Source organism: Frigoribacterium sp. CFBP 13712 (assembly GCF_014842255.1).
In the GTDB taxonomy this organism is placed as follows: Bacteria; Actinomycetota; Actinomycetes; order Actinomycetales; family Microbacteriaceae; genus Frigoribacterium.
Genome location: NZ_JACYVH010000002.1, coordinates 1 through 111,641 on the forward strand (window position 1 = coordinate 1; position 111,641 = coordinate 111,641).

Sequence of the window (111,641 nt, forward strand, 5' to 3'; positions counted from 1 at the left end):
ATGATCAGGTCCTTTTCTGTGATTCCCGGTGGGGATGAAAAGGATTCGCCACCCTCCCCCGAAAGGATTGGAACCCATCTGCTTCGTTACCTTTCCGTGATGAAGGGAGGCCCGAGCGGGATGATCGCGGGCGCGGCCCCCGGCCGTCCGACACGATGCTGGCCGGGCGTTGACGTTCTCCTGACGGGCTGCTGACGCGTGTCTCGCGAGGCTGATCCCACAGCAGATCACCGGCCGGACCCCCGGCCCTCACGCGAAGGAATCCGCACATGACCCGCCGTAGCCGCTTCACCGTCCCCGTCGTCGCCCTCTCCGCCGTGGCCCTGCTCGGCATCACGGGCTGCACGGCCGCGACGGCCGACGCCGCCTCGGACGCCGCCTCCGACGTCCCCTCGCCGGCCGCCGCCCCGAGCGACGCCGAGGTGCAGGCCCTGTTCGACGACTGGAACGCCTCGCTCGCCACGGGCGACCCCGAGCAGGTCGCCGAGCACTACGCCGACGACGCGGTCCTGCTGCCGACCGTCTCGCCCGGCATCCACGACACCGAGGAGGAGCGGCTCGAGTACTTCGAGGGCTTCCTGCTCAACGAGCCGTCGGGTGAGATCACCGAGGGCGTCGTCCGCGACCTGGGCGACGGGTACGTCTCGCACTCCGGTCTCTACACGTTCACGATGGGGGCGACCGGCGACGTCGTGCCCGCGCGGTTCACGTTCGTGTACGCCGAGACCGACGGCGAGTGGAAGATCGTCGAGCACCACTCCTCGAAGGAGCCGGTGAAGCAGTAGGCGATCGTGTCGACCCTCGGCGCACCTCCGGCGTCCGTTCGTTTCCTGTCCAGCCACGACTGAGACGATCCGGTGTGCACGTTCTCCTCGTCGAAGACGATCCCGCGATCGCCGGGTCCCTGCGCGAGGGTCTCGCGCGCTACGGCTACGAGGTCGACTGGGTGACGACCGGGCGGGAGGCGCTGGCCGCCGACGCTCCCGGCGTGGTCCTCCTCGACCTCGGTCTGCCCGACATGGACGGCCTCGACGTGTGCCGCCGTCTGCGCGCCCGGTCGAACGTGCCGATCATCGTCGTCACCGCCCGCGGCGACGAGGTCGACACGGTCGCGGGGCTCGAGGTCGGGGCCGACGACTACGTCGCGAAGCCGTTCGGGGTCCGCGAGATCGTCGCGCGGATCCGCGCCGTGACCCGCCGGCACGCGACCGACGCGACGGGCGAGGGAACGGAGCCCGCGCCTCCTCCCGTCCGGCTCGGCACGGTCACGATCGACGTCGCGGCCCGCCGCGTGACCCAGGGCGACGCCGAGATCGCACTCGCCCCGAAGGAGTTCGATCTGCTCGTCGCCCTGGCCCGCCGGGTCGGATCGGTCGTCACCCGGGAGGCGCTGATCGACGAGGTCTGGGACACCCACTGGTTCGGGTCCACCCGCACGCTCGACGTCCACGTCTCGGCGCTGCGGCAGAAGCTCGGCGCGGCGGTCGCGATCACGACCGTGCGCGGGGTGGGGTTCCGGGTGGAGCACGCCGATGCGTCGTAGGCTCATCGCCTCGTACCTGGTGATCGTCGGCCTCGCGCTCGTCACGTTCACGGTGCCGGTCGGCATCCAGCTGAACGACCTGCTGCGCGACGGTCAGCGCGAGGTGGCCCTGAGGGAGGCGCGCACGATCGCGGTCCTCCTCTCGACGGCGACGGAGGCGGACGACGCGACGGCCCGCGGTGCCCGACTCGCACTGGTCCGGCTGCGCGAGGAGGTCGAGGATCAGACCGACGGCCGCGTCGAGCTGATCGGCGTCGACCGGCGACCGGCCCTCGGTCGCGAGGTCGCGGGGGCCGACGACGGTGACTTCGACGCGGCCCTGTCGGGGGAGGAGAGCGTGCGTTCGCTCGACGACTCCGTGCTGGGCGAGCGCGGTCTGCAGGTGACCGTCCCCGCGGTGACCGACGACGGCCGGGTGGACGGCGCCGTGCGGGTGACCGTGCCGTCCGCGCCCGTCGACGCGCAGGTGCAGGGCGTGTGGCTCTTCCGACTCGGGGCCGGTGTGATCGTGCTCGTCCTGTCGGTGATCGCGAGCGCCGTCGTCGCGACGTCGCTGCTGCGGCCGCTCAGGCTGCTCGACGCCATGGCCGATAGCATCTCGCGCGGCGACGTGAGCGCCCGGGTGGATCTCGACGAGATGAGCACCTCCGAGGTGCGGCGTCTGGCGGGCACGTTGAACGACGGCACGCGGCGCATCGAGGTGCTGCTCACCGCGCAGCGCGCCTTCACCGCCGACGCGTCGCATCAGCTGCGGACGCCGCTCACCGCTCTGCGCCTGGGTCTCGAGAACCTCCACGACCGTCTCGACGACCCGGGCGACAAGGCGGCCGTCGATCGCGCCCTCAGCGAGTCGGGTCGTCTCAGCCGCCTCGTCTCCGACCTGCTCGAGCTGGCGCGGAGTCAGGCGTCGACGGCCACGCCGGTGCGGGTCGACATCCGCGGCGTCCTCGACGAGCGGGCGGACATCTGGTCGTCGGCGGCGGAGGACGTCGGGGTGGCGATCGTCATCGATCTGCCGGGCGGCGAGTTGCCGGTGCTCGCGACCCCGGGTCATCTCGAGCAGGCGCTCGACAACCTGATCGACAACGCGGTGCGGGCGAGTCCGGCGGGTGCGACGGTGACGCTCCGGGCGGCGCCGACGTCGGACGGGGTCGTCGTCGAGGTGAGCGACCAGGGCGGCGGCATGACGGCGGACGACCGCGCCCGGGCCTTCGACCGCTTCTGGAGCACGGCACCCGGCGGCTCGGGTCTCGGGCTCGCGATCGCCCGCGAGCTGGTCGAGCACGACGGCGGGTCGATCAGCCTGGCCGACGCGCGGGGCGGCGGGCTCACGGCCGCGCTCCTCCTCAGGGGCGGCGGGGTGGACCTGCAGGAGGCGCACCAGAGTCCGACCGGGCGCCCGCCGCTCCGGCCCCGCGCGCGGTGAGCGGGTTGAGCCACGCACGAGTCGCGTCGGCCACGCCAGCTCGCATGGGGGTGGTCGTGGCGGGCTTCGGGGAATCGCGGCGAGTATCCATGCGTCTGCTCCAATGCGGGCACTGTGCTGCCTCAGAACGATTAGGGCAGTTTCGGCTTTGCCTAGCGCGGCATGCGACCCGGAGCTGTTCCGATAGGCGATTAGCGATTGGCGCATGAAACAGGTTTGATTAGTAGGAGTTGGGAACGTGGCCGTGCGTACTACTCCTGAGTCGAGAACTTTAGACTCTCACCGGGTTGATTCGCCCACGTGATGTGCAATGGCTCTTACCCCAAAATCAATATTCTTTAGGTGCGTTAGCGGGTTAGAGGAGCTGCCCTCATTGTGTTTTCCGGTCCAGGCCTGAGGGGTAATCTTCGGCCAGAAGGTGAAGTCATAACGGTGCTTCGTGACATATTCGCGAGATCCTGGCTGACCATCCACGTCACGACTGTAGGTAGCTTGCAGTTCGCCGGTAACTGGTGCGCCCATTGCACCTGGCTTGTCGCTTCGTTCTGCTCGGCTTTCGGGTAGGTGCCAGAAAAGGCGCAACTTCGCGCCGGGTGCGAGTTCGAATGGTGTGCTGAAGAAATCGCGGAGGCCTGGACCAACATGTGTGTCGTCATCCGAAAGACCGAACCCATCGCCGAGGAGCTCGAAGCGAACGTTGGTGGCAGCAGTTGCGCCCGTATTCGTAACTATCAGGTCAAGAGCGCCTTGACGCGCAATGCTCGGAACAATGTTCATGGTGACGTAGGGGCGTGTTCGGTCTTCGCTGTCTTGGGCCGCTTGAACTGAGGCATCTCTGAGTTGTATGGCAGTGAGTCGCACCTGTCGGTAGGTCAGGGAGATCGCGACGATGGCCACAATGACCGCAGCCGCCGTAGCGATGGCTCCGATCCACGTTGGAAGTAGTGCTGGGTCAGGTGCGGCAGAGGAGGCAAGGATCATTGGACTCATAGGCCGGAATTTAGCGCATACCGCCGACGTCTCTCGCCGTGAGTCGGAGGCGACTTCGGAGCACCGCCTCGGCAAGAAATGGACATGGGCAATCGCACCTGATGTCTGCGCACTCTGGCCATCGCAGTAGGGGATGCCCTAGTGGGGAGACTCGTAGATGATCGAATCTGGTCCGTCGGAGGTTTTCTTCATAGGAAGCCGGGCACGCTGTACCGGCACAGGGTGCCGAAATCATGCCTGCCCCAGAACGTGTCCTAGCCGCATTTCGACCGGGCCTGTCAAATTTGCGAGTAGGTAACGCGCTCGGATCGCATGAAAAAATTTTGGGACTCGTGACGTACCCAGCCGAGCCGGTCCCAAAAGCCCCGCGAGTGTTCGTCATCGTTCAGAGCCGTCAGTCGTGGTGCTGGATACTTCGACCGGATCAGCCGGAGCGCTTCGCGGCCAAGTCCTCGACCGCGCTCATGCACCGCGACTTCGAACGCAAGGATGTCGAGTTGTCCGTCGGGCATCTCGCCCAGAAGAGGATTAGATCGTGGGCCTGGGAAGAGAGAAAACTTACACCGAGCAACTTCGTCACCAGCTCGCTGGATGGAGACCCAATGATCCACCTCGCTGATGAAGAGTTCGCGTCCCCACCACGGCTTCACAAAATGGTCGGATGGTTCGAACGTGTAAAAGTACGTCCGTTTCTTTCGGGGAAAAACTTCGATGAGCAACAATTTGGAGGCGTCCATGCGTAGACGGTAGCCGGTAATGAGGGGGGGCGCCTACATAGTCTGAGCTGCCCACTCGCTTCAGGATCGCGCGTTTTGGCCAGGAGAGCGATCCAGCCCATGAGTACGCCGCAGCCCTGCGTTTGCTCCTGTAATCCTGCAGTCGTTATCGGCAGTGTTTTTTGCAGCCCGAGTTTGCCCGCATTGGCAGATTTACGGTGCCAGAGCGGCGATTCGCCGACCATGTACTCGGCCATGACGAGAATGATCTTCCTTACGATTCGGGAAGGCTACGACCAGGCCATCGCTGCGCAGTTCCAGACGGGAGTCTGCAGCGGGCGAGCGCAGAGCCTCGAGGCTGCTGAGGAAGTCGCCCCGTGGGGCGCCCCATGGGGGATCGGCCAGCGGTCGGCGCCCATGATCCTGTCGGACGCCGAACGCGGTTTCGAGTGTCTCGGTGCGAACTTGCGCGATATGGTCCAGGCATGATGAGTCGTCTCGTCCTGACTCCCCGCCTGGTTCTAGGTGCAGGCTTGGCCGCAGTGATCGTGGGCGTCGTTGTCTTCGTCATTGCGGCGGCGAAATTCGTTTCCTTCAGCGGGTTCGCTTACGAACCCGTGTCGGATGCGACAGTCAGCTTTCGAGGCAGTGCACGTCTTTTCGACCGTGAGCCTCGGAGGCGCTGTCGTCTTCGTCGTTGGTCTGCTTGTCCTGGCGGGGTGGCTCGGCTACTGGCAGGGTGTGCGCCGCATGCCCTAACGAGGCTTCCCAATCGAGAATCGGTCGGCAGGCAGAATCGAATCAGTCACGAACGATGACGAGCAGGACACCACTGCCGAAGGCCAGGGCGCCCACGATGAGGCCGGCTGTCGCCGGATAGTCGTAGTGGTGATTCGTCTGCGCAGCCACGTCGTCGCCGTCTACGTCATAAGTGCAGTCGACGCCCAGCGGTAAGAGTGAAACTTCCCCTACGGCACGAGTTGCCTCGTAATAAGGGCCTCCCTCGTCGGGGTAGGGCCCACGCAAGCATTGGATTGTGAGTGGGTCCCGCCCGTCAAACGTGAGCCCGAGCGCGATGGAGACGAATCCCACTGGTATTGAGACGAGCAAGAGGGCTGCGCCGAACAGTCGTCTCGCACGTGGCCGCATCCGCACACGATACGGGTCGCCATTCGGTATAGCCGTCGAGCGCGATGCCCGGTAACCGATCCTTGAGCAAACCTGTCAGATCTGTTCCAGGGCAGCGACGACCTCTGTTGCCTCTACGCTTGAGGAGTGCGTGGAGAACAGGAGACCGTGCTCGCCGAACGGGTCGACGCACCCTGGCTGACACCGGGTGGGCGCGCGCAGGTCGTGCTCGGCGGACGACCGCGAGTCCCTATGTGCCTGGTGCGTCTCCTGCTGCGACAGAACGACCGAGTCTTTTGTATCCCGCGCGATGATTCCGGCAAGCTCGACCTGCCCACTCGTCCCGTCGCCCTCGGTGACCTGGACGGTACCGGGACCGTGACTGACCTGGCCATTCAGGTTACGGGTCGCGAACATGACGCTCGCTTCCTCGGAGCGGTCCGACAAGTCGTGGGTGCTGCGGATGCTGACTACCCGTGGCCACAGCCAACTGCTTATTTCGGGGTATGGGCTGTGGAAGCAGAACCGCGCATCCCGGGCAGCTGGCTCAGACTCGAAGATCCGGAGAGTCCGCTCCCGGCCCGGCACTGGTTCCCGCTCTTGCAAGGGGACGGATTGGAGTCCCAATAGGGGATCCTTCATCGAGATCGGTTCCGGACTGGTCTATCGAGACGTGCCGAGCCGAGTGGCCGCGGGGACAGGTTCACGCGCGCCGTCGATCGGTGACCGATCGTCTGTAGAGACGAACCCGGAGGCCTCGTTGTCATTGGTTGTTGCCATACTGAGTGAAAACGTGAGGGGTGCTAGTGATTTCAGAGGCAACGCTGCAGGGGTGGACAGGACCCTCAAGTACGACCGAGAAAGAGAAACAGGATCGCACCGAGCGAATGATTCGCGCCGCAGTTGACGAACATGAAGCCTTTTCCAACATGGCGTTCGATATCTACGCAAAGGGTTCGTACGCCAACGACACGAATGTTCGCAGTGATAGCGACGTCGACATAGTTGTCGAATGCCAGGAGTGCATCTATTGGCAGGAGCATGACCCAGCTGCCGGAGGGCATCCGCCAAGTGGATCGTACGACGGGGATTGGACACCTCAGAAGCTTCGGTTTGAAGTAGGGCAGGCGCTTCGCGCGAAATTTGGTGCATCCGCTGTCACTGAGGGGAAAGCGGCGTGGACAGTTGGTACGAGTACAGCGCGAGTGGATGCCGACGTTGTGCCGTGTTTTACGTATCAGTACTACTTCGAAGACGGGACTTACCGCGAGGGGACAAAATTGTTCACTACCGCGGGAAAGCAAATCGAGAATTTTCCAAAACTGCAGCTCATGCACGGGCGAGCTAAAAACGCACGCACAAACCACTTTTATAAGAAGTCTGTTCGGATACTAAAACGGTTAGAAAACAAAATGGCTGCGGAGGGCGTCTGTGACAATGTCCCCTCGTATCTTTTAGAATGTCTTGTCTATAATGTTCCTAACGGAGTTTTCGCAAGGAGTTCGTGGCGGGGGGTCATGCAGGGAGTCTTGGCACACGCATACAATTACCTGATCGAGCCCGAGCCGACTGTCCAGAATGATCGTTTTGTTGAACCTAATGAGGCAAAATACTTATTCGACATCAGTCAGAAATGGACGCGGGGCAGCGTGCTAAAATTTGTCGGCGAAGCATGGGACTACATGGATTTCGATGCCTAATCCGCTCGCCATTAGAATAGTTGCGATTGTCGTTTCGCTAGTATTTACTATTGCGTCCTGGATAAGTACGGGAAATCCAGAAGCTACTTTTCTACGCTTTTTCTCGCTAGCAGTTTTTGTAGCAACCCTGGCCTTCACGGTCTGGGAAAAATGGGCTTGGAAAACACGCCCTGCACAACTCATCGCGACCGTTCCTACGAACGTCAATGGAACATGGCGATGCATCCTCACGTCCTCATGGGTTGACCCGGTGACGGGTCAAGGAATCGAACCCAAGAAGGTCTACTTAGTTGTTCGTCAAAGCTTCTCAAGTGCCACGATCACTCTTATTTCAGATGAATCGCGGTCGCGCTCTTCGCTGGCTCGCTCCGTGCGCGAGGACGATTCATGGGTTCTTCACTACATCTACACCAACGACCCAGGCTTCTCAGTCCGCGATCGCAGTCCAATTCACCACGGGTCGGGCGTTGTTCAAGTCATAGGCCGTCCGAGCTTTCGGCTCATTGGGCATTACTGGACCGACAGAAAAACTCGCGGTGACTTGGTCTCGGATGATTACTCCAGGCGGCACGCGGAAGACTACGCGTCTGCTGCTGGCCTGTTCAAGCGCGACTGTGCGGGCGGCGTTTAAGTGAATCGACCATACCTGGTCGGCTGGCGTGAGAGCCATTAAGCCATTAAGCCATTATGCCATTAAGTCATTAGCTCACTAAGTCATCAAGCCAAAAAGTCAAAATGAATGTCTTGTCTGTTAGAGGAGTCGCACGGGCCGTCCGCAGAGGCGTCGCCTTAGTTCGCTGAGTCTCGGTGGGGAAGTCGAACACCGCGCTACAAATTTTCGTTGTCATCAGGAGCCCTAGACGAGTCCCTAACTCTCATTGTGGTCTTAGCAGACGACTCCATATCGAGGAGATCAGCATGATCCGCGTCTCTGGCGTCTATCTCTGCCATGCGCTCGTCGAAATCTGCAGTGTCTCGTGCGTCTCTCGCGTCGCCATCACGTGTCACCACGCTGAGCGGTCCCTGCATGCCCTCACTCCACTTGGACACGGTTCGTTGTATCTCGCGGAGGGCCTTGGCGGCATCGTGAACCGACCGAACCTCAACCCAGCGGCGAGTCTTATAGATCGCCCAGTCAAGAACAATGGGCGTTGACAGTCCAGTGCTCGACCCGTCGGCACGTCTGACGCCCTCGTAGGTCACCACACCTTCGTGCCTATCTGCAAGGCCGGTCTCTCTGCGCGCCAGGCCGTTGTCCCACAAAGTTCGCCACTCTTGGCCAGGAGCCAACACAGGGATGACCAGGGGCACAGCCACGTCTTCCTCCTGGTCCTGCCCGCCACCCCGTGTTCGTCTGGGCCAAGGACTGAGATCGATGTGGATGTTTGTTGCGGCCGTCTGTCCGAAGTTCTTGATAACGAGGTCAATAAGAACCTGCGCCGCTGCGCTGGGCTCCGTGTACATGACGACATACGGCTGTGATCTAGCGACTTCGAGATCAGAAGTCTGCTTGCGGGCGGTCTTAGCCTCTCCGACTTGCTGGCGCGCGAAGAGCAGGGCTACAACAGCAGCGACGAACGTCAGAGCAGTCGCCGTCGCACCTATCCAGTCCGTCAACGACGGATTGCTGTCGATAGCCGCTAGCAACTCGCGGAACATGAAATGAATCTCGAAGCCTGTCATACGTAGAGCTTGCTGGAATCAAATCGGCTGCGTCAATGTACCGGCCCATCTCAGGACAAGGCCTTCGAGGAAAGGTTGCGACCCGCTGCGGGGTCCAAAAGAGTCGTAGCGCTCTCAAATGGAAGCAGCTTCGCGGCCCTGCGTGGCCCTGGCGGGCCGTTGTTTTGCCGTGATGCCTTCGGCAGCTAGGTCGCTGCGCTCCCTCGTAGCAACCTCTGGGCTCTGTTCAAGTGGCTACGCCACCGGTTGGGACTGCTGTCCATTGAGTTGACTCGTCTTGCTTGGGTTTTTCAAGCCGCGTGAGCGGCTTGCGGTTGCGTTCGGTCCTCCCGCCGCCCGGGTCGACGTCCCTCACAGCGACATCGAGATCGACGAGCTGTTCAGCGGATACCTGCGGGCGTACGAGTCGGCTTGGCGGGCATTTCCCGATGCGCTGCCGCTCCTTCGGAGCCTTTGCGCGTCCGGTCACCGCATCGGATTGCTGACGAACGGGACGGAGGTTCAGCAGATGGCGAAGCTCCGGCGGACGGGTCTATTCGACGCCTTCGACGTCGTCTGCACGTCGGAGCGCAGCGGCTTCGCGAAGCCCGAGGCGAGGGCCTTCGCGGTTTTCACCTCTGAACTGGGGGTCGAGCCGGCGGCGTGCCTCTTCGTCGGCGACGACCCGATGAAGGACGCCGACGGGGCGAGGGCAGCGGGGATGTAGACGCTTCTGATCGACGACCACCGGCGCCGCGGGCTCCTGATCGGTGAGCTCGTCGCGTCCTCGATCGCAGCATCCGAGGGGGCCCGATAGGGAATGCACTGCGGACGCGAAGCATCGGACAGAGCTGTACGGCTCTCGAACACGCCGGGTACCGTGTGGTCCTGACCGTCGAGAGGAAACCGCATGTCTTCGTCGCGTCCGTCCCGCAGGAGCCGGCTCACGGTCCTGTCTCTCCGAGCTGCAGCGGCCGTCGGCACGGTCGTCGATGTCGTGCTGAACCTCTGGGGGCCCGGGCGGGTGCACGGTAGTGCCACCCCGCCGCGGCGGGGGTCACGATGAACGGCCGCGATCCCGTGGGCCTCACGTTCCGGATAGCATCCGCGGCTGCCGTGGCGGCCGTCGTGGCGGGGCTCTTGGCCGCGTGCACTACGAGCGACATCGACGCAGGGGCGAGCTCCTCGCCGACGAGCACTGCTTCTGCTTCTGTGTCTGCAGGCGGTTCCGAGGTTCCCGCGGACGCGTCGGAAGAGGATCTGGGCGAGCTGCCTCGCGAAGACATCTCCGACTGGGCGGCCAACGCGCTCCCGGCACCCGGTGCAGCAGAGCGGCTGGTGAATCAGAGCGGCTGGCTCAGCGACGGCACCTCGTCTCAGCTGACCGTGTCCGCACCCGAGGAGCCCGCTGGGCGATACGCGGTCGATGTGGCGTGCCTGGGCAGCGGGACGATCACGGTCCGCCTCCAGGAACCCGAGGACCCCGCGGCTCCCGGCTCCCCGGATGCGACATGCACGGACGAGACGATCAGCTTCGAATACGACAGCAGCCCGGACGCACCGCGTGTCAGTCTCGGCCTCTCCGGTGCCCCGACCGTCTACTCCCGTCGAGGACTGACCGGGCCCGCGCCTCCTCGGCCACGAGACCCGTATCGCACCGGGTCGCCGCTGACGCCGATCTAGTCGCGGAGAGGCGATCCCACGACGGTGAAGCGGTGACCCCCGAAGGTGCCGTCGAGCAGGGGACGGGCTCTGGCGATGGCGTCCTGCACCTGGGAGAGGGCGAGGGAGGCCCGGTGCGCCTCCGCCGAGTCCCAGAGCTCGACGAGTTCGTCGCGCTTCCCGGGTGCGGCCCCGAGAGTGCCCACGTTCACGAAGGTCATGTCTCGACGCTATCGAAACTCAGCCGGCGGCGATCTCGCGGAGCGTCGCCAGGTGGGCCGCCCACGCCGTGCGGCCCTCGGCCGTGAGCTTGAGCGAGGTCCGGGGTCTCTTGCCGACGAACCCCTTCTTGACGTGCACGAATCCGGCCGCCTCGAGCACGAGTAGAAGGCGGGGACGGGGTCTAACGGAGCCGAGGAGGCCACCCGAAGGACCGCTCCGGACGATCGTCGGCCGGGCCGTCTGCGAGAGTGCTGGCATGCTCTCTCCTCAGTCGCTGTCCGAAGGTGACCGTCGTCTCGTCGCAGCATGGGCTGCTGACTGCGCTGAGAGGGTCTTGCCTCTCTTCGAGGCCGAGGCTCCGAATGACGACCGACCACGGGACGGGATCGCTCGAGCGCGTGCGTTCTCGCGAGGTGAACTGGATGCAGCGCGAGAGATACGGCGCCGCTTCGTCGCGGGGCGGGCCGCGCAGTCAGCCAGGTCGCCGGCGGGGAAGGCCGCTGCGTGGTCCGCGGGGCAGGCAGCTGGCGTAGCGCACATGGGCGCTCACGCTCTCGGCGCAGCCGCCTATGCGGCGAAAGCGGCCGAGCTGGCATCGCCGAGCGGAGGTGAGACCGAGGTCCAGTGGCAAGTGCAGCACATGAGCCGCTCGGTCCGGACCGCACTCCGCACCCTGCCGCTTCTCGGGGAGGACTCGTCCGGCCCTCTCGGTCCGGGGCTCCTGGCTTCCGGTGTGCTCGGAGAGACGATCCACGCTCTGCAGCGCACCCTCACAGACATCGAGCAGAACTGAGCTACCCCTGTAGTCCTCGTGGGCACGTACCGAAGGGGATCGTGCACCGAGCCGTCCCCGCTGTCGCCAGCTGGCTCTTAGTCTCGAGGCATGAGCTCGTTCACCTGGCCGGGGTCGGCCCAGCAGGAGACCGCTCCGGTGGCCGTGATCCTTCCCGGCACGGGGTACACCGCTAAAGCGCCGTTGCTCTACTGGTCTGCTGTCCTGCTCTGTGAACAGGGGTGGCGTGTTCGGGCGGTCGAATGGGACGTGAATCCACAGGCGGCGGACGAATCACAGGCTGACGTCGAGCGTGAGTTGCAGCAGGCCGGCGATGCAGCGGGTGGCCGTGTCGATCTCGTCGTCGCCAAGTCGTTCGGCACCCTCGGCCTGCCGTGGGCAGTGGCACACGCTGTTCCGGGCGTGTGGCTCACGCCGGTCCTGACCGAGGCGGTGATCTTCGACGCGTTGGTTCGGGCATCGGCGGCCCATCTCGCCGTCGGAGGCAGTCGGGATCCACTGTGGTCACCTGCGATGCGCCTCAAGACAGATGCAGTCGTCCAGACGATGGAGGGTGCCGATCACAGCTTGCTCCTCGCCGACGACTGGCACGGCTCCCTGGATCTGCACAAGCAGCTCTACGAGGTCATCGCGGAGCATGCGAAGCGCGTCCGCTAGAGGATCGACGTCTCCTGCGCCCAGTCGCCCGATGGCCGAATCGTGCATCGGGCGTGCCACGAGGGCACGGTTGGCGCTGAGCCCTCGGCCCCTACCTCTGGACGGCGCGAACGGTCTCTCGGACGGCGTCCTCGACGAGGGCTTGGCGCGCGTCCGCGTCGTCGTGTTCCGACTCGTGCACGAAGGCCACGGAACCGCGCCGAGCTCCGACGTAGTCCACGATCCCGTGCTCGATCTGCGTGCGGAGCGCCTGCTCGTAGCCGTGCCGCTCGTACGTGCCGGCGGCGTCGCCCGCGACGGCGACGAGGTGGACGGTGAGCCTGCCGAGATTGCGCCGTGTGCCGCTCTCGTCGATGCTGAAGGCCCAACCGTTGATGAACACGCGATCGATCCAGCCCTTCAACAGCGCCGGCATCGACCACCAGTAGACGGGGAACACCAGGACGAGGTGGTCGGCGGCATCGAGTCGAAGCTGCTCGCGGACGACGTCGGCGGGGGTCCCCCCGTCGCCGCGGTAGCAGGCCCGATCGGCGAGACCGAAGCGTGGGTCGAAGCCCTCAGCGGCGAGGTCGGCGACTGCGCCCTCGCCGGGTTGCAGTGCCTCGAGGATCTGCCGGGCGATGCCGGCGGTGAGGGAGGTCTGATCGGGGTGCGCGGTGACGATGAGGGTGTTCACGCACCCCAGTCAAGCGGACGCGGCTGGTCGCCCCGCCGCTCTGTCAGGGCAGCAGCAGCGACTCCAGTTCCCTTCGGTCGCCTCGGAAGGCGTTCATGTCGATGAACTGCTCATCACCGTCGTATCCGTCGAGTCGCTCGCGCGCGGACCACTGCCAGAAGGTCCAGTCGCGGTCGTCGGAGAGATGCGGCGAGGTGGCGACGGAGCGGAACCAGATGGGGTTGTCGGGGTAGCTCCCGGCGAGGTACCGCTCGTACCAGTCGCGGGTGGCGTACAGCACGGCCGGTCGGCCGTAGTGCCGTTCGATGGCGAGCAGGAGCGGGTCGAGCACCTCCCGGACCGCGTCTGCCGGGGGAGGGGCGTCGCAGTACTCCGCGTAGCACTCGACGTCGACCACGACGGGAAGGTCGCCCCCGTTCCGGGAGACGGTGGCGATGACGTTGGCTGCTTGATCGGTTCCCGGGCTGTCGACGCTGAGGAAGTGGTAGGCGCCGACGAGCAGGTCGGTGTCGTGTGCATCGGCCCAGTTGTCGTCGAATCGGGGGTCCTGGTAGCTCGAGCCCTCCGTGGCTTTGATCCACGCGAAGTCGATGTCCTCCTCCGCCAGGACATCCCAGTCGATCGTGCCCTGGTAGGCGGACACATCGACGCCCTGCACCGGGTACCGGAGGGCCGCCGTGCGGGTGGGCCAGAGCGTTCCCGTGACAAGGAGCGCGGAGACGACGAGCATGACGAGGGCGACCCCGGCGGCCGCGAGCAGGACGTGGCGCCGCCGACGCGGTCGAGGAAACGCGCGTGCTCTGGGTACCATCCAGGTCCTCCAATGCGGAGCCTCATTCGTTGTCGGATGCGACCTGCAGGTCATGCCACCCAGGAACCACGATGGTCTCATGACCTATCTGCACGGGACCGACGTCGCTGCTGAGCTTCGTGAGGTTCGGGATCATTGGACGCCGCGGGTCGTCGGGCAGGTGAACGACCAGTACGTGAAGGTCGCCAAGCTGCTCGGTGAGCTGGTCTGGCACGCCCACGATGCCGAGGACGAGATGTTCCTCGTCGTCTCGGGCCGCCTCCGGATCCAACTGCCTGACGACGAGGAGGTCGTACTCGGCCCGGGGCAGTTCCACGTCGTCCCGCGAGGGGTGCAGCACAACCCGATCGCGGACGAAGAGGTCGAGATCGTCCTGATCGAGACGGTCACGACGGCCCACACCGGCGACGTCGTCGTCGAGGGCACGGTTCCGGTCGAGAGGCAGATCGGCGACTTCCGCTGACCTCTGAGGCAGTGTGAACGGTGTGTCCGGTGGACGATCACGCAAAGGGCGGGCGTGAGTGGTGGGATCCGGGTGCGACGATGTGCGGGTGACTGATGCCATGGAACCCGCGCTCGTCCCGGAGCTGCTCGTCACCGATCTTGATCGAAGCATCGCCTTCTGGTGCGACCTCTGCGGTTTCACCATCAGCTATGCGCGACCGGACGAGCTGTTCGCGTACATCGTCCTCGGCTCGGCGCACATCATGCTCGAGCAGATCGGAGTCGGCAGGAACTGGGTCACGGGCCCTCTGCAGCGCCCCTTGGGTCGCGGAGCGAACTTCCAGGTCACGGTTCTCGACAGTGGCGCCTTGGCCACCAGGCTCCACGACGCCGGTGTCGAGCTCTTCATGCAGCTGGAGACGAAGTGGTACCGCGTCGGGGAGGAGGAGGCCGGCGTGCAGCAGTTCCTGGTCCAGGATCCAGACGGCTACCTGATCAGGTTCCAGTCTTCGGCGGGGCGTCGACGGGTCGCCCGGTAGACGATCGATCACCGGGAGGGTGCGACGACGGTGTGTCCGACTCGGCTGGTCCCTGGTGGCAGTCCGCCGGCCCTCATCTAGGAGGCGAAGAGGCGGAGCGCGTCGTCGCTGAGGGGGCGGTCGGCGAAGAGGAGCCGTACCGCATCCGGGTCGGGGTTCCCCTCGTCCGGGCCGCGCCACACGAGCTCGAGGCCCGCCCGCTGGGCCGCACGACGCGATCCCTCGTTGTGCTCGAGGAGGGACGCGACCAGCGGCAGGTCGCGCCCCGTCGCGGACACCGCCTGTCGAGCCGCTGCGACGATCTCCTGCGCGTAGCCCCGGCCCCACGCCGATGGAGCCAGCCGGTAGTAGATGTTCCAGGCGAGGCCCCCGCGGAGGCTGGGGCCGCCCATGCCGACCAGCGCGCCCGTCGCCGTGTCCCGCGCGACCCATACATCGACGCCGTTGACCTCCCATCCAGCCAGGTACCGATCGACCAGTTCGCGTGTCTGGGACGGCTCGGTGTGGCGTGCGGACGGGAGGTGCCTCCAGACCTCCGGGTCGGCGTGCAGGGCGTGGAGTTCCGGCAGATCTCGATCGGTCGGGCGGGAGAGCGTCAGACGCTCGGTCAGCGTCGCCTGGATCGGGTGGGTCATGTCCACCATTCTCCCGTGCGTCGTCGATCAGGAGTCAGTCGCCGCAGATCCGACGATCATCGAGGTCTGGCCGAAATGCGAGACGGGCGCACGCCAGGGTCGACAGCGCAAAGTGCATGCGTTGTAATAGATCTCGGTAAGCGCGCTGGTTACGCGCCAGGAATGGCCCGATTTCGGGATCGGCCATCCGCCCTCGACCGGCTACCGCGGCGATTCTGATCCTCGTCGCGTCGGCCGTCTGTCGATGTCGAGGGCGGGGCCGGCTTCGCGCACCCCTGCGTGGCGGCCCCGCCTGAAAGCACAGAGACCCTGATCTCCGTACCTTCGCACCACGACCGTGGCCGGGGGCTGGTGGTTCCATGGAACGATGGCACCCGACTCAGACTCCGACGGCCGGACCGTGAGCTTCTCCATCGGACCGGAGGAGATCGTGATCCGACACAAGTACGAAGTCGTGAGCATCGTCAACGACATCATGGTCGCGGCCTGGTTCGTGGTGGGCAGCATCCTCTTCTTCTCCGAGTCCACCACCATCACGGGTACGTGGCTTTTTCTGCTCGGCAGCATCCAGCTGATGATCCGACCCCTCATCAGACTCGCTCGTCGCATCCATCTGCAGCGTTCCGGCAGCGGCGCACCCGGAGACAGCGGACAGGATTTCTGACCTGCGACGGTCTGACGCATCCGACGGCCTGGCGCCTCCGACGGTTCCACTCTGGACTCGAGGCCAGGTGCGCCCGGTGCCGTCCGGAGTGGTCGGCGCCGACGTCAGCCGATGACCGGGCGGTCTCTACGGTGGTTGCATGCGTTCTCTCACCAAGCTCGACGAGTGGTCTGCGGCAGACGTCCTCCAGGTGTTCGCTCTGGCGGATGCGTACAGCGAGGGCCGTGGGCCGGTCAAGGAGGGGGCGGCGGTCATGTTCTTTCCGCCGAGCAGTCTGCGGACGAGAGCCACGTTCGAGCGCGGGGCGTCGCTGATGGGGCTCCAGCCGATCGTTCTCCCCGACACCACGCTCGACAAGCCGGAGTCTCTGGCCGATGTCGCCCGGTATCTGGACGCCTGGGTCGACATCACCGTGGCTCGGCACCCCGACCTCTCCGTCATCGAGGGCCTGGCGGTGGCTCACGCGCTGCCCGTCGTGAACGCGATGACCGACGTCAACCACCCATGCGAGGTGCTCTCCGACCTGTACTCCCTGCGCCGCAGGGGCGACATCTCAGAGCTCCGCTTCCTCTTCGTCGGCGCCGACGGCAACATCGCCAGGGCATGGCAGGAGGCCGCGAGGGTGCTGCAGTTGGATCTCATCCAGTGCTGCCCGGCTGAGCTCGCGACCCCGGGCGCTCTCTGGACGGATGACCTGGAAGCGGCCATCAGATCAGCGGACGTCGTCCTCACCGACGGTCCCGGGTCTCACGCCGAGCTCCTCGAGTCCTATCGGGTCACTGGGGCCCTTCTCGACCTCGCGCCGGCAGGGGTCCGCTTCGCTCCGTGCCCGCCGTTCGTACGCGGCCGGGAGGTGAGCGCCGACGCCGTGTCGCACGCGGCCTTCGTCGGTCACGCGTTCAAGGCGCCGCTCCTCCCTGTGCAGCAGGCGGTCATGGCATTCTGCCTCGACCTCGGATGACGACGCCCGCCGGGCCCGGGACTGAGTCGCGCGCGGAGCGCATCGGCGGTCGATCGTCCGCCCGGTTCCCGACGGACAGGGCTGTACGGTGCTCGGTCGCACCGGGTACCGTGTGGCGCTCACCGTCGAGAGGAACCGCATGTCCGCATCGCGTCCGTCCCGCAGGAGCCGGCTCACCGTCCTGTCTCTCCGAGCGGCAGCGGCTGCCGTGACGGCCGTCGCGGCGGGGCTCACGACCGCGTGCACGACGAGCGACGACGACAGAGGGGCGAGCTCCCCGCCGACGAGCTCCGCATCTGCTTCTGCGTCTGCAGGCGGTTCCGAGGCTGACGCAGACGGGGCGGAAGAGGATCTGGACGAGTTGCCGCTACCTCGTGAAGACATCTCCGACTGGGCGGCCGGCGCACTCCCCGCGCCCGGTGCAGCAGAGCGGTTGGTGAATCAGAGCGGCTGGCTCAGCGACGGCACCTCGTCTCAGCTGACCGTGTCCGCACCCGAGGAGCCCGCTGGTCGATACGCGGTCGATGTGGCGTGCCTGGGTAGCGGGACGATCACGGTCCGCCTGCAGGAACCCGAGGACCCCGCGGCTCCCGGCTCCCCGGATGCGACATGCTCGGACGAGACGATCAGCTTCGAATACGACAGCACCCCGGATGCACCGCGTGTCAGTCTCGGCCTCTCCGGTGACCCGACCGTCTACGCCGTGGCCATCGCTCCCGTCGAGGGGTGACCGCTGCTGCACGGACACCGATCCGCCACGGAATCAGTCCGAGTCAGAACTGACGTGCGGCGACGTCCGGCCGCGTCGACGCGGCCAGCAGCTCACGGAGGCGGTCCGCGGTGACGGGGGCCCCGGGATCGGACAGATAGTCCGCAATGAACCCGTCGAGGTCGGCGGCGTAGATGGGCGTGTACGCCCCCGACTCGGGCTCTGCTCGCCACGATTCGGCCAGCGTCCCCCCGTCGACCGGCTCGAAGCCCAGGTCGTCGACGATCGCCGAGACCCGCTTCTTGGCATGATCCTCGTCGCCGTAGACCGCGAGGGCGGTGCGGGGAGTGGAGCGGGCCAGGGCGGGGATGTGGTGGAACAGGATGTTGTTGAAGGCCTTGGTCACGACGGCCCCGGGCAGCAGCTCGCGCTCCAACTCGGCGGTGTTGACCTCGAGCGAATCGAGGCGCGCGATCCGGCCGTCCCGGTGCGGGTAGTAGTTGCCCGTCGAGAGGACGGTCCTGCCGGAGAACGCCTCGCCAGGGAGCACCTCATACGCGCCGAGTGGCACGGCCAGGACCGGCACCTCGCCGAACTCGATGGCTTCGCGGCTGTCGCCGGCCTGCGCCTGGGTACCTAGTTCGTCGATCAGGCCACGCAGCGACTCCGGGCCTCGTGAGTTCGCGATCAGCACCTCGTAGCCGGCGGCGACGGCCAACCGGGCGATGCCGCTTCCGATGGCTCCGCTGCCGATGATTCCGATGCGCTTCATGTCTATCTCCTTCGTGTCGTGGTCGGTGCTGATGATGGGCAGGCGAACGTGCTGTCAGTCGCGGGGTCGCGCGGGCCGAGGAGGTTCCGGTGCCGCCCATCCCGTCCGTGTCAGAGCGGAGAGCGCCGCAGCCGAGGCATGGTCGGCGAGAGCGGCACCCTGCACCCAGCTCGTCGCCAGTGCGGCGAGGAACAGGTCACGTGGGCGGATGTCGCTGCGCGCCAGACCATCTCGTTGGGCCGCCTCGAGGAACTCCGCCGTGGTCGTCACGAACCCCTCGCAGGTCGTGGCGAGGGGTGATGCACTCGTCGTGGTCGCCTCCCGCAGAGGTTCAGGGAGGCCCTCGAACGCCCCAGCCCACATGACGACGGCTTCGAGCCAGCCGTCGAGCGCCTCGGCGGTGCTGACGGACTCTGATCGCAGGCGCTCGCGTCGAGCTATCAGCTCGTCGTCGCGGCCGGCCAGCAAAGCGGCCAGCAGTGCCTCGCGAGTCGGGAAATGACGGTAGAGCGTGCCCGCGCCGACACCTGCCTGCTTCGCGATCGCGTCCAGTGAGCCGCCGACTCCGTGCTCGGCGAAGTGCCTCTCGGCCGTCCCCAGGATGAGATCCCGGTTGCGTCGTGCATCAGCTCTGGGCTCGCGGGCCCTCGTGCTCACGTCACCGACCATGGAGATCCTCTGCTCTGACCGGAGACCTTCTCCGCATACATAAGGAGACTATCTCCGTTTGCTGAGGATGCACAAGATCGACTCCGAAGAGTGCCGCCGGTGCATGATCGGAAGGGGTCGTCTCCGGCCGACAGGTAGGTGATCGTCGACCGACGCCTCAGGCTGTCAGGTGCTGCGTGATGCTGCCCTGCCCGTCGACGAGGGCGACGTCGGCGAGAGCGCCGTTGACCAGCGGCATCTGCGGGGGCTGATGGCCGGTGTCGAAATCGAGGATGACGGGGATGTCGACGTCTCCCAGAGCTCGTCGCACGGCATCTTCCTGAGTCAGTTCCGAGCTGTCCGGGCCGTTCGTGCGCCCGATCAAGACGCCCTCGGCGGCGTCGAACCATCCGGCCAGCCGAAGGGATCGGAGCATGCGCAGTACGGCGACCGAGTCGGAGCCCGCGGCCTCCAGGTAGACGAGGGTTCCTTCTGGGGCGTGTTCGAGGGCGAAACGGGGCACGTCTCCGTAGGGTGTACCCGCCAGGAGCGACACGGTCTCGAGGCATCCGCCGATGAGTCGCCCGCTCATGCTGACGTCATCCTCACCGTCGAGCGTGCGCCATCTGGTCGGGGTCTCGTACGCGCGGTCTCGATCGAGGGGCTCTTCGCTCCAGGCGGCCCAGGGGCGTGAGCGGCGACGCGGTGCGCTGCGTTGCTCGAACGAGCTCCCGGCCGGCATGCTCGCGACGTCCGTCCAGCGGTGGAATTCCGTCGGCAACTCCCATGGCTCGTCCATGAGGTTCGCACCGTGCATCGTCGCCAGCCCGGTGAGGGTGGTCAACGGCAGGAGCAGGGTGGAGATGTCCGACCAGCCGACGAACCAGGTCCGGGTCGACGCGAGGGCCGCCCAGTCGATGCCGTCGAGCAGCTCGACGGCCAGTTCACCTCCCCAGGGAGGCAGCACCGTGTCGCCGGAGCGGAAAGAGTCGTGGAGATCCACGATGCGATCGCCAGCGGATGCGGGAACGAGTCCGCCGATGGTGGCGTGATCCCGGACGTGCACATCGAGACCGCGGTCGGTCAGCGAGGCCACCGCTGCACGGAGACGCTCGTGGAGTTCGTCGGGGACCCCCATCGAAGGAGCGGGCACTTCGATGCGTCCTCCCGCCCGGAGCGGCGTGGGGTACGTGATGCCGGCCATCCGTCGACGCTAGCAAGGCGAAGAACGGATTCGGCGTCACGGCAGGTTCCGGAGCGAGCTCACGATGGCGCGGGCTCTCTAGAGTCGGCAGCCGGCGCCCGCGCCCGCGCCCCGCCCGACGGCCGAGCGGGGAGCGTACGCCGATCTAGTCGCTGAGGGGCGATCCCACGACGGTGAAGCGGTGACCGCCGAAGGTGCCGTCGAGCAGGGGGCGGGCTCTGGCGATCGCGTCCTGCACCTGGGGGAGGGCGAGGGAGGCGCGGTGCGCCTCCGCCGAGTCCCAGAGCTCGACGACGAAGACGGTGTCGGGCTGATCGTCGTCCACCCCGACCTCGTAGGCCCGGCATCCGGCGCCCGTGAGGCTCTCGTTGTGCTCGGTGAGGAGGGCGACGAGTTCATCGCGCTTTCCGGGTGCGGCCCCGAGGGTGCCCACGTTCACGAAGGTCATGTCGCGAGGCTACCGCGGGCTCAGCCGGCGGCGATCTCGCGCAGCGTCGCCAGGTGGGCCGCCCACGCCGTGCGGCCCTCGGCCGTGAGCTTGAGGGAGGTCCGTGGTCGCTTGCCGACGAACCCCTTCTTGACCTGCACGTAGCCGGCCGCCTCGAGCACGCTGACCTGCTTGCTGAGCGTCGAGTCGCTGACCTGCACGGCATCGCGGAGGTCGGCGAAGTCGAGCTGGTCCGCTGCCGCGAGGGCCGCTGTCATCGAGAAGCGCACGGGCTGGTGCAGGGTGTCCGACAGCCGGAGGCGCGGGTGCTGCTCGCTCATCGCCGAGCCGCCTTCGCCTCGTACGTCGCCGCACCCACGGAGAGTGCGAGCAGCGCGAGGGCGAGCAGGCTCGAGGCCAGCAGCGCCTCGCCCTGGGAGGTCGAGACGACGAGCATCGCGACGAGGTAGACCGCGAAGATGACGCCCATGTAGAGGCCCCATCGTCGCCCGAACCCGTTCTTGTGCGAGCGGAGGAACGCGAGCTGGAACGCGATGATCACCGCGATCCAGACGACGAGAGCGAGCATCGCGATCAGGTAGTTCGTGCCGGAGGTGAGACCCATGGCGAGGGTGCCGAGCGACAGGGTCGACCCGAGGGCCAGCAGCACGGCGACAGCGGGCCAGCTGGCGGTCGAGGTCGCCTGACGGCCGGTCGCATCGGCGTCGGCGAGGAGGCGGCGGGCCTCGTCGGGTGTGGGGAGGGATGTGCTGTTCGTCATGGTGCTGATCCTCTCTGGGTGGGTGTTCGTGTTCTCATCATAGAAAGTACTTTCCAACGTTGCAAGTACTTTCTTACGAGACCGCGACGCTGTCCGGCCGTGTGGTCTCCGTGAGGAACACCTGTTTTCGCGTGAGGAACCCGTAAGGGCCGTCCGAGACGGCCGCATCCCGGTGTCTACTGACTCGCTGTGCCCACGACGGGCACCGGGTCCTGGTGGCCCGTCGATCCTTCTCTTGGAGTCGTAGTGCTCGACATCGTGTACGTGCTCGCCGTCATCGCTGTGTTCGCAGTGGTGTCCCTCGTGGCGAAGGGGGTCGAGAAGCTGTGATCGTCTTCAGCATCGGTGCGGCCGTACTGGCCGTCGCCGCGCTCGCCTACCTCGTGTACGCGCTCGTGAAGCCCGAGCGGTTCTGATGGACACCCTCTTCGGCATCCTCCAGATCCTGACCGTCGTCGTCGTCCTGGTCGTCGTGTACCGCCCCCTCGGCGACTACATGGCCCGCCTCTTCACCACCGCGAAGGACTCTCGCGTCGAACGCGGCTTCTACCGCCTGATCGGCGTCGACTCCGCCTCCGAGCAGACGTGGCCCGCCTACCTGCGCGGTGTCCTCGCCTTCTCGCTGGTCGGCGTGCTCTTCGTCTACGCGATCCAGCGCCTCCAGGCGTTCCTGCCGTACTCGCTCGGCTTCCCCGCCGTGCCCGAGGGGCTGTCCTTCAACACCGCCGCCTCCTTCGTCACGAACACCAACTGGCAGTCGTACTCGCCCGACACGACCCTCGGGTACGCGGTCCAGCTCGGCGGTCTCGCCGTCCAGAACTTCGTCTCGGCGGCCGTCGGCATCGTGGTCGCCGTGGCCGTCATCCGCGGGCTCGCCCGCGCGAAGAGCGGCACGCTCGGCAACTTCTGGGTCGACCTGACCCGCACGCTCGTCCGCCTCCTGCTTCCCCTGGCCGTCGTCGCGGCCGTCGTGCTCGTCGCGGGCGGGGTCGTCCAGAACTTCGCCGGGTTCACCGACGTCACGACCCTGACCGGGGGGACCGCGACGATCCCCGGCGGGCCGGTCGCCTCGCAGGAGGCGATCAAGATGCTCGGCACGAACGGCGGCGGCTTCTTCAACGCCAACAGCTCGCACCCCTTCGAGAACCCCGCGCCCTGGACGAGCGTGTTCGAGATCCTGATGATGCTCGTCATCCCGTTCTCGCTGCCGCGCACCTTCGGCCGCATGGTCGGCTCGACGAAGCAGGGCGTCGCGATCGCGGCGGTCATGATGACGATCTTCGCCGTCTCGCTCAGCGCCATGACCTGGTTCGAGCTCCGCGGTGCCGGCACCGCGACCCAGCTCGCCGGCGGCGCGATGGAGGGGAAGGAGGCGCGGTTCGGCATCTGGGGGTCGACCCTCTTCGGTTCCACCTCGACCCTCACCTCGACCGGTGCCGTCAACTCGATGCACGACTCGTACACCGCTCTCGGCGGCATGATGCCGATGATCAACATGATGCTCGGCGAGATCGCCCCCGGCGGCGTCGGATCGGGTCTCTACGGGATGCTCGTGCTCGCCGTCATCACGGTGTTCATCGCGGGTCTGCTCGTCGGCCGCACGCCGGAGTACCTCGGCAAGAAGATCGGGCCGCGCGAGATCAAGCTCGCCAGCCTGTACATCCTCGTCACGCCGACCATCGTGCTCGCCTTCACCGCGCTGAGCTTCGCGATCCCCGCGGTCCGCGCCGACGTCGAGGGCACGTCGATCTGGAACCCCGGCCTGCACGGCTTCAGCGAGGTCCTCTACGCCTTCACCTCGGCCGCGAACAACAACGGCTCGGCCTTCGCCGGCCTCACCGCGAACACCCCCTGGTTCAACACGACCCTCGGCGTCGCCATGCTGCTCGGCCGGTTCCTGCCGATCGTGCTCGTGCTCGCCCTCGCCGGCTCGTTCGCCGCGCAGGACAGGATCCCCGCGACCGCCGGGACCCTCCCCACCCACCGCCCGCAGTTCGTGGGCCTGCTCACCGGCGTCTCCGTGATCATCACCGCGCTGACCTACTTCCCCGTCCTCGCACTGGGACCGCTCGCTGAAGGGCTGCAGTAACCATGTCCACCATCACCGACACACCCGCCACCGTCGATCACGACCAGGAGGCTGCTCCGACGGACCGCGGCGGCGCCTTCAGCGCCGCCCAGCTCGTCGCGGCGCTGCCCGGCGCCCTGCGCAAGCTGGACCCCCGCGAGATGTGGCACAACCCGGTCATGTTCATCGTCGAGGTGGGCGCCGCCTACACGACGATCCTCGCGATCGCGGGTCTGTTCACCGGTCCGCAGTCCTCCGGCGGGTCGCCCGTCCCCGGCTCCTTCACCTGGGCCATCGCGATCTGGCTCTGGCTGACCGTCGTCTTCGCCAACCTCGCCGAGTCCGTCGCCGAGGGGCGCGGCAAGGCGCAGGCCGAGACCCTCAAGGCGACTCGCACCAGCACCACCGCCCAGCGCGTCCTCTCGTACGACGCGACGTCCGACGCCGGTGCCGAGCGCGCCTCCTCGGAGTCCGTGTCATCCGCCGACCTCACGCTCGGCGACACGGTCGTCGTGACCGCCGGCGAGCTGATCCCGGGCGACGGCGACATCGTCTGGGGCATCGCCAGCGTCGACGAGTCGGCGATCACGGGCGAGTCCGCCCCGGTGATCCGCGAGTCGGGCGGCGACCGCAGCGCCGTCACCGGCGGCACCCGCGTGCTGTCCGACCGGGTCGTCGTGCGCATCACGAGCAAGCCGGGCGAGACCTTCGTCGACCGGATGATCCGCCTCGTCGAGGGCGCCTCCCGACAGAAGACGCCCAACGAGATCGCGCTGAACATCCTGCTCGCGAGCCTCTCGATCGTCTTCGTCGTCGTGACCCTGACGCTGAACCCGATCGCCGGGTACAGCGACGCCTCCGTCAGCATCCCGGTGCTGATCGCCCTGCTGGTCTGCCTCATCCCGACGACGATCGGCGCGCTGCTGAGCGCGATCGGCATCGCCGGCATGGACCGCCTCGTGCAGCGCAACGTGCTCGCCATGTCGGGGCGCGCGGTCGAGGCGGCAGGCGACGTGACGACGCTGCTGCTCGACAAGACCGGCACCATCACCTACGGCAACCGGCAGGCCGCCGAGTTCACGCCCCTCGACGGCATCGCGCGGGCCGAGCTCGTCGACGCCGCGGCGCGGTCCTCCCTCGCCGACCCGACGCCCGAGGGCAAGTCGATCGTCGACCTCGCCCTGACGACGGGCTGGCTCGACGCCGGCGGTCAGGAGGGCGAGATCGTGCCGTTCACCGCGCAGACCCGGATGTCGGGGCTCGATCTGCCCGACGGCACCCGGATCCGCAAGGGCGCCGGCAACTCGATCATCTCGTGGGTCGAGGAGGATCGCCGCCTCGCCTCGAGCGAGCACGACGAGCTCCAGGCCCGAATCGACGAGATCTCGAACGCCGGCGGCACACCGCTGGTGGTCGCGATGAAGACGACCACGGCCGATGCCCGTGTGCTGGGCGTGGTCTACCTGAAGGACGTCGTCAAGACCGGCCTGCGCGAGCGCTTCGCCGAGCTGCGGTCCATGGGCATCCGCACCGTGATGATCACGGGCGACAACCCGCTCACGGCCAAGGCGATCGCGGCCGAGGCCGGTGTCGACGACTACCTCGCCGAGGCCACCCCCGAGGACAAGCTCGCGCTGATCCGCCGGGAGCAGGAAGGAGGCGCGCTCGTCGCCATGACCGGCGACGGCACCAACGACGCCCCCGCGCTGGCCCAGGCCGACGTCGGCGTCGCCATGAACACCGGCACGTCGGCCGCCAAGGAGGCCGGCAACATGGTCGACCTCGACAGCGACCCGACGAAGCTGATCGACATCGTCCGGATCGGCAAGCAGCTGCTCATCACCCGCGGCGCCCTCACCACGTTCTCGATCGCCAACGACATCGCGAAGTACTTCGCGATCATCCCGGCCATGTTCGCCGGGGTGTTCCCCGGGCTCGGGCTGCTCAACCTCATGCAGCTCAGCTCGCCGGCCTCCGCGATCCTGTCGGCGATCGTCTTCAACGCGCTGGTCATCGTCGTGCTCATCCCGCTCGCCCTGCGGGGCGTGAAGTACCGCGCAGCGTCGGCCTCGTCGATCCTGTCGCGCAACCTCCTCGTCTACGGACTCGGCGGCGTCGTCGCCCCGTTCGTCGGCATCAAGCTCATCGACCTCGTCGTCAGCGTCATCCCCGGCTTCTAGCCGGCGACCGGAACCGGGAAAGAGACCATGAACACACGCACCCTCCTCCGCCAGCACGGCGTCGCCCTCCGCGCGATGCTCGTCTTCACCCTCGTGCTCGGCGTGGCCTACACGGCCGTCATCACCGGCGTCGGACAGCTCGCCCTCGGCGGCAAGGCCGACGGATCCGCCGTCGCGCTCGACGGCGAGACCGTCGGCTCGTCCCTGATCGGGCAGTCGTTCACCGACGCCGACGGGGCCGCCCTGCCGGAGTGGTTCCAGTCACGGCCCTCCGCAGCGGGCGACGGCTACGACGCCTCCGCCTCGAGCGGCAGCAACTACGGACCCGAGAACGAGGACCTCATCGCCGCGATCGACGAACGCCGTGCCGCGATCGCCGCGAGCGACGGCGTCGCCCCGGAGGACGTCCCCGTCGACGCGCTCACCGCCTCCTCGTCCGGGCTCGACCCGCACATCAGCCCGGAGTACGCGCAAATCCAGATCGAACGCGTCGCCGCGGCGCGCGATCTGCCCTTGGCGGACGTCGAGGCCCTGGTGGCGGAGCACACCCGGGGCCGCGACCTCGGCTACCTCGGCGAGCCCACCGTGAACGTGCTCGAGCTGAACACGGCCCTGGCCGCGACGTCACGCTGACGCCGTCGAGCGGAGCGGCTCCGTCGAGCGGGGCGGCTCCGTCGAGCGGGGCGATGCCGGGTGCCGCCCGGTGCCGCCCCGAAAGGCGATCCCGCCGCCTGCGACCCCGCCGACGACGACTTCGCTGCTCGGGGTGGCGGCCCTCCGGCCGCTAGTTGGTGGGGACCACATCCCAGTGCTCGCGGATGAGTCCGCCGTCGACGCGGAACAGGTCGGCTGCGAGCAGCGGGTCGCCGGGCTTCGCGCCGACCGCCTGGGAGAAGGTCCAGACGATGTCGCCGTCGGAGAGCGAGATGACGGACTGCTGCGCCGGGAACTGCGCACCGCTGCCGAACAGTTGCTTCAGCGCTGCCGTCCCGTTCGGAGCGACCGGGTTGTGCTGCAGGTACGCGGGGTCGAAGGCCCGGTCGAGGATCGAGGCGTCCTGGTCGCGGAACAGCGTGTCGTACGCCGACACCGCGAGGATGCGGTTGCGTTCCTCCTGACGTTCCGACGGTGCGGCGGTCGGACGTGCCGGTCGGTACAGATCGCTGAACATGGTGTTCGTGTTCCCGCTCGCCGGTGTGCCGGTCGGAACGGGCTGCTCGAGCGACCAGTGCTCGACGATCCGGCCGTGCTGGAGGCGGAACAGATCGACGGCGGCGTCATCGCTCCGTTCGTCGCGGGGGTCCGACGTGATCTGCCAGTGCACCGCGACGAGGTCGCCGTCGGCGGCGACCCGCTTGATCACCGCCTGGGCACCGGGGACGCGGGTGCGGTCCGCCGCGAAGTGGGCCAGGAGTCCTTCGGGCCCCGCGGCGGTCGCTGCTCCCCGGGCGACCGCGCTCGGCGAGACGAACCGAGCCGCGAGCTGCTGGGACGACCTGCTGTCGGGGTCGCTGAAGGTCTTAGTGAGGAGCATCCGGACGACGCAGGCGTTGCGCTGTTCGGTGCGGGTGTCCTGTCTGTCTGCGGCGACCGTCACGGTCGCCTTCGGCTGGGCCCCGGGAGCAGCGGCTGCCGGCGTCGCGACGACGAGCCCGGAGAGGAGGGCGACTCCGGCGAGGACGGCCGTGCCGCGGGTGAGGCGGGCACGACGGGCGGTGGAGATGGTGGGCACGAGTACTCCTTCGATGGTGAGCGATCGGGATCGCAGCATCGCAGAGAACTCTCCCCAGCGGAGGTACGCACTTTTTTGTAAGTTGCTTACATGGATGTCGGAATCGTGGAAGCGCCTGCACCGCCCGCGCACGGTCGGGACGCCCCGGCGCGCTTCCCTGCGGCGTGTCCTTCGCGAGTCGTGCTCACACATGTCACGAGCCGGTGGGGAGTGCTCGTGCTCCTGGCGCTCGAGCAGGGCGGCATGCGGTGGGGCGAACTGCGGCGCACGATCGAGGGGATCAGCGAGAAGATGCTCGCCTCCACCTTGCGGACGCTGGAGCACGACGGGATCGTGAACCGGGTCGCCCAGCCCACGATCCCGCCCCGGGTGGACTACTCGCTCACCGAGAGCGGCGCCGAACTGGCCGCGCGACTCGTCCCCCTCATGGACTGGATCGTCGAGCACGCCGACACGATCGTCGACCGATCCTCCGACGACTGACACCCGCCGCCACCGACCTCTAGCCGATCAGAGCCTCGGACTCCGACCAGAGGCGCCGGGCCGCGTCGGGGTCGAGGGCGTGACGCACGACGCCGTGGATCCCGTCGACGATGTCGTCGACGACGTCCGCCGGGCCGCAGTCCTCCCAGTACGCCGGGGCGCCGACACCGAGCTCCGCTCGAGTGGCGACGAACACCGACGTCGCGGCGCCCTGCTCGACCGTCTTGACGCCGTCGGAGTAGCGGACCTTCATCTCGGCCAGAACCGCGGGGTCCCAGTGGCGTTGCAGCCCGGTCCAGATCCCCCCGGGCATCACCGCCGCGGCCGTTATGCCGTCGTCGCGCCACCTGCGCGTGGCCTCGATGCCGAAGAGCACGTTCGCCGTCTTGGACTGCCCGTAGGCCAGCCCCGAGTCGTACGGGGTGCGGCGGAAGTGCATGTCGTCGAAGCGGATCCCGCTCGCACCGTGGCCGCTCGACGACAAGGAGACGATGCGCGCTCCGTCGGCGCTGGCCAGCGGCCCGTGAAGACCCGTCGCCAGGGCGAAGTGCCCGAGGTGGTTGACGCCGAAGTGCCATTCGTGCCCCCTGGCGGTGCGCCGCTCGGGGACGTGCATGACGCCGGCGTTGGCCACCAGCAGGTGCAGAGGCCCCGACCAGGCCCCGGACAACCGCTTCACGGAGTCGAGGTCGGCGAGATCGAGCTCCAGCACGCGGAGGTCCGCTGCGGGGTTCCGTGCCCTGATCTCGTCGGCCGTGCTCCGGCCGGCCTCGACATCACGGACCGCGAGGACGACCGTGGCACCGGCCTCGGCGAGAGCCCGCACCGTCTCGACGCCGATGCCCGAGCTGGCGCCGGTGACCAGGGCGTTCCGCCCATGCAGATCGATCCCCTCGATCACATCGTGGGCGGTCGAGGACTCCCCGAACCTCGGGGTGTCCGGGTCGGCCGGGTCGACGGTCATGCGAGTCGAGTCGCGGTGATGCCGCCGTCGACGTCGACGGTGCTGCCGTGCACGAACACCGCCTCGTCCGAGACGAGCCAGCGCACCGCGAAGGCGACGTCGACGGGGCGGACGGGTCGGCCCGCGACGGTGCCCGCCGTCATCGCCGCGAGGACGTCGGCGCTCTCGGCGTTGCCGGGTGTGCTCGTCGCGCCGGGGGCCACGGTCGTGACGCCCACGCCGGAGGGTCCGAACTCGGCCGACCAGGTGCGGGTCATCTGCTCGAGGGCGGCCTTCGAGGCGGTGTAGGCGGCGCCGAAGGGGACCCCGACGCGAGACATCCACGAGCCGATGTTGACGATCGCACCTCCGCCGCGCGCGACCATCGCGGGGGCGAGGGCGGCGACGAGGATGTGCGGCGCACGGACGTTGACCGCCAGCACGGCGTCGAGATCGGCGTCGGCGAGGTCGGCGGTGGGGCCCGCGGGGTAGATGCCGGCGTTGTTGACGATGACGTCGACGCGCCCGCCGAGAGCGGACTCGGCTTCTGCGGCGATGCGGCGCACCTCCGACGCGCTTCCGCCGAGGTCGCCGACGACGGCGTGGGCGCGCCCGCCCGCATCGGTGATGACGCGCACGACGGCGTCGGCGCGGTCGGCATCGCGCCCGTTCACGACGACCTCGGCTCCGGAGGCGGCGAGCACGCGGGCGATCGCCTCGCCGATGCCGCTGGTCGAGCCGGTGACCAGGGCGGTCCTGCCGGCGAGGCGGGAATCGACGGCCAGGGTCTGCAGTTCTTCTTCATTGGACTTCATGGTCCATTACTAGCACACGAATGGACTGAATGGTCCAAGAGAGTAGGATCGCCGAGTGGACGAGACGAAGCTCACCGAGCGCGGCAGGGCGACCCGGCAACGGATCATCGAGGCGACGGGGGAGCAGATCCTCGCATCGGGCATCGGCGGGACGACCCTCGACACCGTCCGGGCCGCGACGCTGACGAGCAAGAGTCAGCTGTTCCACTACTTCCCCGGCGGCAAAGCCGAGCTGGTGCGCGAGGTCGCGGCGTGGGAGGGCGCCCAGCTGCTCGAAGCGCAGCAGCCGCACATCGACGACCTCGGCTCGTGGCAGTCGTGGATCGCCTGGCGGCAGGCCCTCGTCGACTACTACCTCGGCCTCGGTCGATGGGCGTGTCCGATCGGATCACTCGCGACGCAGGCGGCCATGACCGACCCCGAGCTCGAACGGGTCATCGCCGAGAGCATGGGCGCGTGGCGCGACCTGCTCGCCGCGGGAGTCCGCAAGATGCAGTCGACGGGTGACGTCGACGCGGACGCCGACCCCGACCGCATCGCCATGGTGATCCTCGCCGCGGTGCAGGGCGGTCTCGTGATGAGTCAGCCGCTGCGCTCGTCCTGGCCGCTCGAGGCGGCACTCGACTCGGCGCTCGACCCGCTGCACCACGTGCGCGTCTGACCTCCGGATCGGCCCGTCCGTCCGGTCGTCCTGCTGCGGCGCGGACGGTCCCGGGATCGCCGCCGAGACGCGTTCACAGCGTCATGCCGAGCACCCTGCGCACGGCGACGGGTCCGCCGTGGTCGTCCTCTCGTCGAGTCATCCCGATCTTCTGCGCGACCCTCTCGGAGGCGGTGTTGTCGGGATGGATGATCGCGACGAGTTCGGTGGCGTCGAGCTCGACACGGGCGAAGTCCCGGCAGGCGGCTGCCGCCTCCGTCGCGTAGCCCCGTCCTTGAAGCGTCGCGCGCACGTGGTAGCCGACTTCGAGCATCGGGACGCCGTTGACGTCCTGCCAGGTCAGCCCGCAGTCGCCGACGAACAGCCCTGCATGCGTCTCGACGATCCAGAGACCGAAGCCGTGCGCGGCGTAGTTGTCCTCGTTCCAGGCGATCCATCGCGCCGCATCGTCGCGACTCTTCGGTGCCGGGTAGAACTCCATGACCCTCGGGTCTCCGAGCAGATCAGCCATGTCGTCGAGGTCGGCTCGGGTCATCTCGCGGAATCGGAGCCGCGTGGAGGGGGCGGGAAGCATCCCCGCACCGTATCGCGCGCGGCGACGATGTCGCGGTGGCCGGAGCTGACCGGACCTGCAGGAGGCGCGGTCCGGGTTCTCCGGGCCCGCGCCTCCTGGTCGATCGTCAGCTCGACACGACGGTCGTCGCCGACGCCTTCAGGGTCAGACGAGGCTCAGCAGCATCGTGTCCGAGTCGCCGTTCCGCCCGACGACCCGGAATCCCGCCCGCTCGTACAGACGTCGTGCGCCGTTGCCGTCCTCGACGCTCAGGCTGATGCCGGGGAGGCCCCGGGCCGACGCCAGGGCGATCAGCTCCGAGAGCAGGTCGCGCCCGAGGCCCTGGCCACGGAATCCCTGGAAGGTCGTCAGGCTCAGTTCCGGAGTGTCGGCATCGACGAATCCGTAGCCGGGGTCGTCCTCCGGCAGGAAGACGACCCAGCCGACGGCCCGTGCGACGTCCCCGTCGAAGTCGACGAGCCCGAAGTCGCCTTCTGCGGGGAAGCCCGTGTAGTAATGCGCGATCTCGTCGGTGGCGTCCAGGTCGTCGAAGGTGAACCGGGTCGTGTTCCAGTTCATGTTCGCGAGGGTCGCTTCCCGGAGGAGCGCCCGGTCGGCGTGCGTGAGAGGTCGGCGGGTCATGCCTCGACGGTACGCCGGGCGTCAGCTCCGGCGGAGCAGACGGGCAGGAGGCGCGTCGGAGTCCACGATGGCGCCCGCCACCCAGGTCCCCGCGACGGCGCCCATCAGCGACGCGCCGTCGAACGCCGACACCGGGTTGCGGTGCCGCAGCGCCGACGCGTCGACCGTGAACGGCGTCTCGGGTGCGAAGGCGACGAGGTCCGCCGCCCCGCCGACGGTGATCGAGCCCTTCGAGGCAGCAACCGCACTGAGCCCGACGAGCGCGGCCGTCCCCGACGACATCCAGCCGACCACCGTCTCGAGCGCGATGCCCCGGGCCCGAGCACCCGTCCACACCGCCCGGAAGCTCACCTCGAGGCCGGCGATGCCGCCCCAGGCGAGGTCGAACGAGCCGTCGCCGGCGAACTTCAACGCCGCCGTCGAGGGGGAGTGGTCGGATGCGACGATGTCGATCGTGCCGTCGGTCAGCGCCTCCCAGAGCAGTTCGCGGTTGTGCTCGTCGCGGATCGGCGGGCAGCACTTGTACTGCGTCTCGCCGTCGCCGATCGAGCCCGCGTCGAAGGTCAGGTAGTGCGGGCACGTCTCGACCGTCAATCGCAGACCCTCGGCCTTGGCCGCCCGGATCGCCGGCAGCGCCGACGCTGACGACAGGTGCAGCACGTGCGCCCGGCCACCGGTCTCGCGCAGCGCCTCGATCACGTGGTCGATGGCGGTCTGCTCGACCGCCTCGGGGCGCGACCGGACGAAGTCGTCGTACACCGCGCCTCCTGCGGTGATCTCGAGCGAGGCCGCGGCGGCGTCGAGCTGCCCAGGGTCCTCTGCGTGGACGATCAGCAGACCGTCGAAGGCCGTCAGCTCGCGCAGGGCCTCGAACAGCTGCGATGTCGACAGGTGCGGGAACTCGTCGACGCCCGACGGAGAGAGGAACGCCTTGAAGCCGAACACCCCGGCCTCGTGCAGCGCTCGCAGATCGCCGGTGCCGAGGTTCGACGGGATGACGCCGCCCCAGAAGCCGACGTCGACGACCGACTGCGCGGCAGCGGCGGCACGCTTCAGATCGAGCGCCTCGACCGTCACCGTCGGCGGGATGCTGTTCAGCGGCATGTCGACGATCGTCGTCACGCCGCCGGCCGCGGCGGCGCGGGTGGCGGACGCGAAACCCTCCCACTCGGTGCGACCGGGCTCGTTGACGTGCACGTGGGTGTCGACCATGCCGGGCAGCAGCACCTGATCGGGCGGCAGCAGACGGTCGTCGTCGACGCCGGTCGTGGTGAAGGGCGCATCGACGGGACCGATCGCGGCGACGACGCCGTCGCGCACGGCCACCGCGGCAGCCCGCCAAGCGCCGTCGACGAGCACCCGCTCGGCGCGCAGCACGAGATCGAAGGGAGCGGAGGCGAGCGGCTCAGGCACGGGTGCCCTCCGCGGTCGGGGCGACCCGCGCCTCCTCGACGGCGGTCCCGGGCGAGGCGGTCTCGGCCGCGGCGGTCTCGGCAGCCGCAGCGGCCTCCGCCTCCTCCGCCTCGAGCTCCTTGCGGCGCTTCCGCAGCAGGTGCCCGGCGAGGGCGACCAGCAGCGTCAGCCCGCCGGCCGCGCCCATGCCGATGCCGATGTGCACCTGCAGCAGCAGGGCCCCGACCCCCGCGCCGATCAGGATCATCAGCACCGCGAGCACCCGCCGCGGGAAGTTCTTGCCCGTGCCGCCGGCCAGCTTCGACTCCGATGCGAGACCCACGATGGTCGACGTGACGACGACGGTGGTGACGTCGGCGACTGCGAGCTTGCGCGCCGCCGCGGCCTGCAGACCCATCGCCGCACCGAGCAGCCCGGTGATGGTGAACGCCCACGGCGACCCCTCGACCGGCAGCACGACGAAGCACGACACCCCGAGGCCGAACAGCACCGTGCCGGTCACCGAGAACGCGATCGTGCTGCGACCCGACCAGCCCGCGCGAGCCGAGCGCAGCATCGCCCCGCCGATCGCCGCGCCGATCATGAACGCGACGAGCGCGACGATCGGGCCCACGATCGGCAGCCCGTCGGCCTGCGCGATCGCCATGCCGAGGATGACCACGTTGCCGGTCATGTTCGCCGTGAACACGCGGTCGAGACCGAGGTAGCCGACGGCGTCGATGATGCCCGTCGTGAACGTCAGCGCGAGCATCATGAACAGGTGCATGCGCGCCTGATCGGCACGGAACTTCTTCACGGGGGTCCTTTCGTCACGGCACGGTGGTCCGATTCTTCCAGCCGAGGAGGCGCGGGTCGGCATGATCCGCCCGTCGCGCGGGTCGGACGCCGGGCTCGAGCCCTGTGGGGGGATCAGCCGGCGCGGTACTCGTGCGCCCAGCCGCCGGGCCCGAGCGACCACTCCCGGCGCCGGCTCGCTGTGTCGGGCGCGCTGACCCAGAAGGTGAGCCGGGTCGGGCGGACGACGAAGCCCGTCCAGCCCGCCGGCTGCTCGAACCCGTCGGCGTGCTCGCGCTCGAAGGCGTCCCAGCGTCGGCGGCGCTCATCGAGGGGGAGGGCTGCGAACTCGTGCGAGTTCAGCCAGGCGAGCTGCTGCAGGTAGGGCGAGCGGGCCGCGTAGGCGCCGGCGAGGGCCGCGTCGTCGGCGGTCTCCGCCCGACCCCGCACCACCAGCTGCCGCGTGAAGCCGGGCCAGAGCACGGTCAACGCCACCAGTGGTCTGGCCGTGATCTGCTCGACCTTGCGACTCGCCGCGTCGGTGTGGAACGCGAAGCCGTCGCGGTCGAACGAGCTCAGCAGCACGGTGCGGGCGTCCGGTGCGCCGTCGACGTCGACCGTCGAGAGGGTCACCTGCGGGCGCTCGGGGTCGTCGTTCGGCGGCAGCCACTCGGCGGCGAGCTCCCAGGCCTCGGCGGGCAGCGGGTGGCTCGCGGTGCCGGTCACGCGCCGAAGCCGACGGGCCCGGGCGCCGGCAGGTGGCGGAACCGCGCGATCTCGGCGAGCGACGCGACCCCCTTGCGCAGCGCCGTCTCGTAGAGCTCGGCGCCCCACTCGGCGGTCGCCCCGCTCGCGTCGCCGACCACGCCGGCCGGGCCGAAGTCGTCGCTCAGCCAGCCGAAGTGCACCGGCCCGCCGTTGAACTTCACGTAGTCGAGGTCGATCATGTGGTCGGGGATCCACCGGGCGGCCTGCGTCATGTCGACCAGGTCGGGTCGCAGGTGCAGGATCATCGACGTCTCGCTGTGCCCGCCGTGCACGCCGAAGCCGTGCTCGTCGGGCCCGTTGACGCCGTCGCCGGGTGCCATGCCGGTGCCCATCAGGAACGTCCGCAGCCCGAAGCGGCGCCGCAGCTCGCGCAGGGCGACCTGCAGCAGGGCGATGTTGCCGCCGTGCCCGTTGTAGAAGACGAGGGTGCGCGCCGGGGTCGCGGCGACGGACCGGCCGATGTCGACCACGGTCTGCAGCAGCGTCTCGGCGGTCAGCCACATCGTGCCCGGCGCCCAGTGGTGCTCGTCCGACTTCGTGTAGGCGAGCGACGGCAGCAGCCAGACGTCCTGCCCGCCGGCCGCCGCCTCCTCGACCACGGCTCGGCCGATCATGTCGGCCATCAGCCAGTCGGTGGCGAGCGGCAGGTGCGGCCCGTGGTGCTCGATCGCGCCCGTCGGCAGCACGATGATGCTGTCCTCGGTCAGCGCGGCCGCCGCGGCCGGCCCGCTCAGCTCGATCAGGTCGCGCGAGCGCCGCCCGGGCGCCGAGGAGGCGCGGGTGACGTCGTCGAGGCGGCTCACGAGACCTTCACCCCCGTGTCGATGCCGAGGCGTCCGGTGGGCACGGCGTGCCCGCCCTTCACGCCGGTGTCGGGGCCGCCGACGGTCGCGGGGTCGACGAGCTTGCCCGGGTTGAGCAGCCCCTCGGGGTCGGTGGACGCCGCCAGCTCGCGGGTGCGCGCCGGCTCGAAGTCGACGAACCACTGGTGCGGGTTGTGATACCCGACACCGAGCGCCTTGAGCTTCGCGAAGCCCGCGTAGACGTCGGCGGCGGTCGTGTAGACGCCGGCCAGCATGCCGATCGGGCGTCCGTGCTGCGACTCGATGTGCAGCATCCCGCCCTCGTAGACGGCGTGCACCTCGTCGATGCGGTCGACCAGGGCGTCACCCGAGACCTCGACATGGAAGTACCGGTCGGGGTAGGCCTTCTGCAGCCACTCGATCGGGTGGTTGTACGACATCATGCTGATCTTCATCGAGGTCTGCGCGCCCTCGCGGACGTCCTCGACGCGGCCCCCCGCCTCCTCGACCATCCGCGTGGCGAGCTCGACCGTGGCGACGTCGAGGATGGCGCGGAGGCTCACCCGCCCGGCCGGGATGCCGGGGTCGGCGGGCAGGGCGTCGGCCAGGGTCGGCAGATCTGCGCTGACCAGCCGCGGCGTGGGCTCGAGGTCGGCGAACGGGCGGATCAGGCTCAGAGCCTGCTCGAACGTGTCGAAGCTGGCGAAGAAGCCGCGCCAGTCCTGCAACGGCTCGAGCCGGACGGTGGCGCGCGCGATGATGCCGGCCGTGCCGTAGTTGTGGACGTAGGGCTGGGCGTCGTCGCCCTCGACGTGCACGAGTCGCGCCTCGGGGGAGGCGTGCACGACGTCGAGCGCCGTGACGAAGCCCGAGCTGTTCGACCCGTGCTTGATCGACCCGGTGCCGCCCGAGCCGCCCGACAGGAACCCGCCGAGCGACGACTGCGCGGTCGACGGGTACATCAGGATCTGCTGACCCGTCTTGTTCGCGGCCTGTTCGAGGGCGACCATCGTCGCACCCGCCTCGGCGGTGATGACGCCGTCGCCGACCTCGACGATCGCCTTGGCGCGCGTCATGTCGAGCACGAGCCCGCCCGACATCGGGATCGCCTGGCCGTAGTTGCCGGTGCCCTTGCCTCGCGGGGTGACGGGCACGCCGTGACGCACCGCCGCGGCGACGACCTCGGCGATCTGCTCGGCGCTCGCCGGGTAGGCGACCAGGTCGGCGAGACCGAGCGGCAGCTGCTCGCTGATCACGGGCGAGAGCCGCGAGCCGTCGAGCGACGCCTTCTCGCGGGCGGCGAGCTCGACCGAGACTCCGCGCTCGCCGAGCAGAATGCGGAGCTCGCTCTCGAGGGCGACCAGCGCCTCCTGGGCTGCCGGGGGACGGATGTCGTTCATGGTGCGTCCTGTCTGAAGAAGGAGGGGAGGGGGCCCGGCTCGCACCGGGCCCCCGGGTGATCAGAAGCCGAGGCTGATCGAGTCGTCCAGGAACTCGTTCGTGTACAGGTCGGACGGCACCAGGCCCTCCTTCAGCGTCGAGCCCTGCTTCTCGAAGATCTCGGTGTCGAGGTCGATGACCGTCTGCATGCGCTCCTCGTCCATGTCGCCGACGTAGCCGTTGTCGCCGTCGGTCGCGATCTTCAGCTCCTTCATCTTGTCGACGGCGTACGCGGCGACGTCCTCGTCGTAGACCCAGCCGGTGTCGTACTGGTCGACCAGGTCGACGATCTTCTCGTTCGTCGCGTCGGGCGAGGCGAAGTAGTCGACGTCGGCCTGCTGCAGCACGGGCACGAGCTTCTCGAGGCAGGGGCTGAGCTCCTCGAGGTCGCCGGTGCGCACCGACATCGCCTCGGGGTAGATGGGGTAGCCGGTGTCGTTGATCAGCTGGTAGTCGAGCGGCTTGCCCCAGGCCGAGACCTGGTTCTCGTAGACGAACGGCTCGGCCGTCGCGAAGCCCTGCTGCGCGTCCTTGCCCTGCGCGACGACGAACTTCGCCGGGGTGCCGTCGTAGCTGCCGTCGGCGACCGACTCGGGGAGGATCCCGTTGCCGACCAGGTAGTCCATGTACGCGGCGCCGCCGAAGTAGCGGACGACCCCGCCGTCGGCCTCGAGCTCGGTGCCGAGCTCCTCGATGGTCGACACGTCGGGGTAGGTCTCCGGGTCCCACATGATCATCTGCGGCGAGATGTCGTTCTCGGCGAAGACGGCGGTGGTGGGCAGGTCGGCCGAGTTCTGCACGGCGACGTCGGTGGTGACGTAGCCCATCGTGATCTCGTCGTCCTGGTACATCTGCGACGGCACGGTGTTGAAGCCGATGGCGGGGCCGCCGGCGCGGATCTCGACCTTGACGCCGGTGGGCTCGCCGCCGATCACGAGATCGCTCGAGACCGACTTCTGGTCGGCGTCGACGGTGTAGTCGTCGCCGAGCAGCTGGTACGCGTGGCCGTGCTCGGCCTCGGGGTTCCAGTCGGTCTGGATCACCACGGTCGCCGGGCAGACGCCCGAGAGGTCGACGGCCGAGCCGGCGGCGGCCTGCGGGGCGGCGTCGTCGCTCGAGCCGCTCGAGCAGGCGGAGAGCGCGGCGGCGGTGACGACGACGAGGCCGAGCGCGGTGAGGGTGCGGGAGGTGCGGGGCATGGGGTCTCCTGTCGGGGGTGGAGCAGGGGATGGTGCGGGGCTGTGTGCGGGAGGTGCGGAGGGAGGAAGAGGGGAGGAGCCGAGGAGGCGCGGGTCAGTTCGCGCTGTACCAGCGCCCGATCGCGACGCGGCGGAGCCAGCCGAAGGCGACGAACACGACCACGCCGAGCACGCTGGCGACGACGATGGCGGCGAACATCTCGGCGCCGTTGAGGCGCTGGTTCATCACCGAGATGAGCACGCCGAGGCCGCCGTCGCCGCGCTGGAAGAACTGGTCGGCGACGATGGCGCCGATCACCGAGAGCCCGGCCGAGTTGCGGAGTCCGATGAAGATCGACGGCAGCGCGGCGGGGAACCTCAGCTTGGTCAGCAGGGTGAGACGCGAGGCGCCCTGCAGCTGGAAGAGCTCGCGCTGGCCCTTGTCGACCGACTGCAGGCCGAACAGCGTGTTCGACACCATGGGGAACAGCGCGAACATGACCGTGACGATGATCCGCGACGGCATCTCGTAGCCGAAGAGCGAGCCGATCAGGGGCACGAGCGCGAGGATCGGGATGCACTGCAGCACGACCGCGTAGGGGAACAGCGCGCTCTCGATCCAGCTGGCCTGCACCATCAGCACGGCCCAGGCCATGCCGATCACGATGGCGATCGCGAGGCCGATGACGGCGATCAGGGTCGTGTTGCCGAGCGCCTCGAGCAGGTCGGGTCGGAAGTCGCCGTCGAAGAGCAGCGCCTCGACGACCAGGTGCGGGTACGGCACCAGGAACGGCAGACCGCGCACCTGGTCGTAGTACGCGGCGACCCCGTAGCCGACGCCGATCAGCGCGAAGAAGACGACGATCGGCAGCACGATGTCGCGGACGCGCGTCGCCCGGGGCGACGCCTGGCGACGCGGCGGCTTCGGCCCCGAGAGGCGGGTGGCCGTCGTGGCGGCGGGCTCGGTGCGCGAGACGCGGGTGTCGACGGCCATCAGTTGTGCCCTTCTCGGAGTGCGTGGCTGACCTCGCCGACCAGTTCGGCGAACTCGGCGGTGAAGCGGATCTCGGGGTCGCGGGGCATCGGGAACGGCACGTCGAACTCGCCGACGATGCGACCGGGGCGGCCCGACATCACGACGACCCTCGTCGAGAGGTAGACGGCCTCCGACACCGAGTGGGTGATGAACAGGCCCGCGAAGCGCTTCTCGACGAACAGCCGCAGCAGCTCGTCGTTCAGACGCTCGCGTGTGATCTCGTCGAGGGCGCCGAACGGCTCGTCGAAGAGGAACAGCTCGGGGTCGAGGGTGAGCGAGCGGGCCAGCGACGCGCGCATCCTCATGCCGCCCGAGAGCTCCTTCGGCAGGTTCGACTCGAACCCCGAGAGGCCGACGAGGTCGATCGACTCCTGCGCGGCCGCCCGACGCGTCGTCTTGGGCGCCCCGTTCAGCTCGGCGAGCAGCTCGACGTTGTCGCGGACGCTCCGCCAGGGCAGCAGCGTGGCGTCCTGGAAGACGTAGCCGATGCGGTCGGTGTCGACCTCGGCGCTGCCGTGCGACGCCTGCTCCAGACCCGACGCGATGCGGAGCAGCGTGGACTTGCCGCAGCCCGACGGGCCGACGACGGTGACGAACTCGCCCCGGTCGACGGTGAGGTCGACGTCCTGCAGGGCGACGGTGCCGTTGGCGAACCGCATGGCGACGTCGCGGAAGTCGAGCAGCGTGTCGACCCGGGTCGACGTCGGCGGGGCGACGGGAGGGCTGGCGATGGTCATGATCGGGTCACCGGGTCTCTGCGAGGGTCGGGCGGGGCGAGGAGGGAGACGTCGGGGGTGCCGCCGACGTCGCGGCGGGCGACGTCGCGCTCGCCGACGTCGTGGTGGACGCCGTCGCGAGCGCCGCCGCGGGGTCGGCGACCTCGCGGGTGACGCGGCTCTCGGCGACGAGGCGACCGGCGTGCACGACGTACCGGTCGGCCGGGGCGTTCGCGACGACGTCGGCCAGCGACGTCGCGCGGACGGCGAGCAGCTCGGCCCGCGCCCCGGCCGTGACTCCCGCCGGGGGCAGCGCCATGACCGATCGGGCCGAGTCGCTGACGGCGGCGTAGGCCTCGTCGATCGTCAGGTGGCCGGCGGTGACGAGCAGCATGGCCGTCTCGAGGGCGTCGCTGCGGCCGAGCGGGTTGAACGGGTCGCGCACGTTGTCGGCCCCGGCCGCGAGTCGGACGCCCGCGTCGAGCAGCGGCCGCAGCGCGGTGAGCCCCCGGGGCGTCGCGACGGGGTGGTCCCAGCCCTGCAGGTACAGGTTCGTGATCGGGTTCGCGATGATGCCGATGTCGGCCGCCAGCACGGCGGCGACGATGTCGTCGCGCTGCGCGACGGGCATCGACCCGAGCCGGCTGCAGTGCCCGGCCGAGACGCTCGTCGTCCAGCCGACGACCCGTCGGGCGAACTCGTCGAGGGTGACGGCCCCGTCGAGGCTCTCGTCGGTGTGCAGGTCGACGCCGACTCCGCGGCGCTCGGCGATGTCGAGGAGGCGGTGGAGATCCCCATGGGGATCCCTCGCCAGGTGGGGCGCGCCTCCTACGAGGTCCACCCCGAGATCGAGCACGGCCTCGACGTCGGAGTCGGGGGAGTCCTGCGAGGCGAGGGCGACGATCTCGACGTCCATCAGCCCGCGGAGCTCGTCGCGCACCCGCACGAGCGCTTCGGCCCCGCGGGTCGGCCCGTCGCCGAGCAGCACGTCGACGTGGGTGCGCACGGCCGTGGTGCCCTGGGCGAGCATCGCGAGCAGCTGGCGTCGGGCGCGATCGGCGATGTCGTCGACCGTCATGGTGGCCGCGTAGACGCGCCACGAGGCGATCGCGAGCTCGAGGTCGCCCATCGGCGGGCGGATCGCGTCGAACGAGAGGGCCTTGTCGAGGTGCGCGTGCGGCTCGGCGGGCGCCGTGAGCAGCACGTGGCCGGCGAGGTCGAGGGTCTCCGACTCGGGGGCCGCGGGCACCGTGCCCGCCGCGACCACCGCCTCCACGGTGTCGCCCTCGATGAGCACGTCGACCACGTCGCCGCTCGGCAGGGTGGCGTTCCGCAGCAGGGCGAGCTGGCGGGGGAGTCGGGTCACGGAGGGCCTCTCGGGTCGGGCTGGCGATCAGGTGGTCGACGGGGCAGAATGTTGATGGCGTCAACATGCGTCAATCTAAGGAGTGCTCGTTTCCGACAGATGACGCGACCGTTTCGCCGTGTAAATTGCTCGGATCGAGCACCGGACCCCGTGGTAGACCTCGTCAGACCACCCGAACCAGGAGGCCCCCGTCACGTCCCTCGACGCCCCCGTCGATCAGCAGGCCCTGGCGGTCGGCGGTCGGATCCGCGCCCTCCGCCGCGCTCGCGGGCTGACCCTCGTGCAGCTCGCCGCCGAGGCTCAGCTGTCGCACCCGTTCCTCAGCCAGCTCGAGCGCGGGCTCGCGAGGCCGAGCATGGTGTCGCTCGAGCGCATCGCCCGGGCGCTCGGGTCGAGCCAGGTCGAGATCCTCGCCGCGGTCGACGACCGACGCGCCGCCGACGGGCCGGTCGTGGGCTTCGTGGGTGCCGCCGACGGGTCGACCGGGCGCTACGGACAGGCCGCCGCGCGCCTCCTGACCCCGTCCGACCGGCCGTTCCGGGTGATGGAGATGTCGGGGGCGAACCTCGATCCCGGCGACTTCTTCGTGCACGCCGAAGACGAGTTCGTGCACGTGGTCGCCGGGCGGCTGCGGGTCGACCTCGACGCCGAGGGTGCGCGGGTTCTGGCCGCGGGCGACTCGCTGTACTACGGCGGCGGCACCCGCCACCGCTGGAGCGCCGTCGGCGACGACGGCTACACGCTGTTCGTCGTCAAGCAGAGACCGGAGCCCGTGTGACCGCCCCGACCCGACTTCCCGAGACCGCGCTCGACGCGGTCGTCACCGCCCGCACCTCCGCGGCCGACGCCGTCGACCTGTTCGAGTTCGCCGCGCTCGACGGCTCGCCCCTGCCCCGCTGGCAGCCCGGCGCCCACATCGACGTGGCCCTGCCGACGGGCGAGGTGCGGCAGTACTCGCTCTGCGGCGAACCGGACGTCGACGGGTGGCGCATCGGCGTGCTGCGCGAGACCGACGGACGAGGAGGCTCGGCCTGGCTGCACGAGAATGTGGCCGTCGGCGACACGGTCCGCCTCGCGGGCCCCCGCAACCACTTCGAGTTCGAGCCCCGTCGCGGCACGTCGTACGTGTTCGTCGCCGGCGGCATCGGCATCACCCCGGTGTCGGCGATGGCGCGGGCCGCGGCGGCGGCCGGGGTCGACTACGTGCTGCACTACGCCGGGCGGTCGCGCTCGACGATGGCGCTGATCGACGAGCTCGTCGCGCTGCACGGCGACCGGCTGCGGCTGCACGCCGCCGACGAGGGCGACCGGCTCGACGTCGACGGTCTGTTCGCCTCGATGGCCCCGTTCACGACGACGTACTGCTGCGGGCCCGAGCGGCTCGTCGAGGCGGTCGAGACCGCGGGGGCCGGGCGGCAGGTCGTCGTCGAGCGCTTCGAGGCCAAGGCCGTCGGCGAGCCGGTGCGGCACGAGTCGTTCGAGGTCGAGCTGGCGGAGTCGGGGCTGACCGTCACGGTGCCGCCCGACCGCTCGGTGCTCGACGTGGTGGAGGAGGCCGGCGTGCTCGTGCTGTCGAGCTGCCGCGAGGGCACCTGCGGAACCTGCGAGACCACCGTGCTCGAGGGGGAGGTCGACCACCGCGACTCGATCCTCACACCCGACGAGCAGGCCGCCGGCGACCGCATGTTCGTCTGCGTCTCGCGCGCCGCCTGCGCCCGCCTCGTGCTCGACCTGTAGCGGCGCGCCGCCTCGCCCGCCCCCAGCCTCGGCCAAAAACCGCGTTCGCGAAGATCAACCGCGATATATCGCGGTTCATCTTCGCGAACGCGGTTCCTCGGCGCGTCGGTGCGTGCGGGGCGGTGCGGTGCGTGCGGCTCCGCGTCCTGCGCGTCAGCGGGCGAGGCGCGTCGCCAGCGCGGCGACGAGGTCGCGCTCGTCGGCGGCGACGAGCCGCCCGCCCTCGACCACGCGCCTCCCCGCCACGTAGACGTCGCGCGGTCGGCGCCCCGGCGCCGCCCAGAGCAGCCCGGCGACGGGGTCGGCGACCCCCGCGTCGGCCACCCCGGTGACGTCCCACAGGCAGAGGTCGGCCGCGGCGCCCGGTCGCAGGTGCCCCAGCTCGGGTCGTCCGAGCCCTGCCGCCGAGCCCGCCGTCGCCAGGCCCAGCATCGTGCGCGCCGCGATCGGAGGCCCCACGAGCGGTGCGACCTGCATCGCGAGCCGTGCGTCGGCGAGCAGATGCCCGGCGTCGTTGCTGCCGCCCCCGCTCGTGCCGAGGCCGACGGGCACCCCGGCGGCCAGCAGGGCGGCGACCGGGGCGATGCCCCAGCCCATCGGCAGGTCGCACCCCGGGGCGTGCGTCGCGCTGACCCCCGCGGCGGCCAGACGGGCGATCTCGCCCGGTTCGACGGCGCAGAGGTGGGCGATCGTGACGTCGTCCGCGAGCCAGCCCCATTCGTCGAGCAGGTCGAGCGGGCGTCGTCCGTAGCGCTCGAGGGCGATGACGACGTCGACCTGCTCGTTCGCCTGGGTGCGCCTCCTGAGCCCGTGGCGGGCGGCGACCTCGCCCAGCAGCTCGAACGTCTCGCGGCCGTCGCTGTGCACGCCGGCCGGTCCGACGGCGACCTGGAGCATGCCGTCGTCCGAGACGCCCCCGGTCGGGATGCTTCCGGAGGCGCGGGTCAGCAGGCCGCGCACGATCGCCTCCGCCGAGCCGGCCGCCGTCTGCGGATCGTCGCGCGCCGAGCCGCGCACGAACACGAGTCGCCCCCCGAGCGCTCGCGCGGCCTCGGCGACGGCCCGGGCGACGGCCACCGTGTCGGCGGCGGAGACCGCCGGCACCGGCCAGTTCAGGTGGTGGTCGGCCACGGTCGTCACCCCGCTGAGCAGACCCTCGGCGACGCCGACGGCCGCGGTCGCGGCGACGAGCGACGGATCGATGCCGGCGGCGCCGTAGGCCCCGGCCATCGCGGGCAGCCAGTCGGCCATCGGGACGCCGCGGGTGCCCGGCAGGGTGCGGAACCCGCTCTGCAGCAGATGGTGATGCGCGTTGACGAGGCCGGGAGTGACGACGCAGCCGCTCGCGTCGAGGGTCTCGGTGACCTCGCCCGACGAGCCGTCGACGATCACCCCTCCCTCGACGAAGAGGCTGCCTGTGGTCTCGGTCTGGTCGTCGACGACGATGCGGGTGGCGCCGGTGATCTCGAGCATGGGGCGTGTCTAGCAGCGACGTGTGTCGGGGACGTTACCCGCGCCTCCTCGGCCCGACCCGCCGGCTGCCGCGTGACGGAGGCCGCGGACGGGTGTCTCCGCCGGTGTCCCAGCATGCCCTCGGAACCGAGGCTTAGAATCACGCTCATGTCTGACAGTGCCCCCGACCGCATCCTCATGTTCGGCGCCGAATGGTGCCGCGACTGCCGTCGCTCGAAGGCGCTGCTCGACTCGCGCGGGGTCGAGTACGACTACGTCGACCTCGAGGCCGTCGCCGACGGCGCCGATCGCGCCTACGCCGTGAGCGGTCGCACGAACATCCCCGTCGTCGTGTTCCCCGACGGCACGCACCTCGTCGAGCCGACCGACCCGGAGCTCGCGGCCAAGCTCTGACCGGTCCTCCCCAGGCCGCGCGGCCTACGCGTCGTCCCCATCTCCCTCTCCCGGCGGTGGCGTCGCCGGTGTGCTGTCGGCCAGGCTGATCGCATGAGCACCGACCTGTCGCCGAAGCCGCCGCCCGTCGCGTACAGCGGGCCGGTGGCCGCGTCCGAACGCTTCGTCGCACCCGATCTGCTGAGGGGCGTCGCGCTGCTCGGCATCGCGCTCGCGAACTCGGTCTACTACATCGTCGGCCGCACGATGGGTCCGCTGGCCCGACCCGTCGACGGCTCGACGGGCGACCACGTGGCCGACGTGCTGGTCGGCACCTTCGTCGACAACCGGGCCTTCCCGCTGTTCACCCTGCTCTTCGCGTACGGATTCACCGTGCTGATCCGCCGACAGGCCGAGCGGGGCGTCGATCGGGGCCGAGCGCGGTCGCTGCTGCTGCGGCGCAGCCTCTGGCTGATCGTGTTCGGCGCGCTGCACATCGTGCTGCTCTTCGAGGGCGACATCCTGCTCAGCTACGGCGCCCTCGGTCTGGTGCTCGCGGCGATGTTCGCCGCGAGCGACAAGGTCTTCCGGGTCGTGGGCTGGTCGACTCTCGTCGTCTTCGTCGTCATGGCCGGGGTCGACGGTCTCGGCGGCGGTGCCGGCGACACCTCCTGGCTCCCCTTCGATCAGCGCACCGTGCTCGGCGACCTCCTCTGGCGGGTGATCGCCCTCGCGGGGCTCGTCTTCACCGCGCCGTTCACCGTCGCGATGCTGCTGCCGCTCGCCGCGATCGGCACCCTGCTCGGCCGCCGTCGCGTGCTCGAGCAGCCCGAGCAGCACGTCGTGCTGCTGCGCCGACTGACGCTCGTCGGGTTCCCGATCAGCATCGTGGGGGCTCTGCCGCTCGTGCTCGCCGCCATCGGCGCCTGGCAGCCCGGCGAGGGGCTGCTCTACCTGCTCGGCATGCTGCACGGCACGACGGGCATCGCAGGCGCTCTGGCGTTCTTCGGGCTCGTCGGCTGGTGGGCGGCGCGGCGTGCCGAGCGCGCCTCCTCGGGTGCCGGGGCGGCGGGGCCCGCGGCCGGGCGCGCCGCCGGGCCCGCCGCGGGGTCCGTCGTGGGGCCTGGAGCGCAGCCGGGCTTCGTGCTGTCGGCCCTCGTCGCGGTGGGCCGTCGATCGCTCACCTGCTATCTGCTGCAATCGGTGCTCTTCGTCGTGCTGCTGAAGCCGTGGGCGCTGGGGCTCGGCGTCGAGGCGGGGACGCTGCGCGTGGCGCTCGTCGCCGTCGGCGTGTGGCTGGCCACCGTGGTCGTCGCCGTGGTGCTCGAGCGCACGTCGACGCCGGGGCCGGCCGAGCGGCTGCTCCGTCGGCTGAGCTACGGTCGCTGACCTCGACGCACCCGGTGCCGCACCGGGTGCCGGGTGCCCGACGTCCGGGCCCGACCGCGGCGCACCGGGCGCCGCAGCGGGTGCCGGGCATCCGACGTCCGGGCCCGACCGCGACGCACCCGGCGCCGCACCGGGCCATGCTGGGACCGTGACCGACTCCTCTCCCTCTGCCGCGCCTCCTGCGCCTCCGGTCGACGCGGACCCCCGCGCGCATCACTACGGCGTCTTCTACTCGCTGGCGGAGGGCCCGGCCGACGACGTCGCGATCGTGGTCGGCAACTGCCAGGCCGAGAGTCTGCGGCAGATGCTCGAGGGGCCGGGCCTCGCGACGATCCGCATCCCGGCGGTGCACGAGCTCACGGCGAGCGACCTGCCGTATCTGCGGTACTGGCTGTCGCGGGCGGCGGTGCTAGTGTCGCAGCCCGTCCGCACCGACTACCACGGCATGCCGCTCGGCACGGCTCAGCTGGCCGCGCTGCTGCCCGCCGGAGGGCGCGTGCTGCGCGTGCCGGTGATCCGCGTCGCCGGGCTCTACCCGACCCACGCGATCGTCCGCCCGCCGAGCGACACGTCGCTGGTGCCGCCCGTCGTCGAGTACCACGACCTGCGGGTGCTGGTCGAAGCGGCGATCCGACGCGAAGGAGGCGCGGTGCCGGCAGCCGGAGTCGCCGCCCGCCTCGACACGAGAACCGTCCACACCATCGCCGACGAGTCGCTCGACCAGCTGCGCCGCCGCGAGGCCGCGAACGAGACCGTGGTGCTGTCCGACCTGTTCGAGCGCCCCTCGTTCGATCAGATGCGCACGCTGAACCACCCCGGCAACCCGGTCTGGAGTGCGGCCGCGACGCGGGTGCGCGCCGCACTCGGTCTGCCCGAGCACGTCGTCGATCCGGGTCGGCCGCTGCTCGATCGCGTGCACGCGCCGCGGGAGGCGGCCGTGGTCGAGGCGTTCGGCCTCGACGCCTCGCCGACCGACCACTGGGTCGTCGACGGAGCGTCCGTCTCGACCGACGAGGTCCGCGCCACCCATCTCGCCTGGTACGCGGAGCATCCCGACGCCGTCGATGCGGGTCTCGCACGGCACGCCAGCGCGCTCGCGACCCTCGGCCTGCGCTGAGGCGGCCGTTGGGCGTCGGGCGGCGGTCCGCTGGGCGCCGCCTGGCCGCCCGCCGCCTGGCCGCCGCCTGGCCGGCCGCCGGTCCGAAGAACCTCGTTCGCGAAGATGAACCGCGATATAACGCGGTTCATCTTCGCGAACGAGGTTCATGGGACGACGACGACGACGCCTGCGACGACGACGCCTGCGACGACGACGCCTGCGACGACGACGCCTGCGACGACGACGACGACGGCAGCGTCCGAGGCGCGACTACCGGCGCCGGCGACGCTCCGCGACGATCGTGCCGACCGCCTCCTCGATGTGCGGATGCTCGAAGACGTACCCGCCGTCGACCAGACGCCGCGGCTCGATCCAGCGGCTCTTGAGCACGAGCTCGCTCTCGGTGCGGAACACCGCCATGCCGATCTCGAGCATCCAGCGGAAGGCGGGCAGCCCGATCGGCATGCCGACGGCGCGGCGGACGACGTCCATCATGGTGCGGTTGTCGACCGGGTTCGGCGACGCGATGTTGACGACGCCCTCGATCTCGTCGTGGTCGCGCAGCCAGCGGAGCGATCCGATCATGTCGTCGATGTGGATCCAGCTGAACTTCTGCCGGCCGCCGGGCGTCGCGCGCCGGTGGTACGTGCCGGCCCAGAGCCGTGAGCGGGTCGCCGGCCAGCGCCCGTCGAGCTGGGGGCCGCCGAGCCCCGCTCGGGCGAGGTTGACGAGAGGGGTCAGGGCGCCGCCGTCGCCGAGGACGATCGAGATGCGCAGGGCCACGCGGCGGGTGTTCGGCAGGTCGGGGGCGAACAGGGCGTCCTCCCACGCGGTCGCGACGTCGACCGAGAAGCCGGAGCCGATCTCGCCCTCGGCTTCGGACATGGGGCGGTCGTCGGCGTGGCGGTAGATCGTCGAGGTCGACGAGTTGAGCCAGAGCCGAGGAGGCGCGGCGCAGGCGGCGATCGCTTCGCCCAGTTCGCGGGTGGTCGCGACCCGGGAGCGCAGGATCTCCGCGCGGTTCGCCGGCGAGTAGCGGCAGTTGACGCTCTTGCCGGCGAGGTTGACCAGCAGGTCGGCGCCGTCGAGCAGTTCGGTGATCGCGGCGGTGTCGCCCCACCGGGCGTCCGGCCCGCGGCGGCCGATGAGGCTGACGCGGGCGCCCTCGGCCCGGAAGGCGTCGGCCAGGTGCTTTCCGATGAACCCGGAGGCGCCGGCGAGGACGACGTGCTGGGTCACGCGACGCCTAGTCGGCCCGGGTCGGCTCGGCCGACTCGGTTCGGTCGTCGACGATGGCGTCGGCGGCGAGGAGGCGCATCGAGTCGATGGCGTTCATCGCGGAGCCCTTCTGGCGGTACGCGTCGGACGTTGCGACGACCTCACCGGTCGCCGTGGTCAGAGCGAACCGGAACTGACCCTCCGCGTCACGGGTGACGATGAATCTTCCAGCCATGGTGGCCCCCAAATCGGAACGTGCGACGCGCTGTCGGTGAAGGACACACTACGACCACGACGCCGGACGAGACCAGATGACATCGGCGGGCTTGACGTATGACATTTCAGATCGCATACTGGGTGCGCCGCGACACGGCCGCCCGCTCTCGATCCCCCCGTCGAGACCCGGTGGCCGTGTCGTCGGTCTCCGCCCGGCGATCAGTCGACGAGCACGACGGCCATCGCCGTCTTCAGTGCCTCCCGGTCGCGGCGGAGTCGTGCGACCTCGGCCTCGAGTGCGGCGATGCGCCCGGCGGGGGTGTCGTCGAACGCGGCGTCGCCCGAGCCCGACCCGGCCGGCCCGTCGCCCACCTGCGCCCCGCCCGCCTGCGTCTGGTCGGCCGGTGCTGCGCCGGCCGGCGCCCCGCCCGCTCGCACTCCGCCCGTCTCGGCGTCGTCTCCGGCCGCTCTCGCGTCGGCACCCGCCGTCGCGGGGGCGTTGGCTCGCTCGTGCGCCCGGATCCAGCCGCGCAGCGACTGCTCGCCGATGCCGAACTGCGCGGCGGTCTCGCGGATCACCGCGCGGTTGCCGGGCTCTGCCAGGCGCCGTTCCAGGACATGGGCGAGCGACTGCTCGCGAATGGCCGTGCTGTACTTCTTCTCGAAGGGCAAGGTGGTCTCCCGTGGTTCGCTCCGGGTCGACTGGCTCATTCACAATCGACTGTGATGACCATAACCCAACCACGCGCAGTGACATGACAGGCGCCGTCATGTCACATAGAACGTAGAGAAACGATGGTGCAGGTCGGCGGTAACCGCCGGTCCTCCCGAAGATCCCGGCATCGACGCCTTAAGGTATGAGGTGTGTGGCGCGCCGACAGACAGCATGACAACGACGACGACGGAACGAGTTCCGTGGGCGTCCCGACGAGCGCGCCCGGTGGCGCAGGCTCACCGCACACCGTGAGCTTCGGTGATCCGGGTCTGACGGTCGGCAACGCGGCCGAACCCGTCTGGGCGGTCTGGCGTCAGCAGCTGGGCGAGGTCGGCGGCCGGTCGACCCTGCTGCACTTCGGCGACGAGCAGCGTGCACGCATCGAGCTGAGCACGACCCACCCCGGCGGTCTCGCGCAGTTCATCACCGGCAAGACCACTCTGCTGTCGAGCCTGATCCGCGACGATCTGGCTCTCCGCACCGCACGCCTCGCCGCCGGCGAGATCGCCGCGAAGGGTCTCGAGCTCGCGACGGTCCGTGGCATCGACGCCGTGCATCTGGCCATCGGCGTCGCCGCCTGGTCGCACGCCGGCCACGACTACCGCGCGCCCGTGCTGCTCCGCCCGCTCGCCATCCGCCGGCACGGGCGCGACTTCGAGGTCAAGCTGCTCGGCAAGCCGTTCCTGAACCCGGCACTGGTCGACGCCCTGCACGAGCAGTTCGACATCGCGCTCGACGCCGAGTCGTTCGTCGCCCTCGCGAGCCGCGAGGGCTCGTTCACCCCGAACCCCGTCATCGACCGGCTGCGCGGTCTGACGGCGCACCTCGAGTGGTTCACCGTGCAGCCCCGTCTCATCGTCTCGACCTTCGCCGAGGTCGGCACCGAGATGGCACTCGACACCCGCGAGCTCGGCCACCCCGTGCTCGACGCGCTCACCGGCAACGCGATGGCCCTCCGCCAGGTCGCCGAGGGCCACCGGTCGGCGTCGGCGACCCCGCAGGACGAGCGCAGCCCCGAGACCGACACCCTGCTGCTCGACGCCGACCCCGAACAGGAGAACGTGGTCGCCCAGATCGCGGCCGGCAACTCCGTCGTCGTGAAGACGCTGCCCGGCACGGGCGGCACGCAGACCATCGTCAACGCCCTGGGTCGGCTGGTGTCGCAGAACAAGCGGGTGCTGGTCGTCAGCGCCCGACGCGCGACCCTGAACGGCATCGGCGACCGCCTCACCGAGGTGGGTCTGCCCGGGGTCGCCGTGGCTCCCAAGACCCTGCGCCGCGACGTCGTGCGCGCCATCGGTCGCAACGAGAAGGCCGCCCGGCCGCAGATGGGCGAGGTGGACGACGCGCTGGTGCGCCTCCGCAAGGTGCTCGTCGACTACCGCGGCGCCCTCAGCAAGCGCGATCCCCGCCTCGAGGTCTCCGTGCTCGACTGCCTCACCGAGCTCTCTCGCCTCGCGCTCCTGCCCGCGCCGCCCGCCACGACCGCGCGACTCAGCAGGCGCAGCATCGAGGCCATGGTCGACGGCCGCTCGCGGGTCGCCGAGACGATGGTCAACGCCGCCAACCTCGGCGAGTTCCGCTACGGCCCGGGCGACTCGCCCTGGTACGGCTCGCAGTTCTCCGAGTCGTTCGGCGCGGGCGACGCCCATCAGCTGGCCAAGAACCTGAACCACAGAGACCTGCCGCGCCTCCTCGAGCGTGCCGGCGACGTCATCGGCAGCACCCGCATGCGACCGTTCGAGTCGATCGCCGAGCTGGGTGTCTACCTGCGCCTCCTGACCGACATCCGCGACACCCTCGACAAGTTCCTGCCCGTGGTGTTCGACCGGTCGGTCGCCGAGCTCGTCGCGGCGACCGCGCCGAAGCGCGAGGCGCCCGACATGTCGAGCGCGAACCGCCGCCGTCTGAAGAAGCTCGCGCGAGAGTACGTCCGCCCGGGCGTCCACATCGCCGACCTGCACGGCGCCCTGCAGCGCATCCAGCAGCAGCGCTACGAATGGCAGCGCTACGTCGCCGCGGGCATCCCGCCCGAGGTGCCGACCGGCATCGCCGACACCCACGTGCTGCACCAGCAGGTCTCTCAAGACCTGGACCGTCTCGATCGTCCGCTGGGGCTGACCGGCGACGAACGGCTCACCGAGATCGGCGTCGTCGAGCTGCAGCAGCGCCTCGAGGCCCTCGCCGCTGAGAGCGACGTGCTGCAGAACCTCCAGGAGCGCACCGAGCTGATGACGACGCTCCGCGACCTCGAGCTGACCCCGCTGCTCACCGACCTCGCGAACCGGCACGTGCCCGAGCAGCAGGTCGCCGCCGAGCTCGAGCTCGCCTGGTGGCGTTCGGCGCTCGAGTCGCTGCTCGAGGCGGACCGGGCGCTGCTCGGCGCCAACACGGCGATGCTCGACCGGCTCGAGGCCGACTTCCGGCTCGTCGACGAGGCGCACGCCGCCGGCAGCGCGCAGCTCCTCGGGTGGCTGCTGGCCGAGAACTGGACGATCGGTCTCGTCGACTGGCCCGACGAGGCGGCCGCGCTCAAGCGCCTCCTGCGTCAGGAGCACGTGACCGCGCGCCTCCTGCACGACGCCGCCCCGCATCTGTCGCGATCGATCGCACCGGTCTGGCTGGCGTCGCCGTACGAGGTGCACACCATCGCCGACACCGTCCCGTTCGACACCGTGATCCTCGTCGACGCGGGGGCGACCACGATCGCTGAGAACGTCGGCGCCATCCGTCGCGGCAAGCAGACGGTCGCGTTCGGCGACCCCGTCACGCAGACGCCGTCCGAGTTCGACATCGCCGTCACGCCGGGCAAGCGCCCGCCGTCGCACGACGACGCCACCCTCGAGGCCCTCCACTCCGACAGCGCGCTCGCCCGACTGTCGGCGCTGCTGCCCACGCTGTCGCTGACCCGCAGCTACCGCGCCGGCGGCGAAGACCTCGCCGAGCTGGTCAACCGCCGCTTCTACGGCGGGCGGATCGAGTCGCTGCCCTGGGCGGGGAGCTTCCTCGGGCACGGCAGCATCGCGCTCGACTACGTCTCGGGCGGCACGGCCGTGCCCGACCCCGAGTCCGGAGCCGTCGAGAGCGTCGACGCCGAGGTCGACCGCGTCGTGTCGCTCGTCGTCGAGCACGCCCGCACCCGCCCCCGCGAGTCGCTGATGGTGATCACCGCCAGCGCCAAGCACGCCGTGCGGGTGCAGCAGGCCGTGCTCACCGCGGTCTCGGGTCATAAAGACCTGACCGAGTTCGTCGTCGGCGACCGCGCCGAGCCGTTCATGGTCGCGACCCTCGAGCAGAGCGTCGCGCAGAGCCGTGACCACGTGATCTTCTCGATCGGCTACGGACGCACCCCTCACGGCCGCGTGCTGAGCGACTTCGGTCCGCTCGGGCAGCCCGGCGGCGAGCGTCTGCTCGCGGTCGCGATGACCCGTGCACGCCGCTCGATGGTGATCGTGACGTGCTTCCAGCCGCGCGACATCGACGGCGGGCGCATGGGCCACGGAACCGTCGCGCTCTCCGAGATCCTCACCGAGGTGCAGGTGCGCACGACGGCGGAGCACGTCCCCGACGACAGCGACCCGATGCTGGTCGATCTGGCCCGCAGGCTCGAGGCGAAGGGCATCCCCGTCGCGCTGGGTCACCGGGGCAAGCTCGGGCTCGTGGCGGCGCACGACGGGGTCTGCGTCACCATCGAGACCGACACGACCCTCTCGCGCACGAGTCTCCGCGAGTCGCTGCGGGCGCGCCCCGAGACGCTGCGCCGCCTCGGCTGGCACTACGTGCGGGTGCACGCGTTCCAGCTCTTCACCGACCCCGACGCGGTGGCGTCGCGCGTGGCCGAGGTGCTCGGCATCGAGGGTTCGCGCACGACCGAGATCCCGAGCGTGCCGGCCAGTCAGCACGTCAACCGAGGGTGACCCGAGGAGGCGCGGCGCCCGACGACGACACACCTCCGGTCGTCGAGGCGGTCGCCCCGACCCCTCTCGTGGTGCGGCGTCGCGGAGGGCGTCGGGTCTCGACCGACCCGGTTCCCGGCAGCGATCCGACTCCGGCACCCGAGCCTCCTCGGCATGCGTCGGCCGAGAACGACGCGCAGCTGCGCGCCGACGTGCCGCCCCACTGGGGCTGAGCCTGCGGCGCTGCCTCACCGCTGCGCTGCCGCGCCGCTGCGCTGCCGCGCCGCTGAACGAGGTGCCCCAAACCGTGCCTTAACCGCGGCGGAGGGGCCCCTTCCGGTCACATCGTTCGGCGCGCTTGCTCTGCGCTGCCGCGCCGCCCAACGAAGTGCCTCAAACCGGGCCTCTCGCGTGGCGGAGGTGCCCCTTCGGGTCACTTAGTTCAGCTGGCTGGCCCCGCTCCGCGGCTGCGCTGCGCGCCGCCGCCGCGCCGCCGAACGAAGTGCCTCAAACCTAGGCTTGAGCGCGGCGGAGGGGCCCCTTCGGGTCACTTCGTTTGGCGCGGCGGCTCCACGCTGCCACGCCTCCCAACGAAGTGCCTCAAACCGGGCCTTGGGCGTGGCGGAGGGGCCCCTTCGGGTCACTTAGTTCAGCTGACTGGCCCCGCTTTGCGGCTGCGCTGCGCGCCGCCGCCGCGCCGCCCATCGAAGTGCCTCAAACCGGGCCTTGGGCGTGGCGGAGGGGTCCCTTCGGGTCACGTCGTTCGGCGCGGCTGAGCTCCGCTGCCGCGCCGCCCATCGAAGTGCCTCAAACCGGGCCTTGGGCGTGGCGGAGAGGCCGTTCCGGGTCACATCGTGGGGCTGGCTGGCCCCGCTCCGCGGCTGCGCCGCCGCGCCGCCGAACGAAGTGCCTCAAACCGAGGCTTGAGCGCGGCCGAGGGGCCGTTCCGGGTCACTCCGTTCAGCGCAGAACGACCACGGCCCGCCACATGATCGTGGCGGGCCGTGGTCGGCGACATGCGCTGCAGCTCAGCGGCTGCCCAGCGGGCCGTTCGTGCCCGAGCGGTCGACACCCTCCGCAGGAGGCGCGGCGTGCGACCCCGAACCGGCGACGGCTGCGGCGTTCTGCGCCCGCAGCAGATCGCGGATCTCGCTGAGCAGCTCGACGTCGGTGGGCGGCACGTCGGCGGGGGTCTCTTCGGCGGCCTGCCGGGCGAAGGTGCGCTTCAGGAGGTGGTTCACCGGCAGCACGAGGCAGAAGTAGACGACGGCCGCGATGATCACGAACTGGATCGCCGAGCCGAGGACGGCACCGAACAGCAGCCGCGCCTCCTCGCCGCCGACCGTCGGGATCGTGAGGATCAAGCTGTCGTCCAGCGACTGCGCGTTGAACGCCGCACCGATCAACGGGTTGAAGATGTTGGTCACCAGCGACGTGACGATGGCGGTGAACGCGGCGCCGATGACCACGGCGACGGCCAGGTCGATCACGTTGCCGCGCAGGATGAACTCTTTGAAACCCTTCACGGGCGTGCTCCTTCGGATCGGTGGGTCGGGGTACGTGCTCTCAGGGAGCACTCAACCACGCCGACCGTGCCGACGACCGATCAGGACGAGGACTTGCCGCCGCTGCTGCTCGACGAACCCGAGCCGCCGCCCGACGAACTCGAGCCGCTGCCACCGGAGGACGACGTCGAGGACGTCGCCGCGCCTCCTGAGCTCTTCTTGTCGGACGATCCGCCGCTCGACCCAGAGCCCGAGCCGGACCCCGAGCTCGACCCCGAGCCCGACCCCTTGTCGCTCGACCCCGACCCCGAGCTCGACCCCTTCGACCCGCGGGAGTCGGTGCGGTAGAAGCCCGAGCCGTTGAAGGTGACGCCGACGGGGCTGAACACCTTGCGGAGCCGGCCCTCGCAGACGGGGCAGACCGTCAGCGTGTCGTCGGTGAACGACTGGACGATGTCGAAGGCGTTGTCGCACTCGGTGCAGCGGTAGGAATACGTGGGCACTGTGGTCCTCGAGAGGGGGAGCGGGCCGGGTCAGAACTCGTGGACACCGGAGGGTGTCACGACCCCGTCGACGGGCTGGTCGTGGCGTTCGCGCGGCACGCTGTCGACGTACTCGGGATCGAACACCACAGCATAGACCGGCGGGCGTTTCTCCATCGAGCCGAGGGTCTTGTCGAAGTAGCCCCGACCCCAGCCCATCCGCATGCCACCGTGGTCGATGAGCGCCGCGGGCACGACGATCAGGTCGACGTCGTTGATGGCCATCGGGCTGAGCACCTCGCCGACCGGTTCGGGCAGGTCGAAGAGGCCGCGCCTCTCGCTCTCGCCGTCGCCCACCGCCCAGTCGAGCAGGCCGTCTTCGCGCGAGATCGGGAACAGCACGCGGATGCCGTTGGCGTAGGCCCAGTTGACGAAGGGGCGGGTGTCGGGCTCGTCGGTCGTCGACAGGTAGGCCGAGATCGAGCGGACCTCGAGTCGCGTAGCGAGGTCGATCAGCCGCCGGGTGATGCCCTCGCTCGCCTCGGCGCGGTCGAGCTCGCTGCGGTTGCGTCGCCGCTGGCGCAGCTCGGCTCGTAGGGCGCGTTTCTCGTTGCCGACCTCGTCCGTCATGCGCCCAATCGTAGGGGGAACGACCGACACGCCCGCAGATGGCCTCGGATCGGTACGCTGACCCGCATGGGCTTCTCTATAACCAAAGCAGTCATTCCCGCAGCGGGTCTCGGGACTCGGTTCCTCCCCGCGACCAAAGCCATGCCGAAGGAGATGCTGCCGGTCGTCGACAAGCCGGCGATCCAGTACGTCGTCGAGGAGGCCGTCACCGCGGGCCTCACCGACGTGCTGATGATCACCGGGCGTAACAAGAACGCCCTCGAGAACCACTTCGACCACGTGAGCGAGCTCGAAGAGACGCTGCGGAAGAAGGGCGACCACGACAAGCTCGCCAAGGTCAACCAGTCGACCGACCTCGCCGACATGCACTACGTGCGTCAGGGCGACCCGCTCGGTCTCGGCCACGCGGTCCTCCGCGCCAAGATGCACGTCGGTCGAGAGCCGTTCGCCGTGCTGCTCGGCGACGACATCATCGACGCCCGCGACCCGCTGCTCACCCGCATGATCGAGGTGCAGGGCGAGAAGAACGCGACCGTCGTCGCGCTGCTCGAGGTCGACCCCTCGATGACCCACCTCTACGGCATCGCCACCGTCGAGCCGACCGACGTCGACGACGTCGTCAAGATCACCGGCCTCGTCGAGAAGCCCGCGCAGGGCGAGGCCCCCTCCAACCTCGCGATCATCGGCCGCTACGTCATCCGGCCCGAGGTCTTCGACGTGCTCGAGAAGCAGGAGCCGGGCAAGGGCGGCGAGATCCAGCTGACCGACGCGCTGATGAAGATGGCCAGCGCCGAGGAGTGGACGGGCGGCGTCTACGGCGTCGTCTTCCGCGGGCGTCGCTACGACACCGGCGACAAGCTCGACTACATCAAGGCCATCGTGCAGCTCGCCAGCGATCGCGACGATCTCGGCGCCGAGCTGCGTCCGTGGATCAAAGACTTCGCCGCCGGGCTGGAGTAGGCGGACACGACCGTGGCGAACATCCCCACGTTGGCGGAGGGGCGGATCGGCATCCGGCCCCTCCGCCTCCGCGACACCCGTGACCTCGATGCGGCGCTGACCGAGAACCGGGCGTGGCTCCGCCAATGGGAGGCCACGAACCCGTCCGGCTTCACGAGCCACGACGTCCGCGGCAGCATCCGCTCGCTGCAGACGAACGCCCGCGCCGGTCTGGGTCTGCCGTTCGCCATCGAGCTCGACGGTCGCTTCGTCGGTCAGCTCAACGTCAGCGGCATCACCTACGGCTCGCTCGGCTCGGCCACCATCGGCTACTGGGTGACCCGGGCCGCCGCGGGGCACGACGCGACGCCGACGGCCGTGGCCCTCGCCACCGACTACTGCTTCCGTGTGCTCGGGCTCCACCGGATGGAGGTCTGCATCCGGCCCGAGAACGCCCCGTCGCTGCGCGTCGTCGAGAAGCTCGGCTTCCGTTACGAGGGCCTGCGTCGGCGGTACATCCACATCAACGGCATGTGGCGCGACCACTTCTGCTTCGCGCTGGTCGCCGAGGAGGTGCCCGGGGGAGTCCTCGCGCGCTGGATGGCGGGCGAGGTGCCCGCGGGCCAGGGCAGCATCCCGGCCGAGGCCCTCGTCGAGGCGGAGCGCGCCCTCCCGATCTGAGCTGGCCATCCGGCCGGCACGGTGGCTCCGCTCTCCCTCTCACAGCGGATCCGTCGCCCGATCGGGCAGACACACCTGCCGACTGCGCGTCGTGGCCCCCTCGGCACTCATACCTTTATCACCATGAACATCGAGTCCTGGGGTGGCGGCGCCGTGCTGGCGCTGGTCGCCGTGCTCTGGGTCGCGTATCTCGTGCCCACCTGGCACAAACGTCAGGAGTACCTGGCCACCGAACGCAACGCCATCCGTCTGCAGCAGACCCTCCGCATCCTCGCGCAGACCGCCGAGCTGCCCGAGGAGGTCCGCGTCGAGGCGAACGCGAAGTCCGTCGCCGACGCGCAGCGGATCCTCCGGGACGAGGAGGCGCGGCGCGAGGCCCTGCGCCGGGCGCACGAGGCCGCGAGGCAGCGTGCGATCACCCGCGAGCTGGCCGCCGCCGGTCCGAAGCTGTCCGCCGCCGACCGCGACCCCGCCCTCGCGGCACGCCGTCTGCGTCGGTCGCGACTGGTCTCGACCGCCACGCTCGTGCTCAGCGTCGTGGCCATCGCGGTCGCCGTGCTGAATCTGCAGGCGGCGTGGCTGCTCGGGGTCGCAGGTCTCGTCTTCGGGGCCGTCGCGGTCACGATGCTCTCCCAGCTCGCCGCCGTCTCGCGGGCACGGTCGCGTCGTCAGGTCGTCGCCGAGCCGCGGGTGTCGCAGCCGTTCCGCGACTTCGCCGACACCGCCGACGAGGCGACGGTCACCGAGGAGGCGCGCGAGGGTCGGCAGACGGCGTCACGACAGTGGACCCCCGTCCCCGTCCCCACGCCGCTCTACCTCCGCCGCGGGCGTCAGCGCGCCGTCGCGGGCACGAGCATGTCGCCACGCGCGGCCGCGTCGGCCCGCACCGACATCGAGCCCGATCTCCAGGCCGAGGCGGCCCGTTCGGTGCAGGCCCTCCGCGAGGCGCAGCTCGACGCGCTCCGTCAGGCGGCGCGAGCCGAGGCCGCCCTGAACGCCCCCGCGAAGCGCCCGGAGCGCGAGCGCCCGGCGGCGACGGAGGAGGCGACCGCCCCGGCGGCGCAGGCCGCCCCTGCTGCCGAGCCCGCGCCTCCTGCGGTCGACAGCCGCTTCGCCCGGATGGGCATCGTCGGCGACCTCGGCGAGCCCAGCTTCCGGCTCGACGAGGCTCTCGCGCGTCGCCGCGCCGTCTGAGCGGTCGGGGTCGAAGCGCCGCTGCGGGGATGCTATCGTTGCAGAGCAGTTTCCGGGGCTATGGCGCAGTTGGTAGCGCGTCTCGTTCGCAATGAGAAGGTCAGGGGTTCGAATCCCCTTAGCTCCACGGAATGCACGCGGCTCCACGAGTCGCCCAGAGGCCCCCGGCGACGGGGGCCTCTCGCACGTCCGGGCGTCGTCCGCCCCGCCCCGCCGGGTGTGCAAATCGCGACCACACCGGGGTTGAACCCCGCACGACGCCACGTTATGGACGGCATCGAGAGCGGAACGGTCGGGTTCGGCCCGGTGAAGTCGCCCGACGCGGTCGGGTTCGGCCCGAAGAAGACGCCCGACGCGGTCGGGTTCGGCCCCGAGGCCAGGGTGGAGCCGAGGAGGCGCGGGCCGCGACCGCCGCGGACGGCACCAGGACAGGTGCGGAAAGATGGGGGCGTGCCTCTCGTCTCGACCGATCCTGCTCTGCTCGCCCGTCTCCGCTCCGACCTGTCGTCGTCCGGGTTCACCGTCGATCGCCTCAGCGGCCCAGACGCGTGGGGGCCGACGGCCGGTGCCGCGCTGTTCCGGGGTGAGCGGGTCGCGGCCCGGCGCGCACTCCGCCGCAGCGTCGAGTCGAACGACGGCATCCGCACGGCGGCGACCCTCGCTCTGCTGTTCATCCTCGGTTATCCGCAGCCCCGGGCCGACGTCGAGCGCGCTCTGCCCACCCTCGGCGTCGACGGGGCCGAGTCCCTCGGGCTGATCGAGCTCGACACCGCGTCGGCACCGACCACCGCGTCGGCGCCGGCCACGCAGACGACCGCCCCGACCGTCCGGGCGCGGGTCGATCTCCGCCCCTACTCGTTCGTCGACGGGGTCGGCGAGGCCGCGTGGTGGATCGCCTCCGACCTCGGCGAGCTCGCCCTCGGCGGCGCCCTGCGCGAAGACCACGTGCTCGGCGTGGGCGGCGCCTCGGCCACGCTGGCCGGGCTGATCGTTCCGCGCGACGTCGATCGCGCGCTCGACCTCGGCACCGGCTGCGGCATCCAGGCGATGCACGTCGCTCGGCACGCGCGGCACGTGGTCGCCACCGACATCTCGCGCCGTGCCCTCGACTTCGCGGCGTTCAACGCCGCGCTGAACCTGATCGACGGCATCGAGTTCCGTCTGGGCAGCCTCTTCGAGCCCGTCGCCGGCGAGACCTTCGACCACGTGGTCTCGAACCCGCCCTTCGTCATCACGCCGCGCCTCGAGGGGGTGCCCGAGTACGAGTACCGGGACGGCGGCATGGAGGGCGACGACCTCGTGGCGTCCGTCGTCGGCGAGGTCGGGCGGCATCTGGCCCCGGGCGGCATCGCTCAGCTGCTCGGCAACTGGGAGTCCGCCGGCGCAGGCGGCTCACCGGCGAAGAAGGGCGCGTACTCCGTCTCCGACTGGGCGGCGCGCGGTCTCGTGCCCCTCGACGTGTGGGTGGTCGAACGCGAGCTGCAGGACCCAGCCGCCTACGCCGAGACCTGGATCCGAGACGGCGGCACCCGCCCCGGCACCGATGACTTCGAGCGGCTCTACGAGGCCTGGCTCGGCGACTTCGAGACGCGGCGCATCGAGCAGGTCGGGTTCGGCTACGTGACGCTGCGGCGACCGGTCGATGAGGCGACTGCGCCCGTGGTCCGCATCGAGCGCCTCCTCGGGGCGATGGGGGCGAACGAGGTCGGGCTCGGGGCGCACCTCCTGGCGACGCTCGACTCGCTCGACACCCTGCGGGGTCTGGATGACGACGCACTGCTGGCGACGCACCCGCGGGTCGCCGGCGACGTCACCGAAGAGCGGCACTACTGGCCCGGCAACGACGACCCCACCGTCATCACCCTCAGGCAGGGCGGCGGCTTCGCCCGGAGCATCGAGTCGGGAACAGCGCTCTCGGCGCTGGTCGGGGCTTCGGACGGAGAGCTGTCCGCAGCGGCGATCGCCGGTGCCCTGGCACAGCTGCTCGATGTCGAGGAGGCGCGGCTCCGTCAGGAGCTGGCGCCGCGCCTCCGCGAGCTGGTCACCGTGGGTATGCTGCGACTCTGAGTCGCCCGTCGGGTGAGCGGCGGCCGGCTACCTGCCGACCCGGTCGCCCCAGGTGCGCCACGAGTACTCGGGCACGAACCCGAGGAGATCGCGCGCCTTGTCGGAGCTGAGCAGGGGCTCGGTGCCCTCGATCGCCGCGCGGCGCTCGACCTGGGGGTAGAACCGGTCGGCGAGCACGGCGGTGGGAGTGTTCATCACGGTGTCCGCGTTCGCGATGATGAAGGCCTCGAAGCCGACCAGATCGGACTGCAGGGCCTTGCGGACGGCCTGGGCGCCGTCGCGGGCGTCGATGTACGAGAAGAGGTTGAACGTGCGCTCTTCGGGGGACTCGTCGAACGGGAACGCCTCGTAGTCGGTGTCATCCATCACGTTCGAGAAGCGCAGACCGATCAGCTTGAGCTGGCGATCCCAGCGGGTGAAGTGCCGGGCCATCTCCTCTTCGACGGCCTTTCCGAGCGAGTACGACGACTCGGGGCGCACCGGGTACTCCTCGTCGACGGGGAGGTAGGGCGGGTCGATGTCGAAGGGGATGCCGAGCAGCGTCTCGCTCGAGGCCCAGACGACGTTGCGGATCTTCGCGGCCCGGGCGGCGGCGAAGACGTTGTAGCTCGAGGTGACGTTGTTGGTGAACAGCGCCGCGTTCGGCACGAGCCCGGGTGCCGGGATGGCGCCGAGGTGCACGACGGCGTCGATCTGGTCGTAGCGGTCGTCGACGCTGGTCAGAGCCTGAGCGACCTGGCCGTAGTCGGTCAGATCGACCTTCACGTAGACGACGCCGTCGACGGGTTCGGGGCTCGGCACGCGGTCGAGCAGCACGACCTCGTAGCCGTTCTCCGCGAGATCGCGGACGACGGCGCGGCCGAGCTTGCCGCTGCCGCCGGTGACGGCGACGCGCTGTCGGCTGCCGGGGCGCGACCCGCCCTGGTCGGAGCTGCTGCCGGCGGAGTTGCTGGGGGGAGTGGACGTCATCGTCGGGTCTTCCTGCCTGTGGTTGGGATTCCGTTCTATCAGCCGCCACCGACACCGGGGTCGCTCGGTGGTCGATGTGCAGGGTGCCGGCGGGTGGGGAGGGATGACCCGCTGACAATCACCCGGTCTCGCTGCCGCGCGACCGTCATGACCGGTTATCTTGTAGTGCGTCCTCGGCTGGTTACCGAGACGCTCGCACCCGTCACACGTCCGACGCGGCCGATCGTGATCTCCTGATCCGATCACGTCCGGTCCTCGTTCGGGGTGCGGCCCGCACGCCCCCGTCCGAGTCTCGACTCGTCGACGGGGGCGTGCCTTGTCTCCGGCCCGTTCCCGTGACAGTATCGAGTGATCCTCATCTCACGAGCGGATCAGGGGTGAGATGGGGCGAAGTGCACAGGGGCGCCCCGGCGCCCGTGCCCGCTCCTCCACCGGTGGTGCTGCCGCGTCCCACCGGTGGAGGGGCTCCTCCGGCTCGGCGGCGGCCGGGGTCGATGAGGCAAGATCGACACATCATGTCGTCCGCTCCCGCCGCTCCTCTGGCCGCCCTCCTCCCCGCCCACCCGGGCACCGCCTCCTACGATGCGGACGCCGCGTACGCCGACTTCGCGGGGTGGGCCGAGGGTCGGGGGCTGCCGCTCTACCCCGCACAGGACGAGGCCATGATCGAGCTCGTCTCGGGGGCGTCGGTCATCCTCAGCACACCGACCGGCACCGGCAAGTCGCTCGTGGCCGCCGGGGCCCACTTCGTGGCGCTCAGCAAGGGGCAGCGCAGCTATTACACGGCACCGATCAAGGCCCTGGTCAGCGAGAAGTTCTTCGCGCTCGTCGAGCTGTTCGGACCCGAGAACGTCGGCATGGTCACCGGCGACTCGTCGGTCAACTCCGACGCGCCCATCATCTGCTGCACGGCCGAGATCCTGGCGAACCTCGTGCTGCGCCACGGCGCCGACTCCGAGGTCGACCAGGTCGTGATGGACGAGTTCCACTTCTACGGCGACCAGTCGCGGGGGTGGGCCTGGCAGGTGCCCCTGCTGCTGCTTCCCCGCGTGCAGTTCCTGCTCATGTCGGCCACGTTGGGCGACGTCACCCGCATCACCGACGACCTCTCGAGGCGCACCGGTCGCCCCGTCGCCCGGGTCACCGGGGTCGAGCGGCCGGTGCCCCTGCACTACACGTACGCGCAGACGCCCGTGCAGGAGACGGTCGAGGACCTGCTCGCCACGGGCGAGGCGCCGGTGTACGTCGTGCACTTCTCGCAGGCGGCGGCCCTCGAGCGGGCGCAGGCCCTCTCGAGCATCAAGGTCGCCACCCGAGAGCAGCGCGACGAGATCGCGGAGCTGATCGGCGGGTTCCGGTTCAGCACGGGCTTCGGCAAGACGCTCGGGCGCCTCGTCCGCTCGGGCATCGGCGTGCATCACGCCGGCATGCTGCCCAAGTACCGCCGTCTCGTCGAGCAGCTCGCCCAGCGCGGCCTGCTGCGGGTCATCTGCGGCACCGACACCCTCGGCGTCGGCATCAACGTGCCCATCCGCACCGTGCTGCTGACCGCCCTCACGAAGTTCGACGGCACGCGCATGCGGCAGCTGTCGGCCAGGGAGTTCCACCAGATCGCCGGGCGTGCCGGTCGTGCGGGTTACGACACGTCGGGCTCGGTGGTGCTGCAGGCGCCCGAGTACGAGATCGACAACCTCAAGGCCATCGAGAAGGCGGGCGACGACCCCAAGAAGAAGCGCAAGATCGTCCGCAAGAAAGCACCGGACGGCTTCGTGTCGTGGGGCGAGCCGAGCTTCCAGAAGCTGATCGCCGCCGAGCCCGAGGCCCTGACCTCGCACATGCAGATCACCCACGCCATGCTGCTGAACGTCATCGGCCGCGGTGGCGACGTGTTCGAGAACGTGCGGTCGCTCGTCTTCGACAACCACGAACCGCGCTCGCGGCAGTACGCGATGGCGCGTCAGGCCATCTCGATCTACCGCACGCTGCGGACGGCCGAGGTCGTCGTGCAAGAGCCGTCGATCGACGGTGGCGACCCCGTCATCCGACTCACCGTCGATCTGCAGGCCAACTTCGCGCTGAACCAGCCCCTGTCGCCCTTCGCACTCGCGACCTTCGACGTGCTCGACCGTGAATCGCCCAGCTACGCGCTCGACGTCGTGTCCGTCGTCGAGTCGACGCTCGACGACCCGAGGCCGATCCTCTCGCAGCAGCAGTTCAAGGCGCGGGGCGAGGCCGTCGCCGCCATGAAGTCCGAGGGCATCGAGTACGACCAGCGGATGGAGCTGCTCGAGCAGGTCACCCATCCCAAGCCGCTCGACGAGCTGCTGACCGCCCTGTTCGAGACCTACAAGGCGTCGCAGCCGTGGATCGGCGACTTCGAGCTCAGCCCGAAGTCGGTGGTCCGCGATCTCTACGAGCGCGCGATGACCTTCGGCGACTTCGTCAACTTCTACGGCCTCGCCCGGTCGGAGGGGCTGGTGCTGCGCTACCTGTCCGACGCCTTCCGGGCGCTGAGGCAGACGGTGCCCGACGAAGCGAAGACCGACGAGCTCGCCGACCTGATCGAGTGGCTGGGCGAGCTGGTGCGCCAGGTCGACTCGAGCCTCCTCGACGAGTGGGAGGAGATGCTGAACCCCCGCGAGGCCGACGCCCACGACGACATCGTCCCCCCGGTCCTCCGCCGCTTCAGCGCGAACGAACGGGCCTTCCGCATCGCGGTCCGCAACGAGATGTTCCGACGCGTCCAGCTCGCCGCGCGCGACGACGCAGAGGCGCTCGGTCGGATCGACGCCGCATCGGGCTGGGACGTCGACCGGTGGGGAGAGGCGCTCGACCGCTACTACGACGAGTACGACTCGATGGGAACCGATGCGGCCGCCCGGGGGCCGCACATGCTGGTCGTCGAGCAGCTGCCGACGGTGTGGCGGGTGCGCCAGATCTTCGCCGACCCCGAGGGCGACCACGACTTCGGCATCTCCGCCGTCGTCGACCTGGCCTCGAGCGACGAACGCGGCGAGGCCGTGGTCACCGTGACCGTGGTCGGGCCGGCCTCCGAACGCACCAGGGGCATGGTCGTCGAGGAGTAACGTCGTCACCGTGCTCCCCGACCCGGGGGCCGCCGATGACCGCAGCACCACCGTGCTCCGCTCCACGAGGAGGACCCATGTCTCGCCTGTCCGGAAAAGTCGCGATCGTCACGGGGGCCGCATCCGGAATCGGTGAGGCCATCGTGCGTCGATTCGCCGACGAGGGTGCTCACGTCGTCGCCACCGACATCGTCGACGGGTCGGCCGTGGCGGCCGAGGCCGGCGCGGAGTTCCTCCGGCACGACGTCGCGAACGGCGGCGACTGGAAGCGCGTCATGGACCACGTCGCCGAGCGGCACGGCCGCCTCGACGTGCTCGTCAACAACGCCGGCATCGTGTCCGGTCAGTCGATCGACGTGACCCAGCTCGAGAGCTGGAACCGGGTCTTCGCCGTCAACGTCACCGGCGTCATGCTCGGCACGCGATTCGCCATCGAGCAGATGCGGTCGAACCCCGACGGCGAGGGCGGATCGATCATCAACCTCGCCCCCGCGACGTCGTTCCTCGGGTTCGGCGACGATGCCGCCTACACCGCGAGCAAGCACGCTCTCGTCGGCCTGACCCGCTCGAGCGCGGCCCACGCCGCTCAGGAGGGCTGGGACATCCGCATCAACTCGCTGCACCCCGGCCCGACGGACACCGCGATGTTCCGTCGGCAGGTCGAGGCGCAGCCCGGCCTGCTCGACGCCTTCAAGACGATGAGCCCCCGCGGGCGCCTCGCCCGGCCCGAAGAGGTCGCCGGGCTCGCTCTGCACCTCGCGTCAGACGACTCGGCCTTCTCGACCGGCGGGCAGTTCGTCGTCGACGGCGGCCTGTCGAGCACGCACCCCTCGATGTAGCCCGCCGGGCGGGACTGCCTCAGAACAGGGTCGCAGGAGGCGCGGGCGGGGTCGCCGGCGCCGCGATCGGGTCGGTCGTCGACACGGGGGCACCCGGCCAGCCCGGGCCGCTCGGAACGGCCGTGCGGTTCTGGAACGCCGTCGCCGCACCGCGGGCGCGCACGTCGGCGGCCTCGTTCATCTCGTGGCCCATGTGGCCCCGCACCCACTCGAACCGGACCGTCCGCCCGGCCAGGGCCTCGTCCAGCTCCTTCAGGATCTCGACGTTCAGCACCGGCTTGCCGTCGGCCTTGCGCCAGCCCTTGCGCTTCCAGCCCGGCATCCACTCGGTGCAGGCCTTGATCGTGTACTGGCTGTCGCAGAGGATGTGCAGATCGTCGTCGGTGCCGGCGGTCGCCCGCAGCAGCTCGAGCACGGCGGTCAGCTCGCCCTGGTTGTTCGTCGCGCGCGGCCAGCCGCCCGCGGCCCAGCGCTCGTCGTCCACGTACCAGGCCCAACCGGCCGGCCCGGGGTTGCCGAGGGCTGAACCGTCTGCTGCGGCGGTGATGGTCATGCGGGGTGCTCCTTGCGTCGACGGCGTGCCTGACCACGCTAACGGACCCGGCCCGCGCCTCCTGCGCCGCGCCTCCTCGGGGGCTGGCCCGCACCTCCTGGGGTACTGCGGCGGGTTCCCGTCATCGGCGGCGGGNAGGGAGGCGCGGGTCAGCCGACGTCGTCGGGGTGCGACCCGGTGCGCTGCCCCGACTCGAGGGCGGCGATCGCTTTGAGGTCGGCGTCGTCGAGCTCGAAGCCGAACACGTCGAGGTTCGAGCGGATGCGCGACGCGGTGGCCGACTTGGGGATCACCACGAGTCCCTGCTGCAGGTGCCAGCGGATCACGACCTGCGCGACGCTCACACCCAGCCGATCGGCGATGCCGAGCAGCACCTCGTCGTCGAGGATCCGCCCGCGGGCGAGCGGCGACCACGCCTCGGTGACGATGCCGTGCGCGTCGCCGAAGGCCCGCAGCTCGCGCTGGGGCAGCCACGGGTGCGCCTCGACCTGGTTCACGACCGGCACGACGTCGGTCTCGCCGAGCAGCCGCTCGAGGTGCGGCACCTGGAAGTTGCTGACGCCGATCGACCGTGCCCGCCCCTCGGAGCGGATGGTCTCGAGGGCCCGATAGGTCTCGACGTACCGGTCGCGGCTCGCCGCGGGCCAGTGGATGAGGTAGAGATCGACGTGGTCGGTCTCGAGCAGGCGGAGGCTTTCGTCGAACGCGCGCAGGGTCTCGTCGTAGCCGTGCTCGGTGTTCCAGACCTTGGTCGTCAGATAGACGTCGTCGCGATCGAGGCCGGAGGCGCGCATCGCCCGCCCGACGCCCGCCTCGTTGCCGTAGAGGGTCGCGGTGTCGATGTGCCGGTAGCCCTCGTCGAGGGCGATGCGGACGACCCTCTCGGCCTCGTCGTCGGCGACCTTGTAGACGCCGAGTCCGAGCTGGGGGATGGTCGTGCCGTCGTTCAGTGCGACGCGGGGGATCTGGATGTCGGGCATGCATCGATCCTGCCAGCCCGAGGAGGCGCGGGTCAGCTGGGCTGGATCGCCACCGGCTCGGTGTCGGGCAGCGGGCTGGCGTCGCGACCGCGCAGATCGGGAAGCGACCTGTGGAACGCGATGCCGACGAGCATGCCGACCAGGGCGAAGACGGCGGCGACGATCAGGCCGCCCTGCCCGCCGATGCGGTCGATGTAGAAACCGGCGATGGCCGAGCCGAGCGCCGAGCCGATCAGCTGGCCGGTGCCGGCCCAGCCGTAGGCCTCGGCGGTGTCGCTGAACTTGACGCTCGACGAGACGATGGCGAACATGACGGCCAGGGCGGGCGCGATGCCCACGCCGGCGATCAGCAGGGTGACGCTGAGCGGCCACAGCCCGGTCATGAAGACGGCGAGGGTCATGCCGACGAAGACGATGCCGAGTCGACGGGCGAGGGCCCAGGGGCCGACCGGCACGTGCCCGAGTGCGAGCCCGCCGACCAGCGAGCCGGCGGCGAAGATCGCCAGTGCGATGCCCGAGTCGGCGCTGCCCTCGCCGAAGAGGGCGACGACACCGGCCTCGACGGCGGCGCAGGCCCCGATGAGCAGGAACCCGGCGACGGTGGCGAGCAGCACGGTGGGGCGGGCCAGCACCTTGCCGAAGGCCCGCTTGCTGCGGGGGATGCGGACCCGGCCGACCTCGGGCGAGGCGATGAACCAGATGCCCCCGCCGACGAGGAACGCGGCGGCGAGCCAGATGGCCTCTTGCGTGCCGACCTGGGTGCCGACGAAGGTCGTGATGACCGGACCCGCCACCCAGATGATCTCCTGTGCCGAGGCGTCGAGCGAGAAGAGCGGGGTGAGCTGGTTCGAGGTGACCATCTTGGGGTAGATGGTGCGGACGGCCGGCTGCACCGGCGGCACGCTGAGGCCGGTCACGAACCCGAGCGCCATGAACGCCGGCACGGAGAAGTCGACCAGGGTGAAGGTGATCATCGACGCGAAGCAGACGATCAGCGTGAGGGTCAGCACGGGGCGCATGGCCCAGCGGCCCATCCAGCGACTCGTGAGCGGGCCCGAGATGGCCTGGCCGATGCTCGTCGCGGCCAGGACGAGGCCGGCGGCGGCGTACGAGTGGTGCACGTGCTCGACGTGCAGCAGGAACGCGAGCGACAGCATGCCGAACGGGAAGCGCGCGGTCAGCTGGGCCGCGATGATGCGCGAGACGCCGGGCGTCTTCAGCAGGGTCGAATAGGTGCTCACGAGGGGACAAGTCTACGAGCGGACGGGGTCGTCGCGACACGCCGTCGGCCCGAAGTGGGGACAGCCCGTTTCGAATGTCGGAGGTGGGGAGAAGGATGTGGAGAACTCACCGGAAACGGGGACAACACCCGCAGAACTGTTGGCAACTTGTGGGAGACCCTGTGGAAAGTCAGCCGTGTGAGAGTTACACCCGTGTAACACCGCATCTAGTTGCGCGTGCCAGTGTCGGCCACTAGATGTAGTATCGAAGAGTCGCCACGGGCACTACGCACCGTGGCCCGCGAACCACCAGACCCGGCCTCGAAAGCCGGCCAGAACACAGGGGATCCCATGGCCATCACCGTCTACACCAAGCCGTCCTGCGTCCAGTGCACGGCCACGTACCGCGCCCTCGACAACAAGGGCATCGAGTACGACATCCTCGACGTCACGGCCGACGACGCCGCGCTCGAGACCGTCAAGGCCCTCGGCTACCTGCAGGCCCCCGTGGTCATCGCCGACGACGACCACTGGAGCGGATTCCGCCCCGACAAGATCGCCGGCCTGGCCGCCCGCATCTCCTGACCCACCCGGGTGCGCCGGGTCGACGTCGTCACGACGGAGCCCGTGCCCACCCACCGACCACGCAGGAGGGCCTCGGCCATGACGAACCTCGTCTACTTCTCCAGCGTCTCGGGCAACACCCGGCGGTTCGTCGAGAAGCTGGGTGTGCCGGCGGAGCGGATCCCGCTCTTCCCGTCCGAGCCGGCACTCCACGCCACCGACCCCTACGTCCTCGTCCTGCCCACCTACGGTGGCGGCGAAGGGCGGGGCGCCGTCCCGAAGCAGGTCATCCGGTTCCTCAACGACGAGGGCAACCGGCGCCTCATCCGAGGCGTGATCGCGGCGGGCAACACCAACTTCGGAGAGGGCTACTGCCTGGCCGGCGACATCGTCGCCGCCAAGTGCGAGGTTCCCCTTCTCTACCGTTTCGAGGTCTTCGGAACACCAGACGACGTCAACGCCGTACACACAGGATTGGAAGAATTTTGGATTCAGCAGTCGATGATCTCGAACTGATCGCCGCGCCCGGGCAGGGCCTGGCGGGCACCACCGGGATGGACTACCACGCCCTCAACGCGATGCTCAACCTCTACGGTCCGTCGGGCGAGATCCAGTTCGACAAAGACCGTGAGGCGGCGAAGCAGTACTTCCTGCAGCACGTCAACCAGAACACGGTCTTCTTCCACAACCTGCGCGAGCGTCTCGACTACCTGGTCGAGAACGAGTACTACGAGGCCGCGACCATCGAGCAGTACGACTTCTCGTTCGTCGAGAAGCTCAACGACCTCGCGTACTCGAAGAAGTTCCGGTTCCAGACGTTCCTCGGCGCGTTCAAGTACTACACGTCGTACACGCTGAAGACGTTCGACGGGAAGCGCTACCTCGAGCGCTTCGAAGACCGCGTGGTCATGACCGCCCTCGGTCTCGCCCAGGGCGACGAGAAGCTCGCCGTCGACCTCGTCGAGGAGATCATCGCGGGTCGATTCCAGCCCGCGACGCCGACGTTCCTCAACACGGCCAAGGCCCAGCGCGGCGAGCTCGTCAGCTGCTTCCTGCTGCGCATCGAAGACAACATGGAGTCGATCTCGCGCGGCATCAACTCGTCGCTGCAGCTGTCGAAGCGCGGTGGCGGTGTCGCCCTCTCGCTCTCGAACATCCGCGAGGCCGGCGCGCCGATCAAGCAGATCGAGAACCAGTCGTCGGGCATCATCCCCGTCATGAAGCTGCTCGAAGACAGCTTCAGCTACGCCAACCAGCTCGGCGCCCGTCAGGGTGCCGGTGCGGTCTACCTGAGCGCCCACCACCCCGACATCATGCGGTTCCTCGACACGAAGCGCGAGAACGCCGACGAGAAGATCCGCATCAAGACGCTGTCGCTCGGCGTCGTCGTGCCCGACATCACGTTCGAGCTCGCGAAGAACAACGAAGACATGTACCTCTTCTCGCCGTACGACGTCGAGAAGGTCTACGGGGTCCCCTTCGGCGACGTCGCGATCAGCGAGAAGTACCGCGAGATGGTCGCCGACTCGCGCATCAAGAAGACGAAGATCAAGGCGCGCGACTTCTTCCAGACGATCGCCGAGATCCAGTTCGAGTCGGGCTACCCGTACATCGTGTTCGAAGACACGGTCAACAAGGCGAACCCGATCAAGGGCCGCATCAACATGTCGAACCTGTGCTCGGAGATCCTGCAGGTCAACACGCCCACGACGTTCAACGAAGACCTGAGCTACAACGAGATCGGAAAAGACATCTCGTGCAACCTCGGCTCGATGAACATCGCGCTGTCGATGGACGCCCCCGACCTCGGCAAGACCGTCGAGACGGCCATCCGCGGTCTCAGCGCGGTCAGCGACATGAGCCACATCGCCTCGGTCCGCTCGATCGAGGTCGGTAACGACCAGTCGCACGCCATCGGCCTCGGCCAGATGAACCTGCACGGCTACCTCGCCCGTGAGCACGTGCACTACGGCAGCGAAGAAGCGATCGACTTCACGAACATCTACTTCTACACGGTGCTGTTCCACGCCCTGCGGGCCTCGAACACCATCGCGATCGAACGCGGTGTCACCTTCGGCGGCTTCGCCGACAGCACCTACGCGTCGGGCGAGTTCTTCGACAAGTACACCGAGCAGGTCTGGGCCCCCTCGACCGCTCGCGGTGCGTCGCTGTTCGCCGACGCCCAGGTCGCCATCCCCACGCAAGACGACTGGCGTGAGCTGAAGGCCAGCGTCATGGCGCACGGTCTGTACAACCAGAACCTGCAGGCGGTGCCCCCGACCGGCTCGATCTCGTACATCAACCACTCGACGTCGTCGATCCACCCGATCGCGTCGAAGATCGAGATCCGCAAGGAGGGCAAGCTCGGTCGCGTGTACTACCCGGCTCCGTTCATGACCAACGAGAACCTCGAGTACTACACCGACGCCTACGAGATCGGCCCCGAGAAGATCATCGACACGTACGCCGCGGCCACGCAGCACGTCGACCAGGGTCTCTCGCTCACGCTGTTCTTCAAGGACACCGCGTCGACGCGCGACATCAACAAGGCGCAGATCTACGCATGGCGCAAGGGCATCAAGACGATCTACTACATCCGCCTCCGTCAGCTCGCGCTCGAGGGCACCGAGGTCGACGGCTGCGTCAGCTGCATGCTCTAGAGCCGGTCGCCGCGTCGCCCCACGGCGGCGCACAGCCTCCGGTCGACGGCGCGGGTCGGGAACGAAACCCGACCCGCGCCTCCTGAACTCCCGATCCTGTCTTCGAAAGGCATGTCATGACCATCACCGACCCGGTCCACGCGACCGGCAAGTCGATCCCGCTGATCAAGTCGGTCAGCGCGATCAACTGGAACCGCATCCACGACGAGAAAGACGTCGACGTCTGGAACCGCCTGGTCAACAACTTCTGGCTGCCCGAGAAGATCCCGCTGTCGAACGACGTCCAGTCGTGGAACACCCTCACGCCCGAAGAGCAGCAGCTCACCATGCGCGTGTTCACGGGTCTGACCCTGCTCGACACCATCCAGGGCACCGTCGGCGCGATCAGCCTCATCCCCGACGCGATCACCCCCCACGAAGAGGCCGTCTACACGAACATCGCGTTCATGGAGTCGGTGCACGCCAAGAGCTACTCGTCGATCTTCTCGACCCTCGCGTCGACTCCCGAGATCGACGACGCCTTCCGCTGGTCGGTCGAGAACCCGAACCTGCAGAAGAAGGCTCAGATCGTCCTCGACTACTACACGGGCGACGACCCGCTGAAGCGCAAGGTCGCCTCGACGCTGCTCGAGTCGTTCCTGTTCTACAGCGGTTTCTACCTGCCGATGTACTGGTCGTCGCGGGCGAAGCTCACCAACACGGCCGACCTGATCCGCCTCATCATCCGTGACGAGGCCGTGCACGGGTACTACATCGGCTACAAGTTCCAGAAGGGGCTCGAAGGCGCCTCCGAAGAGCGCAAGCAGGAGATCAAGGACTACACGTTCAACCTGCTCTTCGAGCTCTACGAGAACGAGATCCAGTACACGCAAGACCTCTACGACTCGGTCGGCCTGACCGAGGACGTCAAGAAGTTCCTGCACTACAACGCCAACAAGGCGCTGATGAACCTCGGCTACGAGGCCATGTTCCCGAAAGAGACGACGGACGTGAACCCGGCGATCCTGTCGGCGCTGTCGCCGAACGCCGACGAGAACCACGACTTCTTCTCGGGGTCGGGCTCGTCGTACGTGATCGGCAAGGCCGTCACCACCGAAGACGAGGACTGGGACTTCTAACCCCCCCCCGCAGGAGGCGCGGCTCGCTCCGAGCCCCGCCCCGCTCGTACGGCGGGCGATCACGGATCTTCCGTGGTCGCCCGCCGTCGTCGTCTCGGTGCCGGGAGACGTCCCCGATAGGGTCTGAGCATGACCACGGGGGAACGAGCACCGATCGATCTGCGCCTCATCATGATCTGCGCCGGCCTCGGGGTGGCAGCGGTCGCCTTCGGGCTGCTGCCCTGGCTGCTGACCGGGGCACGCCTCCCTCTGCAGAACCTCTGGACGACTCCCGTCGTCGCCCCCGACGGCGTGACGGCCGCACCCGATGCCATGCCGGTGTCGTTGCTGCCCTTCAGCCAGTACGCCCTCACGCTCCAGGCGGCACTGCTCGTGACCGGGTCCGCCGTGGCCGGTCTCGTGGTCCGCGCGACCGGGGTCCGTCATCGACGGGGCACCGTGATCGCGCTCCTCGTCGGCGCGGTCGGCGCTCAGCTCGTCGCGCTCATCCAGAGCACGACGACCGTCAGAGCGGGGCTGCCCGACAGCCTCGCGTCGGTCGTCTACCTCGCCGCGGTCATCGCCGCCTCGGCCATCGGGATCGCCATCGGAGTCGTCGTGCTGCTTCTCATCGCGCGGGCCCCGCGCGGGGCGGCGATCGTCGGTCTCAGCGTCGGCGCCGTGGCCGTCGTCGAATGGGGTCACGCGCTCGTCTACCCGCCGTTCTCGCTCATCACCGAAGCCGTGCCCGTAGCGGAGGCGGTCCTCCGCTGGTCGCCCGCCGTGCTCGTGGCGGCCGCCGTCGTCTGGGCGGGGGCGTCCACGCTCGGCCGGGCGGTCGGAGCTGCGGTGTCACTGCTCGCTCTCTGGATCGGACCGGCGGCGATCACCGCGGTCTCGAGCGCCGCGGGCACCCGCGTGTACGCGAGCTACCCGTTCGAGATGGTCGACATGGCCGGGCAGGTGTTCACCTCGGCGCTCGTCTCGACGGCGGGTTGGAGTCCGGTCGTGCTCGCCGCCGTGCTGGCGGCTGCCGGCCTGGTCGCGCGTCGCCCGGTGCTGGCGTGGTTGCGCGGCCGCACCGGCCGCACCGGCCGCACCTCCGCCCCGTCCGCTACGCCATGAACCGCGTTCGCGAAGATGAACCGCGGTGCGGCCGCACCGCAGCACCGTCTGCGACGCCGTGAAGCGCGTTCGCGAAGATGAACCGCGATATACGGCGGTTCATCTTCGCGAACGCGGTTCTTCGGCGAGGTGCGTAGCGGCGGGCAGCGCGGCGTCAGGTGACGAAGAGCGCGGCGCGGCGTCAGGCGTCAGGTGTCAGGCGCCGGCGAGCAGCGCGGTGCGGATCGCCGCGACGCCGAGCCGCACCTCGGCGAACGTCGTCGAGAGCGGGGAGAGTCCGATGCGCAGCCCGTCCGGGTTGCGGAAGTCGGGCACGACTCCCTCCTCCCAGAGCGCAGCCACGACGGCACGGAACGCCGGGTGCCGCACCGTCACGTGACCGCCCCGCGACTCGGCTGAGCGCGGCGTCGCGACCTCGACCCCGAGCGGCACCAGCCACGCGTCGACCAGCTCGAAAGCGTAGTCCGTCAGCGCGAGCGACTTGGCGCGGATCGCGTCGATGCCCGCCTCCTCGACCAGCTCGAGCATGTCGCCGAGCGGCAGCATGCCGACGATCGGCGGGGTGCCGCTGATGAACCGCCGGATGCCCGACGCCGGCGTGTAGCCGTCGGCCATCGCGAACACGTCGGCCGCTCCCATCCACCCCTGGATCGGCTGCTCGAGCGACGGCAGCAGATCGCTCCGCGCGTAGAGGAACGCCGGCGCTCCGGGCCCGCCGTTCAGGTACTTGTACGTGCAGCCGACGGCCACGTCGACGCCCCATTCGTCGAGCCGCATCGGCACCACGCCGACCGAATGGCACAGGTCGAACAGCACCAGCGCGCCCACGTCGTGCACGAATCGCGTGATGGCGGGCATGTCGACCAGGTAGCCCGAACGGTACGACACGTGGTTGACGAGCACGACGGCGGTGTCCTGCCCGACCACGTCGGCCAGCAGATCGACCGTGACGCCGAGAGCCGGGTCGACGTGCACCCACCGCACGGTGGCCCCCCGCTCGCGGGCGATGCCCTCGACGACGAAGCGGTCGGTCGGGAACTGGTCGTCGTCGATCACGATCTCGTGCCGATCGGGCCTCGCCGCCAGCATCGCCCGGATCGCCTTGTAGAGCAGCACCGTCGTCGAGTCGCCCACGACCGTCTGCCCGGCGGCGGCTCCGAGCGCCGCCGCCCCGATGCGGTCGCCGAGCTCGGTGGGTCGCGCCATCCACTGCTCGTCCCATGAGCGGATCAGCCGGCTGCCCCAGTCGTGCCGCACGAACGACGCGATCCTCTCGGGCGTGACCCGCAGCGGCCGCCCGAGCGAGTTGCCGTCGAGGTACGAGACGACGTCGCCGTCCGGCGCGAACCGGTCGACGAACCGCGCGAGCGGGTCGGCGGCGTCGAGCTGCTCGGACGGCAGCTCGGGCGTCGGGGGAGCGGTGGCAGGGCCGGGGGTCGAGGAGGCGCGGGTCACGAGGTCTTCTCCAGCAGGGTGTCGGGGGTGATCACGGTGGCGGTGGCCAGCCAGTCGGCGGCGGCGCCGGGGTCGTCGGGTCGGGGCGGCGGCGTCGGGATCCAGGTGGCTCGCGAGGTGCCGCGACCGCTCTCGCCCGCTCCGCCGAGCTGAGCGCCCGCCGTCAGCGCGTGCAGCAGCAGACCGAGGCCGAGCCCGGCCCGCTGCAGGGCCCGCAGCTCGCGCGCGTTGACCCCGACGGGCAGATCGCCGTTGCCGAGGTCGGTGCCGTAGAGCACGTGACCGCCGGCGGCCCGGAACCTCGAGAGGTTCTCGACGGCGATGTCGTGCGCCGCGCCTCCTCGGCCGTGTCCGTGGATGTCGAGGGTGCTGATCCAGCTGGTGCGCGCGGCGAGGCGTTCGACGAGCTCGTCGTCGAGACGCTCGCTGAAGGGGGTGTGCGCGAAGCGGGCCACTCCGGCCGCGAGGGCGCGTCGGGCCTGCCCGACCCCCTGCACGTGAGCGACCGGCACGAGCAGATGCTCGTTGGCGGCGTCGACGATCGCCCGCAGCGTGACGTCGTCGAACACCGGCCCGACGTCGGAGTTGAGGCTGATCTTGACGAACGACGCCCCGAGGTCGCGCATCCGCTCGACCTCGCGTCTCGCGCTCGCGGCGTCGGTCACGACCACGGCCGCGGTGTCGGGCGCCCACCCGGCGCGGCTCGGGTAGCCGGCGGGCGGGCAGAGCAGCCCGCCGGCGACGCGCACCTCGGGCCAGCGGGGGTCGAGGCGCCCGTGCTCGGGCCAGAGCGACGCGGTGTCCGGATCCCAGCCGAGGTCGTCGACCCGGGCGATGCCGCCGGCCGCGAGGGCGAGGGGATCGATCAGCCCGAGGTGCACGTGCGAGTCCGTGAAGGGCGCGAGCAGGGTGCCGGGCAGATGCGGCAGGCCGTCGTGCACAGCGCGGGGCGGACCGAGCAGGTCGATGTCGCCCGAGACGCGCACCACCGAGCGACCCGACCACGCACCCGACCAGGCGTGATCGACCGTGACGAACCGCGCCTCCTGGGTCATGGGTCGACTTTATGCTGCCGCCCGGCGAAGCGGGCGTGTCCGACCGAAGCGGTCGTGGCCGGCGGCCCGCCTCGGCCGGAGTCGCCCGTTCCGCCCGCTCGTCGCGTGCGGGGAGCCCAGGAGGTGCGGTGCCGGCACCGCAGACCCGGCCCGCTCCGCTCCTCAGCGATCGGCGACGCGCATCACCCGCCCGTCGCGGAGGTGCACGACCCGGTCGGCCCGACCCGCCGACGACTCGTGGTGGGTCGCGTGCACGACGGTGGCCCCGCGGGCGACCTCGGCGGCGACCACCTCGGCGACGATGCCCTGCGCGTCGGCGTCGAGCCCCGCCTCCGGCTCGTCGAGCAGCACGAGGTCGGCCTGCTGCGCGAGCGCCTGCGCCAGCAGGGTGCGCTGCCGCTGCCCGCCCGAGAGCTCGCCGAAGGGGCGCGCGGCGAGCGGGCCGAGGCCGAGCCGCTCGAGGGCTCCGTCGACGAGCGCGCGGTCGGTTCGGGTCGGGCGGCGCCAGGCCCCGAGCGAGCGCCATCGGCCCATGCCGACGACGTCGCGCACCGTGACCGGCAGCCGGTCGGGCGCCGCGCTGCGCTGCACCACCCAGGCGATCGACGACACACCCGGCAGGTCCACCGAGCCGCTCGTCGGGAGGTGCGTGCCCGCCAGCACGGCCAGCAGGGTCGACTTGCCCGAGCCGTTGTGCCCCACGAGCGCGGTGACGGCGGCGCGCGGCAGCTCGAGGTCGACCGCGTGCAGTGCGACGCGCCGATCGTCGTGAGCGGCGGTCAGCCCGCGGACGGCCAGGGGCGACGGCGGAGGGGCGGTGGGCGGCGTGCTCATGATCCCCAGCCTATCCATAGTGATAATCGTTTTCATGTACAGTCGTCGATCGTGACCTGGTTGACCGATCCCCTCAGCGCCTCCTTCGTGCTCCGAGCCCTGCTCGGCGGCGTGCTCGTCGCCGCCATCTGCGGCGTCGTCGGCACCTGGGTCGTGCTGCGCGGCATGGCGTTCCTCGGCGAGGCGATGGCCCACGGCATGCTGCCGGGCGTCGCGCTCGCCGCGCTGCTCGGCCTGCCCGTCGTCGTCGGCGCGGCCGTCAGCGCCCTCGTGATGAGCGTCGGCGTGGGCGTCGTCGAGCGGCGGGCGAAGATCGGGGCCGACACCGCGATCGGGCTGCTCTTCGTGGGCATGCTCTCGCTCGGCGTCGTCATCGTGTCGCGCTCGCGGACCTTCGCCACCGACGTCACCTCCATCCTCTTCGGCGACGTGCTCGCCATCTCGACGAGCGACCTGCTGCTGATGACCGGCGCCCTGGTGCTCGTCGTGCTGGTGGCCGCCGTGCTGCACCGCCCCTTCGTGGCCCTCGCGTTCGACGAGCGCCTCGCCTCGACCCTCGGTCTCCGACCCCGCCTCGCCCGGGTGGCGCTGGTCGGGCTCGTGACGATCGCCGTCGTGGCGTCGTACGGGGCCGTCGGGTCGCTGCTCGTCGTCGCCCTGCTGCTCGCCCCGGCCGTCGCCGCCGGGCACTGGGTGCGCCGGGTGCCCTCGACCATGCTGCTCGCGACCGCGTTCGGATCGCTCGCGGCCCTCGTCGGGCTGCTCGTCTCCTGGCACGCCGGGACGGCCGCCGGGGCCTCGATCGCCGGCGTGGCCGTCGCGCTCGTGCCGCTCTCGGCCGTCGTCCGCCGCCTCGTCTCCGCCGTCGCGGTCCGCCCGGGAGCGACCCCTCCTCCCGGCGAGGCACCCTCCGCCCCCGTCGGCCCCTCGACCTCCGCCCCCGTCGGCACGCCGACCTCCGCCCCCGTCGGCACGCCGACCCGTCCGAAAGGCCTCCGTGCACCCGAACGACCCCTCGTCTGACCCGACCCGGCGCCCCCTTCGCCGAACCCGTCCGCTCGCGCTCGTCGCCGCGACCGCCGCGACGCTCGTCGTCCTCACGGCCTGCAGCGCCCCCGGCTCGTCGTCCGGCTCCGACACCGGCTCCGACGACGCCGCGCCGACCGACGCCTCGACCCCGCACGGCTACGTCGAGGGAGCGAGCGAGGGCAGCGAACCGCAGCTCCGACTCGCCACGATCGACCCCGAGGGCCGCGTCGACCTGCTCGACCTGCTCACCGGCGACGACGAGACCGTGGCCGAGCTGGAGCCGGCCGACGGTCTCTCGACCGACGGACGGTTCGTGTTCGCGACCCGCGCCTCCGGAACGGTCGACGTCGTCGACACCGGGGTCTGGACCGTCGACCACGGCGACCACTCGCACTACTACCGCGCCGAGGCGCGACAGGTCGGCTCGATCGAGGCGACGGCAGGGGCAGCCGAGGAGGCGCGGGTCGTTCCGGGCGCGGATCTCACCACCGTGCGGTTCCCGGCCTCGGGGGAGCAGATCGTGCTCGACACCGAGGCGCTGGGCGCCGGCGAGATCGACGAGGTGGCCCGCTTCGACGGCGCCGGCACCGGTGCCCTCGGCGGCGAGGGCGTGCTCGTGCCGTTCGGCGACTCGCTGCTGTCGAGCACCGTGGCCGATCTCGGGCCGGACGTCGTCGCGGTGCTCGACCGCGAGGGGCGACCCGTCGACGGGGCCGAGGCCGAGTGCGTGGACCCGCGCGGCAGCATCGAGACCCGGGTGGGCGTCGTGATCGGCTGCGCCGACGGGGCCCTGCTCGCCACGACGGGCGAGGCCGCGGCCGATGCCGGCGACGGCGAGGGGGCTACCGGCGAGGGGTCGGGCGAGGCCGACGCCGATGCGGACGCCGCAGACGCCGCGGCCTCCGCTCCGGTCGTGTTCGAGCGCATCCCGTACCCCGAGGCCGTCGCGGCCGACGAGCGCGCCGTCGCCTTCGACGGACGTCGCGGCCGACCGACCGTCGCGGCGGTCGCGGGCGACCGGGGCGCCTGGCTGCTCGACACCCGCGAGCGCAGCTGGTCGCTCGTCGAGACCCCCGCGCCGCTCGTACGCGTGTCGGCCGTCGACGACTCCGACGGCCACGTCGTCGGGCTCGACGCCTTGGGGCGCGTCGTCGTGCTCACCCGCGACGACGGGGTCGTCGCGACCACGGACCCCCTGCTGCCCTCCACCGTCGCAGACGACACCGCCCTGGCCGGCGTCTCGCTCTCGGTCGACGCCAGCCGCGCCTACCTGAACGGCCCGCTCGAGGGCGCCGTCTTCGAGATCGACTACGCCGACGGCGGCCGGGTGTCGCGCACCTTCGACCACGTCGACGCGCCGTCCTTCGCCGCGGAGACCGGCCGATGAGGGCGGCTCGGACGACCGCGCGCGCCACCGCCGCGACCGCCACCGCCAGGAGGGTCGCCCGCACGACCGCCGCAGCCACCGCGACGATGCTCGCGATCGGCCTGCTCGCCGGCTGCGCGACGCCGGCCGCCGATCGCCCGCTCGTGGTGGTGACGACGAACATCCTCGGCGACGTCGTGGGCGAGCTCGTCGGCGACCAGGTCGAGGTGATGACGTTGATGCGCCCGAACGCCGACCCGCACTCGTTCGAGATCTCGGCGCAGGAGGCCGCCCGCATCCGCACGGCCGACCTCGTCGTCAGCAACGGGCTGGGTCTCGAGGAGGGTCTGCAGCAGCACGTCGACGCAGCTGCCGCCGACGGCGTGCCGACCGTCGAGGCCGGCGACCTGATCGATCCGCTGGTGTACGCCGACGGCGACGCCGAGGGGCTCGACGACCCGCACTTCTGGACGGATCCGACCCGCATGGTCGACGTCGTCGCGGGGGTGACCGAGGCCCTCGAGGCCGAGCTCGGCGACGACGTCGACGTCACCGCTCTCGAGGCCGCCGCCGACCGCTACACGACCGAGCTCGAGACCCTCGACGCCGAGATGACCACCGCGTTCGAGGGCATCCCCGAGGGCCAGCGCGCCCTCGTGACGAATCACCACGTCTTCGGCTACCTCGCCGAGCGCTACGACTTCGACGTGATCGGAGCGGTCGTGCCGAGCGGGACGACCCTCGCCGCGCCGAGCGCCTCCGACCTCGACGACCTCGTGACGGCGATCGACCGCACCGGTGTGCGCGCGATCTTCGCCGACTCGTCGCAGCCCGACCGCCTCGCCCGGGTGCTGGCCGACGAGGCGGGGGTCGACGTCGCCGTCGTCGACCTCTTCACCGAGTCGCTCAGCGAACCCGGCGAGGGCGCCGAGACCTACCTCCAGATGATGCGCACGAACACGGAGCGCATCGCCACCGGCCTGTCGCCGTGACGCCTGGCGTCCGGGCGACCGGCCCCCACCGAAAGGAACACATGAATCACCTCCTCGACCGCAGGGGACCGCGCCGCGTGCGCCGCGCCTCCTTCGCCCTCGCCGCCGTCGCCTCGTCGGCGCTGCTGCTCACCGCCTGCTCGTCGGGCTCCGGCCCGGCGGCGGACGACCCGTCGACGACCGCGGGCGCCGAGGTCGACTCGGCCCAGCCGCGCATCGCCCTCACCTACGACGGCGGCCTCTACGTGCTCGACGGCGCGACCCTCGAGACCGAGGCCGACATCGACCTCGCGGGCTTCAACCGGCTGAACCCGGCCGGAGACGGTCGCCACGTGCTGGTCTCGACTGCGGGCGGTTGGCAGGTGCTCGACACCGGCGCCTGGACCACCGCCGACGGCGCGCACCGCGTCGCCGACCCCGAGCTGACCGACCTCGTCTTCGAGGGCGACACCCCCGGGCACGTCGTGCGGCACGAGGGCCGGACGATCCTCTTCGCCGACGGCACGGGCGACACCACGGTCTTCGACTCCGCCGATCTGCTCGACACGAGCGGCGGTCTGCCCGAGACCGAGACGATCTCCTCGCCGGAGGCGCACCACGGCGTCTCGATCGAGCTCGCCGACGGCACCCTGCTGACCACGATCGGCACCCCCGACGAGCGCACCGGCGTGCGGGCGCTCGACGCCGACCGCACCGAGATCGCCCGCAGCGAGGACTGCCCGTCCGTCCACGGCGAGGGCACCGCGGCCGACGAGCGCGTCGTCTTCGGCTGCACCGACGGCGTGCTGGTCTACGACGACGGGGCGTTCACCAAGATCGACGCCCCCGACGCCTACGGCCGCACCGGCAACGCGTACGTCACCGACACGTCGCCCATCGCGGTCGGCGACTACAACGACGACCCCGACGCCGAGGGCTACGAGCTGCACCGACTCGTGCTGACCGACACCGAGGCGAAGACCGCGACGGTCGTCGACCTGCCCGACGGCGTCGAGTACACCTGGCGCGACGTCGCCCGCGGCCCCGACGACGAGATCGTCGTGCTCGGCACCGACGGCGCACTGCACGTGCTCGACGAGACCACGGGGGCCGAGACCGCCTCGTACCCGGTGATCGACCCGTGGGAGGGCCCGGCCGAGTGGCAGGACGCCCACCCGGCGCTCATCGTGCAGGGCGGCACCGCCTACGTGACCGACACGGCCGCGTCGTCGATCCACGCGGTCGACGTCGCCACCGGCGAGGTGCTCGCCACGACCGAGCTGCCCGAGGTCCCGAACGAGATCGCGGTGGTCACCGGCTGATCATCAGCGGCATCGCGACGCGAGCGAGGCACCGCAGGCAGCGGTGTCCCGCTCGCGTCGTCGTGCCCGCCGACCGGTGGCGGGCGGGTTCGGAGCCGAGGAGGCGCGGTGCCGGCCGGTCAGCCGGGCAGCACCGCGCGGCTGCAGCGGGCGACGTACGGCACCCGCACGAGGGCGAGCCCCCGGGTGTCGGGGTGGGTGTCGAGCAGATGCTCGACCCGGGCGAGCAGCTCGGCGCGCTCGCCGGGCGACAGCGTGATGACGTAGCTGCGCGAGGCGATCATGTCGAGGAAGTCGGCGCGCTCCATCTCGTGCACCCACGCGACGTCGTGCCGCTCGATCGGGCCGAACGGCGCACCCACGGGTGGGGCGTCCGACTGCATGTCACGCTCGCGCGGCTGCCGCATCACGCGGCTGAGCTCGGCCACCCAGGGCACGCTCTCGTCGCGGATGTTCCAGATCAGCGCGAGCGTCCCGCCGGGGCGGAGCACCCGGGCGACCTCGGGCACGGCCCGTGCCGGGTCGACCCAGTGCCAGGCCTGCGCCACGAACACGGCGTCGACCGAGTCGTCGTCGAGCGGCATCGACTCGGCCGACCCGGCGACCGACGTCGCCGCGGGCACGACCCGTTCGAGCTGCTGCCGCATGCCCTCCGACGGCTCGACGGCGGTGACCGCCGGCACCCGGCCGAGCAGCACGCGGGTCAGCTTGCCGGTGCCCGCACCGAGGTCGACGACGTGACAGGCGCCGCTCGGGAGGAGCCACTCGACGGCCTCCGTCGGGTACGACGGTCGGCCGCGCTCGTACACGTCGGCGGCGAGGCCGAACGACGCGGCGAGATCGGAATCGGGATTGGCCGGGTCGAACCCGTGCTCGAGTGGTTGATGCGTCACCGGCTCACTGTCGCACGACTCATTGCGTCACAGTGCGACTGTTACGCCGCATGGAGGGGGAGCATGTATCGGATGACGCCTCCACCGACGCCTCCCCTGGCCCCTTCGCTGGCCCGTCCGCAGCCGCTCCGCGTGGTCGCCGTGTCGGGCACCCTCAGCACGCCGTCCAAGACCGACGCCCTGGTCGACGCCATCCTCGACGAGCTCGCCGAGGTGCTGCCGATCGAGCGCCACGTCATCCGGGTGAGCGAGCTCGGGCCGCTCTTCGCCGGCGCCCTCACCCGCGACCAGCTCGACGAACGCGTCGAGCGCGAGCTCCGCGCCATCGAGTCCGCCGACCTGCTGATCGCCGCCTCGCCCGTCTACCGCGCCTCCTTCACCGGTCTGTTCAAGCACCTCTTCGACTTCGTCGAGCAGTACGCCCTCGTCGACGTGCCCGTGCTGCTGGCCGCGACCGGCGGCAGCGAGCGGCACGCGCTGATCCTCGAGCACTCGCTGCGACCGCTGTTCGGGTTCTTCCAGGCGCTGACCCTGCCGCTCGGCGTCTACGCCCACGCGAGCGACTTCACCGACCGGCGCGTCACCGCCCCGCTGCTGCAGGAGCGGATCCGCAACGCCATCGCGCGCGGGCTGCCCCTGATCCGGTCGAGCATCTCAGAGAAGCAGCGCATCGAACGCGAGCTGCTCGGCGAGCGGGACGACGACGTCGCGCCCGAGCTCGAGGGAGCCGCGGCGACGCCGACCCGGCTGTACAGCTGAGACGCGGGCGGCGCCCGGCCGACCGGTATCGTCGCAGCATGACCGATTCGCCCACGCCCCGTGACGCGGGGGTCGCCCGCGCCGAGCTCCGAGACGACGAGGCGAAGCGTCTGCTCGGCATGCTGGCCCCCGGGGCGCTGCCCCTCCGCGCGCAGCAGTGGGTGGCCGACGGGCTCGACGACCCGTCGGTGACGGCCCTCGCCGACGCGTTGACCCGTACCGACGAACAGCGCACCGAGCTGCTCGCCGAGGCGGCCGCGACGCTGGGGCTGGGCTTCGCGTCGGTCAAGGCGGCGCGGGCGTACCACGGTGAGCGTCTCGTGGCGTCGATGACGGCGGCCTCCGCCCCCGCCGACGCGCTCGGCATGGCGAACGGCTTCACCGACACCATCGAGGAGTCGGTGCGCGACAGCATCTCGCGGCTGTTCCGCCCCCGCGGCTGAATCGCCGAGACCCCACGAGAACGCAGAGACCCCCGTGCGCGCACGGGGGTCTCGTCGATTCCGTGGGGTCTCGCGAAGCGCAGGAGGCGCGGTGCCGGTCGGACCGGCGCCGCGCCTCCTCGGTGACGACCGCGGGGATTACGCCTTGCCGACCTCGAACTCGACGACGGCCCACGACAGGGCGGGCAGGGTCAGCCGCGCCGAGCCCCCGTCGACGGTGACGCCCTCGAGCGGCACCAGGCCGACGGCGTCCTGCGCCTGCTCGGTGTTCGAGGTGAAGCGGTCGCCGCCCTCGGGCACCGTGAGCAGCTCGGCGCGCGTGACGCGTGCGCCCGAGAACCCGCGCAGGGCGAGCTCGACGTCCGCCGCCTCGTCCAGACCGCGGTTCGCGAGGAAGAACGCGACGCGCCCGGTCTCCTCGTCGTAGGTCGAGCTGACGTCGACCAGGTCGGCGTCGCCGTACTTCGCCGTGTCGACCTTGTCGCTCGTGACGAGCGTGCGGAGGATCTGACCCGACGCGAGCGCCGCCATGCGGGCGAACGGCCAGAAGATCGTCTGACGCCAGGCCGGCCCGCCCTGCTCGCTGCGGATCGGCGCGATGACGTTCACCAGCTGCGCCTGGTTCGCGATCTTCACCCGGTCGCCGTGGCGCAGCAGCGAGTTGAGGAACGTGCCGACCACGACGGCGTCGGTGACGTTGTACTGGTCTTCGATCAGGCGAGGGTGCTCGACCCAGCCCTTCGAGACGTTGTGCGGCTGGTCGTCGGTGTCGAGGCCGGTCTGGTACCAGACGTTCCACTCGTCGAACGAGATGTCGACCTGCTTGCTGTGCTTGCCGGCCGCCTTGACGCCGTCGATGGTCGAGACGACCTCCTCGATGAAGGCGTCCATGTCGACCGCGGTCGCGAGGAAGCTCTTCGCGTCGCCGTCGTGCTCCTGGTAGTAGGCGTGCATCGAGACGTACTCGACCTCGTCGTAGGCGTGGGTCAGCACCTCGTGCTCCCAGGCGCCGAAGGTGGGCATGCCGCGACCCGAGCTGCCGACGGCGACGAGCTCGATGGTCGGGTCGACGAACTTCATCGCCTTGGCGGCCTCCTGCGCCAGGCGCCCGTACTCGGTGGCCGTCTTGTGGCCGATCTGCCACGGGCCGTCCAGCTCGTTGCCGAGGCACCAGAGCTTGATGTCGAACGGATCCTTCGCCCCGTTGGCGATGCGGCGGTCGCTGAGGGCGGTGCCGCCGGGGTGGTTCGCGTACTCGACGAGCTCGCGGGCGGCGTCGACGCCGCGGGTGCCGAGGTTCACGGCCTCCATGACCTCGGTGCCGGCCAGCTTCGACCACTCGACGAACTCGTGCAGGCCGAAGGCGTTCGTCTCGACGGTGTGCCACGCGCCGTCGAGTCGGCGGGGGCGCTGGTCGACCGGGCCGACGCCGTCCTCCCAGTTGTAGCCGGAGACGAAGTTGCCGCCGGGGTAGCGGATCACGGTGGCGCCGAGCTCCTTGGTCAGCTCGAGGACGTCGTGGCGGAAGCCGCTCTCGTCGGCGGTGGCGTGACCGGGCTCGTAGATGCCGGTGTAGACGCAGCGGCCCATGTGCTCGACGAACGAGCCGAAGATGCGGCGGGGGACCTCGCCGATCGTGAACTCGCGGTCGACGGTGATGCGGGCGGTGGACATGGGACTCCTCAGGAGGTCGTGGCGTGCGATGACGTGTGTGCGGTGTCGTGGTCGGAGAGGGATGGGGGAGGCGCGGGTCGGGTGGTCACTGCCCCCCGAAGCCGGTGGTCGAGATGCCCTTGATGATCTGCCGCTGGAAGAACAGGAACACCAGGATGAGCGGCAGCGCGGCCAGGATCGCCGACGCCATGTTCTGGGCGTACTGGATGCCGTAGGCGCTCTCGATGGTCTGCAGCCCGACCGGCAGCGTGAGCAGGGCGGAGTCGTTCGTGACGATGAACGGCCAGAGGAAGTTGTTCCACGCGCCGATGAACACGAAGATCGACACGGCGCCGAGGATGGGCCGCGACAGCGGCAGCAGGATGGTGAAGAACACCCGGATCCGGCCGGCGCCGTCGACGCGGGCCGCGTCTTCGAGCTCGATGGGCACCTGGTCGAAGAACTTCTTGAGCACGAAGACCATGGCCGGCGCGATGGCCTGCGGCAGGATCACGCCCCAGTACGTGTCGACCATGTTGAAGGCGAGCATCTGGTAGAACAGCGGCACGATCAGCACCTGCGGCGGGATGATGATCGACGCGATGGTCGCGACGTAGAGCCACTTCTTGCCGGCGAAGTCGAGACGCGAGAACGCGTAGGCCACGAGCGCCGAGGTCGCGACGACGATCACGGTGATGACGATCGACGTCAGCAGGCTGTTGAAGAGCCAGACGGGGATGTTGCCCTCGGTCAGCACCGCGCGGTAGGCGTCGAGGGTGAAGCCCCCGGCCGGCAGCCAGGTCTGCGGTGTCGCTGCGGCGTCGGCCTCGCTCTTGAACGAGGTCGACAGCGACCAGAGGAACGGCAGCAGCCAGAGCACGGCGAGCACGATCAGGACGATCACGCTGGCGACGGCGAGCGGGCCGAACCGGCGCTGACCCGGCTTGTGCGGACGCGGGGCCCGGTCGGCGGTGGGGGCGCGGAGTCCGCTGCCCGGGGCGACGGCGGGGGCGGTCATCGCTGGGCTCCTTTCCGGCGCTGCGCGGCGATGGCGAACTGCGCGACCGAGATGACGATGATCAGGGCGAAGAAGATGTACGAGATGGCCGACGAGTAGCCGAACCGGTAGCCGGTGAACCCGGTGTCGAAGATGTACTGCACGGCCGAGCGGGTGCTGCCCGCCGGGCCGCCGGTGGTCATCTGGTAGATCTGGTCGAAGACCTTCAGCGAGGCGAGGATCTGCAGGATGACGATCAGACCGGTGGTCGGGCCGAGCTGGGGGATGGTGATCGACAGCAGCGAGCGCCACCGACCGGCGCCGTCGAGCGATGCGGCCTCGTACTGCTGGTCGGGGATGTTCTGCAGCGCGGCCAGATACAGCAGGAAGTTGAAGCCGACCGTCCACCACACGGTGGTCGCGACGACCGCGATCATGGCCGTGCTGGGGTCTTGCAGCCAGGCAGGCTGCGGCAGCCCGAGCGTCGCGAGCACGTTGTTGATCGGCCCCAGCGTGGGGCTGTAGAGCTGGATCCAGAAAAGCGAGACGACGGTCGACGCCAGCAGATACGGCAGGAAGAAGCTCAGCCGCCAGAGCCACTGACCGGGCAGGCCCGTGTTGACGAGCAGTGCCAGCAGCAGGGCGACGACGACGAGCGGGATCGTGCTCAGCACGGTGAACCACAGAGTGTTCGCCATCGAGCGCCACATGTCGCCGTCGGCGAAGGCCTCGGCGTAGTTGGCGACGCCGATCAGCTCGCCGCCCGAGCCCGTGAGGCTCTGCCCGGTGAAGCTGAGGTACAGCCCGTGGATGACGGGCCAGACCAGGAACAGCCCGAAGAGGATCGCGAACGGCGCCGCGAACCCCCAGCCGATCCGGTTGTCTTTGTGGGCCCCGGGCTTCAGGCGCGAGCCGGTCCGCACCCGTGCGGGTGCCGCCGATCGCGTCGTGCCCGGCGCGGCCGCGGGGGCCTTGACCGTCGTGCTGGTCACAGGTCGACTCCTTCGTCGTCGTGCGTCGTGGGGTGCTGCGGTGCCGGGTGCGACGACCGCTGGAGCCGCGCCTCCTGGAGGGCCTGGGCCGAGGAGGAGCGGGTGGGCCCGGTCACACCGGTGCCGGTCGCGAGAGCTGCGTGTTCACGCGGGCGACGAACGCGCGCATGCCCGCGGCGGCGTCGTTCTTCGACAGGATCACGGACTGCACCGTGTCGAGGAAGTACGTCTGGAAGTCGGACCCCGAGCCGCTGAACCAGGCGGGCGGGTCGTAGTTGAGGTACTCGGCCGCCTCGGCGTAGTTGGCCTGCGGCTGCAGCTCGGCGTAGGCCGCGCTGTCGACGACCGGTCCGTACGCCGGGATGTGACCGGCCTCGGCCCACGAGATGGAGTCCTTCAGGATGGTCGAGACCATCTTGTAGACGTCCTCTCGCTTCACCTCGTCGACCTCGCCCTGTCGGGGCAGCACGAACGAGTGCGAGTCGGCGTAGACGGCGGGCGTGCCGAACAGGGTCGGGATGATGCTCGCGTCGAACGGGATGCCGGCCTTCTGGGCGCTGGGCACCTCCCACACGCCGGTGAAGAGCATGCCGCTGTCGCCGCTGACGAACTCGGCGATGCCCGACTGGATGTCGCTCGCGGTGGCCATCGCCGTGCCGTCGGTCATCTTCTGCATGAACTCGAGAGCGGTGACGGCGGCCGCCTCGTCGTACTCGACCGTTCCGCCCTCGGTGAGCACCATGTCGGCGCCCTGCTGCTTGTAGAACGTGTAGAACATGCGCCACAGCTGGGCGCCGTCATTGAGGTAGCCCCACGAGGCGCCGTGCTTGCCGGTGACCGCCTGCATGGCGTTGGCGACCTCGAGGAACTGCTCGGGGCTCGTGATCTCGACCAGGCGCCCGTCGCTGCCGAGGGCCCCGGCCTTCTCGGCGATCTCGGTGTTGTACAGGAGGATGAACGGGTGCGAGTCGAGGGCGACCGAGAAGAGCTCGTCGCCGCTGAAGCCGGCCTTCCAGACGGCGGGGGCGAAGTCCTGCTCGCGCACGCCGTACGAGGCGAGCTTCTCGACGTCCCACGGGTCGAGCAGTCCGCCGGGGGCGTAGCCGGGCACGCGGGATGCGTGCATGATCGCGACGTCGGGGGCGCGGCCGCCGGCCGAGGCCATGGCGAGCTTCGTGTAGTACGGCGTGCCCCAGGCGAGCACCGTCTGGGTGGCCTTGAACTCGGGGTTCTGGGCGTTGGCCTCGTCGACGAGGGCGGACATCTTGATGCCGTCGCCCCCGCTCAGCAGATGCCAGAAGCTGAGGCTCGCGACACCGCCGGAGCCGGCCGTCACCCCGGTCGAGCAGCCGGCGAGACCGCCGACGGCGAAGGCGCCGCCCAGCAGGGCCGCACCGCCGACCAGCAGATTGCGGCGGCTGAGGCTGCGGGGCGCGGATGTCTCGCTCGGTGTGCCGGGCGTCGTGGAACGTGGGGTCATCGGGTTCACTCCTTTGTGAGTCGTCGACTGCCGACAGCATTACATCGTTGTAATGCAAACGCAAGGGCTTTCTCCGGCGTCGTCGCGGAGTGGCCCGTGGGGTGGGACGCGAGGAGGCGCGGGCCGGGTGCGACCCGACCCGCGCCTCCTCGGCGGACGTGACGCCTACGGCGTGGGCATGCCGCCGTCGACGTGCAGCGTCTCGCCGACGACGTAGCTCGACTCGCCCGACGCGAGGAACACGTAGGCGGGGGCGAGCTCGGCCGGCTGGCCCCAGCGGCCGAGGGCCGTCTGGCTGCCGACGTCGGGCAGCGCGTCGGACGGCTGACCGCCCGCGGGCTGCAGCGGGGTCCAGATCGGGCCGGGCGCGACCGCGTTGACGCGGATGCCCTTCGGCGCGAGCTGCATGGCGAGACCCTTCGAGAAGGTGTTGATCGCGGCCTTCGTCGAGGCGTAGTCGACGAGCATCGGGGCCGGCTGGTACGCCTGGATCGACGTCGTGTTGATGATCGTCGAGCCGGGGGCGAGGTGCGGCAGCGCGGCCTTGGTGATCCAGAACATGGCGTACACGTTGGTCTTGTAGGTGTCGTCGAAGTTCTGGTCGTCGAGGTCGGCGAAGTCCTCGACGTGCTGCTGCTTGCCGGCGTTGTTCACGAGGATGTCGAGGCCGCCGAGCGCGTCGACGGTCTTCTGCACGATGTCGAGGCACACCTCGCGGCTCTTGATGTCGCCGGGCAGGGCGACGGCCTTGCGGCCGGCGGCCTCGATGAGGGCGACGATCCGCTGGGCGTCCTCCTCCTCTTCGGCGAGGTAGCTGATGGCGACGTCGGCGCCTTCGCGGGCGTAGGCGATGGCGACGGCCGCGCCGATGCCCGAGTCGCCGCCGGTGACGAGAGCCTTGCGGCCCTCGAGGCGGCCCGAGCCGCGGTAGGTCTCCTCGCCGTGGTCGGCGGGCGAGCTGAGCTCCTCGTCGGTGCCGGCGCCCTCGAGGTACTGGGCCTTCGGGGTGATGTCGGCGAACTTCTTGGTGGGGTCTTCGAATGCGTACTGGTCTGCAGACATGGTGGAGCCTCTCGATCTCGGCAGGGGAGGTCCGACGGTAGGCCTCGCCGCGCCTCCTCGTGAGGGGGCCGCTGGAGAACGGCCGTCGTCTATCCCGACGACGAACGGAATGACAGGAGGCGCGGGCGGCCCGGGCGGTCGACCCGCCGGTCAGCGGCGTGCAGCCGTGCTCGCCCTCGCGACGATCGTGTGCGGGATGATCACGAGCTCGGTCGGCCGGTCGCGCTCGGCGATGCGGGCGGCCAGCAGCTCGAGGGTGCGTTCGGCGAACAGCCGCTTGTCGAGGGCCACGGTGGTGAGCGGCGGCAGCACGAAGCGGCCGTCGGCGATGTCGTCGAACCCGGCGACCGACACGTCGCCCGGCACGCGGAGGCCCGCCGACCAGAGCGCGTGCACGGCGCCGATGGCCAGCGAGTCGGTGAAGCAGAAGAGCGCGTCGGGCGCGTCGTGCCGGGCGAGGGCCTCGGTCACGGCGGCGGAGGCGGCGGCGGGCGACCACGCGTCGCACGACCAGCGCAGGCCCTCGTCGACCGCGAGGCCGGCGGCGGCCATGGCCTCGGACCAGCCCTGGGTGCGGGCGCGCGCCGTCGCCGTGTCGAAGTCGCGACCCGAGCTGCCGAGCACGGCGATGCGGCGATGGCCGAGCCCGATCAGGTGCTCGGTCATGTCGCGGGCCGCGGCGACGCTGTCGACGCGCACCTGGTCGACGAGGGTCTGCTCGACCTCGCCGATCACGACGAGCGGGGGCAGGCTCTCGGTGCCGACGATGGCGCTCTCGTCGAGGCTGGTCGGGTTGAGCACGAGACCGTCGACGAGGTGCTCCTTGCCGCGCAGCAGCAGCTCGCCCTCGCGTTCGGGGCGCGTGCCGGTCTGCTCGAGCTGCACCGCCCAGCCGCGCTCGTGCGCGACCTCGACGAACCAGTGCGACATCTCGGCGCTGTACGGCGTGGTCAGGTCGGGGAACGCCAGGGCGATCGACCCGGTTCGTCCGTTGCGGAGCCCCCGGGCGCTGAGGTTCGGCACGTAGTCGAGCTCGGCCAGCGCCTGCTCGACGCGCTCGCGGGTCTCGGGTCGCACGAACACGACGCCGTTGATGACGTTCGAGACGGTCTTCGGCGACACCCCGGCGAGTGCCGCCACGTCCTTCACCGTCGCGCGCATGCGCCAAGGCTAGTCGCGGCCACGAGACCCCGGGAACGCGCTGAGACCCCGGCGCGCGCGGCGGGGTCTCAGCGGATGAGCGGGGTCTCGGCGTCGGAGCTGCTCAGGCGGAGGCGAGCACCTTCACGATGCGCTGCAGCGAGACGCTCTCGCTCGGCCGCAGGTCTTGAGTGAACAGGCTGAGGCGGAACTCCTCGAGCATCCACCGCGCGCGGGCGAGTGCAGGAGGCGCGGTGTCGGGCAGAGGGAACGTCCCGCCCGCGGTCTCGTACCGCTCGGTCGCCTGCTGCACCTCGCTCAGCCAGACGCGGTCGCGCTGCGGGTTCTCGAGCAGCTTCGTCGTGCGCCGGGTGATGCCGACGAGGTACACCGGCACGCGCTGCAGCTGCTGCAGCCCGGTCGCCGAGACGAAGCCGGGGTGGACGAGCCGATCGCGCTGCTGGCGCATGTCGGTCAGCGCCGCGAGGAGGTTCATCGACGTCGCGCCCTTGAGGGCCTTGTCGGCGTCGCGGGCGGCCGTCAGGGTGCGCGCCACCAGCGAGACGGTCTGGAACATCTGGTCCATCACGGCGCTCGAGACGCGGTCGCGGGCCGAGAGGAACTCCTTCTTCGTCATCACCATGCCGTCGGGCTTCACCCGGAACAGGACGTCGTCGACGACCGCGACGAGGCAGTCCGCGAAGAGCGCCGCCGTGTTCTGGTACGGACTCGTCGCGAGGATCAGCTTCTCGGGGCTCGTCAGGTGCTGCTGCACGTAGGCGATCGGCGACGGGGTCGCGAGCATCAGCAGACGCCGCACGCCCTTCGGCGTCGCCTGCGCCTGGTCGACCGGCGTCGCCATCAGCGTGATCGAGACCGAGTCGCCGTGGTCGACCAGCGCCGGGTACGCGCGGATCACCGTGTCGCCGTGCCGGGTGTCGACCACGGCGGGCAGCTCGTCGAAGTCCCACGAGGTGATGCCGGTGCGCTCGAGGGAGTTCGCGGGGCGCTGGCCGGCGTCGGCGACCCGCCCCGCGCCTCCTCGGCCTCCGCGACCGCGGGCGTCGCGACCGCCGCCTTGCGTGACGCGCGCGACGCTGTCGCGGGTGGCGTCGCGCAGTCGGTGCTGCAGGGCGCCCAGGTCTTTGTCGCTGCCGACCTCGCGACCGCGGTCGTCGACCACGGCGTACGACACCCGGAGGTGCGCGGGCACGCGGTCGAGGTCGAAGTCGTCGACCGCGACGGGGGTGTAGGTGAGCCTCTTGATGACCGCCGCGAGGGTCGCCGTGAACGGCTCGGCGGTGTCGGCTGGGGGAGCGTCGGGCAGCTCGTCGGTGATCTTCTTCGCCCAGTCGGCCGCGGGCACGACGTTCTTCCGGATCTGCTTCGGCAGCGACTTGATCAGCGAGGTCACCAGCTCGTCGCGGAGACCCGGCACCTGCCAGTCGAACCCGACCGGACGGAGGCGCGGCAGCAGCGGCAGGGGCACGACCACCGTCACGCCGTCGTCGTCGGCGCCGGGCTCGAACCGGTAGCGCAGCGTCAGCGTCTGGTCGCCCTGCTGCCAGGTGCTGGGGAACCCCTGCTCGTCGACGTCGGGCTCGTCGTCGCCGAGCAGGTCGGCCGCCGTCATGGTCAGCAGGTCGGGGGTGTCCTTCTGGGCCCTGCGCCACCAGCCCTCGAAGTCGCGGGTGCTGAACACGTCGGCCGGGATCCGCCGCTGGAAGAACTCGAACGCCGCGTCGCCGTCGACGAGGATGTCGCGGCGGCGGGTGCGTTCCTCCACCTCGGTCAGCTCGCGGATCAGCAGCTCGTTCTTGCGCTCGAACGCCTGCTGGGACTCCCAGTCGCCCTCGACGAGAGCGTGCCGGATGAACAGCTCACGCGCGTAGGCCGGGTCGATGCGCGAGAACTGCACGCGCCTCCTCGGCACGATCGGCACGCCGTAGAGCGTGACCCGCTCGTAGGCGACGACGGCGCCCTGCTTCTTCTCCCAGTGCGGCTCGCCGTAGCTGCGCTTCACGAGGTCGAGGGCGAGCGGCTCGGCCCACGCGGGGTCGATGGCGCCGTTGACCCGCGCGAACAGGCGGCTCGTCTCGACCAGCTCGGCGCTCATGATCGCCGCGGGCTGCTTCTTCGCGAGCGCGCTGCCCGGGAACACCACGAAACGCGACTGCCGCGCCCCGACGTAGTCCTTCTTCTGCGGGTCGAACAGGCCGATCTGGCTGAGCAGACCGGCGAGCAGGCTGCGGTGCACCCCGTCGGGGTTCGTGCTGCGCTCGCCGATGTGCAGACCGAGGGGGCGGGAGGCGCGCGACAGCTGCCTGTACACGTCTTGCCATTCGCGGATCCGCAGGTAGTTGAGGAACTCGTCGCGGCAGAGGCGCTTGAAGGCGTTGCCGCTGAGCTCTTTCTGCTTGTCTTCGAGGTGGTTCCAGAGGTTCAGCAGGGTCATGAAGTCGCCGGCCGGGTCGCGGAACCGGGCGTGCTTCTCGTCGGCCTGGGCGCGTCTCTCGAGCGGGCGCTCGCGAGGGTCCTGGATGCTGAGGGCCGCGACGATGGCGAGCACCTCGCGGGTCGTGCCGTGCGTCTTCGACTCGACGACCATGCGGGCGAGGCGCGGGTCGATCGGCAGCCGGGTCAGCTGCTTGCCGATGCGGGTGATGTTGCCGCCCTGGGTGACGGCGCCGAGCTCGCGGAGGAGGTCGAGACCGTCTTTGATGCCGCGGGAGTCGGGCGGCTGGAGGAAGGGGAAGGCCGCGATGTCGCCGAGGTCGAGCGAGATCATCTGCAGGATGACCGCGGCGAGGTTCGTGCGGAGGATCTCGGGCTCGGTGTACTCGGGGCGCTTCTCGAAGTCCGTCTCGCTGTAGAGGCGGATCGCGATGCCGCTGCTCGTGCGGCCCGAGCGACCGGAGCGCTGGTTGGCGCTGGCCTGCGAGATGGCCTCGATCGGGAGGCGCTGCACCTTGGCGCGGGTCGAGTAGCGGCTGATGCGGGCGGTGCCGGCGTCGATCACGTACTTGATGCCGGGCACGGTGAGGCTGGTCTCGGCGACGTTCGTGGCGAGGACGATGCGGCGGCGGGTGCCCGCGGTGGCGCTGGGCTGGAAGACGCGGTGCTGATCGGCGGCGCTGAGGCGGCCGTAGAGCGGCAGCACCTCGGTGTGCGGCAGGTTGCGGCCGCGGATGCTCTCTTCGGCGTCGCGGATCTCGTTCTCGCCGCTGAGGAACACCAGCACGTCGCCGGTGCTCTCGCGGGCGAGCTCGTCGAGGCCCTCGTTGATGCCCTGCAGGTAGTCCTTGTCGTCGGCGCGCTGTCTGCGGTCGCCGGTCCGCGCCTCCTGCCGGTCGTCGTCAGGGTCGGTGTCGCCGTCGTCGTCGCCCGTGGTCTCGTCGGCGACGAGCGGGCGGTAGCGGACCTCGACCGGGTAGGTGCGGCCCGAGACCTCGACGATGGGGGCGTCGCCGAAGTGCTTCGAGAACGACTGCGGGTCGATGGTCGCGCTCGTGATGATGAGCTTGAGGTCGGGGCGGCGGGGGAGGAGCTGCTTGAGGTACCCGAGGAGGAAGTCGATGGTGAGGCTGCGCTCGTGGGCCTCGTCGATGATGATCGTGTCGTACCGGGTGAGGTCGCGGTCGAAGTGGATCTCGTTCAGCAGGATGCCGTCGGTCATCAGCTTGATCTGCGTGTCGGCGCCGACCTTGTCGGTGAAGCGGACCTGGTAGCCGACGACACCGCCGACCTCGTCGCCGAGCTCTTCGGCGATGCGCTCGCTGATCGTGCGGGCGGCGATGCGGCGGGGCTGCGTGTGGCCGATCTTCGTGCGGCCGAGCTCGAGGCAGATCTTCGGCAGCTGCGTCGTCTTGCCCGAGCCGGTGGCGCCGGCGACGATGACGACCTGGTTGTCGCGGATCGCGGCGGCGATGTCGTCGCGCCTCTGGCTGACCGGCAGCTCGGGCGGGTACGTGATGGTGGGGATCATGGGCGTTCCAGCTTAAGCGCTCACGGGCCCTCCCCTGGTGCCGGGGGCCGGTCGTCCTCCACAGGGGCGCCCCCGCCGAGGAGGCGCGGGTCGATGGACCCCGGGTGGGGGTCTGGCGAGGCGGCGTACTATCCTGCGAGCATTACTCGTCAACGGAGACGGAGAACACCCGAACATGAGCACCCCCTCTCGCGCGACCGCGTCGGTCGCCGCGATCCTGGCCGAATCGGCCACCCGATTCGCCGACGACATCGCCGTCATCGTGGGAGCCGAGCGCACCTCCTACGCCCAGCTCTGGCAGCAGACCCTCGCCTACGCGGGCGCACTCCGCGCCAAGGGCGTGCACGAGGGCGACCGCGTCGCCATGCTCGTGCCCAACGTCGCCGACTTCCCCCGCGTCTACTACGCGACGCTCGCCCTCGGCGCCGTCGCGGTCCCCGTCCACGCGCTGCTCAAACGGCACGAGATCGAGTACGTGCTGCGCGACAGCGGCGCGACGATCCTGGTCTGCGCGGCCCCGCTGCTCGCCGAGGGCGCCGCCGGCGCCTCCCTGGCCGGCGTCGACGTCGTCACGGTGCTCGCCCCGGGCACCTCCGTCGACCCGCACGGCACCGGGCACGACCGGCTCGAGGCGCTCGCCGAGGCCGCCGAGCCCCTCGACACGTACGTGCCCCGCGACCCGTTCGACACCGCGACGATCCTCTACACGAGCGGCACGACCGGTCAGCCGAAGGGCGCCGAGGGGTCGCACTTCGCCCTGATCGAGCAGGTCAACACGAACCTGATGAGCACCTTCGACATGCGGCGCGGCGACGTGCTGCTCGGCGCGCTCCCGCTGTTCCACACCTTCGGTCAGACCTGCACCATGAACACCGGGCTGCGCGCGGGCGCGACGATCGTCATGCTGCCGCGCTTCGACGGCGACGCGGCCCTCGCCGCCATGGTCGAGCACGACTGCGCGATCTTCATGGGCGTCCCGACGATGTACATGGCCCTGCTCGACGCGGCCACGCGCTCGGAGGGCAGACCGCGCCTCCGCTACGCCGTCTCGGGCGGCGCCTCGCTGCCCCTGGCCGTCCTCGAGCGCTTCGAGCAGGTCTTCGGCGCTCCACTGCACGAGGGGTACGGGCTGACCGAGACGTCGCCCGTCGCGACCTTCAACCACGTCGGCCGCACCCCGCGGCCCGGCACCATCGGCACGCCGATCTGGGGTGTCGACGTCGAGATCGCCGACCCCGCCGTCACCGACTCGATCGCCCTGCTGCCGCACGGCGAGATCGGCGAGCTGGTGATCCGCGGCCACAACCTGATGAACGGCTACCTGAACCGGCCCGAGGACACCGCCGAGGCGATCGTCGACGGCTGGTTCCGCACCGGCGACCTCGGCACCAAGGACGACGACGGCTACCTCACGATCGTCGACCGCACGAAGGACATGATCATCCGCAACGGCTACAACGTGTACCCCCGCCAGGTCGAGGAGGTGCTGGCCAAGCACCCCGACGTGACCATGGCGGCGGTCTTCGGCGTGCCGCACGAGATGCACGGTCAGGAGATCGAGGCGGCCGTCGTGCTGCGCGAGGGCGCCACGGTCGAGCCCGCCGAGCTCGTCACCTTCGTCTCCGACGCGATCGCGGCGTACAAGTTCCCGCGCGTGGTGCACGTCGTCGACTCCCTGCCGCTCGGCCCGAGCGGCAAGATCCTCAAGCGGGCGCTCGTCGAGCGGTTCGGCGTGGCGGAGCCGACCCGCGCCTCCTGAGGACGACCGGCGCCTCGTGAGCCGACCCGTGCCTCCTGAGGGCGACCCGCGCCTCCTGAGGGCGACGGCCGTCGCGCGATGCGGCCCGTCGCGCCTAGAGTCGAGGGCGTGATGCTCAACGACGTGCACGTCCACCGTTCCGACGACCCGCTCGCCCGGGCCGACGAGCTGGCCGCGAAGCTGGCCGCAGTCGCCCTCGACCCCGTGGCCGTCGACGCCGACGTCGTCGACATGGTCGTCAACCGGGTCATCGACAACGCCGCCGTCTCGGCTGCCAGTCTCGGCCGGGCCCCCGTGGCGGCCGCCCGAGCGCAGGCCGCGGCGCGTCTGCAGACCCCCGCCGATGGCCGAGGAGGCGCGGGTCGACCGGGCACCGCCGATCGCGGTCGCGAGGGCGCCACCGTCGTCGGCCTCGACCCGGCGACCCGCGTGCAGCCCGAGTGGGCGGCGTGGGCGAACGGCGTGGCCGTGCGCGAGCTCGACTTCCACGACACGTTCCTCGCCGCCGAGTACTCGCACCCGGGCGACAACATCCCGCCGGTGCTCGCCGTGGCCCAGCACGTCGGCGCGACGGGCGAGCAGCTGGTGCGCGGTCTGGCCGCCGGCTACGAGCTGCAGATCGACCTCGTCAAGGCGATCAGCCTGCACGCCCACAAGATCGACCACGTCGCGCACCTCGGCCCGAGCGCCGCGGGCGGCATCGGCGCGCTGCTCGGACTGGACGCCGAGACGACGGCTCAGGCGATCGCGCAGGCCCTGCACACCACCACGGCGACGCGTCAGTCGCGCAAGGGCCTCATCTCGACCTGGAAGGCCTACGCCCCGGCATTCGCCGGCAAGCAGGCCGTCGTGGCCGTCGACCGGGCGCTGCGCGGGCAGACGAGCCCCAGCCCGATCTACGAGGGCGAGGACGGCGTCATCGCCTGGCTGCTCGACGGCCCCGACGCGCACTACCGGGTGCCGCTGCCCGGCCCCGGCGAGTCGAAGCGCGCCATCCTCGACAGCTACACGAAGGAGCACAGCGCCGAGTACCAGGCGCAGGCCTGGATCGACCTCGCCCGCCGACTCGGTCGCGAGCACCCCGAGCTGCGCGACCCCGCCGCCGTCGAGTCGATCGTGCTGCACACCAGTCACCACACGCACGTCGTGATCGGCTCGGGCGCGGGCGATCCGCAGAAGTACGACCCGACCGCCAGCCGCGAGACGCTCGACCACTCGATCCCGTACATCGTCGCCGTCGCCCTCCAGGACGGCGAGTGGCACCACGAGCGCAGCTACGCGCCCGAGCGCGCCGCACGCCCTGACACGGTCGCCCTCTGGCGTCGCATCACCACCGCGGAGGACGCCGAGTGGACCCGCCGGTACCACTCGATCGACCCCGCCGAGAAGGCCTTCGGCGGTCGCCTCGAGGTCACGTTCGTCGACGGCCGCCGTCTCGTCGACGAGATCGCCGTCGCGGACGCCCACCCGCTCGGCGCCCGGCCCTTCGGTCGCGACGACTACGTGCGGAAGTTCCGCACCCTCGCCGACGGGGTGCTCGACCCGGCCGAGATCGAGAGGTTCCTCGACGTGGCGCAGCGCCTCCCCGAGCTGCGGGCCGGCGAGCTGCAGGCCCTCACCCTCGCCGCGCCTCCCGGGTCGCTCCGATCGACCGACGAGGCCCTGCCCGACGGGCTGTTCTGATGACGGGCTGTTCTGATGCGGGAGCCGATCTGATGCTGGAGTCCCTCTGATGCTGTACTCGACGCTGACCCCGGCCGAGAAGCGCCGCCGCCTCCGGGCGCGACTCGACGACACCGACGAGCTGCTGCGCCTCCCCGGCGCCTTCAACCCGCTGAGCGCGCGCCTGATCGAGCAGAAGGGCTTCGAGGGCGTCTACGTCTCGGGGGCCGTCGTCAGCGCTGATCTCGGGCTGCCCGACATCGGCCTCACGACCCTGACCGAGGTGGCCCAGCGGGCGCACCAGATCGCCCGGATGACCGATCTGCCGACCCTCGTCGACGCCGACACGGGTTTCGGCGAGCCGATGAACGTCGCCCGCACCGTGCAGACGATGGAGGACGCCGGGGTCGCCGGTCTGCACATCGAGGACCAGGTCAACCCCAAGCGCTGCGGTCATCTCGACGGCAAGGCGGTGGTCGACCTCGACACCGCGCTGAAGCGGATCCGTGCCGCGGCCGACGGGCGACGCGACCCCGATCTGCTGATCATGGCGCGCACCGACGTGCGGGCGATCGACGGGCTGGCGGCGGCCGTCGACCGGGCGAAGGCGCTCGTCGACGCGGGCGCCGACGCGGTGTTCCCCGAGGCGATGACCGGTCTCGACGAGTTCGAGGCGATCGCCCGGGCCGTCGACGTGCCCGTGCTGGCCAACATGACGGAGTTCGGCAAGGGACGCCTGCACACGGCCGACGAGCTGCGCGACGCCGGCGTGCGGATCGTCATCTACCCCGTGACGCTGCTGCGGCTCGCCATGGGCGCGGCGGCCCGCGGGCTCGACGAGATCGACTCGGCGGGGACCCAGGAGGCGCTGCTCGATTCCATGCAGCACCGCACCGATCTCTACGACCTGATCGACTACCGGGGCTACTCGGCGTTCGACTCGGGCGTCTTCGACTTCACCGTGGAGCGCTGACCGCGCCTCGCACGCACACCCGATCACGAAGGAGTGACCATGACCGACACCATCACGACCGACCCGCCCGTCGAGCTGCACAAGGGGCTCGCCGGCGTCGTCGTCGATCGCACCGCGGTCTCGAAGGTCGACGCGGCGAGCAACTCGCTGCTCTACCGGGGGTACCCCGTGCAGCAGCTCGCCGCCGAGCGCGACATCGAGGACGTCGCCTACCTGCTGCTGCACGGCGAACTGCCGACCGCCGCCGAACGGGCCGCCTTCGACGCCGAGCTGCGGGCAGCCCGCCCGCTGGCACCGGGCCTCCTGCACGTGATCGATCTCATCCCGACGTCGGCGCACCCGATGGACGTCGTGCGGACCGCCGTCAGCGCCATCGGCGCGGCCCAGCCCGAGCCGAGCACCGCGCCGGGCGAGTACGACGCCGCCGCGACGCGACGACTCGCCACCCGCCTGTTCGCCGTGCTGCCCGCCGTCATCGCCTACGACCAGCGCCGCCGCCACGATCTGCCCCCGATCGCCCCGCGCGACGACCTCGGCTACAGCGCCGACTTCCTCCACCAGGTGTTCGGACGCGAGGCCGACCCGCTCGACGTCGACGCCTTCGACACGTCGATGGTGCTCTACGCCGAGCACTCGTTCAACGCCTCGACGTTCACGGCGCGGGTGATCGCCTCGACGCTCTCCGATCTGCACTCGTCGGTGGTCGGCGCCATCGGCGCCCTGAAGGGGCCGCTGCACGGCGGCGCGAACGAGGCGGCCCTCGAGCTGCTGGCCCGGGTGACCGACGCCGGGGGCGCCGCGGGCGCGGGCGCCTGGCTCGACGGGGCGTTCGCCCGGCACGAGAAGATCATGGGCTTCGGTCACCGGGTGTACAAGAACGGCGACAGCCGGGTGCCGACCATGGAGGAGGCGCTGGCCGGCCTCGTCGACCGGGCCCGCGCCTCCGGAGACGACCGCGTCGGCGACCTCGCCGCGACCTACGAGGCGCTCGCCGCCGGAGTGCTCGAACGGAAGAACCTGAAGCCGAACGTCGACTACCCGTCGGGGCTGGCCTACCACCTGATGGGCTTCGACACGTCGGTGTTCACGCCGCTGTTCGTCGCCGCACGGGTGCTCGGCTGGAGCGCCCACGTGATCGAGCAGCGCGAGGCGAACTCGCTGATCAGGCCGCTGAGCCACTACGACGGGGTCGAGCTGCGCGACGTGCCGCCCCGCGGCTGAACCACGGGACGTCGCCGCCGCCTACCGTGGGCGGCATGACCAACCGCCTCGCCGACGCCGTCAGCCCGTACCTCCGCTCGCACGCCGAGAACCCCGTCGACTGGCGGCCGTGGGGGCCCGAGGCCTTCGCCGAGGCCGCCCGTCGCGACGTGCCCGTGCTCGTCTCGATCGGCTACTCGACCTGCCACTGGTGCCATGTGATGGCGCGCGAGAGCTTCTCCGACCCCGTGCTGGCCGCGGCGCTGAACGACCGGTTCGTCGCGGTCAAGGTCGATCGCGAAGAGCACCCCGACGTCGACTCGAGCTACCTCGCCGCCGCGTCGGCCTTCACGCCGAGTCTCGGCTGGCCGCTCACCGCCTTCGCGACCCCTGAGGGGCGCGTCTTCTACGCGGGTACGTACTACCCGCCGACCCCGGTCGGCGAGCATCCGGCGTTCGGCCAGGTGCTCGACGCGGTCACCGAGGCGTGGCGCGATCGGCGCGGCGAGGTGGAGGCGACCGGCCGGGCGGTCCAGGAGGCGCTGGTCGGCCGAGCCGCGCCTCCTGCGGTCGTCGACGGGGTCGTCTCGCCGACCGCGGGGCCGGCGTCGATCGCACTCCCCACGACGGAGGCCCTGCGGTCGGCGGCCGGTCGGCTCGTCCCGTTCGAGGACACCGAGCACGGCGGGCTGGGCGGGGCGCCGAAATTCCCCACCGCGCCGCTGCAACTCGCGCTGCTGACGCTCGGGGCCGGGGGAGACCCGGCGGCCGCGGGGCTCGCGTCGCGCACGCTGCGGGCCATGGCGGCGTCGCCCCTCCGCGACGCCGTCGAGGGCGGGTTCTTCCGGTACTCGACGCGACACGACTGGGCCGACCCGCACTACGAGCGGATGCTCTACGACAACGCGCTGCTGCTGACGGCGTATTCGCGGGCGGCGGTGCTCGAGGGCGGCGCCGGGTCGCGCGAGGCGGGTGCTGCCGGTGCCGCGGCGGGCATCGGTTCGCGCGAGGCGGCCGAGGGCGTCGCGACGTTCCTGCTCGAATGGCTGCGCACCGCGCGCGGCGGCTTCGGGTCGGCGCAGGACAGCGAGAGCACGATCGACGGCCGCCGCGTCGAGGGCGGCTACTACCTGCTCGACGCGGCCGGGCGGGCCCGGCACGAGGCGCCGCCCGTCGACGACAAGGTCCTCACCGGCTGGAACGGCCTCGCCGTCGCCGCACTGGCTGAGGCGGGGTGGCGACTCGATCACCCCGAGTGGATCGCCGCCGCACGCGGAGCGGCCGACCTGCTGCTCGCCGAGCACGTCACGGCGGAGGGGCGACTGCTGCGCGCCTCCACGTCGTCCGGGGTGTCGAGCGCGTCGGCCGCCCTCGAGGACTACGGGATGCTCGCCGAGGGTCTGCTGCAGCTCGCCCTCGCGACCGGGGAGCCGCGCTACGCCGTCGAGGCGCGACGGCTCGTCGACCTGTGCCTCGACGCGGGGCGGGGCGGCGGAGGAGGCGCGGGTGCGGCGGGTGCCGATCGCCCGGTGTTCGCGGCTCCCGGCGGGGGCGACCCCGTGCTGCAGGCGCAGGGGACGGCGCTCGTGACCGACCCGTCGGAGGGCGCGTACCCCTCGGGTGTCGCGTCGCTCGCGACGGCGGCGTCGACCCTGCATCGCCTCACCGGGGAGGCGCGCTACCGGACCGCCGCGGAGCTCGCGCTGGCCCCCGCCGCCGCCGCTGCCGTCGACTCGCCGTCGGCGTACGGCACGACGTTCGGCCTGCTGGCCGACCTCGCCGCGGGGGCGACGCAGGTCGTGGTCGTGGTGCCCGACGCGGCTGCCGATACGGGTGCTGGCACGGAGGTACGCGCACTCGCGGCGCGGGTCAGGAGCGAGGTCGCACCCGGGCTCGTGGTGGCCGTCGTCGACGACTCCTCGGCGCGGGCCTTCGCCGAGGCCGGGTTCGAGCTCTTCGCCGGACGCCGCTCGACGCCCGGGCCCGAGACGGCGCTCGCGACGGCCTACGTCTGCCGCGACTTCGTCTGCCGGCTGCCCGTGACCGACGTCGCATCGCTCGACCGCGAACTCGCACAGGCCTGACATGACGCGACGTGCCCGGGACCCGTCGTGTTCGGCGGTGTCTCGGGCACGTCGTGATCAGGGGCCGTGCCGGTGCGGCCGCTGCTGCTGTTGCCGCTGCTGCTGCCGCTGAGGAGGGTTCCCTACGGGCGCGGCTTCGGCGGGCCGGGCTTGGGGTGACCGGGGATCGAGTCGCCCGAGAGATTCAGATCGGCCGGGTCGACCTCGATGTCGCCGACGTCGTCCGGTCCGCCCTCGCCGGGGAGGCTCTTGATCGCGTCGAGGTCGGTGTCGTCGTCGACGGCGGGGGAGTCGGCCGTGGTCGACCGCTGCATCTCGGCCGTCGTCTTCTCGCTGCGCGGGAAGTCCGCCGTCGGGTCGTCATTCTCCGTCGTGCCGTCGGCGGCCGGCGACGTGCTGCCGGTCGAGTCGCTGCTCGAGTCGCCGGCCTGCGTGTCGCTGGCTTGGTCGGCGCCGGGCTGGGCGCCGTTGGGCTGGGTGTCGTGCTCGTCATCGTGCATGCGCGGCACCGTACGCCGTGGAGGTGCGCGCGACATGTGCGCCCGATCGGTCGAGCACCGGGTCGCGGGCCGCGTCAGGCGGCGAGCGACTCGAGCGGGGTGTCGGCGTCGGCCGACCACTCGTTCAGCGAACCGTCGTACAGGGCGACGTTGCGCTCGCCGATCAGCGTCAGAGCGAAGGCGTCGGCGCTCGCGTCGATGCCGGCCCCGCAGTAGACGACGACACGGTCTGCGCTCGCCACCGGGGCGAACACGGTTTCGATGACGCGCTCGGGGCGGAACTGGCGGTCGGCGTCGACGACGCGGTCGACCGGCACGGAGACGCTCGTGGGGATGTGCCCGAGTCTCGGGCGCCGCCCCTCGGCACCGGCGAACTCGGCCGCCGGTGACGCGCAGACGAGCGCCGCCTTCTCGTCGCCGGCCACCACGCGCTCGACGAACGCCTTGTCGACCCAGAGATCGGGTCGCTCGCTCGCCTCGAACAGCGCGGGCTCGGGCTCGACGTGCCCGCGCTCGACGGGCCGCCGCTCGTCGCGCCAGACGGAGGCGCCGCCGTCGAGCACCGCCACGTCGTCGTACCCGTACGCCCGGAAGAGCCACCAGAGACGGCAGGCCCACTCGCTGTGCGCGTCGTCGTAGACGACCACGGTCGTCTCGTTCGAGATGCCGAGCGCGCCGGCGGCGTCTTCGAAGCGCGACCGGCCGGGGCGGGTGAACGGCAGATGCGCGTCGGCGTCGCTGAAGTCGCGGATGAGGTCGGCGAACACGGCACCGGGCACGTGGCCGGCCCGGTGACCCTCGCGACCCGTTATGTAGCGGCCCGTCGGGGTGCCGTCGACACCCGCCACGGGCCGGACGGTGGTGTCGACCACGACCATGTCGTCGGCGCCCAGGTGGTCGGCGAGCCACTGGGTCGAGACGAGAGGCGAGGTCAGCACGGGAGGCATGGCCCCCACGGTAGCCACCACGACCGACATCCGGCAGGAGGCGGGCAACACGGCGTCACGCGCCGCCCGCCCGCCCGGCGCGTCAGCGGCCGGTCTTCTTGGCTGAGATGACGCCGGTGTCGAAGCCCATGAGGTTGAGCCCGCCGTGGAACCGCGCGTGCTCGACCTTGATGCAGCGGTCCATGACGACCGTCAGCCCCTGCTCTTCGGCGTACCGCGCGGCCTCCTCGTTGTAGATGCCGAGCTGCACCCAGATCGTCTTCGCACCGCTCGCGAGCACGTCGTCGACGACCGAGGGGATGTCGCTCGCCTTGCGGAACACGTCGACGATGTCGGGCACCTCGGGCAGCGACGCGAGGTCGGGGTAGGCCTTCTGCCCGAGGATCGTGTCGGCGTTCGGGTTGACGAAGTACACCCGCAGGTCGCTCGACTGCTGCAGGTAGGTGCCGACGAAGTAGCTCGAGCGCGCGGGGTTCGGCGACGCCCCGACGATGGCGACGCTCGACGCCCCGCGGAGGATCGCCTGACGCTCACGCGCCCCCGGCCCGACCCAGGTCCGCTGCGACTTCAGGAGCTTCGCCAGAGGCGACGACGCCGGCAGCTCGCAGGTCAGGCCGTTGGTCAGCTGCGTGGTGACGGTCTCGGCGGTGGGTGCTGAGGTCATGGCGGGTCACTCGCCCTTCGTCGCGGCGCTGAGCGCCTGGTCGAGGTCGTGGACGATGTCGTCCGGGTCTTCGATGCCGACGCTGATGCGCACCGACCCCGGCAGCACCCCCGCATCGACGAGCTGCTGCTCGCTCAGCTGGGCGTGCGTGGTCGAGCCCGGGTGGATGACGAGGGTCTTCGCGTCGCCGATGTTGGCGAGGTGGCTGGCCAGCTCGACCGACTCGATGAAGGTCCGCCCGGCGGCGCGCCCGCCCTTGAGCTCGAAGGTGAACACCGAGCCGGGCCCCTCCGGCAGGTACTTCGCCGCCCGGTCGTGGTGCGGGTGATCGGGCAGACCGGCCCAGCGCACCCGCTCGATGCGCGGGTCGGCGTCGAGCCACTCGGCGACGTGACGGGCGTTCTCGACGTGGGCGCGCATCCGGAACGGCAGGGTCTCGACGCCCTGGGCGAGCAGCCAGGCCGAGTGCGGTGCGAGGGCGGGGCCGATGTCGCGCAGCTGCTCGGCGCGGAGGCGGGTCAGGAACGCGTACTCGCCGAAGTTGCCCGACCAGTTCAGCCCGCCGTAGCTCGGCACGGGCTGGTCGAACAACGGGAACCGCTCGGTGTCCCACGCGAAGCGCCCCGACTCGACGACGACGCCGCCGAGCGTGGTGCCGTGCCCGCCGAGGAACTTCGTCGCCGAGTGGATGACGACGTCGGCGCCCCACTCGATGGGGCGGTTCAGGTACGGGGTCGAGATGGTCGAGTCGACGATCAGCGGCACGCCGGCCGCGTGCGCGACCTCGGCGAGACCCTCGAGGTCGGCGATCTCGCCCGACGGGTTCGCGACCGTCTCGACGAACACGAGCTTCGTCTCGGGACGGATCGCGGCGGCGTAGTCGGCCGGGTCGCTCGACTGGACGAACGTCGTCTCGACGCCGAACCGGCGGAGGGTCACGTCGAGCTGGGTGATCGAGCCCCCGTAGAGGTTCGCGCTCGCGACGATGTGGTCGCCGGCCCCGGCGAGCGAGGCGAAGGTGATGAACTGCGCGCTGAGTCCGCTCGACGTCGCGACGGCGCCCAGGCCGCCCTCGAGGCTGGCGATGCGCTCTTCGAACGAGGCCGTGGTCGGGTTCGCGAGACGGCTGTAGATGTTGCCGTACTTCTGCAGGGCGAACCGCGCCGCGGCGTCCTCCGTGTCGTCGAACACGAACGCGCTCGACTGGTAGATGGGGAGGGCCCGCGAGCCCGTCACCGCATCGGGGATGTTGCCCGCGTGGATCGCCCGCGTGCGGAAGCCGTACTCACGATCTGCCATGCGCCAACGCTAGCCGCTGGTCGTCACGGGGCGACCGGGGAGGTAACAGAACTACACATGCCGACCCGCGCCTCCTGAGCCGAGGAGGCGCGGTGTCACTTCCAGCTGGGGATCCAGTAGTGGATGCGGATGAACTCCCAGTCGGCCAGCTGCGCCGTCCACAGCGGGTAGAAGAAGACGGTCGCCGCCACGGCGGCCACGAGCACGATGGCCGTCACGGCGATGCCGCTGCGCCGGCGGTCGATGTGATCGGTGCGCCGCCCGAGGACGATGCCGAGAACCGCGGCGAGCCCGAGCACGAGGTAGGGCTCGAACGCGATCGTGTAGAACTGGAAGACCGTGCGGTCGGAGAAGGCCAGCCAGGGCAGGTAGCCGGCCGCGACGCCGACGAGGATCGCCCCGTAGCGCCACTCGCGATGGCGGACGACCCGGTAGACCAGGTAGAGACAGGCCGCCACGGCCGCGTACCAGATGACCGGGTTCGCCACCGAGGTGATCGCCTCGCCGCAGCGCGCGACCTCGCAGCCGCCCTGACCCTGGTCGAACCCCTGGTAGTACATGCTCGTCGGCCGCAGCATCAGCAGCCAGGTGAACGGGTTCGCCTGGTACGAGTGCGGGGTGGCGAGCCCGACGTTGAAGGCGTAGACGCCGGCCTCGTAGTGCCAGAAGTTCTGCACCACGTCGGGGACCCACGCGAGCGCGCCCGTCCAGCGCTGCCCGCCCTCTTCGACCCAGCTGCGGTAGTAGCCGCCGCCGGTGACGAACCAGCCCGTCCAGGTGGCGACGTACGCGACGAGGGCGATCGGCACCGTCAGGAGGAAGCTCACGGGGGCCTGCTTCCACAGGGTGCCCGTCAGCCAGAACTCGACCCCCGCACGTCGGCGGGCCAGCACGTCGACGACCACGGTGTAGACGGCGAAGACGGCCAGGAAGTACAGGCCGTTCCACTTGACCCCGGTCGCGAGACCGCAGAGCAGCCCGGCGGCGAGCAGCCACGGACGCGACCAGATCGCCGGGCCCCAGGCAAGATCGCGACCGGCGCCGCGCCTCCTCGTCACCCAGTCGTCGAGTCGGCGCGACGTCCACCGCCGGTCGAGCAGCACCGCTCCGAACGCCAGCAGGCCGAAGAACATCACGAAGTTGTCGAGCAGCGACACCCGCGACATGACGATCGCGTGCCCGTCGATGGCGAGCAGGAACCCGGCGAGGGTGCCGACGAGGGTCGAGCGCAGCAGGAGCGAGCCGATCACGGCGACGAGCGCGACGGCGAGGATCCCGACGACGGCCGTGCTGAGCCGCCAGCCCGCGGGGTCGTCCGGGCCGAGCGCCGCCATGCCCAGGCTGATCAGCCATTTGCCGAGCGGTGGATGGGCCACGAACGACGGGTCGGTCGTGAAGCCGTCGGCGCCGCCCGCGGCGAACGTCGCGTCGTAGTCGGCGGGCCAGGCGGCCTCGTAGCCGAGGTTGTGCAGCGTCCACGCGTCTTTGACGTAGTAGGTCTCGTCGAAGACCAGCGAGCCGGGCCGGCCGAGGTGCCAGAGCCGCAGCACCGCCGCGAGCAGGGTGACGGCGATCGGGCCGCCCCACGCCCAGGCCCGACGACGCGCGGGCGTCGAGAGCAGGCGACCCCACCAGGCGTCGAGGCGGGTCATCGCGGGCGGGCCCTGGTGCGTCGACGAGGCGGCGTGAGCGGGCGTCGGGGAGTCGACCCGCGCCTCCTCGGCGTCCCGACCGTCGACCCGCGCCTCGACCCGTGCCTCGACGAGCGCGTCGGAGGCGCGCTCGGGCGGGGTCGTCATCGGGCCATCGTAATGAGCGACGGGGCTCCCGGGGGACAATGGTCGGGTGATCGTGCTCGCCGCCACCCCCATCGGAAACCTCGGCGACGCCTCGCGACGCCTCATCGAGACGCTGTCGAACGCCGAGGTGGTCGCTGCGGAGGACACCCGCACGGCGATCCACCTGATGCGCGCCCTCGGCGTCGAGAACCGCCCGCGGCTGATCGCCCTGCACGAGCACAACGAGCGCGAGAAGGCGGGCGAGGTCGTCGAGCTGGCCCGCACCGCCGACGTGGTCGTGCTGACCGACGCCGGCATGCCCGCGATCAGCGACCCCGGGTTCCCCCTCGTCGAGGCCGCTGCCGCCGCGGGCGTGACCGTCACGGCGATCCCCGGCCCGTCGGCCGTGCTCACCGCGCTCGCCGTCTCGGGCCTGCCCACCGACCGGTTCAGCTTCGAGGGGTTCCTGCCCCGCAAGCAGGGCGACCGCCTGCGGGTGCTCGGTGCGCTCGCCGACGAGCGCCGCACGATGGTCTTCTTCGAATCGCCCCACCGTCTCACCGACTCGCTCGCCGATCTCGCCACCGCGATGGGCGCCGACCGTCGCGCCGTGGTCTGCCGCGAGCTGACGAAGATGCACGAGGAGGTGCGGCGCGGCACCGCCGCCGAACTCGCCTCCTGGGCCGCGGAGGGTGTGCGCGGCGAGATCTGCATCGTCGTCGAGGGGGCGCCCGAGCGGGTCGTCGACCTCGCGGCCGGGCTGGCGCAGGTGCAGGCGCTCGTCGCCGACGGCGTCCGCCTGAAAGAGGCCACCACCGACGTCGCGGCGGCCACGGGTCTCTCGCGCCGCGACCTGTACCAGGCCGCGCTCGCCGCCCGCCCGCCGCGCCCCGCGCCCGGTGCCGCCCCCGGGCCCGATCGCCCGTAGGCGGCCCCGCTCGCCCGCCACCCCCTGACCGCTCGCCCCCTGCCCGCGCGCGGTCCTGGGACGGTTCGGCGGGTTCCCGTCATCGGTGGCGGGTCAGCGCTGACCCGCCACTGGTGACACGAACCCGCCGCACCGACTCCGCGCACTCGTCAACCTCGATCCACGCGTGGCGCGCGAGTGCCCTGCATCATCGACTCGAAGGCGGCCCGTCGCCAGACCCGGTCCCAGGTGGGGCGGCGGAAGTCGAAACCCTGCTCTCGGAGATCGTCTTCACGCTGCTTCTCCCTCCACAGCTCGTCTCCGGTCAGGAGTCCGGCCACGGGACCGTACTTGAACCGGCCGTCCGCCTCCACGACGAGTCGCTGGTCGTCGAAGAGGCAGTCGACGAAGGCGTTTCCGCCACGGAGGAGGGGCAGTCTCACCTGCTGTCTCGGTCGCACCCAGCCGCCTTCGAAGAGCCGGACTTGGAGAATCGACTCGAGGGGAGACTCCGACAGCGGGGTCGCCAGGTCGAGTCCTGCCCCTGCGCGCCGCGCCGAAGGGTGCGTTCGTCGTGGTGCCCACTCGTCCCGCAACTCGTCGAGCGTGCAGCTCGCCGTGTGGAGCGAATGATCGAGCATCGGAACCGCCACCACCAGAGGGCTCGTGAGAGCGACGTCGATGAGTGTGCGGGGCAGGGCCGTCACCTGGATGCCCATGATCTCGACCGTCGCGGGAAGGGAACCCGAACGATGGGCCCGGATGGACGCCTCCGATCTGCCGCCGCTCACGTCGGACCGGAGACTGTCGACGCGGGGCGGCAGCCCGCCGACGATCGGGAGGCCGTGCAGCAGAGCCGCCGTCAGATGACTCACCACCAGAGGTCTGGGTCGGGTGAGCGCGACTCCCCGGGTGCGGACCACCGCTCGCCCTCGGTCGTCGAGGAGGTTCCAGTCGTCCATCTCGACGAAGACGGCGGGTGCGATCCGGGCGAGACGACCGGACTCGACGAGGCGGTGCTGCGCGTTCCGATCGCAACCGCGTCTCGTGAGCTGTGCGGTCGTCAGGAGGGTTGTCGTGGCCGGGTCCATCACGGCACCGTGCCGCGCGCCGCCGATGCCGCGGGGCATCGGCGTGGGGTCCCGTGGACGGTTCTCCCGCCGAAGCCGCTGTGGAGGAACGGACTCCAGCCCCCGTGCGGCCCTGTCCAGCCGAGCTCCTCACGGGGCCCGAGCCTGTCCATCGACACGGCTCGGCGGGTNGCGAGCGCACCGAGCCCGCGGCCCGAACCGGCCCCGACCCCCGCGCGGGGGTGCAAGCTCGAAGCACGGCGCGTCTGCACGGGGCGTGCGCGGCAGAGCGAGGAGTACGGCATGAAGGCGGTCCGGTTCGAGAACTACGGCGACATCGACGAGCTGAGGGTCGTCGAGATCGCGAAGCCGCAGGCCGGCCCCGGGCAGGTCGTCGTCGCCGTGAAGGCCGCCGGGCTGAACCCCGGTGAGGCGGCGATCCGGGCGGGCCTGCTGCACGACGTGTTCCCGGCGGCGTTCCCGTCGGGGCAGGGGACCGACTTCGCCGGCATCGTCGACGAGGTCGGCGAGGGCGTCGACGAGTGGTCGCCGGGCGACGAGGTCGCCGGCTGGGCGACCAGGTCGTCGCACGCCGAGTTCGTCGTCGTGCCGAGCGATCAGCTGGTGCGGAAGCCGGACGGCATCGGGTGGGAGACGGCCGGCAGCATCAGCGTCACGGGCCCCACGGCGTTCGCCGCGCTGCGAGCCGTGCAGGCCACCGAGGGCGACACGATCGCCGTCTCGGCAGCAGCCGGCGGCGTCGGCGTGCTCGTCTCGCAGCTGGCCGTGCTCGGCGGTCTCACCGTGATCGGCACGGCGAGCGAGCAGAACCACGACTTCCTCCGCAGTCTCGGCGTCATCCCCGTCGAGTACGGCGAGGGCGTCGTCGAGCGGATCCGCGCGGCCGCGCCGGACGGCGTCGACGCGTTCATCGACTGCTACGGGCACGGGAACGTCGAGTACGCGCTCGAGCTCGGGGTCGCGCCCCAGCGGATCGACACGATCGCCGACTTCGACGCGGTCGAGCGGCACGGGGTGAAGGCCGAGGGCAGTGCCCAGGCCACGACGCAGGCGGTGCTGACCGAGCTGCTGGGGCTGATCTCCGAGGCGAAGATCACGGTGCCCATCGACGGCGTCTTCCCGATCGACGAGGTGAGGAGCGCCTATCGCGACCTGGAGGACGGCCACGCCCGGGGCAAGTACGTGCTCGGCATGGACGTCGTCGAGTACCCGGGCGAGCGCGAGGGCGAGCGGGCCGGGACGGACGAGGGGTCCGACCAGGCGACCTGATCGATCGGGCGACCCGCGCCTCCTC

General features: G+C 70.5%; 108 protein-coding genes and 1 tRNA gene. 52 read left to right on the plus strand and 57 right to left on the minus strand.

What is annotated here, in order from left to right; translation table 11 throughout:
- Nucleotides 1–269: 269 nt before the first annotated feature.
- The 3 genes from IFT51_RS03625 to IFT51_RS03635 all read left to right on the plus strand — a co-directional run bounded on the left by IFT51_RS03625 (nt 270) and on the right by IFT51_RS03635 (nt 2,969).
- Complete coding sequence (locus IFT51_RS03625) at nt 270–785, plus strand: SgcJ/EcaC family oxidoreductase (protein ID WP_192059329.1); 516 nt, start codon at nt 270–272, stop codon at nt 783–785.
- A 74-nt stretch (nt 786–859) separates the two neighbouring features.
- Nucleotides 860–1,543 (plus strand): response regulator transcription factor, encoded by a 684-nt coding sequence (locus IFT51_RS03630; protein ID WP_192059331.1) that lies wholly within the window; start codon nt 860–862, stop codon nt 1,541–1,543.
- Nucleotides 1,533–2,969 carry a cell wall metabolism sensor histidine kinase WalK gene (locus IFT51_RS03635; RefSeq protein ID WP_192059333.1) on the plus strand — a complete coding sequence of 479 codons (1,437 nt, stop codon included), beginning with the start codon at nt 1,533–1,535 and terminating at the stop codon, nt 2,967–2,969. The genes IFT51_RS03630 and IFT51_RS03635 overlap by 11 nt, the downstream gene beginning before the upstream one ends.
- A gap of 279 nt (nt 2,970–3,248) precedes the next feature.
- Here the strand turns inward: IFT51_RS03635 and IFT51_RS03640 are convergent, their stop codons facing one another.
- Together IFT51_RS03640 and IFT51_RS03645 are read right to left on the minus strand one after the other, a co-directional pair.
- The gene (locus IFT51_RS03640) at nt 3,249–3,959 is read right to left on the minus strand and encodes a hypothetical protein (RefSeq protein WP_192059335.1); all 711 of its coding nucleotides are present in this window, start codon (nt 3,957–3,959) and stop codon (nt 3,249–3,251) included.
- A gap of 278 nt (nt 3,960–4,237) precedes the next feature.
- On the minus strand, nt 4,238–4,696 hold the full coding sequence (locus IFT51_RS03645) for a hypothetical protein (RefSeq protein WP_192059337.1): 459 nt from the start codon (nt 4,694–4,696) through the stop codon (nt 4,238–4,240).
- Between the two features lie 234 nt (nt 4,697–4,930).
- Here IFT51_RS03645 and IFT51_RS03650 point away from each other — a divergent pair, with 234 nt between their 5' ends.
- The gene (locus tag IFT51_RS03650; RefSeq protein ID WP_192059339.1) at nt 4,931–5,164 is read left to right on the plus strand and encodes a hypothetical protein; all 234 of its coding nucleotides are present in this window, start codon (nt 4,931–4,933) and stop codon (nt 5,162–5,164) included.
- A gap of 735 nt (nt 5,165–5,899) precedes the next feature.
- On the opposite strand, the gene IFT51_RS03655 is transcribed toward IFT51_RS03650, so the two are convergent.
- Entirely contained in the window at nt 5,900–6,220 is a 321-nt protein-coding gene (locus IFT51_RS03655; protein ID WP_192059341.1) for a hypothetical protein, read from the minus strand.
- 389 nt (nt 6,221–6,609) lie between these two features.
- On the opposite strand from IFT51_RS03655, the gene IFT51_RS03660 reads away from it, so the two are divergent.
- Nucleotides 6,610–7,503 carry a nucleotidyltransferase gene (locus IFT51_RS03660; protein WP_192059343.1) on the plus strand — a complete coding sequence of 298 codons (894 nt, stop codon included), beginning with the start codon at nt 6,610–6,612 and terminating at the stop codon, nt 7,501–7,503.
- Complete coding sequence (locus IFT51_RS15515) at nt 7,496–8,134, plus strand: hypothetical protein (protein ID WP_192059345.1); 639 nt, start codon at nt 7,496–7,498, stop codon at nt 8,132–8,134. The genes IFT51_RS03660 and IFT51_RS15515 overlap by 8 nt, the downstream gene beginning before the upstream one ends.
- 197 nt (nt 8,135–8,331) lie before the next feature.
- On the opposite strand, the gene IFT51_RS03670 is transcribed toward IFT51_RS15515, so the two are convergent.
- Nucleotides 8,332–9,186 carry a hypothetical protein gene (locus IFT51_RS03670; protein ID WP_192059347.1) on the minus strand — a complete coding sequence of 285 codons (855 nt, stop codon included), beginning with the start codon at nt 9,184–9,186 and terminating at the stop codon, nt 8,332–8,334.
- Nucleotides 9,187–9,463: 277 nt separating this feature from the next.
- On the opposite strand from IFT51_RS03670, the gene IFT51_RS03675 reads away from it, so the two are divergent.
- Nucleotides 9,464–9,892: an HAD family hydrolase gene (locus IFT51_RS03675; protein ID WP_192059348.1), complete on the plus strand. Its 429-nt coding sequence runs from the start codon at nt 9,464–9,466 to the stop codon at nt 9,890–9,892.
- 952 nt (nt 9,893–10,844) lie between these two features.
- Here IFT51_RS03675 and IFT51_RS03680 read toward each other — a convergent pair.
- Together IFT51_RS03680 and IFT51_RS03685 are read right to left on the minus strand one after the other, a co-directional pair.
- The gene (locus IFT51_RS03680) at nt 10,845–11,048 is read right to left on the minus strand and encodes a hypothetical protein (protein WP_192059350.1); all 204 of its coding nucleotides are present in this window, start codon (nt 11,046–11,048) and stop codon (nt 10,845–10,847) included.
- Nucleotides 11,049–11,067: 19 nt separating this feature from the next.
- Complete coding sequence (locus tag IFT51_RS03685; protein WP_192059352.1) at nt 11,068–11,307, minus strand: transcriptional regulator; 240 nt, start codon at nt 11,305–11,307, stop codon at nt 11,068–11,070.
- Between IFT51_RS03685 and IFT51_RS15010 the strand changes: the two genes are divergently transcribed.
- Both IFT51_RS15010 and IFT51_RS03690 read left to right on the plus strand, forming a co-directional pair.
- The gene (locus IFT51_RS15010) at nt 11,306–11,842 is read left to right on the plus strand and encodes a putative immunity protein (protein ID WP_243214336.1); all 537 of its coding nucleotides are present in this window, start codon (nt 11,306–11,308) and stop codon (nt 11,840–11,842) included. The two genes, IFT51_RS03685 and IFT51_RS15010, sit on opposite strands and share 2 nt — an antisense overlap.
- 90 nt (nt 11,843–11,932) lie before the next feature.
- Nucleotides 11,933–12,499: a hypothetical protein gene (locus tag IFT51_RS03690; protein WP_192059354.1), complete on the plus strand. Its 567-nt coding sequence runs from the start codon at nt 11,933–11,935 to the stop codon at nt 12,497–12,499.
- Between the two features lie 91 nt (nt 12,500–12,590).
- Here the strand turns inward: IFT51_RS03690 and IFT51_RS03695 are convergent, their stop codons facing one another.
- Both IFT51_RS03695 and IFT51_RS03700 read right to left on the minus strand, forming a co-directional pair.
- The gene (locus IFT51_RS03695; protein WP_192059356.1) at nt 12,591–13,175 is read right to left on the minus strand and encodes an NAD(P)H-dependent oxidoreductase; all 585 of its coding nucleotides are present in this window, start codon (nt 13,173–13,175) and stop codon (nt 12,591–12,593) included.
- 43 nt (nt 13,176–13,218) lie between these two features.
- Nucleotides 13,219–13,986, minus strand: a complete 768-nt coding sequence (locus IFT51_RS03700; protein WP_192059358.1) for a GH25 family lysozyme — start codon at nt 13,984–13,986, stop codon at nt 13,219–13,221.
- 79 nt (nt 13,987–14,065) lie between these two features.
- On the opposite strand from IFT51_RS03700, the gene IFT51_RS03705 reads away from it, so the two are divergent.
- The gene (locus tag IFT51_RS03705) at nt 14,066–14,449 is read left to right on the plus strand and encodes a cupin domain-containing protein (protein ID WP_192059361.1); all 384 of its coding nucleotides are present in this window, start codon (nt 14,066–14,068) and stop codon (nt 14,447–14,449) included.
- Between the two features lie 88 nt (nt 14,450–14,537).
- Nucleotides 14,538–14,969 carry a VOC family protein gene (locus IFT51_RS03710; RefSeq protein WP_197981780.1) on the plus strand — a complete coding sequence of 144 codons (432 nt, stop codon included), beginning with the start codon at nt 14,538–14,540 and terminating at the stop codon, nt 14,967–14,969.
- Between the two features lie 77 nt (nt 14,970–15,046).
- On the opposite strand, the gene IFT51_RS03715 is transcribed toward IFT51_RS03710, so the two are convergent.
- Nucleotides 15,047–15,604 carry a GNAT family N-acetyltransferase gene (locus IFT51_RS03715; protein WP_243214351.1) on the minus strand — a complete coding sequence of 186 codons (558 nt, stop codon included), beginning with the start codon at nt 15,602–15,604 and terminating at the stop codon, nt 15,047–15,049.
- A 367-nt stretch (nt 15,605–15,971) separates the two neighbouring features.
- On the opposite strand from IFT51_RS03715, the gene IFT51_RS03720 reads away from it, so the two are divergent.
- The 3 genes from IFT51_RS03720 to IFT51_RS03730 all read left to right on the plus strand — a co-directional run bounded on the left by IFT51_RS03720 (nt 15,972) and on the right by IFT51_RS03730 (nt 17,959).
- Nucleotides 15,972–16,268 carry a YrhK family protein gene (locus tag IFT51_RS03720; RefSeq protein WP_192059365.1) on the plus strand — a complete coding sequence of 99 codons (297 nt, stop codon included), beginning with the start codon at nt 15,972–15,974 and terminating at the stop codon, nt 16,266–16,268.
- A 139-nt stretch (nt 16,269–16,407) separates the two neighbouring features.
- On the plus strand, nt 16,408–17,229 hold the full coding sequence (locus tag IFT51_RS03725) for an ornithine carbamoyltransferase (RefSeq protein ID WP_192059367.1): 822 nt from the start codon (nt 16,408–16,410) through the stop codon (nt 17,227–17,229).
- Between the two features lie 208 nt (nt 17,230–17,437).
- Nucleotides 17,438–17,959 carry a hypothetical protein gene (locus IFT51_RS03730; RefSeq protein WP_192059369.1) on the plus strand — a complete coding sequence of 174 codons (522 nt, stop codon included), beginning with the start codon at nt 17,438–17,440 and terminating at the stop codon, nt 17,957–17,959.
- 43 nt (nt 17,960–18,002) lie between these two features.
- On the opposite strand, the gene IFT51_RS03735 is transcribed toward IFT51_RS03730, so the two are convergent.
- The 6 genes from IFT51_RS03735 to IFT51_RS03760 form a co-directional block, all read right to left on the minus strand.
- On the minus strand, nt 18,003–18,752 hold the full coding sequence (locus IFT51_RS03735; protein ID WP_256415616.1) for an NADPH-dependent F420 reductase: 750 nt from the start codon (nt 18,750–18,752) through the stop codon (nt 18,003–18,005).
- A gap of 12 nt (nt 18,753–18,764) precedes the next feature.
- The gene (locus tag IFT51_RS03740) at nt 18,765–19,379 is read right to left on the minus strand and encodes a TetR/AcrR family transcriptional regulator (RefSeq protein ID WP_192059373.1); all 615 of its coding nucleotides are present in this window, start codon (nt 19,377–19,379) and stop codon (nt 18,765–18,767) included.
- A gap of 157 nt (nt 19,380–19,536) precedes the next feature.
- Nucleotides 19,537–20,562: an LD-carboxypeptidase gene (locus IFT51_RS03745; RefSeq protein ID WP_192059375.1), complete on the minus strand. Its 1,026-nt coding sequence runs from the start codon at nt 20,560–20,562 to the stop codon at nt 19,537–19,539.
- Nucleotides 20,563–20,707: 145 nt separating this feature from the next.
- On the minus strand, nt 20,708–21,010 hold the full coding sequence (locus IFT51_RS03750) for a putative quinol monooxygenase (protein ID WP_192059378.1): 303 nt from the start codon (nt 21,008–21,010) through the stop codon (nt 20,708–20,710).
- A gap of 20 nt (nt 21,011–21,030) precedes the next feature.
- On the minus strand, nt 21,031–21,330 hold the full coding sequence (locus IFT51_RS03755; protein WP_192059380.1) for a transcriptional regulator: 300 nt from the start codon (nt 21,328–21,330) through the stop codon (nt 21,031–21,033).
- Nucleotides 21,327–21,770: a chemotaxis protein CheY gene (locus IFT51_RS03760; protein ID WP_192059382.1), complete on the minus strand. Its 444-nt coding sequence runs from the start codon at nt 21,768–21,770 to the stop codon at nt 21,327–21,329. Before IFT51_RS03760 ends, IFT51_RS03755 begins: the two co-directional genes overlap by 4 nt.
- A 189-nt stretch (nt 21,771–21,959) precedes the next feature.
- Here IFT51_RS03760 and IFT51_RS15520 point away from each other — a divergent pair, with 189 nt between their 5' ends.
- The 5 genes from IFT51_RS15520 to kdpC are packed head-to-tail and all read left to right on the plus strand — an operon-like array spanning nt 21,960 to nt 26,651.
- Nucleotides 21,960–22,100, plus strand: a complete 141-nt coding sequence (locus tag IFT51_RS15520) for a hypothetical protein (protein WP_192059384.1) — start codon at nt 21,960–21,962, stop codon at nt 22,098–22,100.
- Entirely contained in the window at nt 22,097–22,186 is a 90-nt protein-coding gene (gene kdpF / locus IFT51_RS15525) for a K(+)-transporting ATPase subunit F (protein WP_071257733.1), read from the plus strand. The genes IFT51_RS15520 and kdpF overlap by 4 nt, the downstream gene beginning before the upstream one ends.
- Complete coding sequence (gene kdpA / locus IFT51_RS03775) at nt 22,186–23,859, plus strand: potassium-transporting ATPase subunit KdpA (RefSeq protein WP_192059386.1); 1,674 nt, start codon at nt 22,186–22,188, stop codon at nt 23,857–23,859. Before kdpF ends, kdpA begins: the two co-directional genes overlap by 1 nt.
- Before the next feature lie 2 nt (nt 23,860–23,861).
- Nucleotides 23,862–26,018 (plus strand): potassium-transporting ATPase subunit KdpB, encoded by a 2,157-nt coding sequence (gene kdpB, locus IFT51_RS03780; protein WP_192059387.1) that lies wholly within the window; start codon nt 23,862–23,864, stop codon nt 26,016–26,018.
- A 27-nt stretch (nt 26,019–26,045) separates the two neighbouring features.
- A complete protein-coding gene (kdpC, locus tag IFT51_RS03785) occupies nt 26,046–26,651 on the plus strand; it encodes a potassium-transporting ATPase subunit KdpC (protein WP_192059390.1) in 606 nt (201 codons plus the stop codon).
- A 151-nt stretch (nt 26,652–26,802) separates the two neighbouring features.
- Here the strand turns inward: kdpC and IFT51_RS03790 are convergent, their stop codons facing one another.
- Entirely contained in the window at nt 26,803–27,750 is a 948-nt protein-coding gene (locus tag IFT51_RS03790) for a nuclear transport factor 2 family protein (RefSeq protein WP_371740672.1), read from the minus strand.
- Nucleotides 27,751–27,840: 90 nt separating this feature from the next.
- Between IFT51_RS03790 and IFT51_RS03795 the strand changes: the two genes are divergently transcribed.
- Nucleotides 27,841–28,233, plus strand: coding sequence for a helix-turn-helix domain-containing protein (locus IFT51_RS03795; RefSeq protein ID WP_192059394.1), 393 nt, complete (start codon nt 27,841–27,843; stop codon nt 28,231–28,233).
- A 19-nt stretch (nt 28,234–28,252) separates the two neighbouring features.
- Here IFT51_RS03795 and IFT51_RS03800 read toward each other — a convergent pair whose 3' ends face one another.
- Nucleotides 28,253–29,197 carry an SDR family NAD(P)-dependent oxidoreductase gene (locus IFT51_RS03800; RefSeq protein ID WP_192059395.1) on the minus strand — a complete coding sequence of 315 codons (945 nt, stop codon included), beginning with the start codon at nt 29,195–29,197 and terminating at the stop codon, nt 28,253–28,255.
- Nucleotides 29,194–29,991, minus strand: coding sequence for an SDR family NAD(P)-dependent oxidoreductase (locus IFT51_RS03805; protein ID WP_192059397.1), 798 nt, complete (start codon nt 29,989–29,991; stop codon nt 29,194–29,196). The genes IFT51_RS03800 and IFT51_RS03805 overlap by 4 nt, the downstream gene beginning before the upstream one ends.
- A 55-nt stretch (nt 29,992–30,046) precedes the next feature.
- On the opposite strand from IFT51_RS03805, the gene IFT51_RS15530 reads away from it, so the two are divergent.
- A complete protein-coding gene (locus IFT51_RS15530) occupies nt 30,047–30,652 on the plus strand; it encodes a TetR/AcrR family transcriptional regulator (protein ID WP_192059399.1) in 606 nt (201 codons plus the stop codon).
- A 73-nt stretch (nt 30,653–30,725) separates the two neighbouring features.
- Here IFT51_RS15530 and IFT51_RS03815 read toward each other — a convergent pair whose 3' ends face one another.
- The 11 genes from IFT51_RS03815 to IFT51_RS03865 all read right to left on the minus strand — a co-directional run bounded on the left by IFT51_RS03815 (nt 30,726) and on the right by IFT51_RS03865 (nt 41,341).
- Nucleotides 30,726–31,226 carry a GNAT family N-acetyltransferase gene (locus tag IFT51_RS03815; protein WP_192059401.1) on the minus strand — a complete coding sequence of 167 codons (501 nt, stop codon included), beginning with the start codon at nt 31,224–31,226 and terminating at the stop codon, nt 30,726–30,728.
- 144 nt (nt 31,227–31,370) lie between these two features.
- On the minus strand, nt 31,371–31,847 hold the full coding sequence (locus IFT51_RS03820) for a GNAT family N-acetyltransferase (protein WP_192059403.1): 477 nt from the start codon (nt 31,845–31,847) through the stop codon (nt 31,371–31,373).
- Between the two features lie 21 nt (nt 31,848–31,868).
- Nucleotides 31,869–33,260 carry an allantoinase AllB gene (allB, locus tag IFT51_RS03825; RefSeq protein WP_192059405.1) on the minus strand — a complete coding sequence of 464 codons (1,392 nt, stop codon included), beginning with the start codon at nt 33,258–33,260 and terminating at the stop codon, nt 31,869–31,871.
- Entirely contained in the window at nt 33,253–34,056 is an 804-nt protein-coding gene (locus tag IFT51_RS03830) for a YoaK family protein (RefSeq protein WP_371740673.1), read from the minus strand. Before IFT51_RS03830 ends, allB begins: the two co-directional genes overlap by 8 nt.
- Nucleotides 34,057–34,169: 113 nt before the next feature.
- A complete protein-coding gene (locus IFT51_RS03835; protein ID WP_192059408.1) occupies nt 34,170–34,760 on the minus strand; it encodes a pyridoxamine 5'-phosphate oxidase family protein in 591 nt (196 codons plus the stop codon).
- A complete protein-coding gene (locus IFT51_RS03840) occupies nt 34,757–35,605 on the minus strand; it encodes a creatininase family protein (protein WP_192059410.1) in 849 nt (282 codons plus the stop codon). The genes IFT51_RS03835 and IFT51_RS03840 overlap by 4 nt, the downstream gene beginning before the upstream one ends.
- Nucleotides 35,602–37,005, minus strand: coding sequence for an FAD-binding oxidoreductase (locus tag IFT51_RS03845; protein ID WP_192059411.1), 1,404 nt, complete (start codon nt 37,003–37,005; stop codon nt 35,602–35,604). The genes IFT51_RS03840 and IFT51_RS03845 overlap by 4 nt, the downstream gene beginning before the upstream one ends.
- 60 nt (nt 37,006–37,065) lie before the next feature.
- Entirely contained in the window at nt 37,066–38,244 is a 1,179-nt protein-coding gene (locus IFT51_RS03850; protein ID WP_192059413.1) for an ABC transporter substrate-binding protein, read from the minus strand.
- Nucleotides 38,245–38,338: 94 nt separating this feature from the next.
- Complete coding sequence (locus tag IFT51_RS03855; protein WP_192059415.1) at nt 38,339–39,217, minus strand: ABC transporter permease; 879 nt, start codon at nt 39,215–39,217, stop codon at nt 38,339–38,341.
- A complete protein-coding gene (locus IFT51_RS03860) occupies nt 39,217–39,996 on the minus strand; it encodes an ABC transporter ATP-binding protein (RefSeq protein WP_192059417.1) in 780 nt (259 codons plus the stop codon). Before IFT51_RS03860 ends, IFT51_RS03855 begins: the two co-directional genes overlap by 1 nt.
- A 7-nt stretch (nt 39,997–40,003) precedes the next feature.
- Entirely contained in the window at nt 40,004–41,341 is a 1,338-nt protein-coding gene (locus IFT51_RS03865; RefSeq protein WP_192059419.1) for an amidohydrolase family protein, read from the minus strand.
- A gap of 226 nt (nt 41,342–41,567) precedes the next feature.
- Between IFT51_RS03865 and IFT51_RS03870 the strand changes: the two genes are divergently transcribed.
- Both IFT51_RS03870 and IFT51_RS15535 read left to right on the plus strand, forming a co-directional pair.
- Entirely contained in the window at nt 41,568–42,119 is a 552-nt protein-coding gene (locus IFT51_RS03870; RefSeq protein WP_192060168.1) for a helix-turn-helix domain-containing protein, read from the plus strand.
- Entirely contained in the window at nt 42,116–43,078 is a 963-nt protein-coding gene (locus tag IFT51_RS15535; protein WP_192059421.1) for a 2Fe-2S iron-sulfur cluster-binding protein, read from the plus strand. Before IFT51_RS03870 ends, IFT51_RS15535 begins: the two co-directional genes overlap by 4 nt.
- A 153-nt stretch (nt 43,079–43,231) precedes the next feature.
- Here the strand turns inward: IFT51_RS15535 and IFT51_RS03880 are convergent, their stop codons facing one another.
- A complete protein-coding gene (locus IFT51_RS03880; protein ID WP_192059423.1) occupies nt 43,232–44,551 on the minus strand; it encodes an amidohydrolase family protein in 1,320 nt (439 codons plus the stop codon).
- Nucleotides 44,552–44,698: 147 nt separating this feature from the next.
- Here IFT51_RS03880 and IFT51_RS03885 point away from each other — a divergent pair, with 147 nt between their 5' ends.
- The 3 genes from IFT51_RS03885 to IFT51_RS03895 all read left to right on the plus strand — a co-directional run bounded on the left by IFT51_RS03885 (nt 44,699) and on the right by IFT51_RS03895 (nt 47,429).
- Nucleotides 44,699–44,944 carry a glutaredoxin domain-containing protein gene (locus IFT51_RS03885; RefSeq protein WP_192059425.1) on the plus strand — a complete coding sequence of 82 codons (246 nt, stop codon included), beginning with the start codon at nt 44,699–44,701 and terminating at the stop codon, nt 44,942–44,944.
- Nucleotides 44,945–45,037: 93 nt separating this feature from the next.
- Nucleotides 45,038–46,312: a DUF418 domain-containing protein gene (locus IFT51_RS03890; protein ID WP_192059427.1), complete on the plus strand. Its 1,275-nt coding sequence runs from the start codon at nt 45,038–45,040 to the stop codon at nt 46,310–46,312.
- Nucleotides 46,313–46,460: 148 nt separating this feature from the next.
- Nucleotides 46,461–47,429, plus strand: coding sequence for a WcbI family polysaccharide biosynthesis putative acetyltransferase (locus tag IFT51_RS03895; RefSeq protein WP_192059429.1), 969 nt, complete (start codon nt 46,461–46,463; stop codon nt 47,427–47,429).
- A gap of 252 nt (nt 47,430–47,681) precedes the next feature.
- On the opposite strand, the gene IFT51_RS03900 is transcribed toward IFT51_RS03895, so the two are convergent.
- From IFT51_RS03900 to IFT51_RS03910, 3 genes are all read right to left on the minus strand, one after another.
- On the minus strand, nt 47,682–48,650 hold the full coding sequence (locus IFT51_RS03900) for an epimerase (protein WP_192059431.1): 969 nt from the start codon (nt 48,648–48,650) through the stop codon (nt 47,682–47,684).
- Between the two features lie 7 nt (nt 48,651–48,657).
- A complete protein-coding gene (locus IFT51_RS03905; protein ID WP_192059433.1) occupies nt 48,658–48,864 on the minus strand; it encodes a DUF1508 domain-containing protein in 207 nt (68 codons plus the stop codon).
- A gap of 200 nt (nt 48,865–49,064) precedes the next feature.
- On the minus strand, nt 49,065–49,556 hold the full coding sequence (locus IFT51_RS03910; RefSeq protein ID WP_192059434.1) for a hypothetical protein: 492 nt from the start codon (nt 49,554–49,556) through the stop codon (nt 49,065–49,067).
- Nucleotides 49,557–49,709: 153 nt separating this feature from the next.
- Here IFT51_RS03910 and IFT51_RS03915 point away from each other — a divergent pair, with 153 nt between their 5' ends.
- Nucleotides 49,710–53,477 (plus strand): AAA family ATPase, encoded by a 3,768-nt coding sequence (locus IFT51_RS03915; RefSeq protein ID WP_192059436.1) that lies wholly within the window; start codon nt 49,710–49,712, stop codon nt 53,475–53,477.
- 1,007 nt (nt 53,478–54,484) lie between these two features.
- On the opposite strand, the gene mscL is transcribed toward IFT51_RS03915, so the two are convergent.
- The 3 genes from mscL to IFT51_RS03930 form a co-directional block, all read right to left on the minus strand.
- Nucleotides 54,485–54,982, minus strand: a complete 498-nt coding sequence (gene mscL / locus IFT51_RS03920; RefSeq protein WP_192059438.1) for a large conductance mechanosensitive channel protein MscL — start codon at nt 54,980–54,982, stop codon at nt 54,485–54,487.
- Nucleotides 54,983–55,062: 80 nt separating this feature from the next.
- Nucleotides 55,063–55,464 (minus strand): FmdB family zinc ribbon protein, encoded by a 402-nt coding sequence (locus tag IFT51_RS03925; RefSeq protein ID WP_192059440.1) that lies wholly within the window; start codon nt 55,462–55,464, stop codon nt 55,063–55,065.
- A gap of 30 nt (nt 55,465–55,494) precedes the next feature.
- Nucleotides 55,495–56,073 (minus strand): 5-formyltetrahydrofolate cyclo-ligase, encoded by a 579-nt coding sequence (locus IFT51_RS03930; protein ID WP_192059441.1) that lies wholly within the window; start codon nt 56,071–56,073, stop codon nt 55,495–55,497.
- A gap of 66 nt (nt 56,074–56,139) precedes the next feature.
- Between IFT51_RS03930 and galU the strand changes: the two genes are divergently transcribed.
- The 5 genes from galU to IFT51_RS03955 all read left to right on the plus strand — a co-directional run bounded on the left by galU (nt 56,140) and on the right by IFT51_RS03955 (nt 60,954).
- Complete coding sequence (gene galU / locus IFT51_RS03935; protein WP_192059443.1) at nt 56,140–57,033, plus strand: UTP--glucose-1-phosphate uridylyltransferase GalU; 894 nt, start codon at nt 56,140–56,142, stop codon at nt 57,031–57,033.
- Between the two features lie 12 nt (nt 57,034–57,045).
- A complete protein-coding gene (locus IFT51_RS03940; protein WP_192059445.1) occupies nt 57,046–57,693 on the plus strand; it encodes a GNAT family N-acetyltransferase in 648 nt (215 codons plus the stop codon).
- Nucleotides 57,694–57,816: 123 nt separating this feature from the next.
- Nucleotides 57,817–58,887, plus strand: coding sequence for a hypothetical protein (locus IFT51_RS03945; protein WP_192059447.1), 1,071 nt, complete (start codon nt 57,817–57,819; stop codon nt 58,885–58,887).
- Between the two features lie 54 nt (nt 58,888–58,941).
- Nucleotides 58,942–59,014: transfer RNA gene (locus IFT51_RS03950), tRNA-Ala, on the plus strand.
- A gap of 323 nt (nt 59,015–59,337) precedes the next feature.
- A complete protein-coding gene (locus IFT51_RS03955) occupies nt 59,338–60,954 on the plus strand; it encodes a methyltransferase (protein ID WP_192059449.1) in 1,617 nt (538 codons plus the stop codon).
- 27 nt (nt 60,955–60,981) lie between these two features.
- On the opposite strand, the gene IFT51_RS03960 is transcribed toward IFT51_RS03955, so the two are convergent.
- A complete protein-coding gene (locus tag IFT51_RS03960; RefSeq protein ID WP_192059451.1) occupies nt 60,982–61,923 on the minus strand; it encodes an NAD(P)-dependent oxidoreductase in 942 nt (313 codons plus the stop codon).
- Nucleotides 61,924–62,438: 515 nt separating this feature from the next.
- Between IFT51_RS03960 and IFT51_RS03965 the strand changes: the two genes are divergently transcribed.
- Both IFT51_RS03965 and IFT51_RS03970 read left to right on the plus strand, forming a co-directional pair.
- Nucleotides 62,439–65,009 carry an RNA helicase gene (locus IFT51_RS03965; protein WP_192059452.1) on the plus strand — a complete coding sequence of 857 codons (2,571 nt, stop codon included), beginning with the start codon at nt 62,439–62,441 and terminating at the stop codon, nt 65,007–65,009.
- 77 nt (nt 65,010–65,086) lie between these two features.
- The gene (locus IFT51_RS03970) at nt 65,087–65,848 is read left to right on the plus strand and encodes an SDR family NAD(P)-dependent oxidoreductase (protein ID WP_192059454.1); all 762 of its coding nucleotides are present in this window, start codon (nt 65,087–65,089) and stop codon (nt 65,846–65,848) included.
- A 19-nt stretch (nt 65,849–65,867) separates the two neighbouring features.
- Here IFT51_RS03970 and IFT51_RS03975 read toward each other — a convergent pair whose 3' ends face one another.
- From IFT51_RS03975 to IFT51_RS03985, 3 genes are all read right to left on the minus strand, one after another.
- Nucleotides 65,868–66,401 (minus strand): ribonuclease H, encoded by a 534-nt coding sequence (locus tag IFT51_RS03975; RefSeq protein ID WP_192059456.1) that lies wholly within the window; start codon nt 66,399–66,401, stop codon nt 65,868–65,870.
- Between the two features lie 149 nt (nt 66,402–66,550).
- Nucleotides 66,551–67,381 (minus strand): aldo/keto reductase, encoded by an 831-nt coding sequence (locus tag IFT51_RS03980; protein WP_192059458.1) that lies wholly within the window; start codon nt 67,379–67,381, stop codon nt 66,551–66,553.
- A gap of 32 nt (nt 67,382–67,413) precedes the next feature.
- Nucleotides 67,414–68,622, minus strand: coding sequence for an MFS transporter (locus IFT51_RS03985; protein ID WP_192059460.1), 1,209 nt, complete (start codon nt 68,620–68,622; stop codon nt 67,414–67,416).
- 330 nt (nt 68,623–68,952) lie between these two features.
- Between IFT51_RS03985 and nrdH the strand changes: the two genes are divergently transcribed.
- The 5 genes from nrdH to IFT51_RS04010 all read left to right on the plus strand — a co-directional run bounded on the left by nrdH (nt 68,953) and on the right by IFT51_RS04010 (nt 74,047).
- On the plus strand, nt 68,953–69,186 hold the full coding sequence (nrdH, locus tag IFT51_RS03990; RefSeq protein WP_055794227.1) for a glutaredoxin-like protein NrdH: 234 nt from the start codon (nt 68,953–68,955) through the stop codon (nt 69,184–69,186).
- A gap of 78 nt (nt 69,187–69,264) precedes the next feature.
- A complete protein-coding gene (gene nrdI, locus IFT51_RS03995) occupies nt 69,265–69,681 on the plus strand; it encodes a class Ib ribonucleoside-diphosphate reductase assembly flavoprotein NrdI (protein WP_192059463.1) in 417 nt (138 codons plus the stop codon).
- Between the two features lie 38 nt (nt 69,682–69,719).
- A complete protein-coding gene (nrdE, locus tag IFT51_RS04000; protein ID WP_192060169.1) occupies nt 69,720–71,825 on the plus strand; it encodes a class 1b ribonucleoside-diphosphate reductase subunit alpha in 2,106 nt (701 codons plus the stop codon).
- A 116-nt stretch (nt 71,826–71,941) separates the two neighbouring features.
- Nucleotides 71,942–72,943 carry a class 1b ribonucleoside-diphosphate reductase subunit beta gene (gene nrdF / locus IFT51_RS04005; RefSeq protein WP_055794231.1) on the plus strand — a complete coding sequence of 334 codons (1,002 nt, stop codon included), beginning with the start codon at nt 71,942–71,944 and terminating at the stop codon, nt 72,941–72,943.
- Nucleotides 72,944–73,072: 129 nt separating this feature from the next.
- Entirely contained in the window at nt 73,073–74,047 is a 975-nt protein-coding gene (locus IFT51_RS04010; protein ID WP_192059464.1) for a hypothetical protein, read from the plus strand.
- Between the two features lie 195 nt (nt 74,048–74,242).
- Here the strand turns inward: IFT51_RS04010 and IFT51_RS04015 are convergent, their stop codons facing one another.
- From IFT51_RS04015 to aztA, 3 genes are all read right to left on the minus strand, one after another.
- Nucleotides 74,243–75,502 carry a kynureninase gene (locus IFT51_RS04015; protein ID WP_371740674.1) on the minus strand — a complete coding sequence of 420 codons (1,260 nt, stop codon included), beginning with the start codon at nt 75,500–75,502 and terminating at the stop codon, nt 74,243–74,245.
- A complete protein-coding gene (locus IFT51_RS04020; protein ID WP_192059466.1) occupies nt 75,499–76,557 on the minus strand; it encodes an amidohydrolase in 1,059 nt (352 codons plus the stop codon). Before IFT51_RS04020 ends, IFT51_RS04015 begins: the two co-directional genes overlap by 4 nt.
- Before the next feature lie 162 nt (nt 76,558–76,719).
- Nucleotides 76,720–77,391: a zinc ABC transporter ATP-binding protein AztA gene (gene aztA, locus IFT51_RS04025; protein WP_192059468.1), complete on the minus strand. Its 672-nt coding sequence runs from the start codon at nt 77,389–77,391 to the stop codon at nt 76,720–76,722.
- 51 nt (nt 77,392–77,442) lie between these two features.
- Here aztA and aztB point away from each other — a divergent pair, with 51 nt between their 5' ends.
- The 4 genes from aztB to aztD are packed head-to-tail and all read left to right on the plus strand — an operon-like array spanning nt 77,443 to nt 82,079.
- Nucleotides 77,443–78,414 carry a zinc ABC transporter permease AztB gene (gene aztB / locus IFT51_RS04030; RefSeq protein WP_192059470.1) on the plus strand — a complete coding sequence of 324 codons (972 nt, stop codon included), beginning with the start codon at nt 77,443–77,445 and terminating at the stop codon, nt 78,412–78,414.
- Nucleotides 78,389–79,807 (plus strand): ABC transporter, encoded by a 1,419-nt coding sequence (locus IFT51_RS04035; protein ID WP_192059472.1) that lies wholly within the window; start codon nt 78,389–78,391, stop codon nt 79,805–79,807. The genes aztB and IFT51_RS04035 overlap by 26 nt, the downstream gene beginning before the upstream one ends.
- The gene (gene aztC / locus IFT51_RS04040; protein ID WP_371740675.1) at nt 79,804–80,778 is read left to right on the plus strand and encodes a zinc ABC transporter substrate-binding protein AztC; all 975 of its coding nucleotides are present in this window, start codon (nt 79,804–79,806) and stop codon (nt 80,776–80,778) included. Before IFT51_RS04035 ends, aztC begins: the two co-directional genes overlap by 4 nt.
- 41 nt (nt 80,779–80,819) lie before the next feature.
- Nucleotides 80,820–82,079 carry a zinc metallochaperone AztD gene (gene aztD, locus IFT51_RS04045; RefSeq protein ID WP_192059474.1) on the plus strand — a complete coding sequence of 420 codons (1,260 nt, stop codon included), beginning with the start codon at nt 80,820–80,822 and terminating at the stop codon, nt 82,077–82,079.
- 119 nt (nt 82,080–82,198) lie between these two features.
- Here the strand turns inward: aztD and IFT51_RS04050 are convergent, their stop codons facing one another.
- A complete protein-coding gene (locus IFT51_RS04050) occupies nt 82,199–82,972 on the minus strand; it encodes a methyltransferase domain-containing protein (protein WP_192059476.1) in 774 nt (257 codons plus the stop codon).
- 72 nt (nt 82,973–83,044) lie between these two features.
- Here IFT51_RS04050 and msuE point away from each other — a divergent pair, with 72 nt between their 5' ends.
- On the plus strand, nt 83,045–83,731 hold the full coding sequence (msuE, locus tag IFT51_RS04055; protein WP_192059478.1) for an FMN reductase: 687 nt from the start codon (nt 83,045–83,047) through the stop codon (nt 83,729–83,731).
- A 38-nt stretch (nt 83,732–83,769) separates the two neighbouring features.
- Complete coding sequence (locus IFT51_RS04060; RefSeq protein ID WP_192059480.1) at nt 83,770–84,174, plus strand: hypothetical protein; 405 nt, start codon at nt 83,770–83,772, stop codon at nt 84,172–84,174.
- Between the two features lie 138 nt (nt 84,175–84,312).
- Here IFT51_RS04060 and IFT51_RS04065 read toward each other — a convergent pair whose 3' ends face one another.
- The 7 genes from IFT51_RS04065 to hrpA form a co-directional block, all read right to left on the minus strand.
- Complete coding sequence (locus IFT51_RS04065; protein WP_192059482.1) at nt 84,313–85,848, minus strand: alpha-N-arabinofuranosidase; 1,536 nt, start codon at nt 85,846–85,848, stop codon at nt 84,313–84,315.
- 85 nt (nt 85,849–85,933) lie between these two features.
- Nucleotides 85,934–86,845, minus strand: a complete 912-nt coding sequence (locus IFT51_RS04070) for a carbohydrate ABC transporter permease (protein ID WP_192059484.1) — start codon at nt 86,843–86,845, stop codon at nt 85,934–85,936.
- Entirely contained in the window at nt 86,842–87,747 is a 906-nt protein-coding gene (locus tag IFT51_RS04075) for a carbohydrate ABC transporter permease (protein ID WP_243215217.1), read from the minus strand. The genes IFT51_RS04070 and IFT51_RS04075 overlap by 4 nt, the downstream gene beginning before the upstream one ends.
- A 181-nt stretch (nt 87,748–87,928) precedes the next feature.
- Nucleotides 87,929–89,296 (minus strand): extracellular solute-binding protein, encoded by a 1,368-nt coding sequence (locus tag IFT51_RS04080; protein WP_192059487.1) that lies wholly within the window; start codon nt 89,294–89,296, stop codon nt 87,929–87,931.
- A gap of 165 nt (nt 89,297–89,461) precedes the next feature.
- The gene (locus IFT51_RS04085) at nt 89,462–90,358 is read right to left on the minus strand and encodes a glucose 1-dehydrogenase (protein ID WP_192059489.1); all 897 of its coding nucleotides are present in this window, start codon (nt 90,356–90,358) and stop codon (nt 89,462–89,464) included.
- A 150-nt stretch (nt 90,359–90,508) separates the two neighbouring features.
- Complete coding sequence (locus IFT51_RS04090) at nt 90,509–91,519, minus strand: LacI family DNA-binding transcriptional regulator (RefSeq protein ID WP_192059491.1); 1,011 nt, start codon at nt 91,517–91,519, stop codon at nt 90,509–90,511.
- Nucleotides 91,520–91,622: 103 nt separating this feature from the next.
- Nucleotides 91,623–95,483: an ATP-dependent RNA helicase HrpA gene (gene hrpA, locus IFT51_RS04095; protein ID WP_192059493.1), complete on the minus strand. Its 3,861-nt coding sequence runs from the start codon at nt 95,481–95,483 to the stop codon at nt 91,623–91,625.
- A gap of 175 nt (nt 95,484–95,658) precedes the next feature.
- Between hrpA and IFT51_RS04100 the strand changes: the two genes are divergently transcribed.
- From IFT51_RS04100 to IFT51_RS04120, 5 genes are all read left to right on the plus strand, one after another.
- A complete protein-coding gene (locus tag IFT51_RS04100; RefSeq protein WP_192059495.1) occupies nt 95,659–97,242 on the plus strand; it encodes a long-chain fatty acid--CoA ligase in 1,584 nt (527 codons plus the stop codon).
- A gap of 111 nt (nt 97,243–97,353) precedes the next feature.
- A complete protein-coding gene (locus tag IFT51_RS04105) occupies nt 97,354–98,925 on the plus strand; it encodes an MmgE/PrpD family protein (protein ID WP_192060172.1) in 1,572 nt (523 codons plus the stop codon).
- 49 nt (nt 98,926–98,974) lie between these two features.
- Complete coding sequence (gene prpB, locus IFT51_RS04110) at nt 98,975–99,877, plus strand: methylisocitrate lyase (protein ID WP_192059497.1); 903 nt, start codon at nt 98,975–98,977, stop codon at nt 99,875–99,877.
- A gap of 39 nt (nt 99,878–99,916) precedes the next feature.
- The gene (locus IFT51_RS04115; RefSeq protein WP_192059500.1) at nt 99,917–101,098 is read left to right on the plus strand and encodes a bifunctional 2-methylcitrate synthase/citrate synthase; all 1,182 of its coding nucleotides are present in this window, start codon (nt 99,917–99,919) and stop codon (nt 101,096–101,098) included.
- A gap of 35 nt (nt 101,099–101,133) precedes the next feature.
- Complete coding sequence (locus IFT51_RS04120) at nt 101,134–103,161, plus strand: thioredoxin domain-containing protein (RefSeq protein WP_192059502.1); 2,028 nt, start codon at nt 101,134–101,136, stop codon at nt 103,159–103,161.
- Between the two features lie 122 nt (nt 103,162–103,283).
- Here IFT51_RS04120 and IFT51_RS04125 read toward each other — a convergent pair whose 3' ends face one another.
- The 5 genes from IFT51_RS04125 to IFT51_RS04145 form a co-directional block, all read right to left on the minus strand.
- Complete coding sequence (locus IFT51_RS04125) at nt 103,284–103,661, minus strand: hypothetical protein (protein WP_192060220.1); 378 nt, start codon at nt 103,659–103,661, stop codon at nt 103,284–103,286.
- A gap of 74 nt (nt 103,662–103,735) precedes the next feature.
- A complete protein-coding gene (locus tag IFT51_RS04130) occupies nt 103,736–104,608 on the minus strand; it encodes a sulfurtransferase (RefSeq protein ID WP_192059504.1) in 873 nt (290 codons plus the stop codon).
- Nucleotides 104,609–104,690: 82 nt separating this feature from the next.
- Nucleotides 104,691–105,272, minus strand: coding sequence for a CoA-binding protein (locus IFT51_RS04135; protein WP_192059506.1), 582 nt, complete (start codon nt 105,270–105,272; stop codon nt 104,691–104,693).
- Between the two features lie 6 nt (nt 105,273–105,278).
- A complete protein-coding gene (locus IFT51_RS04140) occupies nt 105,279–106,571 on the minus strand; it encodes an O-acetylhomoserine aminocarboxypropyltransferase/cysteine synthase family protein (RefSeq protein WP_192059509.1) in 1,293 nt (430 codons plus the stop codon).
- Between the two features lie 95 nt (nt 106,572–106,666).
- Nucleotides 106,667–108,370, minus strand: a complete 1,704-nt coding sequence (locus tag IFT51_RS04145) for a dolichyl-phosphate-mannose--protein mannosyltransferase (RefSeq protein WP_244636921.1) — start codon at nt 108,368–108,370, stop codon at nt 106,667–106,669.
- Between the two features lie 46 nt (nt 108,371–108,416).
- Between IFT51_RS04145 and rsmI the strand changes: the two genes are divergently transcribed.
- On the plus strand, nt 108,417–109,277 hold the full coding sequence (gene rsmI / locus IFT51_RS04150) for a 16S rRNA (cytidine(1402)-2'-O)-methyltransferase (RefSeq protein WP_192059513.1): 861 nt from the start codon (nt 108,417–108,419) through the stop codon (nt 109,275–109,277).
- 149 nt (nt 109,278–109,426) lie between these two features.
- Here the strand turns inward: rsmI and IFT51_RS04155 are convergent, their stop codons facing one another.
- On the minus strand, nt 109,427–110,386 hold the full coding sequence (locus tag IFT51_RS04155) for a hypothetical protein (RefSeq protein WP_192059515.1): 960 nt from the start codon (nt 110,384–110,386) through the stop codon (nt 109,427–109,429).
- A gap of 243 nt (nt 110,387–110,629) precedes the next feature.
- On the opposite strand from IFT51_RS04155, the gene IFT51_RS15420 reads away from it, so the two are divergent.
- On the plus strand, nt 110,630–111,616 hold the full coding sequence (locus tag IFT51_RS15420) for an NADP-dependent oxidoreductase (RefSeq protein WP_192059518.1): 987 nt from the start codon (nt 110,630–110,632) through the stop codon (nt 111,614–111,616).
- The last annotated feature ends 25 nt before the right edge of the window (nt 111,617–111,641 follow it).

What these genes read in the sequence shown, in the direction of transcription:
- IFT51_RS03850 (WP_192059413.1), bottom strand. Translation starts at nt 38,244, where the DNA reads ATGCCCCGCACCTCCCGCACCCTCACCGCGCTCGGCCTCGTCGTCGTC.
- IFT51_RS04010 (WP_192059464.1), top strand. Translation starts at nt 73,073, where the DNA reads ATGACCACGGGGGAACGAGCACCGATCGATCTGCGCCTCATCATGATC.
- IFT51_RS03815 (WP_192059401.1), bottom strand. Translation starts at nt 31,226, where the DNA reads ATGCTTCCCGCCCCCTCCACGCGGCTCCGATTCCGCGAGATGACCCGA.
- IFT51_RS03965 (WP_192059452.1), top strand. Translation starts at nt 62,439, where the DNA reads ATGTCGTCCGCTCCCGCCGCTCCTCTGGCCGCCCTCCTCCCCGCCCAC.
- IFT51_RS04145 (WP_244636921.1), bottom strand. Translation starts at nt 108,370, where the DNA reads ATGACGACCCCGCCCGAGCGCGCCTCCGACGCGCTCGTCGAGGCACGG.
- IFT51_RS04115 (WP_192059500.1), top strand. Translation starts at nt 99,917, where the DNA reads ATGACCGACACCATCACGACCGACCCGCCCGTCGAGCTGCACAAGGGG.
- IFT51_RS03625 (WP_192059329.1), top strand. Translation starts at nt 270, where the DNA reads ATGACCCGCCGTAGCCGCTTCACCGTCCCCGTCGTCGCCCTCTCCGCC.
- hrpA (WP_192059493.1), bottom strand. Translation starts at nt 95,483, where the DNA reads ATGATCCCCACCATCACGTACCCGCCCGAGCTGCCGGTCAGCCAGAGG.
- IFT51_RS04100 (WP_192059495.1), top strand. Translation starts at nt 95,659, where the DNA reads ATGAGCACCCCCTCTCGCGCGACCGCGTCGGTCGCCGCGATCCTGGCC.
- IFT51_RS03720 (WP_192059365.1), top strand. Translation starts at nt 15,972, where the DNA reads ATGGCACCCGACTCAGACTCCGACGGCCGGACCGTGAGCTTCTCCATC.
- IFT51_RS03975 (WP_192059456.1), bottom strand. Translation starts at nt 66,401, where the DNA reads ATGACCATCACCGCCGCAGCAGACGGTTCAGCCCTCGGCAACCCCGGG.
- IFT51_RS04090 (WP_192059491.1), bottom strand. Translation starts at nt 91,519, where the DNA reads ATGCGCGCGACGGTGAAGGACGTGGCGGCACTCGCCGGGGTGTCGCCG.
- IFT51_RS04020 (WP_192059466.1), bottom strand. Translation starts at nt 76,557, where the DNA reads ATGACCCAGGAGGCGCGGTTCGTCACGGTCGATCACGCCTGGTCGGGT.
- IFT51_RS03905 (WP_192059433.1), bottom strand. Translation starts at nt 48,864, where the DNA reads ATGGCTGGAAGATTCATCGTCACCCGTGACGCGGAGGGTCAGTTCCGG.
- IFT51_RS03805 (WP_192059397.1), bottom strand. Translation starts at nt 29,991, where the DNA reads ATGAAGTCCAATGAAGAAGAACTGCAGACCCTGGCCGTCGATTCCCGC.
- IFT51_RS04135 (WP_192059506.1), bottom strand. Translation starts at nt 105,272, where the DNA reads ATGACCTCAGCACCCACCGCCGAGACCGTCACCACGCAGCTGACCAAC.
- IFT51_RS04155 (WP_192059515.1), bottom strand. Translation starts at nt 110,386, where the DNA reads ATGCCCCGCGGCATCGGCGGCGCGCGGCACGGTGCCGTGATGGACCCG.
- nrdF (WP_055794231.1), top strand. Translation starts at nt 71,942, where the DNA reads ATGACCATCACCGACCCGGTCCACGCGACCGGCAAGTCGATCCCGCTG.
- kdpB (WP_192059387.1), top strand. Translation starts at nt 23,862, where the DNA reads ATGTCCACCATCACCGACACACCCGCCACCGTCGATCACGACCAGGAG.
- IFT51_RS03725 (WP_192059367.1), top strand. Translation starts at nt 16,408, where the DNA reads ATGCGTTCTCTCACCAAGCTCGACGAGTGGTCTGCGGCAGACGTCCTC.
- IFT51_RS03685 (WP_192059352.1), bottom strand. Translation starts at nt 11,307, where the DNA reads ATGCCAGCACTCTCGCAGACGGCCCGGCCGACGATCGTCCGGAGCGGT.
- kdpC (WP_192059390.1), top strand. Translation starts at nt 26,046, where the DNA reads ATGAACACACGCACCCTCCTCCGCCAGCACGGCGTCGCCCTCCGCGCG.
- aztA (WP_192059468.1), bottom strand. Translation starts at nt 77,391, where the DNA reads ATGAGCACGCCGCCCACCGCCCCTCCGCCGTCGCCCCTGGCCGTCCGC.
- IFT51_RS03910 (WP_192059434.1), bottom strand. Translation starts at nt 49,556, where the DNA reads ATGAGCCAGTCGACCCGGAGCGAACCACGGGAGACCACCTTGCCCTTC.
- nrdI (WP_192059463.1), top strand. Translation starts at nt 69,265, where the DNA reads ATGACGAACCTCGTCTACTTCTCCAGCGTCTCGGGCAACACCCGGCGG.
- IFT51_RS03820 (WP_192059403.1), bottom strand. Translation starts at nt 31,847, where the DNA reads ATGACCCGCCGACCTCTCACGCACGCCGACCGGGCGCTCCTCCGGGAA.
- IFT51_RS03715 (WP_243214351.1), bottom strand. Translation starts at nt 15,604, where the DNA reads ATGACCCACCCGATCCAGGCGACGCTGACCGAGCGTCTGACGCTCTCC.
- IFT51_RS03650 (WP_192059339.1), top strand. Translation starts at nt 4,931, where the DNA reads ATGACGAGAATGATCTTCCTTACGATTCGGGAAGGCTACGACCAGGCC.
- IFT51_RS03740 (WP_192059373.1), bottom strand. Translation starts at nt 19,379, where the DNA reads ATGGTCGGTGACGTGAGCACGAGGGCCCGCGAGCCCAGAGCTGATGCA.
- IFT51_RS03960 (WP_192059451.1), bottom strand. Translation starts at nt 61,923, where the DNA reads ATGACGTCCACTCCCCCCAGCAACTCCGCCGGCAGCAGCTCCGACCAG.
- IFT51_RS03845 (WP_192059411.1), bottom strand. Translation starts at nt 37,005, where the DNA reads ATGAACGACATCCGTCCCCCGGCAGCCCAGGAGGCGCTGGTCGCCCTC.
- IFT51_RS15010 (WP_243214336.1), top strand. Translation starts at nt 11,306, where the DNA reads ATGCTCTCTCCTCAGTCGCTGTCCGAAGGTGACCGTCGTCTCGTCGCA.
- IFT51_RS03655 (WP_192059341.1), bottom strand. Translation starts at nt 6,220, where the DNA reads ATGTTCGCGACCCGTAACCTGAATGGCCAGGTCAGTCACGGTCCCGGT.
- IFT51_RS03680 (WP_192059350.1), bottom strand. Translation starts at nt 11,048, where the DNA reads ATGACCTTCGTGAACGTGGGCACTCTCGGGGCCGCACCCGGGAAGCGC.
- aztC (WP_371740675.1), top strand. Translation starts at nt 79,804, where the DNA reads ATGAGGGCGGCTCGGACGACCGCGCGCGCCACCGCCGCGACCGCCACC.
- IFT51_RS03640 (WP_192059335.1), bottom strand. Translation starts at nt 3,959, where the DNA reads ATGAGTCCAATGATCCTTGCCTCCTCTGCCGCACCTGACCCAGCACTA.
- IFT51_RS03860 (WP_192059417.1), bottom strand. Translation starts at nt 39,996, where the DNA reads ATGACCATCGCCAGCCCTCCCGTCGCCCCGCCGACGTCGACCCGGGTC.
- IFT51_RS04120 (WP_192059502.1), top strand. Translation starts at nt 101,134, where the DNA reads ATGACCAACCGCCTCGCCGACGCCGTCAGCCCGTACCTCCGCTCGCAC.
- IFT51_RS04085 (WP_192059489.1), bottom strand. Translation starts at nt 90,358, where the DNA reads ATGTCTGCAGACCAGTACGCATTCGAAGACCCCACCAAGAAGTTCGCC.
- kdpA (WP_192059386.1), top strand. Translation starts at nt 22,186, where the DNA reads ATGGACACCCTCTTCGGCATCCTCCAGATCCTGACCGTCGTCGTCGTC.
- nrdH (WP_055794227.1), top strand. Translation starts at nt 68,953, where the DNA reads ATGGCCATCACCGTCTACACCAAGCCGTCCTGCGTCCAGTGCACGGCC.
- IFT51_RS04125 (WP_192060220.1), bottom strand. Translation starts at nt 103,661, where the DNA reads ATGCACGATGACGAGCACGACACCCAGCCCAACGGCGCCCAGCCCGGC.
- IFT51_RS03645 (WP_192059337.1), bottom strand. Translation starts at nt 4,696, where the DNA reads ATGGACGCCTCCAAATTGTTGCTCATCGAAGTTTTTCCCCGAAAGAAA.
- IFT51_RS03690 (WP_192059354.1), top strand. Translation starts at nt 11,933, where the DNA reads ATGAGCTCGTTCACCTGGCCGGGGTCGGCCCAGCAGGAGACCGCTCCG.
- aztD (WP_192059474.1), top strand. Translation starts at nt 80,820, where the DNA reads ATGAATCACCTCCTCGACCGCAGGGGACCGCGCCGCGTGCGCCGCGCC.
- prpB (WP_192059497.1), top strand. Translation starts at nt 98,975, where the DNA reads ATGCTGTACTCGACGCTGACCCCGGCCGAGAAGCGCCGCCGCCTCCGG.
- IFT51_RS15420 (WP_192059518.1), top strand. Translation starts at nt 110,630, where the DNA reads ATGAAGGCGGTCCGGTTCGAGAACTACGGCGACATCGACGAGCTGAGG.
- IFT51_RS03800 (WP_192059395.1), bottom strand. Translation starts at nt 29,197, where the DNA reads ATGACCGTCGACCCGGCCGACCCGGACACCCCGAGGTTCGGGGAGTCC.
- IFT51_RS04065 (WP_192059482.1), bottom strand. Translation starts at nt 85,848, where the DNA reads ATGTCCACCGCCCGCATCACCGTCGACCGCGAGTTCACGATCGGCGAG.
- galU (WP_192059443.1), top strand. Translation starts at nt 56,140, where the DNA reads ATGGGCTTCTCTATAACCAAAGCAGTCATTCCCGCAGCGGGTCTCGGG.
- IFT51_RS03750 (WP_192059378.1), bottom strand. Translation starts at nt 21,010, where the DNA reads ATGACCTTCGTGAACGTGGGCACCCTCGGGGCCGCACCCGGAAAGCGC.
- IFT51_RS03970 (WP_192059454.1), top strand. Translation starts at nt 65,087, where the DNA reads ATGTCTCGCCTGTCCGGAAAAGTCGCGATCGTCACGGGGGCCGCATCC.
- IFT51_RS03890 (WP_192059427.1), top strand. Translation starts at nt 45,038, where the DNA reads ATGAGCACCGACCTGTCGCCGAAGCCGCCGCCCGTCGCGTACAGCGGG.
- IFT51_RS03945 (WP_192059447.1), top strand. Translation starts at nt 57,817, where the DNA reads ATGAACATCGAGTCCTGGGGTGGCGGCGCCGTGCTGGCGCTGGTCGCC.
- IFT51_RS03635 (WP_192059333.1), top strand. Translation starts at nt 1,533, where the DNA reads ATGCGTCGTAGGCTCATCGCCTCGTACCTGGTGATCGTCGGCCTCGCG.
- IFT51_RS04140 (WP_192059509.1), bottom strand. Translation starts at nt 106,571, where the DNA reads ATGGCAGATCGTGAGTACGGCTTCCGCACGCGGGCGATCCACGCGGGC.
- IFT51_RS03880 (WP_192059423.1), bottom strand. Translation starts at nt 44,551, where the DNA reads ATGCTCGAGATCACCGGCGCCACCCGCATCGTCGTCGACGACCAGACC.
- IFT51_RS03705 (WP_192059361.1), top strand. Translation starts at nt 14,066, where the DNA reads ATGACCTATCTGCACGGGACCGACGTCGCTGCTGAGCTTCGTGAGGTT.
- IFT51_RS03795 (WP_192059394.1), top strand. Translation starts at nt 27,841, where the DNA reads ATGGATGTCGGAATCGTGGAAGCGCCTGCACCGCCCGCGCACGGTCGG.
- IFT51_RS15515 (WP_192059345.1), top strand. Translation starts at nt 7,496, where the DNA reads ATGCCTAATCCGCTCGCCATTAGAATAGTTGCGATTGTCGTTTCGCTA.
- msuE (WP_192059478.1), top strand. Translation starts at nt 83,045, where the DNA reads ATGACGCCTCCACCGACGCCTCCCCTGGCCCCTTCGCTGGCCCGTCCG.
- IFT51_RS03755 (WP_192059380.1), bottom strand. Translation starts at nt 21,330, where the DNA reads ATGAGCGAGCAGCACCCGCGCCTCCGGCTGTCGGACACCCTGCACCAG.
- IFT51_RS03760 (WP_192059382.1), bottom strand. Translation starts at nt 21,770, where the DNA reads ATGACGAACAGCACATCCCTCCCCACACCCGACGAGGCCCGCCGCCTC.
- IFT51_RS03745 (WP_192059375.1), bottom strand. Translation starts at nt 20,562, where the DNA reads ATGGCCGGCATCACGTACCCCACGCCGCTCCGGGCGGGAGGACGCATC.
- IFT51_RS04130 (WP_192059504.1), bottom strand. Translation starts at nt 104,608, where the DNA reads ATGCCTCCCGTGCTGACCTCGCCTCTCGTCTCGACCCAGTGGCTCGCC.
- IFT51_RS04105 (WP_192060172.1), top strand. Translation starts at nt 97,354, where the DNA reads ATGCTCAACGACGTGCACGTCCACCGTTCCGACGACCCGCTCGCCCGG.
- IFT51_RS04070 (WP_192059484.1), bottom strand. Translation starts at nt 86,845, where the DNA reads ATGACCGCCCCCGCCGTCGCCCCGGGCAGCGGACTCCGCGCCCCCACC.
- IFT51_RS03980 (WP_192059458.1), bottom strand. Translation starts at nt 67,381, where the DNA reads ATGCCCGACATCCAGATCCCCCGCGTCGCACTGAACGACGGCACGACC.
- IFT51_RS03855 (WP_192059415.1), bottom strand. Translation starts at nt 39,217, where the DNA reads ATGGCCGTCGACACCCGCGTCTCGCGCACCGAGCCCGCCGCCACGACG.
- nrdE (WP_192060169.1), top strand. Translation starts at nt 69,720, where the DNA reads ATGGACTACCACGCCCTCAACGCGATGCTCAACCTCTACGGTCCGTCG.
- IFT51_RS03930 (WP_192059441.1), bottom strand. Translation starts at nt 56,073, where the DNA reads ATGACGGACGAGGTCGGCAACGAGAAACGCGCCCTACGAGCCGAGCTG.
- IFT51_RS03700 (WP_192059358.1), bottom strand. Translation starts at nt 13,986, where the DNA reads ATGGTACCCAGAGCACGCGCGTTTCCTCGACCGCGTCGGCGGCGCCAC.
- IFT51_RS03885 (WP_192059425.1), top strand. Translation starts at nt 44,699, where the DNA reads ATGTCTGACAGTGCCCCCGACCGCATCCTCATGTTCGGCGCCGAATGG.
- IFT51_RS03670 (WP_192059347.1), bottom strand. Translation starts at nt 9,186, where the DNA reads ATGACAGGCTTCGAGATTCATTTCATGTTCCGCGAGTTGCTAGCGGCT.
- IFT51_RS04080 (WP_192059487.1), bottom strand. Translation starts at nt 89,296, where the DNA reads ATGACCCCACGTTCCACGACGCCCGGCACACCGAGCGAGACATCCGCG.
- IFT51_RS04060 (WP_192059480.1), top strand. Translation starts at nt 83,770, where the DNA reads ATGACCGATTCGCCCACGCCCCGTGACGCGGGGGTCGCCCGCGCCGAG.